The 110,444-nt window shown below is 62.3% G+C and carries 101 protein-coding genes (1 of these 101 running past the window's edge); 77 read left to right on the plus strand and 24 right to left on the minus strand.

The annotated features are described in order from the left end of the window. Nucleotides 1–52, minus strand: the 5' end (the start) of a protein-coding gene (locus tag ACE3P0_RS00510) for a hypothetical protein (RefSeq protein WP_374398777.1). Its footprint begins 713 nt before the window's first position; 52 of the gene's 765 nt are visible here — the first part of the coding sequence; it begins with the start codon at nt 50–52; the stop codon falls past the left edge of the window. Between the two features lie 275 nt (nt 53–327). Here ACE3P0_RS00510 and ACE3P0_RS00515 point away from each other — a divergent pair, with 275 nt between their 5' ends. From ACE3P0_RS00515 to ACE3P0_RS00655, 29 genes are all read left to right on the plus strand, one after another. Continuing rightward, nucleotides 328–1,335: an NAD-dependent epimerase gene (locus tag ACE3P0_RS00515; RefSeq protein ID WP_374398779.1), complete on the plus strand. Its 1,008-nt coding sequence runs from the start codon at nt 328–330 to the stop codon at nt 1,333–1,335. After that, nucleotides 1,329–2,162, plus strand: coding sequence for an ABC transporter permease (locus ACE3P0_RS00520; RefSeq protein ID WP_374398780.1), 834 nt, complete (start codon nt 1,329–1,331; stop codon nt 2,160–2,162). Before ACE3P0_RS00515 ends, ACE3P0_RS00520 begins: the two co-directional genes overlap by 7 nt. After that, the gene (locus tag ACE3P0_RS00525) at nt 2,159–3,460 is read left to right on the plus strand and encodes an ABC transporter ATP-binding protein (protein WP_374398782.1); all 1,302 of its coding nucleotides are present in this window, start codon (nt 2,159–2,161) and stop codon (nt 3,458–3,460) included. Before ACE3P0_RS00520 ends, ACE3P0_RS00525 begins: the two co-directional genes overlap by 4 nt. A gap of 41 nt (nt 3,461–3,501) precedes the next feature. Further along, nucleotides 3,502–7,353, plus strand: coding sequence for a glycosyltransferase (locus ACE3P0_RS00530; protein ID WP_374398784.1), 3,852 nt, complete (start codon nt 3,502–3,504; stop codon nt 7,351–7,353). Between the two features lie 43 nt (nt 7,354–7,396). Beyond that, complete coding sequence (locus ACE3P0_RS00535) at nt 7,397–7,930, plus strand: thiosulfate oxidation carrier protein SoxY (RefSeq protein ID WP_374398786.1); 534 nt, start codon at nt 7,397–7,399, stop codon at nt 7,928–7,930. Continuing rightward, entirely contained in the window at nt 7,921–9,642 is a 1,722-nt protein-coding gene (locus ACE3P0_RS00540) for a GspE/PulE family protein (RefSeq protein WP_374398787.1), read from the plus strand. Before ACE3P0_RS00535 ends, ACE3P0_RS00540 begins: the two co-directional genes overlap by 10 nt. A gap of 3 nt (nt 9,643–9,645) precedes the next feature. After that, nucleotides 9,646–10,845 (plus strand): type II secretion system F family protein, encoded by a 1,200-nt coding sequence (locus ACE3P0_RS00545; protein WP_374398789.1) that lies wholly within the window; start codon nt 9,646–9,648, stop codon nt 10,843–10,845. A 10-nt stretch (nt 10,846–10,855) separates the two neighbouring features. Beyond that, complete coding sequence (gspG, locus tag ACE3P0_RS00550) at nt 10,856–11,299, plus strand: type II secretion system major pseudopilin GspG (RefSeq protein WP_374398791.1); 444 nt, start codon at nt 10,856–10,858, stop codon at nt 11,297–11,299. Then, a complete protein-coding gene (locus tag ACE3P0_RS00555; RefSeq protein WP_374398793.1) occupies nt 11,259–11,711 on the plus strand; it encodes a prepilin-type N-terminal cleavage/methylation domain-containing protein in 453 nt (150 codons plus the stop codon). Before gspG ends, ACE3P0_RS00555 begins: the two co-directional genes overlap by 41 nt. Before the next feature lie 2 nt (nt 11,712–11,713). Then, nucleotides 11,714–12,160, plus strand: coding sequence for a type II secretion system protein J (locus tag ACE3P0_RS00560; protein WP_374398795.1), 447 nt, complete (start codon nt 11,714–11,716; stop codon nt 12,158–12,160). Next, nucleotides 12,157–12,765 carry a type II secretion system protein gene (locus ACE3P0_RS00565; protein ID WP_374398797.1) on the plus strand — a complete coding sequence of 203 codons (609 nt, stop codon included), beginning with the start codon at nt 12,157–12,159 and terminating at the stop codon, nt 12,763–12,765. Before ACE3P0_RS00560 ends, ACE3P0_RS00565 begins: the two co-directional genes overlap by 4 nt. A 50-nt stretch (nt 12,766–12,815) precedes the next feature. Continuing rightward, nucleotides 12,816–13,805 (plus strand): general secretion pathway protein GspK, encoded by a 990-nt coding sequence (locus ACE3P0_RS00570; protein WP_374398799.1) that lies wholly within the window; start codon nt 12,816–12,818, stop codon nt 13,803–13,805. Nucleotides 13,806–13,980: 175 nt separating this feature from the next. Further along, nucleotides 13,981–14,814, plus strand: coding sequence for a hypothetical protein (locus tag ACE3P0_RS00575; RefSeq protein WP_374398801.1), 834 nt, complete (start codon nt 13,981–13,983; stop codon nt 14,812–14,814). Continuing rightward, complete coding sequence (locus ACE3P0_RS00580) at nt 14,811–15,521, plus strand: hypothetical protein (protein ID WP_374398803.1); 711 nt, start codon at nt 14,811–14,813, stop codon at nt 15,519–15,521. Before ACE3P0_RS00575 ends, ACE3P0_RS00580 begins: the two co-directional genes overlap by 4 nt. Beyond that, a complete protein-coding gene (locus ACE3P0_RS00585) occupies nt 15,518–15,970 on the plus strand; it encodes a hypothetical protein (protein WP_374398804.1) in 453 nt (150 codons plus the stop codon). The genes ACE3P0_RS00580 and ACE3P0_RS00585 overlap by 4 nt, the downstream gene beginning before the upstream one ends. Continuing rightward, nucleotides 15,967–18,438: a secretin N-terminal domain-containing protein gene (locus ACE3P0_RS00590; protein WP_374398806.1), complete on the plus strand. Its 2,472-nt coding sequence runs from the start codon at nt 15,967–15,969 to the stop codon at nt 18,436–18,438. Before ACE3P0_RS00585 ends, ACE3P0_RS00590 begins: the two co-directional genes overlap by 4 nt. Before the next feature lie 224 nt (nt 18,439–18,662). After that, nucleotides 18,663–20,342, plus strand: a complete 1,680-nt coding sequence (locus ACE3P0_RS00595; protein ID WP_374398808.1) for a hypothetical protein — start codon at nt 18,663–18,665, stop codon at nt 20,340–20,342. 102 nt (nt 20,343–20,444) lie between these two features. Next, nucleotides 20,445–21,215 (plus strand): DsbC family protein, encoded by a 771-nt coding sequence (locus tag ACE3P0_RS00600; protein WP_374398810.1) that lies wholly within the window; start codon nt 20,445–20,447, stop codon nt 21,213–21,215. Between the two features lie 13 nt (nt 21,216–21,228). Then, a complete protein-coding gene (locus ACE3P0_RS00605; RefSeq protein WP_374398812.1) occupies nt 21,229–22,653 on the plus strand; it encodes a class I SAM-dependent methyltransferase in 1,425 nt (474 codons plus the stop codon). A gap of 245 nt (nt 22,654–22,898) precedes the next feature. Then, nucleotides 22,899–24,278, plus strand: coding sequence for a hypothetical protein (locus ACE3P0_RS00610; RefSeq protein WP_374398814.1), 1,380 nt, complete (start codon nt 22,899–22,901; stop codon nt 24,276–24,278). A 53-nt stretch (nt 24,279–24,331) separates the two neighbouring features. Beyond that, nucleotides 24,332–25,327, plus strand: coding sequence for a glycosyltransferase family 2 protein (locus ACE3P0_RS00615; protein ID WP_374398815.1), 996 nt, complete (start codon nt 24,332–24,334; stop codon nt 25,325–25,327). Next, nucleotides 25,308–25,715, plus strand: a complete 408-nt coding sequence (locus tag ACE3P0_RS00620) for a GtrA family protein (protein WP_374398817.1) — start codon at nt 25,308–25,310, stop codon at nt 25,713–25,715. The genes ACE3P0_RS00615 and ACE3P0_RS00620 overlap by 20 nt, the downstream gene beginning before the upstream one ends. An 18-nt stretch (nt 25,716–25,733) precedes the next feature. Next, the gene (gene wecB / locus ACE3P0_RS00625) at nt 25,734–26,852 is read left to right on the plus strand and encodes a non-hydrolyzing UDP-N-acetylglucosamine 2-epimerase (RefSeq protein WP_374398819.1); all 1,119 of its coding nucleotides are present in this window, start codon (nt 25,734–25,736) and stop codon (nt 26,850–26,852) included. A gap of 35 nt (nt 26,853–26,887) precedes the next feature. Further along, nucleotides 26,888–28,006 carry a hypothetical protein gene (locus ACE3P0_RS00630; protein WP_374398821.1) on the plus strand — a complete coding sequence of 373 codons (1,119 nt, stop codon included), beginning with the start codon at nt 26,888–26,890 and terminating at the stop codon, nt 28,004–28,006. After that, nucleotides 27,994–28,875 (plus strand): glycosyltransferase, encoded by an 882-nt coding sequence (locus ACE3P0_RS00635; RefSeq protein WP_374398823.1) that lies wholly within the window; start codon nt 27,994–27,996, stop codon nt 28,873–28,875. The genes ACE3P0_RS00630 and ACE3P0_RS00635 overlap by 13 nt, the downstream gene beginning before the upstream one ends. A 147-nt stretch (nt 28,876–29,022) precedes the next feature. Continuing rightward, nucleotides 29,023–30,915 (plus strand): polysaccharide biosynthesis protein, encoded by a 1,893-nt coding sequence (locus tag ACE3P0_RS00640; RefSeq protein WP_374398825.1) that lies wholly within the window; start codon nt 29,023–29,025, stop codon nt 30,913–30,915. Nucleotides 30,916–30,922: 7 nt separating this feature from the next. Next, complete coding sequence (locus tag ACE3P0_RS00645) at nt 30,923–31,492, plus strand: sugar transferase (protein WP_374399350.1); 570 nt, start codon at nt 30,923–30,925, stop codon at nt 31,490–31,492. A gap of 91 nt (nt 31,493–31,583) precedes the next feature. After that, entirely contained in the window at nt 31,584–32,486 is a 903-nt protein-coding gene (locus ACE3P0_RS00650; RefSeq protein ID WP_374398827.1) for a recombination-associated protein RdgC, read from the plus strand. 5 nt (nt 32,487–32,491) lie between these two features. After that, the gene (locus ACE3P0_RS00655) at nt 32,492–33,028 is read left to right on the plus strand and encodes a YaeQ family protein (protein ID WP_374398829.1); all 537 of its coding nucleotides are present in this window, start codon (nt 32,492–32,494) and stop codon (nt 33,026–33,028) included. A gap of 10 nt (nt 33,029–33,038) precedes the next feature. Here the strand turns inward: ACE3P0_RS00655 and ACE3P0_RS00660 are convergent, their stop codons facing one another. The 3 genes from ACE3P0_RS00660 to murB all read right to left on the minus strand — a co-directional run bounded on the left by ACE3P0_RS00660 (nt 33,039) and on the right by murB (nt 38,332). After that, nucleotides 33,039–34,811 carry a diguanylate cyclase domain-containing protein gene (locus ACE3P0_RS00660; protein ID WP_374398831.1) on the minus strand — a complete coding sequence of 591 codons (1,773 nt, stop codon included), beginning with the start codon at nt 34,809–34,811 and terminating at the stop codon, nt 33,039–33,041. A gap of 426 nt (nt 34,812–35,237) precedes the next feature. Beyond that, a complete protein-coding gene (locus ACE3P0_RS00665) occupies nt 35,238–37,202 on the minus strand; it encodes a diguanylate cyclase (protein ID WP_374398833.1) in 1,965 nt (654 codons plus the stop codon). Between the two features lie 89 nt (nt 37,203–37,291). After that, nucleotides 37,292–38,332 (minus strand): UDP-N-acetylmuramate dehydrogenase, encoded by a 1,041-nt coding sequence (murB, locus tag ACE3P0_RS00670; RefSeq protein ID WP_374398835.1) that lies wholly within the window; start codon nt 38,330–38,332, stop codon nt 37,292–37,294. An 85-nt stretch (nt 38,333–38,417) separates the two neighbouring features. Here murB and ACE3P0_RS00675 point away from each other — a divergent pair, with 85 nt between their 5' ends. The 5 genes from ACE3P0_RS00675 to ACE3P0_RS00695 all read left to right on the plus strand — a co-directional run bounded on the left by ACE3P0_RS00675 (nt 38,418) and on the right by ACE3P0_RS00695 (nt 42,087). Continuing rightward, the gene (locus tag ACE3P0_RS00675) at nt 38,418–38,903 is read left to right on the plus strand and encodes a YajQ family cyclic di-GMP-binding protein (protein WP_374398837.1); all 486 of its coding nucleotides are present in this window, start codon (nt 38,418–38,420) and stop codon (nt 38,901–38,903) included. Nucleotides 38,904–38,990: 87 nt separating this feature from the next. Next, a complete protein-coding gene (locus ACE3P0_RS00680) occupies nt 38,991–39,185 on the plus strand; it encodes a YjfB family protein (RefSeq protein WP_374398838.1) in 195 nt (64 codons plus the stop codon). 18 nt (nt 39,186–39,203) lie between these two features. Continuing rightward, entirely contained in the window at nt 39,204–39,809 is a 606-nt protein-coding gene (locus ACE3P0_RS00685; protein WP_374398840.1) for a CoA pyrophosphatase, read from the plus strand. A gap of 139 nt (nt 39,810–39,948) precedes the next feature. Beyond that, complete coding sequence (locus tag ACE3P0_RS00690; protein ID WP_374398842.1) at nt 39,949–40,875, plus strand: CobD/CbiB family protein; 927 nt, start codon at nt 39,949–39,951, stop codon at nt 40,873–40,875. 27 nt (nt 40,876–40,902) lie between these two features. Further along, nucleotides 40,903–42,087 carry an acetyl-CoA C-acyltransferase family protein gene (locus tag ACE3P0_RS00695; RefSeq protein ID WP_374398844.1) on the plus strand — a complete coding sequence of 395 codons (1,185 nt, stop codon included), beginning with the start codon at nt 40,903–40,905 and terminating at the stop codon, nt 42,085–42,087. Nucleotides 42,088–42,132: 45 nt separating this feature from the next. Here ACE3P0_RS00695 and ACE3P0_RS00700 read toward each other — a convergent pair whose 3' ends face one another. Next, entirely contained in the window at nt 42,133–42,846 is a 714-nt protein-coding gene (locus tag ACE3P0_RS00700) for a hypothetical protein (protein WP_374398846.1), read from the minus strand. Nucleotides 42,847–42,958: 112 nt separating this feature from the next. On the opposite strand from ACE3P0_RS00700, the gene ACE3P0_RS00705 reads away from it, so the two are divergent. Then, nucleotides 42,959–43,861 carry an esterase/lipase family protein gene (locus tag ACE3P0_RS00705; RefSeq protein WP_374398848.1) on the plus strand — a complete coding sequence of 301 codons (903 nt, stop codon included), beginning with the start codon at nt 42,959–42,961 and terminating at the stop codon, nt 43,859–43,861. 64 nt (nt 43,862–43,925) lie between these two features. On the opposite strand, the gene ACE3P0_RS00710 is transcribed toward ACE3P0_RS00705, so the two are convergent. Continuing rightward, entirely contained in the window at nt 43,926–45,929 is a 2,004-nt protein-coding gene (locus tag ACE3P0_RS00710; protein WP_374398850.1) for an SDR family oxidoreductase, read from the minus strand. Between the two features lie 336 nt (nt 45,930–46,265). Here ACE3P0_RS00710 and ACE3P0_RS00715 point away from each other — a divergent pair, with 336 nt between their 5' ends. The 4 genes from ACE3P0_RS00715 (at nt 46,266) to ACE3P0_RS00730 (ending at nt 49,680) form a co-directional block, all read left to right on the plus strand. Beyond that, nucleotides 46,266–46,709, plus strand: coding sequence for a phasin family protein (locus tag ACE3P0_RS00715; protein WP_172198499.1), 444 nt, complete (start codon nt 46,266–46,268; stop codon nt 46,707–46,709). Nucleotides 46,710–46,895: 186 nt separating this feature from the next. Further along, nucleotides 46,896–48,122, plus strand: a complete 1,227-nt coding sequence (locus ACE3P0_RS00720) for a patatin-like phospholipase family protein (RefSeq protein WP_374398852.1) — start codon at nt 46,896–46,898, stop codon at nt 48,120–48,122. 114 nt (nt 48,123–48,236) lie between these two features. Then, nucleotides 48,237–48,884 carry a TetR/AcrR family transcriptional regulator gene (locus ACE3P0_RS00725; RefSeq protein WP_172198506.1) on the plus strand — a complete coding sequence of 216 codons (648 nt, stop codon included), beginning with the start codon at nt 48,237–48,239 and terminating at the stop codon, nt 48,882–48,884. Nucleotides 48,885–48,897: 13 nt separating this feature from the next. Further along, on the plus strand, nt 48,898–49,680 hold the full coding sequence (locus ACE3P0_RS00730) for a hypothetical protein (protein WP_374398854.1): 783 nt from the start codon (nt 48,898–48,900) through the stop codon (nt 49,678–49,680). Here the strand turns inward: ACE3P0_RS00730 and ACE3P0_RS00735 are convergent, their stop codons facing one another. Genes ACE3P0_RS00735 through otsB form a run of 3 tightly spaced genes read right to left on the minus strand, consistent with a single transcriptional unit; the run spans nt 49,681 to nt 53,085 of the window. Then, the gene (locus ACE3P0_RS00735; protein WP_374398856.1) at nt 49,681–51,786 is read right to left on the minus strand and encodes an FUSC family membrane protein; all 2,106 of its coding nucleotides are present in this window, start codon (nt 51,784–51,786) and stop codon (nt 49,681–49,683) included. 25 nt (nt 51,787–51,811) lie between these two features. Then, nucleotides 51,812–52,345: an O-acetyl-ADP-ribose deacetylase gene (locus ACE3P0_RS00740; RefSeq protein ID WP_374399352.1), complete on the minus strand. Its 534-nt coding sequence runs from the start codon at nt 52,343–52,345 to the stop codon at nt 51,812–51,814. A gap of 2 nt (nt 52,346–52,347) precedes the next feature. Beyond that, nucleotides 52,348–53,085 (minus strand): trehalose-phosphatase, encoded by a 738-nt coding sequence (gene otsB / locus ACE3P0_RS00745; RefSeq protein WP_374398858.1) that lies wholly within the window; start codon nt 53,083–53,085, stop codon nt 52,348–52,350. Between the two features lie 171 nt (nt 53,086–53,256). Here otsB and ACE3P0_RS00750 point away from each other — a divergent pair, with 171 nt between their 5' ends. Next, the gene (locus ACE3P0_RS00750; protein WP_172198532.1) at nt 53,257–53,601 is read left to right on the plus strand and encodes a DUF2249 domain-containing protein; all 345 of its coding nucleotides are present in this window, start codon (nt 53,257–53,259) and stop codon (nt 53,599–53,601) included. A gap of 12 nt (nt 53,602–53,613) precedes the next feature. Here the strand turns inward: ACE3P0_RS00750 and ACE3P0_RS00755 are convergent, their stop codons facing one another. Further along, complete coding sequence (locus ACE3P0_RS00755; RefSeq protein ID WP_374398861.1) at nt 53,614–54,555, minus strand: LysR family transcriptional regulator; 942 nt, start codon at nt 54,553–54,555, stop codon at nt 53,614–53,616. 116 nt (nt 54,556–54,671) lie between these two features. On the opposite strand from ACE3P0_RS00755, the gene ACE3P0_RS00760 reads away from it, so the two are divergent. The 3 genes from ACE3P0_RS00760 to ACE3P0_RS00770 all read left to right on the plus strand — a co-directional run bounded on the left by ACE3P0_RS00760 (nt 54,672) and on the right by ACE3P0_RS00770 (nt 56,651). Further along, the gene (locus tag ACE3P0_RS00760; protein ID WP_374398863.1) at nt 54,672–55,091 is read left to right on the plus strand and encodes a DoxX family protein; all 420 of its coding nucleotides are present in this window, start codon (nt 54,672–54,674) and stop codon (nt 55,089–55,091) included. A 76-nt stretch (nt 55,092–55,167) separates the two neighbouring features. Continuing rightward, complete coding sequence (gstA, locus tag ACE3P0_RS00765) at nt 55,168–55,776, plus strand: glutathione transferase GstA (protein WP_374398864.1); 609 nt, start codon at nt 55,168–55,170, stop codon at nt 55,774–55,776. Between the two features lie 59 nt (nt 55,777–55,835). Next, a complete protein-coding gene (locus ACE3P0_RS00770) occupies nt 55,836–56,651 on the plus strand; it encodes a class III extradiol ring-cleavage dioxygenase (RefSeq protein WP_374398866.1) in 816 nt (271 codons plus the stop codon). 12 nt (nt 56,652–56,663) lie between these two features. Here ACE3P0_RS00770 and ACE3P0_RS00775 read toward each other — a convergent pair whose 3' ends face one another. Beyond that, nucleotides 56,664–57,215 carry a lipocalin family protein gene (locus tag ACE3P0_RS00775; protein ID WP_374398868.1) on the minus strand — a complete coding sequence of 184 codons (552 nt, stop codon included), beginning with the start codon at nt 57,213–57,215 and terminating at the stop codon, nt 56,664–56,666. Between the two features lie 197 nt (nt 57,216–57,412). On the opposite strand from ACE3P0_RS00775, the gene ACE3P0_RS00780 reads away from it, so the two are divergent. The 11 genes from ACE3P0_RS00780 to ACE3P0_RS00830 all read left to right on the plus strand — a co-directional run bounded on the left by ACE3P0_RS00780 (nt 57,413) and on the right by ACE3P0_RS00830 (nt 68,639). Beyond that, nucleotides 57,413–57,865: an antitoxin Xre-like helix-turn-helix domain-containing protein gene (locus tag ACE3P0_RS00780; RefSeq protein WP_374398870.1), complete on the plus strand. Its 453-nt coding sequence runs from the start codon at nt 57,413–57,415 to the stop codon at nt 57,863–57,865. 3 nt (nt 57,866–57,868) lie between these two features. Then, on the plus strand, nt 57,869–58,348 hold the full coding sequence (locus tag ACE3P0_RS00785) for an RES family NAD+ phosphorylase (RefSeq protein WP_374398871.1): 480 nt from the start codon (nt 57,869–57,871) through the stop codon (nt 58,346–58,348). 83 nt (nt 58,349–58,431) lie between these two features. Beyond that, on the plus strand, nt 58,432–59,727 hold the full coding sequence (locus ACE3P0_RS00790) for an HD-GYP domain-containing protein (protein WP_374398873.1): 1,296 nt from the start codon (nt 58,432–58,434) through the stop codon (nt 59,725–59,727). Beyond that, nucleotides 59,724–61,211, plus strand: a complete 1,488-nt coding sequence (locus ACE3P0_RS00795) for an ATP-binding protein (protein WP_374398875.1) — start codon at nt 59,724–59,726, stop codon at nt 61,209–61,211. The genes ACE3P0_RS00790 and ACE3P0_RS00795 overlap by 4 nt, the downstream gene beginning before the upstream one ends. 98 nt (nt 61,212–61,309) lie before the next feature. Then, complete coding sequence (locus ACE3P0_RS00800; protein WP_374398876.1) at nt 61,310–62,611, plus strand: hemolysin family protein; 1,302 nt, start codon at nt 61,310–61,312, stop codon at nt 62,609–62,611. Nucleotides 62,612–62,624: 13 nt separating this feature from the next. Beyond that, nucleotides 62,625–63,896, plus strand: coding sequence for a TIGR03862 family flavoprotein (locus ACE3P0_RS00805; protein ID WP_374398878.1), 1,272 nt, complete (start codon nt 62,625–62,627; stop codon nt 63,894–63,896). A 54-nt stretch (nt 63,897–63,950) separates the two neighbouring features. Beyond that, entirely contained in the window at nt 63,951–64,154 is a 204-nt protein-coding gene (locus tag ACE3P0_RS00810) for a cysteine-rich CWC family protein (protein ID WP_374398881.1), read from the plus strand. 351 nt (nt 64,155–64,505) lie between these two features. Next, the gene (locus ACE3P0_RS00815) at nt 64,506–65,828 is read left to right on the plus strand and encodes a CorA family divalent cation transporter (RefSeq protein WP_374398883.1); all 1,323 of its coding nucleotides are present in this window, start codon (nt 64,506–64,508) and stop codon (nt 65,826–65,828) included. 96 nt (nt 65,829–65,924) lie between these two features. Continuing rightward, nucleotides 65,925–66,083, plus strand: coding sequence for a hypothetical protein (locus ACE3P0_RS00820; protein WP_374398885.1), 159 nt, complete (start codon nt 65,925–65,927; stop codon nt 66,081–66,083). Nucleotides 66,084–66,235: 152 nt separating this feature from the next. After that, on the plus strand, nt 66,236–67,909 hold the full coding sequence (locus tag ACE3P0_RS00825) for a thiamine pyrophosphate-binding protein (RefSeq protein ID WP_374398887.1): 1,674 nt from the start codon (nt 66,236–66,238) through the stop codon (nt 67,907–67,909). An 82-nt stretch (nt 67,910–67,991) separates the two neighbouring features. Beyond that, nucleotides 67,992–68,639 (plus strand): DsbA family oxidoreductase, encoded by a 648-nt coding sequence (locus ACE3P0_RS00830; protein ID WP_374398889.1) that lies wholly within the window; start codon nt 67,992–67,994, stop codon nt 68,637–68,639. Nucleotides 68,640–68,680: 41 nt separating this feature from the next. On the opposite strand, the gene ACE3P0_RS00835 is transcribed toward ACE3P0_RS00830, so the two are convergent. After that, nucleotides 68,681–69,631 (minus strand): DUF808 domain-containing protein, encoded by a 951-nt coding sequence (locus ACE3P0_RS00835; protein WP_374398890.1) that lies wholly within the window; start codon nt 69,629–69,631, stop codon nt 68,681–68,683. 259 nt (nt 69,632–69,890) lie between these two features. Here ACE3P0_RS00835 and ACE3P0_RS00840 point away from each other — a divergent pair, with 259 nt between their 5' ends. From ACE3P0_RS00840 to ACE3P0_RS00860, 5 genes are all read left to right on the plus strand, one after another. Continuing rightward, nucleotides 69,891–70,871 carry a PstS family phosphate ABC transporter substrate-binding protein gene (locus ACE3P0_RS00840; protein WP_374399354.1) on the plus strand — a complete coding sequence of 327 codons (981 nt, stop codon included), beginning with the start codon at nt 69,891–69,893 and terminating at the stop codon, nt 70,869–70,871. Nucleotides 70,872–70,978: 107 nt separating this feature from the next. Next, entirely contained in the window at nt 70,979–71,896 is a 918-nt protein-coding gene (pstC, locus tag ACE3P0_RS00845; protein ID WP_374399356.1) for a phosphate ABC transporter permease subunit PstC, read from the plus strand. A 13-nt stretch (nt 71,897–71,909) separates the two neighbouring features. Beyond that, nucleotides 71,910–72,833 (plus strand): phosphate ABC transporter permease PstA, encoded by a 924-nt coding sequence (gene pstA, locus ACE3P0_RS00850; RefSeq protein ID WP_172198588.1) that lies wholly within the window; start codon nt 71,910–71,912, stop codon nt 72,831–72,833. A gap of 38 nt (nt 72,834–72,871) precedes the next feature. After that, complete coding sequence (gene pstB / locus ACE3P0_RS00855) at nt 72,872–73,654, plus strand: phosphate ABC transporter ATP-binding protein PstB (protein ID WP_172198591.1); 783 nt, start codon at nt 72,872–72,874, stop codon at nt 73,652–73,654. Nucleotides 73,655–73,928: 274 nt separating this feature from the next. Next, nucleotides 73,929–75,251, plus strand: coding sequence for a methyl-accepting chemotaxis protein (locus ACE3P0_RS00860; protein ID WP_374398893.1), 1,323 nt, complete (start codon nt 73,929–73,931; stop codon nt 75,249–75,251). Nucleotides 75,252–75,265: 14 nt separating this feature from the next. Here the strand turns inward: ACE3P0_RS00860 and ACE3P0_RS00865 are convergent, their stop codons facing one another. The 5 genes from ACE3P0_RS00865 to ACE3P0_RS00885 form a co-directional block, all read right to left on the minus strand. Then, the gene (locus ACE3P0_RS00865) at nt 75,266–76,042 is read right to left on the minus strand and encodes a ferredoxin--NADP reductase (RefSeq protein ID WP_374398895.1); all 777 of its coding nucleotides are present in this window, start codon (nt 76,040–76,042) and stop codon (nt 75,266–75,268) included. 56 nt (nt 76,043–76,098) lie between these two features. After that, nucleotides 76,099–76,347, minus strand: coding sequence for a thioredoxin family protein (locus tag ACE3P0_RS00870; RefSeq protein ID WP_172198598.1), 249 nt, complete (start codon nt 76,345–76,347; stop codon nt 76,099–76,101). Between the two features lie 15 nt (nt 76,348–76,362). Further along, nucleotides 76,363–77,418: a permease gene (locus tag ACE3P0_RS00875; protein WP_374398897.1), complete on the minus strand. Its 1,056-nt coding sequence runs from the start codon at nt 77,416–77,418 to the stop codon at nt 76,363–76,365. Nucleotides 77,419–77,520: 102 nt separating this feature from the next. Beyond that, a complete protein-coding gene (locus ACE3P0_RS00880; protein WP_374398899.1) occupies nt 77,521–78,045 on the minus strand; it encodes a sigma-70 family RNA polymerase sigma factor in 525 nt (174 codons plus the stop codon). Nucleotides 78,046–78,101: 56 nt separating this feature from the next. Further along, on the minus strand, nt 78,102–80,606 hold the full coding sequence (locus tag ACE3P0_RS00885; RefSeq protein WP_374398901.1) for an FAD-dependent oxidoreductase: 2,505 nt from the start codon (nt 80,604–80,606) through the stop codon (nt 78,102–78,104). Nucleotides 80,607–80,800: 194 nt separating this feature from the next. Between ACE3P0_RS00885 and ccoG the strand changes: the two genes are divergently transcribed. After that, nucleotides 80,801–82,213 (plus strand): cytochrome c oxidase accessory protein CcoG, encoded by a 1,413-nt coding sequence (gene ccoG / locus ACE3P0_RS00890; protein WP_374398903.1) that lies wholly within the window; start codon nt 80,801–80,803, stop codon nt 82,211–82,213. Between the two features lie 28 nt (nt 82,214–82,241). Beyond that, a complete protein-coding gene (locus ACE3P0_RS00895; RefSeq protein WP_172198609.1) occupies nt 82,242–82,385 on the plus strand; it encodes a DUF3149 domain-containing protein in 144 nt (47 codons plus the stop codon). Between the two features lie 53 nt (nt 82,386–82,438). Here the strand turns inward: ACE3P0_RS00895 and ACE3P0_RS00900 are convergent, their stop codons facing one another. From ACE3P0_RS00900 to ACE3P0_RS00910, 3 genes are all read right to left on the minus strand, one after another. Next, nucleotides 82,439–84,061 carry a peptide chain release factor 3 gene (locus ACE3P0_RS00900; RefSeq protein ID WP_374398905.1) on the minus strand — a complete coding sequence of 541 codons (1,623 nt, stop codon included), beginning with the start codon at nt 84,059–84,061 and terminating at the stop codon, nt 82,439–82,441. An 87-nt stretch (nt 84,062–84,148) separates the two neighbouring features. Beyond that, a complete protein-coding gene (locus ACE3P0_RS00905; protein ID WP_374398907.1) occupies nt 84,149–86,614 on the minus strand; it encodes an EAL domain-containing protein in 2,466 nt (821 codons plus the stop codon). Nucleotides 86,615–86,776: 162 nt separating this feature from the next. After that, complete coding sequence (locus tag ACE3P0_RS00910) at nt 86,777–87,496, minus strand: type 1 glutamine amidotransferase (protein ID WP_374398909.1); 720 nt, start codon at nt 87,494–87,496, stop codon at nt 86,777–86,779. Between the two features lie 172 nt (nt 87,497–87,668). Here ACE3P0_RS00910 and speB point away from each other — a divergent pair, with 172 nt between their 5' ends. Genes speB through ACE3P0_RS00925 form a run of 3 tightly spaced genes read left to right on the plus strand, consistent with a single transcriptional unit; the run spans nt 87,669 to nt 90,283 of the window. Beyond that, on the plus strand, nt 87,669–88,595 hold the full coding sequence (gene speB / locus ACE3P0_RS00915; RefSeq protein WP_374398911.1) for an agmatinase: 927 nt from the start codon (nt 87,669–87,671) through the stop codon (nt 88,593–88,595). Then, a complete protein-coding gene (locus tag ACE3P0_RS00920; RefSeq protein ID WP_374398913.1) occupies nt 88,592–89,908 on the plus strand; it encodes an NAD(P)/FAD-dependent oxidoreductase in 1,317 nt (438 codons plus the stop codon). Before speB ends, ACE3P0_RS00920 begins: the two co-directional genes overlap by 4 nt. A 12-nt stretch (nt 89,909–89,920) precedes the next feature. Beyond that, nucleotides 89,921–90,283 (plus strand): cupin domain-containing protein, encoded by a 363-nt coding sequence (locus tag ACE3P0_RS00925; RefSeq protein ID WP_374398915.1) that lies wholly within the window; start codon nt 89,921–89,923, stop codon nt 90,281–90,283. A gap of 12 nt (nt 90,284–90,295) precedes the next feature. On the opposite strand, the gene ACE3P0_RS00930 is transcribed toward ACE3P0_RS00925, so the two are convergent. The 4 genes from ACE3P0_RS00930 to ACE3P0_RS00945 form a co-directional block, all read right to left on the minus strand. Beyond that, nucleotides 90,296–90,955, minus strand: a complete 660-nt coding sequence (locus ACE3P0_RS00930) for a DUF2238 domain-containing protein (protein WP_374398917.1) — start codon at nt 90,953–90,955, stop codon at nt 90,296–90,298. 53 nt (nt 90,956–91,008) lie between these two features. Then, entirely contained in the window at nt 91,009–91,434 is a 426-nt protein-coding gene (locus ACE3P0_RS00935) for a PH domain-containing protein (RefSeq protein WP_374398919.1), read from the minus strand. A gap of 128 nt (nt 91,435–91,562) precedes the next feature. Next, nucleotides 91,563–91,997 (minus strand): RNA polymerase-binding protein DksA, encoded by a 435-nt coding sequence (gene dksA, locus ACE3P0_RS00940; RefSeq protein WP_374398921.1) that lies wholly within the window; start codon nt 91,995–91,997, stop codon nt 91,563–91,565. A gap of 227 nt (nt 91,998–92,224) precedes the next feature. Further along, nucleotides 92,225–93,730, minus strand: a complete 1,506-nt coding sequence (locus ACE3P0_RS00945) for a PLP-dependent aminotransferase family protein (RefSeq protein WP_374399358.1) — start codon at nt 93,728–93,730, stop codon at nt 92,225–92,227. A gap of 171 nt (nt 93,731–93,901) precedes the next feature. Here ACE3P0_RS00945 and ald point away from each other — a divergent pair, with 171 nt between their 5' ends. The 13 genes from ald to glnT all read left to right on the plus strand — a co-directional run bounded on the left by ald (nt 93,902) and on the right by glnT (nt 110,346). Beyond that, nucleotides 93,902–95,005 (plus strand): alanine dehydrogenase, encoded by a 1,104-nt coding sequence (gene ald / locus ACE3P0_RS00950; protein ID WP_374398923.1) that lies wholly within the window; start codon nt 93,902–93,904, stop codon nt 95,003–95,005. A 15-nt stretch (nt 95,006–95,020) separates the two neighbouring features. After that, nucleotides 95,021–95,770 carry a gamma-glutamyl-gamma-aminobutyrate hydrolase family protein gene (locus ACE3P0_RS00955; protein WP_374398925.1) on the plus strand — a complete coding sequence of 250 codons (750 nt, stop codon included), beginning with the start codon at nt 95,021–95,023 and terminating at the stop codon, nt 95,768–95,770. A 136-nt stretch (nt 95,771–95,906) separates the two neighbouring features. Beyond that, complete coding sequence (locus ACE3P0_RS00960; RefSeq protein ID WP_374398927.1) at nt 95,907–97,277, plus strand: glutamine synthetase family protein; 1,371 nt, start codon at nt 95,907–95,909, stop codon at nt 97,275–97,277. Between the two features lie 78 nt (nt 97,278–97,355). Continuing rightward, on the plus strand, nt 97,356–98,747 hold the full coding sequence (locus ACE3P0_RS00965; RefSeq protein WP_374398929.1) for an aspartate aminotransferase family protein: 1,392 nt from the start codon (nt 97,356–97,358) through the stop codon (nt 98,745–98,747). A 150-nt stretch (nt 98,748–98,897) separates the two neighbouring features. Beyond that, nucleotides 98,898–100,010: a polyamine ABC transporter substrate-binding protein gene (locus tag ACE3P0_RS00970; protein WP_374398931.1), complete on the plus strand. Its 1,113-nt coding sequence runs from the start codon at nt 98,898–98,900 to the stop codon at nt 100,008–100,010. A 34-nt stretch (nt 100,011–100,044) separates the two neighbouring features. Beyond that, nucleotides 100,045–101,142, plus strand: coding sequence for an ABC transporter ATP-binding protein (locus tag ACE3P0_RS00975; RefSeq protein WP_374398933.1), 1,098 nt, complete (start codon nt 100,045–100,047; stop codon nt 101,140–101,142). Nucleotides 101,143–101,152: 10 nt separating this feature from the next. Next, nucleotides 101,153–102,094 (plus strand): ABC transporter permease subunit, encoded by a 942-nt coding sequence (locus ACE3P0_RS00980; RefSeq protein WP_374398935.1) that lies wholly within the window; start codon nt 101,153–101,155, stop codon nt 102,092–102,094. Further along, nucleotides 102,094–102,957, plus strand: a complete 864-nt coding sequence (locus tag ACE3P0_RS00985) for an ABC transporter permease (protein WP_374398937.1) — start codon at nt 102,094–102,096, stop codon at nt 102,955–102,957. Before ACE3P0_RS00980 ends, ACE3P0_RS00985 begins: the two co-directional genes overlap by 1 nt. A 44-nt stretch (nt 102,958–103,001) precedes the next feature. Beyond that, complete coding sequence (locus tag ACE3P0_RS00990; protein ID WP_374398939.1) at nt 103,002–104,453, plus strand: DUF3138 family protein; 1,452 nt, start codon at nt 103,002–103,004, stop codon at nt 104,451–104,453. A 95-nt stretch (nt 104,454–104,548) separates the two neighbouring features. Beyond that, a complete protein-coding gene (gene gabD, locus ACE3P0_RS00995; protein ID WP_374398941.1) occupies nt 104,549–106,006 on the plus strand; it encodes an NADP-dependent succinate-semialdehyde dehydrogenase in 1,458 nt (485 codons plus the stop codon). Nucleotides 106,007–106,166: 160 nt separating this feature from the next. After that, nucleotides 106,167–107,660 carry an aldehyde dehydrogenase gene (locus tag ACE3P0_RS01000; protein ID WP_374398943.1) on the plus strand — a complete coding sequence of 498 codons (1,494 nt, stop codon included), beginning with the start codon at nt 106,167–106,169 and terminating at the stop codon, nt 107,658–107,660. Nucleotides 107,661–107,677: 17 nt separating this feature from the next. Continuing rightward, on the plus strand, nt 107,678–108,949 hold the full coding sequence (gene gabT, locus ACE3P0_RS01005) for a 4-aminobutyrate--2-oxoglutarate transaminase (RefSeq protein WP_374398945.1): 1,272 nt from the start codon (nt 107,678–107,680) through the stop codon (nt 108,947–108,949). A 29-nt stretch (nt 108,950–108,978) separates the two neighbouring features. After that, nucleotides 108,979–110,346: a type III glutamate--ammonia ligase gene (gene glnT, locus ACE3P0_RS01010; RefSeq protein ID WP_374398947.1), complete on the plus strand. Its 1,368-nt coding sequence runs from the start codon at nt 108,979–108,981 to the stop codon at nt 110,344–110,346. Nucleotides 110,347–110,444: the final 98 nt, after the last annotated feature.

Here is a 110,444-nt window from a genome sequence, read left to right on the forward strand (position 1 = left end):
CGATGGTCGCCAGAATGAGTAGAAGAATCGTGATCCGGATGCGTTTCCACATCCAACCAATAATGCCATGGCATGCCGCCGCAGCCCCGTCAACACGGCTTCTTGATCTGCAACAGCCACGCTGCCGACGCGGTTTTGCCCGCCACATGCCCTGTGAGATAATCCGCGCCGCACTGCAGCACACTGGTCGGAGCCTGGTCGGGGTGATGCAACAATTCGGCAGGTATCCGTTAGAGATATCAACCGTTCAACTTCTCTCCCCGAGGCCGACTGTTTCGTGACTTCGTCACGGAACCGGTACGCCATTGAGGGATCAGGTGACCCGCAATGAAAGTACTTGTTACCGGTGCAGCCGGCTTCATCGGCATGCACACCAGCCTGCGCTTGCTCGAGCGCGGCGACACCGTCGTTGGCCTTGATAACCTCAACGACTACTACGATCCCCAGCTCAAGCGCGATCGCCTCGCGCGACTGACTCCACACCCGAATTTCCGCTTCGTCCTGATGGACGTCGCCGATCGCCCCGCGATCGAAAAGCTGTTCGCAGAAGAAAAGTTTGATCGCGTGGTGCATCTGGCGGCACAGGCCGGCGTGCGCTACTCCTTGATCAACCCGCACGCTTACATTGAATCCAACATCGTTGGCTTCACCAATATTCTCGAAGGCTGCCGTCACACGCAAGTGCAGCACCTGGTCTATGCCAGCAGCTCCAGCGTTTACGGTGGCAACGAGAAGATGCCGTTCTCCGAGTCCGACAGCGTCGACCACCCGGTCAGCCTTTACGCTGCAACGAAGAAGGCCAACGAACTGATGGCTCACACCTACAGCCATCTCTACGGCCTGCCCACCACTGGCCTGCGCTTCTTTACCGTGTATGGCCCCTGGGGCCGCCCCGACATGGCTTTGTTCCTATTCACCAAAGCCATCCTCGAAGGCCGCCCGATCGACGTCTTCAACTACGGCAAGATGCAGCGCGATTTCACCTACATCGATGACATTGTCGAAGGTGTCATCCGTACGTTGGATCGCCCCGCAGAGCCCAACGCCGATTTCGATCCGCAGAACCCCGACCCCGCGACCGCCCGCGCGCCGTATCGAGTTTTCAATATTGGCAACCAAGGCCCAGTTGAATTAATGGCCTTCGTCGAAGCGATTGAGACGGCGCTTGGCAGGGCGTCGGAGAAGAATCTGCTCCCGATTCAACCTGGCGATGTTCCCGCAACATTTGCTGATGTTTCGGCGCTAACCGCATGGACCGCACATCGCCCGAACACGCTGATTGCGGAAGGTGTCTCGCGGTTTGTAACTTGGTATCGCGACTACTACCGATGCTGACTCGGGTTGGATCGGGTTTTCTGCGTTTTGCGCTTCTGCCTGCGCGGACGTTGATACTTCACCGTGGGCTGGTTTTTCGGCTGACGGCGCGCGATATCGCAGCGCGCTATCGGGGATCCGTGTTAGGGGTCGCCTGGAGCTTGCTATTACCCCTGCTGTTGTTGGCCGTATTCGCGTTTTTTTTCGGATTGATCTTTCGTTCGCGTTGGTCTTCGACTGAGACCGGGGTTGGAAGCTTCGCGGTATTCGCCTTTTCAGGCTTGGTGGTGCATGGTTTCATCGCAGATATTCTTGGGCGCGCGCATGCAGTAGTGAGGTCGCATCCGAGCTTTGTCAAGCGGGTCGTCTTTCCCCTTGAGGCCTTGGTTTGGGTGCCGGTATTCTCCGCCGCCTTTCATTTGCTGGCCTATCTCGCCGTATTGATAGTGTTTATATCAATCGTCAAAGGGGGATTGCCCATCACGAGCCCGTTTGCAGTTCTCTGGCTGCTGCCAGTGCTTTTGCTCGGCGGGGGCGTGTGCTTTCTTTTTTCCGCGCTTGGAGCGTTCTTTCGCGATCTAGGACAGATCGTCCCGTTCTTGGCGACGACGCTTCTCTACGTCTCGCCGGTGTTTTACTCCATGGATGCGGTGCCGGAGCCGCTTCGGCCGATTCTGAATGCCAATCCACTTGCTTGGCTGATCGAAGGCCTTCGGTCAGCCCTGATCACTGGAAACGCCTTCGATTTGCGTGCCTTCTCCGTCATTACCATTGTCGCCTGGATTCTTGCTGCCATGAGTTGCTGGCTTTTCCGACGTTTGAGTCCGGCATTTGCGGACCTGGTATGAGTTCAGCCCCAGAATCGATCATTACAGCAACCAACTTGGGCAAGTGCTATGGCGGAGAATCGTCGGCGCGCTTGTTCGTAAGAACTCTCTTGAGGCGCTCTAGAGAGCCGGGCGGCTATTGGGCGCTTCGGGGGGCGAGTTTCGAAGTGGCGCGAGGCGAAACGGTTGCAATTGTCGGTCGAAACGGTGCGGGCAAGTCCACTCTATTGCAGTTGCTCGCGGGGGTGCTGACTCCGACCGAGGGCTCAGTGCGAGTAGCCGGTCGCATGGCCGCCTTGCTGGAGTTGGGGGCCGGTTTCGATCCTGACTTCTCGGGGCGCGAGAACGTGCTTATTGCCGGGACCCTATTGGGTTTGACTCAGGCGCAGGTTGAAGACCGGTTGGAGGATATCCTGCGCTTTGCCGATATTGGCCACTTCATTGACGAACCCGTACGCACCTATTCATCCGGAATGTTCGTACGTCTCGCTTTCGCGGTGAATGTTCATGCCTCGCCCGACCTGCTCATCGTCGATGAGGCGCTTGCGGTCGGCGATGCGCCTTTTCAGGCCAAGTGCTTTCGCAAGTTGCGAGAACTCCAAGAAGGCGGCACTACTTTGTTATTCGTCTCGCACGATGTTCAGGCTGTGCGAAGTTTGTGTAGTCGAGCCTTGTGGATTGAGGGCGGCATGTTGAGGGCCGACGGTGGCGCACCGGAGGTGACCGCCCGCTATCTTCGGTCTGTATTTGCCGATGAGGCGCCAGCGCTTGCGACCGCAGCAGCGGTTGGTGCATCCTCCAAGCCTGACATCGGCGATGAACTACCGGGATTGTCGGCCGCGTTGTTGTCGTTAGTGGATGGGCGCTGGGGGAGCCGCGAAGCGCTTATCGAGGCTGTGTCAATCTATTCCGAGGGCTTCGTTTCGGCGAACGTCTTCGAGCGCGGCGCGCGCATCAGTCTCCGAATTGTTGCAAGGGCTCAAGTCTTTCTGTCGCTGGATCATCTTGGCTTGGCCTTCTCTTTAAAGCATCGCAAGGGACTGGACCTCATCGTTGATACATCCTACTGCCATGGCTGGCGGTATCCGGCCTTGCATAGCGGCGAGGCCTTCGAGGCGATTTTCGAGTTTGAGAACATTCTCGCGCCAGATGATTACGTGCTAGTTGTTGCTGTTGAGGATCGTTCGTCGGAAACCCCTCGCTACCTCGATTTTGTCGAGCACGCTCTGACCCTAAAAGTGGTCTCAGAAGAGCGAGTGTTTTCCTTCGTTAAGCCAACGGTGACATTTAGTGGTAACCCGGCGCGCCATGAAAACTGATGCGCTGGTCAGCGCAATCAATGAGCACGAGTAGAAATTGAATGAATGAGCAAGCATCCCTCGTAAATACACCGGCATGGTGGAATGAGTATTTCGAGAGCGAATGGGACCGCTATGATGGTGGCTCGCAGACGCGAGCCTTCATGCTCGCTTTGATCGAAGGGCTGAGCCCGGCGGAGCGGAGGTGGCTCGGCGAACCGGATCGGCGGATTCTTGACTGGGGCTGCGCGTTGGGGCAGGGCGTCGATGAAATATCGAGAGCTTTCCCGTCGGCCCTTGTAATGGGGCTAGATGTTGCCGAACTCGCGGTCGCGCGAGCCTCGGAATCGTACCCGTCTTACCAATTCGCCAGTAGCCCCGAGCGACTTCTCCCCGCGAACGCGATCTTCTGTAGCAACTGCCTTGAGCATTTTGAGGCGCCAATCGAGGCGGCCGAGCGTATTGCCGGAATGGCTGGGGAGTTTCTTGCCATCCTTGTCCCTTATGCTGAGGCGCCGCTGTCGGAGTTCCATCTCGCGTCGTTTAGCGAGGCCACTTGGCCGTCGCGTCTGGAGAGGCTGGAACGTATTCGGATTGCAGTGATCGATGTGCCGACTTCAGCTTGGCCAAGTGGAAAGCAGTTGTTAGCGATTTATGGATCGTCTCAATGCCATCGAGAGCTGCTGGCGCTGGAGGCGTCAGAAAAAGAGAAGTCCAAGTGGGAGGCCTATTACCGCGATTTGCCGGACCACGATATAGACGCGCCGACCGCAGAGTTTAATCAACAACTGGTCGGTGCTATCAAAGGCTTGCTCCCGCAGGGCGCGCGAGTGTTGGAAGCTGGTTGCGGCGGAGGCAATCAGAGTGTCGCATTGGCTCGCGATGGCGGGTTCAACGTCGCGGTACTCGATTTCTCGCCGGCGGCGCTCAATCACGCGTCCCGCCAGTTCGCGCGCGCGGGGGTCGTCGGTGAACTGATCGAGGATGATGCTTTCGCCTTGCGCAGCCCAGACTATGACCTCGTTTTTAACTCCGGTGTTTTGGAGCATTACACGGTAGAAGAGCAGGCGCGTTTTCTGCGGGGGATGGCCAGCAGAAGTCGCAAGTATGTTCTGGTTCTCGTTCCCAATCGCGCCTGCTATTGGTACTGGGTTTGGAGGATTATCAAGACCTCCCGCGAGGGTTGGCCGTTCGGCAGAGAGGTGCCTACCGCTGATCTTTCCGAAGCCTTCCGCTTGGCGGGCCTAAAGTACTTAGGCCATGCCTTCATGGGTGAGTCTTGGACAGAGAGCTTTATACGCGCGCTTCCTGACTGTGAGCCGGCTACTCGCGAGCTATTGAGCGAGATTCACCGTAGCGGTGTTATCCCGGACTTCTCACGTGGCTATCTGTTTGCCGCTCTGGGCTGCGTGCAGAGCTATGACTCTCGCGAGCTTTCCTCTCCGTGGCGCAGTGACTTGTTTGGTCAAGGGCCGGATGTGACCGAGGTATTGGCAACATTGGGGGATGCGCTAGCCGCCCGGCTCTCTGCCGATAATTCGAAGAGGAAGGAAGAGTTGGCGCATCGAGATAGCGTGTTGCGACTTGGAGGCGAGAACTCGAAACTCGTGAGCGAAGTCGTTGAGCTATCAAAGTTATTGGCGGATAGCCGTATTCAAGCCGAGAGACTTGATGGAGAGTTGCAACGTGTTCGGTCGAGTCTGGAGTCGTTATCGTTGTCTCATGAGGCTGTACTCGCGCATCAATCCGAGGCCCATCGTGTAGCGTTGGATGCACTGTCTGAGGCGCGGGCACGCATTGGTGCGATGCAAGCTCAGATCGAGGATGTGTCAAAGTGGGCAAAGGGCTTGGAGGCGCATCCCTTGCGCTTTTTCTTCAAGCGAAATGTAGTCAAGGTTGCGCGCGCGGCGTTCCGGGCTTTGCCCGCCCCGCCTGCGCTGAAGGCGGGCTTGCGTGGCTTGTATGGGCGCATGCGTCAACGCTACCAGGCTCCTGTTGCTGCTGTTCCAGCGGTGGTGCCAACCTTGTTGCCTCAGATTCTGCTGCCTGTGGCTTCGGGGTGCGACGTATTCGTATTTGGCATTATTGATTGGCACTTCCGCATTCAGCGGCCTCAGCACATCGCTCTCCAGCTCGCGCGGCGCGGCCACCGTGTCTTTTTTATTTCGCCAGCCTTTGTTGATAGTCAGGAGCCTGGTTTTGCGCTTGAGCAGCTTGACCCGGACTTGCCGCTCTACCAAGTGCGTCTTCATGCTGTTGGTAGGCCGGCAATTTACGGCGATGTACCGTCGGAACCTTTGCTGGATACGTTGCGGAACGGTCTTGCGCGGTGGATGCTTGAAACTCGGTCCACCGCCACGATCGGCATAGTGGAGCACGCCTTCTGGGGGGCGTTAGCCGCAGCGCTGCCCAATACAAAGACTGTGTACGACTGTATGGATCACCATGAAGGGTTCGGAGGTGTTCCAGACGGCGTTATCGAGCTCGAACGTCGTTTGGTCCGCGAGGCCGATTTGGTCGTCACATCCAGTGCGTGGCTCGAGCATGAGGTTGGTGCTCGTGCGCGGCAAAACGTCACTATCCGCAACGCCGGCGATTTCGATCATTTTTCTGCTGTTCCCGAGAACGTCATTCGTGATGCCGCAGGTCGCCGGACAGTTGGATACTTTGGCGCTATTGCGGAGTGGTTCGATGTCGACCTCGTCGAACGGCTCGTTCTCGCGTTTCCTCAATGTTTGTTTGTTCTGATCGGCAACGACACTGTTGGCGCCGGAAGACGACTGAAACGTTACGAGAACGTCATGATGCTCGGCGAGCGTCCCTATGCCGAATTGCCTCGTCATCTGCACGGGTTCGATGTTTGCTTACTGCCCTTCAAGGTCATTCCCCTCACCCTTGCCACGAATCCGGTTAAGGTCTACGAGTACCTTGCAGCCGGAAAGCCAGTCGTTGCAACGCAGCTTCCCGAAATGTCACAGTTCTCAAGTCTGGCTTATTGCGCAGACTCGGCAGAAGCGTTTGAGGCGGCACTGAGAGAGGCGTTGAGTGGCGAGGGTGAGACATCCGAGCTGATTGATCGTCGTATCGCGTTTGCCGCATCGAACACCTGGGCTGAGCGGGCTCGTGCGCTGATAGAGGCGACTGAGGCCATCCCGGTGCCGCGCGTCAGCGTAATCGTGCTTTGTTACAACAACCTTGCCCTGACGAAGGCCTGTCTTGCCAGCGTGCTTGAACGCAGTGACTACCCGAACCTCGAACTGATTGTAGTTGATAACGCATCGACGGACGGTACGCCTGCTTTCCTGCGAGCCTTTTCAAGTCAGCACCCAAGCGCCATTCTCATTCTGAATGAGAAGAACCTTGGCTATGCCGCAGGCAACAATGTTGGCATTGCTGCGGCGACGGGTGACTACATTGTTTTGCTGAACAACGACACCGTTGTTACCACTGGTTGGTTGCGTACGCTGCTTCGCCATTTCGAGCGAACGCCTGGAATCGGTCTGCTCGGTCCAGTCACCAACAACATCGGAAACGAGGCCAAGATCGACATCGCTTACGACAGTCTCGAGCACATGGAGGGCATGAGTCAGTGCTACACCCTCGCCCATGCCGGACGTTCACGTCCGATGCGTACGCTTGCCTTTTTTTGCGTGATGATCCCGAGAGCGGCTATTGATAAGTGTGGCGCTTTGTGCGAGGACTATGGCCTTGGCTGGTTTGAAGACGACGACTATTGTCGTCGTGTCGAGAGTGCGGGGTTTACGCTACGCCTCGCCGAAGATGTGTTTGTCCACCATGAGCACTCGGCGTCTTTTGGGCGCCTGCCGGAAGGCGAGCGCAGGGCGCTGTTTGACCGTAACAGGCAGATTTACGAGGAGAAGTGGGGCCCTTGGGCGCCGCACGAATACCGATGAGCCACATACAATGTGGCCAGTTCAAATTCGGAAGTCCAATGGAATGATTCGCAATGCTCTGAGCTTTGCTCTTGTTGTTATGCTGTGGTGTCCGGCGGCGTTTGGCGTTTCGCCGTCAGCGCCTGCTAAGCCGACGACTAAGGCTGAGGCAAAGGTACTCTCTCCCTCCGAATCGGCAGCCAAATCCCCGGTGGAGCTGGATCCGACCCTGCCGACCCTGCCGAAAGGACTTTTCGATGTGATTGGCGTTCAGGCTGCCATGTCTCTGTTGGGAGCATCCTCTGCGCAGGAGAGTCCGAGAATCCTGCTTGAAGTTCCCGATATTTATGACCGGACGGCAGCGATTCCAGTGCGCGTCAAGGCCGCGTTACCGTCCGTAGAGGCTGTAGTCCTACTTCATGAGCGAGAGAGCAAGCCTGTGCTGGTGGGGTTTGCGATGCGGCCAGTACAGGATGCCGAGTTTGCTTTTGCCATCTCGGCGAAGAAGACCGGCGTGCTCAGGGCTCTTGTTAAGTCGGAAGGCAAATGGCTCTTCGCTCAAAAAACTTTGCGTTTGGCAACTGAATCGTGGAAGTAGGCGCTTCTGAAAAGTCGCCTCGCCCGCGTATCGGCGAGTTATTGCTTAAGGCTGAACTCATCTCGGGGGAGGAGTTGGCGCAGGCACTGGCGATGCAACTGCGGGCTCCGGGTGAGCGCATCGGCGCGCTACTGGTTAAGCGCGGCGCGATCTCGGAAGATGCCTTTCTGCCCGTTTTGGCCGAGCAACTCGGCATCGTGCTGCTCGAGCCCGCTACCCTTATAGATTGTAAGGAAGCTGTGCGCGTTACGATGACCGGCGCGTGTCTGCCGCTTCGTTGGGGGCGTCAGCACATGGTTGCAGTCTGGCAAGCGGACGATAAGACGTTGCATGTCGCCGCCAAGGATCCGATCAAGTCGTCGATCCGCGAGATTGTTCGTGCGCAGTTTCCGAATGCACCTTCTTATACGTGGTGCTTGTGTCGTACGCGCGACCTCGAACGGCTGTTCGACGAGATCGAGCGCAGCGGGGGGGCGCGGAACATCAACCTGAACGAGTTTCACCATCTGAAAGAGCTCGCGGAAGAGGCGCCAATCGTCGAACTCGTGAATAGTCTTTTTGCAAGAGCGACCGATGCCCGTGCATCGGATATTCACGTGGAGCCCGAAGAGTTCGGGTTCAGTGTGAGGGCGCGGGTTGACGGTGTTCTGAAGACTATCGAAGCTTATTCGCGGGAGAAGTTTGACGCTGTGGTGTCACGTATCAAGCTCATCTCGGAGCTTGATATTGCTGAACGTCGCCTGCCTCAGGATGGCCGCTTCACAATCCGCGCTGGCGGCATCGAATCGGATGTGCGCGTTTCGGTGATCCCTGGTGTGTGGGGGGAGTCTATCGTCATGCGCTTGCTCCCGAAGGAGCGAGGTGGCGATTTCTCGCTCGACGCATTGGGCATGGAGCCCGACCACCGCGCGATCTTTGAACACTGGATTGCCGAGCCTCACGGCATCGTCCTTGTTACGGGCCCTACCGGTTCGGGCAAAAGCACCTCGCTCTACACCGCTCTGACTCTTGCCAACGACCGTACAAACAAGATTATTACGGTTGAAGACCCGGTGGAGTTTCATCTCGATGGTGTAACGCAGATTCAGGTTCAGCCGGAGATTGGCTACACCTTCGCGAGTGCGCTGCGGGCGATTCTGCGCCACGACCCGGATATCGTCATGATCGGCGAAATCCGCGATCTCGAGACCGCACAGATTGCAGTGCAAGCATCGTTGACCGGCCATATGGTCTTTTCTACCTTGCACACGAACGATGCGTTGTCGGCCTTCAATCGGTTGATTGATATGGGCGTCGAGCCGTTTCTGGTTGCATCATCATTGCGCGGTGTGCTTGCTCAGCGCCTCGTACGGCGACTCTGCCCCGCGTGTTCGGAGCGCGGCGACGCCGCGCCTGAGCAAATAGCGTTGTTTGAGCGAGTGCTTTCGATCAAGCAACGTGCGTTGATTGGTGCCGCGAATTTCAAGCGTCCCGTCGGCTGCGATAGTTGTCTTGGTAGTGGCTATCGTGGACGTATCGGAATCTATGAGTTTCTGCCAGTGTCAGACAGTATGCGAGCGGCGATCGCCGCTCGCAGCGTTTCCTTGGATGCGCTTACGCAAGGAGAGCGCGCGCAATGGCGGACGCTTTCCGGCGATGGGCTGATCAAGGTCTGGCGCGGCGTCACCACCTTCTCCGAAGTCATGCGTGTCGCGGGTAGCGAAGGGGGCTGAGGGGTGGAAATCAAGTATCGCGCGGTCGATGGTGCGGGCGCCGAGGTGTCCGGGCAGCTCACGGCCGATTCTGAGTCGCAAGCAATTGACCTTCTGAGCGAACGTGGCCTCGTGCCCTTGAGTGTCGGCATGGTGCGGGAGCGCTCAGTTCGTCGCGCCAGCAGTCGGGCCGCAACGTCTGCTCAGCGCGCCTTGGCTATCAGAGAGGTTGCTACGCTTCTGACTTCGGGGGTTGGTCTAGTGGAAGCAATCGAGAACCTCGCGCATGCGCACCGTAACGACAGTATTGGTGCGGCATTTTCCGAGTTAAAGGGGCGCTTGCTCGCTGGTGAGAGTTTTTCTTCCTCTCTAGCGGCTCTGCCTGTGGAGTTTCCTGATTATGTCTACGTTCTCGCGCGTACAGGCGAGTTGACGGGAAAGCTTGGCTCGTCGTTACACGATGCGGCGGACCAGATGGATTACGATGAGCAGACGCGGCAAGAGGCACGAAACGCCCTAGTTTATCCGGTGATATTGATCGCGACAGGCATTGGTGCCGTGATGTTGATTTTTGCAGTCGTCGTGCCGCGATTTGCCGGCATGCTGAAGAACCCGAAGGCCGATTTGCCGACCATCTCGGTCTGGGTGCTGCAGGGAGGTGTTTTCTTTCGCGAGCACATGCTGCCAATCTTCGCGGCCTTGGTTGTGCTCGGAGTCCTTCTTGCCCGTGCGCTCAAGCAGCGCGACAGTCGCAATCGCATGTTGAACCTTGCCGCCTCACTACCTTTCCTCGGGCCGTGGGTTGAGTCCATGACAGTCGCGCGCTGGAGCTCGATTCTGGCCGTACTCGTCGAGAATCGAGTGCCGATTATCGATGCGCTCGAACAAGCCCGCGCTTCATCCGTCCTAACGAACTTCTCGCACAGACTCGATTTGGCGCAGCGAGATGTCAAAGCAGGAAAACGCTTGGCCGACGCCCTGGAGTTGCACCGTGTTGTGGACCCAACTGGTGTGAGTATGGTTAGAGTCGGTGAGCGTTCTGGTGAGCTCGGTCGCATGCTTAAGGGCGTCGCCAGCTACTGGACCGGTGTCAATCGCAACCGTATGAAACGATTGCTTGCACTGATCGAACCGGTGACCATTCTAATCATTGGCGCTGCCATTGGTATCATCATGGTTGGGATCATGCTTGCGATCGCGAGCCTGAGTAATTTGACGATCTAGAGGTTTATTCATGCGCGTACGCGCTTCTCGCGGCTTCACACTGCTCGAAATGTTGGTGGTGCTGGTGATCATTGGCCTCCTCGCAAGCCTGGTCGGGCCAAAGCTCTTCACCAAAGTCGACTCGTCCAAAGTTCAGACGGCCGAGACGCAAGTCAAGATGCTCAAAGGGGCGCTTGAAACGATGCGCCTTGACACGGGCACCTTCCCGACGACCGAACAAGGGCTAGCTGCGCTGAACAAGTCACCGGATGACGCGAAGGCGAAGCCCAAGTGGAAAGGCCCTTACCTAGACGAAGATATCCCCGTGGACCCATGGGGCAACGCATATGTATACCGTACCCCCGGGCCAGAAGGGCGTCCGTTCTATCTATACTCGCTCGGCGCCGATGGTAAGGAAGGCGGCGAGGGCATTGATGCAGATGTCGGAATCGCACCTTCTCGCAAGGCGGAGTGACTTCGCCGTCCCGAGTGCGACAGGCTTCACATTGCTCGAGTTGCTGGTTGTTCTGTTGATTACGTCCCTTTTGGCGGGGCTTGCCGCTCCGCGTGTAGTGGATGCTCTTGATCGCAAGCGTATCGATAACGGATTCCGGCTGCTGGAGCGTCAGGTCTCGCTGTTGAGGCAGCGGCTCATCGCCTCGGGGGCTCCACTTAAGCTCACTCAAGAAGTGTTGGAGCGGCCGTTGAATGACGGTCGCACACCATTTTCGCCGCCAGAGGGCTTTGGTGTAACGATCGACCGTGAGATACAGTTTGGCGCCAACGGCGCGTGTTCAGGTGGCGATATCGTTCTTATCGCACCGGGCGGCCAACAGCGCCGGCTTAGGCTGGATCCGCCGTTCTGCCTGCCGCGTCAGGTTCAGTAGTCATGGCTCCCCGCGTGCGTTGTAACCAGCAAGGCTTCTCGCTGCTTGAAGCCATTGTTGCGCTGACCTTGGTCGCCACACTGGGGGCAGGCCTGTTTGCTTGGATGAACAGCAGCCTCTCTTCGCTCAACCGAGTACGCGACGCCAGCATTGAGCGCTCGGCTCGACTCAACATTATTGAGTACTGCAAGGGGATCAACCCAATGAATCGGCCCGAGGGCGGGCATGATTTTGGCGCCTACCGAATCGAGTGGAAAAGCCAACTCAAGGAGCCAGTGACTGATGCCATTGGCTATCCGGCGGGGCGGGGGAACTTTCAAATCGGATTTTACGACCTGAAAGTCCAGGCGTTCAGGGCAGGGGCGCCTTGGTTCTTGCTTGAGCTCGACCAAGTTGGCTATCTGCGCGTCAGGCAATCGCTTCTGCCGGGATGGCCTGCCGCGGAATGAAGCGCAGAGCTGGCTTTACTCTGTTGGAAATGCTGGTGGTGCTTGCAATCACTAGCATGGTTTTCGCGTTGCTGATGGAGTCGCTTCAGCAAGCGTTCCGCATTCAGCTCAAGTTGAATGAGGTGAGTTCGGATTCGACCGGTAGTGCCTTGGCTGATGCGTGGTTCCGCGATCTCATCGAAGGTTTGCAGCCGGGGGAACGCCTGAGCCCCCAGGTATTTAAAGGAGAGTCCGCTTCTCTGTCGGGCCTGACGCTACGCCCCGTGAGTGTCGTCAACGAAGGCATGCCCACCCAGTTCACCCTATCCTTGGTCGTTGACCATGAGAAGGAGGTGGTTCGCCTACGCTACCGTGACGCAACGATGGAGGCTGAACTGCATGCATTCCCGAGCACGGAAGCCCATTTCGTCTATCAGGACGACGATGGCGCCGAATTTGAACAGTGGCCGCCCAATCGTAACGATCCTCCGCAGATACCAGCGCTTGTCCGCGTCGTTTGGGGCAGGTCCGGCACCGATTGGGGTGAGTTGGTTGCCCGGCCCTCTGGCCCCGTAGTTCCGTTGCCGGCGGCGGCAGGGATTTTCGGTGTTGGGGGTGTCCAATGAGCAGGCCACTCCGTCGTTCTGTACCTGCTCATTCGCGCCAACAGGGCTTCGTGCTCGCCCTCACGCTTGGCGTGCTGGCAGCGGTCATGTTCGTTGCTGCCTACCTGGCAGAAAGCCTCAGCCTCTCGCTGCAGACTGCTCAGATTGAAAGCGACCATGCCCGCGCTGAAGAGCTGTTGTTCTCCGCTCGCGCTGAGGCCCTGTATCGCATGTCAACTCAGCGTCGCGGAAGCTATGGCATGGGGTCTGCCGCTAACCCGGTCAAGCTTGACGGTACGCCCTACCGCGAGGCAGACGACGTCGTTGTTGCCTATCAAGATGCGCGCGGCCTGATCAGCCTCGCCGGTGCGCCGCCTGCGTGGCTTCGTCAGTTGCTGCTCTCAGTGGGTGCGGCACCCAACGAAATCGATCCGTTGCTGGACGTGTTGAACGATTACACTGATGCCGATAACCTGCGGCGGGTGAATGGGGCAGAGGCGGACGAATACGCAGCCTTGGGCCTGCCGCCACCAGCGAACAGGGCGCTGATTACTGCATCAGAGCTACGCAGGCTCCCGCGCTGGATGGATCACCCTGCCATCTGGAAGAATGGTCTCGCAGATCTTGTGGCCGTGGTGCCATCCCAGTTGTTCAACCCCAACACTTCGCCCCCTGGCGCTTTGCGCGCGGTTCCCAGCGTTACGCCCGAGAGCGCGGCAGTCTTGATGGAGCTTCGCAAGGCGGGGCGGCAGATCGGCCTTTCCGAACTGGAGTCCATCGGGGGGGCGAGCATCAATGCGTTATACTCGCCGGTTTCGACGTTTCCATCTGACACGCTATTCGTCACCCACTGGCCGCCAGGGCAGGCATGGGGCGTGCGGATGGCGATCACGATTACCCCCGCGAGTCTTTATGGCCCTTGGCGTATACTCTATATCGACCGGGTCGAGTCCCCTCCGGCTGCGCCTGCAAAGAATGGCTTCCCGAATCTTCCGCCTCGCGGGGGCGACGCGGACGCTCCAGCGGCCACGCTGCTTCCTGGTGGCGGCGGCGTCCCCTGAGCCACGTAAAGGATTGCTCCGCCCCCTTGCTGTAATGCCCCGCGGATCGGTCCACTGGTTTTCGATGCAAGGGGATCGGATTCCTGCTCACGCTCGGCCACAGGCGCTCCGGCTGCGTCTCCTCCAAGCCAGTCCATTTGCTCGCACCGCGTTTGCGTGGTTCGAGCGAGGTGGCATGCTTTGCGCGTGGTATTGGGACGAAGCGCAGTCTGATCAGCGTTTCGAGGCGTACGGGCTTGGCCCTGCCAACCCTGTTTGCCCCGAACCGCTGTTGCGAGCCTTGCCCGACGAGGGGGTGCTTCTGCTCTCATGCCTCGACGGCTACGAAGGCGTGCGGCTCTCGCCGGGAATGGCGCCGATTACCTGTTGGTGGCCCCGTCAGCCCGATGACGCGGAATGGGTCGAATTCCTCCGCGACGCTGGTTTGTCGTCGGATCTCCGTCGGCCGCACCCGGTATCACTTCCTTGGCTGGAGAAACCCGCGCAACCGGTTCATGTTGTGCGGACTCGGGTCAGGGACGGGCAAATCGCTGAGTACGTTTTTTATGCAGCGCTCGTTTTCTCTGCTGGCGCTATGGCGCTATGGTTCGCACTCTGGCAGCTGACCTTGATTCAAGCGCTGAAAGACGCCCAAGCCAGTCGCACGACCCTATCCAGTCGGTTGGAGGGCGTGTTGCGTGATCGCGAGGCTGCTGAGATCGATGCAGGTGCCGTAGCAGAATTGGCGGGCAACGAGGCCGGCCCGGAGCAAGTTCGGCTGCTCCTTGCTGTCGCTCAGGCCGGCGTCGGGGTCGGTCAGAAGTTCACACTGGACGAGTGGGATGTGCGCAACGGTAAGCTGCGTGCCGTTGTCAGAATTGAGGCGGGTGATGCCTCGCGCGTCGCGCTGTTGCGGGCGATTGAAGCGATCGAAGGGGTACGCAATGTTCGCATCCAGGTCGGCAATGATCCACGCATGCTTGTAGTTACCGCCGAGCTTCGCGCCGATGGTGGCGGGAGCGGAGCATGAGCGTGGCGCATGTCCTTGCGAGGGCGCGCGCTGCGCTCGCGCCCCAGCTTGCTGAGATGCGGCGAGAGTTTGCCGGCAATTTGCGGCTTCGTATTGGCTTGTCTGTGATCGTCGCCATTGTCATTGCCTATGGACTGCTTGGCTGGCATGAGTACATCCAAGCCCGACTGAAAGAAGTTACGCGGGTTCGGCGCGATGTGGCGCGACTTGAGGCGCTCAACGGCAGCGGCCCGCAATGGACGGCACGTCGTGGTGAGGCGGCCCGCGCGCGAGCCGCCTACGAAGCGCGTTTGTGGCGTGCCCCCTCCGTCGCGCAAGCACAAGCCAGCTTTCAGGATTGGGTTGCCGCTCGCCTCAAGGTGCTCAACGTTATCGCACCAAAGCTCAATATTGTTGAAGATCGTGATGCGGCAGCCAACGTTTCGGAGGCCGATCACCCTTACCCTGTGCGCCTGAGAGTCGAGTTTCCGTTCTCGGCTCGGCAGCTAGAGGATTTCCTTGGGGCGCTCTACATGTCGGGGCGCAACGTACGCGTCGAGTCAATCTTTGCGAGCCAGTCGAAGCGCAAGCTCGAAATGACGCTGCTCACCTGGACGACCCTCGGTGAAACAGTAGAGCCCGACCCGCTGCCTGTTACTGCCGATCAGTCTGCGCCGCAGGGGGCAGGTGCGCTCGACGCCCTCATCCGTAAGAGTCTCCCGCAATGATTCGTCGGCTCGCGCTGCTGTTCGCGGTTCTTTGGTCGCTCGTTGCGTTCGCCTACTGGCTTGTAGGGCCGCGTGCGCCGCATGCAACGTCCTTCCACCCTGGTGGCGACGACTGGCAATTGGCTCAGCCCGAATTTCCTGATGCCAACGTCGCCTGGGATGACCTCAAATCGCGCTTCATCTGGGGCGCTCCGCCGCCGCCTCCGGGTGTGGCCAACGCTGGCAAAGTTGAAGAGCCGCCGCTCACACCGCCCGACTGGCGCATCCTGGCCGCCGTCAACGCTGGAGCGGATCGATTTGTCGTTATTCAGGTCGGCAAGCAACCGCCAGTCAATATCGCGGCTGGCGAGAGGCTGCCTGATGGCAGCAAGCTCGAACGTATCGAGGCTGATCGCCTGTACCTCGTCGTAAATGGCAAGAAACGGATTTTGAGGATCTATCCCGAATGAAGCACCCCGTCCGTCGCGCACGCCCGTGGCGCCTCATGCCCGCATTGGTTGCAACGCTTGTCGGCTGTACCACTGGCTCGCCGTTCATCCCTAACCCCATCAACCCGCTCAAACGTGGCGCTGCAGCACCCGGCGAGTCGGATGTCGTGGGCGCGGCTGGGGGCAACACGCAGCTTGCAAACGAGACTGGCCTCTATCAAACGCCCGTGCCACCCGCCCCTCAGCGCGATAGTGCCGGCGCGCGTTCTGCCGCTGCGCCCAAGCTTGGGAACGAAAAAGCCGACACATCCTTGATGTTTGAGCAGGTCTCGCTTACAGCGTTCATTCAGACGGTCTACGGGGCCATTCTGAAAAAGAACGTATCAGTGGATCCGGCTGTCGAGGCTAAGAAAGACCTCGTCAGCCTGCGCACCGGCTCGCCCCAGACACCCAGTCAGGTTGCAGAACTCGCGCGCGGAGTGCTCAAGTCATACGGCATCGCGGTGTCTGACTATGGCAGCTTGGTTCGCGTCACGCTCGATACTGCGCAAACCGGTTACTTGCCCGAAATTCGCCGCGGCCGCGCCATGCCGGACACCCCGCTCGCGCTTCGCCCGGTTTTCCAGCTTGTTGAACTCGAAGCGGTGTCTCCAGCTGGGATCTCCAATTGGCTTAAAACCATCTTCGGCAGCAAGGTCCAGGCGCAGGACGACCTCGCCCGCCAGGCAGTCCTGCTCAGCGGCCAGCGCGATGATGTGCAGGCCGCGATGGAAGCGATCCAGATGCTCGACCAGCCCGCGATGCGGGGCCGCATTTCGGCCCGCATTGCACCGGTGTTCTGGTCTGCCGACGAATTCGCCAAGCGCCTGTCCGATGTGCTTCAGGCTGAGGGCTATTCAGTTTCAACGCAGCCAAACGGGCAGTCGCCCACCATTCTTTTGCCCGTGGCGCCGCTCAATTCCATCATCGTCTTCAGCGCTGGCGAAGACGTGCTGAACCATGTGCTGCACTGGGCGCGGGAGCTTGATCAGCCAGGGCAGGGTCGTGGCACCGCCGGCTACTTCACTTATCCGGTGAAGAATACGGATGCGGCTGGTCTGGCCAAAACCTTGCAAGAGGTCATGAATCCCGCCGCCGCCGCCACGGTTGCCGGCGGCCAGGCGGCAACACAACTGAAGAGCCGTGTGGTGGTTAATGCCGCCACCAACAGCCTGATCATTCAGGGCAACTCAAGCGAATACCAGCAATGGCTTGGTTTGCTGCAGGAACTGGATAAACCCGCCAAGAGCGCACTGATCTCCGTCACGATCGCCGAAGTGCGCCTGACCGACACCGAACAACTCGGTGTCGAGTGGATGCTCAACACCTACCGACAGAATGGTTACAACGTGAATGTCGGCACCATGGGTAAGCTCAACGTCTCAACGATCGGTGGTCTTGCAGCGACCATATCGAATACCTTTGGTGACCCACGCGTTCTGATCAATGCACTAGCGTCTACTTCGCGCGTGAAGGTGCTCTCCAACCCCAGCCTCGTCACCCGAAACGGCGAAACGGCCACAATTCAGGTCGGTCAGGAGGTGCCGGTGATCCAGAGCACCCAATCAACGAACACGGGGGGGATTCAAGCAGGCGTCCTCCAAACCGTGCAATACCGTCAAACTGGTGTCATCCTCAAAGTTCGCCCGGTCATTCATGCAAGCGGCCGCCTCGAGCTTGATGTATCTCAAGAGGTCAGCAGCGCAGCCAACACCCTGACTGGTGTAAGTGCTTCCCCGACGTTTTCGACCCGCAAGATCGACACGAAGCTCACGGTCCTCGATGGCAACACGGTATTGCTGGGCGGTCTGATGCAACAGTCTACCGACGCCACTGATACCGGCGTTCCTTTGCTGAAAGACATCCCGGTTGCCGGCGTCATGTTCAAGAACAACACCGATAAGCTGGATCGCACTGAGCTGATTGTCCTCATCACGCCGAACGTGATTCAGGACGATTTCGATGCCCAGGCGGTCACTGATGCGTTCCGTGCCCGGATGTCGTGGGCCGCGCCTAAGACCCGAGCGCGGTGGGAAGGAACAATGGGCGCCGCCATTCGCGGCGACATTCCCATGCCGCGGCCCGATATCGACCTCTCATCAACGCCTGCCCAGGTGACGCAGGGTGAGGGGGCGCTTCCTGTCGCTACGCCATCACCCGCGTCCTCGGCGGTAGCCCCCGCGCCTGGTGCAGCTGCTGCGTCTTCGCGGTCAACGGCGCCCGTGCCGACTCAACCGCCCGCGCCGCAAGCGCCGTCGCTGGAACGATCCAAGCCCTATGTGTTGCCGCCGCCCGGCAGCAAACCCGCAGCCAGCTCGGCCCAGAAGCCTGCGGCCGCACCAGTCGAAGCGCAAACCGAGGTCGTGCCGCAGCCCGAATCGGGACCAAAACCGGTCCTTGACGAAAAGCTCCGTCAAGAGCTACTGGACCATCTTCGCAAGTCGCGTTGAGAAAGCGCAATTTCGGTGCGGGTTGCCGCTTACCGTTCGTCGGAAACCTGCGCCAATGCTGCGATTGCGAAAATGCAACAAGCCGTATATAGTCGTCAGTGCTGTTATACTCACAGCGGGTGTGGGAGGATCGCACTGACAATAAGAAGGTGTCGAAGCCCTCACGACATGCCCTCTAAGCTTAGAGAAACGTCGTCAATCTTCCTTCATAAAGGAACTTTCGCATGAAGCAAAAACTGATCGCTGCCCTGGTTACCAGTGCGATCGCAGGCCTCGCGGCCCCTACCGCTAACGCTGGTGTTATCCAGGCTACCTACAAGATTTTCGCTGCGGAGATCTTCGGTGATAGCGCACTGTCGCTCAAGGCTCCGGTTATCTCGTATAACCTTAGCCGTCCGGTGTCGGGCAGCTCCACCAACCCGAACACCTTCAAGATCGCGCTGACCCTGAGCGGTGGCAAGTGGAACGCTGTAGGGATCGCGAACGCCCGCGCTGTGCTGCGTGATCCCTCGTCGGCCAACGCGCTGCCCAACACCATCGCTGGTGCTGTGCTCAGCAACGACGACAAGACCGTGACCTTCACGTTCGTTGCCGACCAAGATAACACGACCTACCCGGTCAACTCGACGATCACCTTCGGCGATTTCTCTCCTGAGGCTCCGGCTTCCGCAGCTGCAGCTGCGGTTTCTCCTGACCCCTCGCTGTTCACGCTGGCCGTTGATTCGGTTCTGAAGACCCCGCTGGACGCCGCTTGCGCGCCTGAGCAGGCTTCGATCTCGGTTACCGCCAAGATGACCAACGCTTCGGACGTCGAAGTGGACACCAACGATCCGGGCGCCATCATCACCACCCCGGTGCTGGCTTCCAACGTTGCGCTGAACATCACCGCGTCGTCGTCGGCTTCGTTCGGCCCGGCTGTGACCGACAACGAAGTGTCGAAGATCGACGTGCTGACCACCGGTCTGGGCAAGATCTTCACCAGCACGGCGTCGATTCCGTCGACCCAAGCTGCGGACGACGTCACCGTTGCGCTGGACAAGACTATCAACCTCGGCAAGATCACCATCAAGGATCGCGCATCGCTGTTCGATACCAATGGTCTGGCCAAGTACACGATGGCTGGCGTCTTCGGTGTTGACGCCGTTGGCAACGTTTCGGGCGACAAGCTGAACGCTGTGATCAGCGGCAAGTTCGTGAAGAACGGTACCGTGTTCTTCTCGACCAACGCCAATTGCGTTGGCGGTGCCTTCGCTGCTGGTGGCACGGCTACGCTGAGTTCGGGGCTGGATACCGCGACCTTCTCGACGACCATCGCTGATGCTGAGTGGCCGACGGTTGGCGCAACCACCCGTGGCGCCTATGTTTGCTACACGGTGCCTGGTACTCAAGTCATCCCGACCTCGCAGTTCAAGCTGGCTAGCGGTTCGCTGACCAAGCTCGGCTCGTCGAAGGAGCTGGCGAACCCGGTTTGCCCGGCCAACATGTACAACCTGGTCTCGAATGGCGTTCAACTGGATGTCCGTAACTACATCCAGAAGGCCCAGACGGACGCAACGGGTTGGGTCTCGGTTCTGCGTATCATCAACACCGATGAGTCGCAGACTGTTGACGTGAATGCCCAGCTGATCAAGGACGACGGTACCCTGCTGAACGCAGGCAAGATCGTTACCCTGGCTCCGCGCGCGTTCAAGTACATGACCGCTGCTGAAATCGAAGCGCTGCTGCCGGAAACGGTTGCTGCTTCGGACAACAACGCCCGCCTGCGCCTCACGGCTGCTGGCAGCTCGCTCCGCGTTCAGAACTACCACCTGAACCCGGTCACCGGCGCTGTCAACGAAGTGTCGGCTGCTCAGGGTGATGATGGCCCGGACTACGCCCGTAAGGCTGACGGCGACAACAAGTAATACTTGTTGAAGTCAGGTAGGTCCTGAAAAGGGGGGGCAACCCCCCTTTTCTTTTTTTGCAGTACGGTATTCAAGATACATATCGCAAGTGGTTGACGAACTATGAAACTCCTCGATTCTCTGATTGCAGTGAGCCGCCGCTGTGCGTTGCTGGCGATTTGTTTGATTCCGCTTTCCGTTGCGGCTGACGAGGCGGCGCTTCGACAGAAGGCACAGGCCTTTCTGAAGCAGGGCGGTACTATTCAGTCGGTCACCAAATTACCCGTTGGCGAGTTGAACGAGATCGTGTTGTCGAACGGGCAAATTCTCTATTCCGACGACGCATTTACGTATTTCTTTGTCGGTGGCGAACTGATTTCGACCGCCGATAAGCGCAATCTCACGGACGAGACCAACGAGCGGCTCTCCAAGATTGATTTTCAAGCGCTACCTTTTGGACGTGCGCTCAAGCGTGTTAACGGTAATGGTCAGCGCGTCATTGCGACGTTTGAAGACCCAAATTGCAGCTATTGCAAGAAACTGCGCGCTGAGCTTGATGCACTGCCGAATACCACGATTTACACCTTCATAATTGCGGTGATCAACGAGGATTCGATCGGAAAGGCCAAGCGTCTCTGGTGTGCGGACGACCGCAATGCAGCCTGGGCGCTATGGATGAAAGAGGGCAAGCTGCCCGCCGAACGTAAGTGCGACGACGTGATTGACGAAAATCAGAAGCTTGGTGCTCACGTCAGAATCTCGGGCACGCCGACGATTTTCTTCGAGAACGGTAAGCGCATCACCGGTTTCGTTACTAAAGACAAGATCGAGGCTGCAATTAACGCTGCGATCGGCGAAAGGGCCGCAGAGGCAGTTTCCAAGGCCGGTAAGTGACGCGTTGTTGTGTATGAATTTCGCACTTGATGCGTCGAGTTCGTACGACGTTGCGACGCCTGAAGGGCACCCCGAGGTATGTCGCTGGCAGGCCGCGCCGCACACTGGTGCGGTGAAGCCTGCTTTGATACTTCTCGCCGGAGAGACCCTCAGCCTCGGTCTTTCGGCGGAGGAGGGCTTGCTTTGCCGATTGCGCTATTCCGCCGGGTTGCCGGAGATTTCGGCCGATGGTCTTGAAGGTGAACTGGCGCTGATTCTTCCGGGCGATGGCGAGCGCGTTTTGGTTCGCATGCCGATCCGTAGAGGAGAGGAGGCACGCGTTGGGTGCGTGTCGGTTGAATTGCCTCGGGCAATCGCGGGCGCGCGCCTGTCGCTGCGCTGCCTTCCCGGACCGTTGAATGACCCGGCGGCAGACTGGCTGGCTGTTCACGAGTTCATCGTTGCACCGCCTGAACTGCACGGGTTGGCCAGGGCACGCAGCTTTGGCGCCCTGCGGGCGGAAAATGAACGTGCGCACTTTGCGTATGCATATCGTCACCCGATGTATCAGGAGCGCTTCCTGCGGGCTAGCCATATTGATGCATTAATCCCGTCGGCGCGTTCGCTGAGCTTGTCGGGTGCCTGTGCCAACGCTTTCGATCTCGCCCACGCCCTGCTTGGTCAGCGAGGCGCTAATGACGTACCAGACTTTTCGCTTCGCCTGCAAGAATTGGCTAAACGTTTGGGGCGGCCGCCTCGTGTTCTATCGCTTTGCGCGGGAACCGCAGCCACAGAGGCGGCGCTCTTGCGTGGCGCGAATGTGACGGTTGAGTTGTGTCTCGTTGATATCGACGAGTCACTTTTGGCGGCGGCATGCGAGAGAGACTGGTCAGGGGCGCGAATCAGCGTACTTGTCCAGGATGTCAATAAACTCGACGTTGCCGAAGCGTCCGTCGATCTGGTGATCTGCGTGTCCGGCGCTCATCATCTCGTTGAGCTGGAGCATGTGTTTGCGCAGATTCGCACTGCCCTCGCGCCGGGGGGCGAGCTCTGGCTTATTGGCGAGCAGGTGGGCCCAAACGGAAATCGCCTCGACAACGCCGCGCTGGCTGCGGCCAACGCGGTGTTTGCAACGCTTCCCGAGGAGTTTCGGCGGAATCAACGCACTGGCATCACTGATTTGACGCTACCGAACCAAGATTGCGCCGAGGCAACCTTTGAAGGGATCCGCAGCGACGACATTGAGCCTGTGCTCGCTCGCTATTTTCTACCGATCGAACTGTGCCGTCGCAACGTTTTTCTTTGGCGCATCGTGGGGCCAGACTATGTGCTGAACTACGATCTTGCCAGGGCCGATCATCAACGTTTGCTCGAGCAATTGGTTGATGCAGATCTTGCTGCAGCGGCGCATGGGTTGCGGCTCACCGAGCTGCATGGCATCTATCGTGCGTTTGGTTGAATCACCTGTCGGCGTGAGTTCGTAGATGGGCGTTGTCCCTGCGGTCGCGTAAGATCAAGGCATCTACCGATGAGGGCGATTTGCTGCAACGCCCGCTATGGCAAGCGACTGACTATGAATGGACTAATACCCCACCTCGAATCGTTTGGTGCGCATTGGGACCGCCGTTGAAGGACGAGGCTGCCGATAGGCATCACCTTAGATGTGATTCATCGTTCAATTTATTGGGTTCGGAACCTTTCGGCATGCAGACTTCTTACGCGTCGAATTTGGGCGCTAAGCGTTATATTTTCGGGTTTGTTGTATTGCCATTCGCGGTCGCGACAATGATGCACGCGTTGCGCGTTACTAGTGGCATTCCGTTGGCGGACGAGTGGCGGTGGTTTGCTGACTTGTTGATCCCGTACTTTAAGGGCGAAATTTCGTTCGTACGGTATCTGACGGGGGAGTATTCGTTGTTGTCTCACACGCATTTTCCGGCACTGGGCTTGTTGTATCTGACATGCGCACGTTGGTCCTGCAGCCTCGCGGTGTTTACGTACGTTGGCCTTGCCGCAATGCTTATTGGCGGAGGCGTGCTCACATTGCAGGCGGTCCGTGCCGGCCAACGTTCGATTGCAATGTTGCTGTGCGGCCTAACGGTTCTCGCAGCAGGATGTTTTTGCATTACGAATGATTTTCCGTGGTTGTTGGTGGTGTTCGAGTACGTTTATTCGCTGGTGGCGATCTGCTACCTGTGCTTTGTTGATCGTTATCTACATGCTCGCCTCCCGCTGCCATCGCTACTTATTCTGACGGCTATAACGATATTGTGCGGGGATACCGTTGGGCTGGCTGCCGTGATTTTGTCGGTTGCGGTCTTCGTTGTTGGCGGCGTGAGGCAGCCGAGGCTGTTAAAGGCTGCCATCCTGATCATGCTGGTGTGCTTAGTCCTTGCAGCGCTTGCGCTTGGGACGCTGGGAACTGGAGTTCCGGTCGGCGTTCACTCGCGTTCAGAGACGCTCGCGGCCCTGTTTGCGAACCCATGTGACTTATTGGCTTCGTTGCTCCATGCGTTTGCTCAGCCGCTTCTCGATCGCGTGGTGCTTGAGTCGCTCGTTGGGCAGCGTCACTTGCGTTTGGCGCAGGCGGTCTTGGGGGCAGTCGGACTGGGGTTGACGGCGATGGTACTGGTCGCATGGTGGCGACAAAAGAACGCAAAGATAACGCATCTTCCGGTGCTGTTCGTGTTGTTTGGTTTGCTCATGTGGCTGCTCATTATTACATCTCGTTACCTTGACGGAGGGCCATATTTGATGGATGCGCAGCGCTATGTGAGAAATCTAGCATTCGTTTATGTCGGTGCGGGTCTTGCTCTTGCGTCGTTGGCTCCGACGCGTCTCACCCGCTCTATGGCCATCGCGTTCTCGACCTTTGTGACTACCAGTTTTGTGCTCGCTGCTGTATATCAGTACCGAAATGCGCCTTATGTTCTGTCGTATTTTGAGAACGTAAGAGCTTTGCTTCTTTCCAACCCAGGCGGCACTGAACTCAGTTCAGTTATTGAACGTTGTACGGGGGGGTACTGTGCTCCAACCGTGGAATATTTGAGGGGCCATGGCATGACCGCGTTTCTGCAGCGATAGTGTCGACGCGGTTATCTCAGTATTCAGTCAGCGATCAATTCATAACTCCTAATATGAAAACTCCTCCCGTCATTTCAATTGTGGTGCCTTGCTACAACGAGGGTGCGGTACTGTCGGAGACAGTGCTTCGCTTGGGCGCACTGCTGGATCGACTGGAGAAGGCTTGTGTCGTCTCGCCGGACTCGCATGTGATTTTTGTGGACGACGGGAGCAGGGACCGAACCTGGCCGCTCATCTTGGACTATGCGAGTAGAGATGTCCGCATGCGTGGTTTGCGTCTTTCGCGTAACCGTGGCCACCAGAATGCTGTGTTGGCTGGAATGTTCAGCGCAAGCGGTGATGCCGTCGTGACGATTGATGCGGATCTCCAGGACGATGTTGAAGCCATTGAAAAGATGGTGAACGCCTATCGCGATGGAAAGGATGTCGTTTACGGGGTCAGAAGCAGTCGTAGCAGTGATACCTTTTTCAAACGTTGGACGGCGGAGAGCTATTACCGCGTTTTGGCATTGTTCGGCGTCGAGATTATTTTCAACCACGCAGACTATCGTTTGATGTCACGCCGTGCGCTGGCCGCGCTGTCGGAGTTCAGCGAAGTTAACCTCTTCCTCCGCGGGGTGGTGCCGCAAATCGGGTTTGAAAGTGGAGTGGTGGAGTATGCGCGAGCGGAGCGATTTGCCGGCGAATCAAAGTACCCGCTCAAGAAGATGCTGGCACTCGCATGGCAGGGCGTGACGTCATTTTCGGTTACGCCTCTGCGTTTTATCACCGGCATTGGAACGATTATCTCTTGCGTGTCTTTCGCTCTGGGCGCCTGGGCTCTGATTATGGCGTTGTTGCCAGGACATACCGTGCCGGGCTGGGCGTCTACGGTGATTCCGATCTACGTGTTGGGTGGTGTGCAGCTGATTGGCATTGGAGTGGTCGGCGAGTACGTCGGGAAAACGTATTTTGAGGTCAAAAGACGACCGCGTTACTTCGTATCGGAGGTCGTCGGAGATGGTCTCGTTGCCCATGGGCGGGCCGGCGATGTTGACAATCAGAGGTGATATTCATCGATTTCTGCAGTTCGCTGCCGTAGGCGCGAGCAATACGATCGTTCACCTGCTTGGAATGTTGTTGCTGGTTGAGGTGGTGGGGCTTGTGCCTGTGGCGGCGAACATCCCGGCCTTCCTGGCTGCGAATGTCTGGTCGTTTATCGCGAATTCTGTTCTTACATTCAGGGCGGCGGTTGTCTGGACCAAATATCCGAGATTCTTGAGCCTGTCGTTGGTGGCGATGGCGGTGTCAACGGGGATTGTTCAGGCCTTTCAATCACTGGGTTGGCATTATGTTTTGGGTGTTCTTGCGAGCACTGGGGCCAGTTTGGTTATCAATTTTCTGTTGGTTCGCTGGGCGGTGTTCGGCACTCACAGTGGCTCGCGTAATTCTTTTTGATGGTACGAGAAGGGTGGGATGGTGAAGGCTACGGTTCGTATCGTTTGTGTTGTCGGAACCCGACCTGAGGCGATCAAGATGGCGCCGGTGATCTTGGCGCTGAAAGCTACTGACTGGTGCGATTGCCGAGTCGTGGCGACTGCGCAGCATCGTCAGATGCTTGATCAGGTGCTGGCGCTGTTCGGAATCGTTCCAGACGTCGACCTCGACATCATGCGCCCGAATCAGTCTCTGCCCGATCTGACGGCGCGGTTGCTGACCGCCGTTGATGGTGTGCTCGAAGATGAGCGGCCGGACGCGGTTTTGGTGCAGGGTGATACAACGACCGTGATGGCGACCGCGTTAGCGTGTTTCTATAAGCGAATTCCTGTGGGGCACGTCGAAGCAGGCTTGCGCACCGGTGATATGGCTAACCCTTTCCCAGAAGAGATGAACCGAGCACTGGCGGGCCGTCTTTCGCATTGGCACTTTGCGCCCACCGAGAGTGCGAGGAGCAACTTATTGCGCGAGGGGCTCGACTCGACGTCTATTTATGTGACGGGGAACACCGTTATCGACGCATTGCTGGATGTGTCGAGTCGCGTGGGGCCGGCCGCACCGGCCGAGGCTGAGGTTGCGGATGGCGCGCGTGTGGTTCTGATCACGACGCATCGCCGTGAGAACTTCGGTGCTCCGCTGGTGGCAATCTGCGACGCAGTTCAGGAGTTGGCTGCGCGGTATCAGGACGCCGTGTTTGTTCTACCGGTGCATCCGAACCCGAATGTGCGTGAGGTGGTGCGTGAGCGCCTCGTGACTATGCCGAACGTTCGCCTGATCTCGCCCCTTGAATATCTGCCGTTTGTGCAAATGATGAAGCGCGCCGACATCATCCTCACCGATTCGGGTGGTGTGCAGGAGGAAGCTCCTGCGCTCGGCAAGCCGGTACTCGTGATGCGCGCCGAGACTGAGCGGCCGGAGGCCGTGGATGCCGGGGTCGTACGCTTGGTCGGGACGGATCGGGCGACGATTGTTCGTGAGTTAAGCGTGCTGATGGACGATCCGGTTGCATACCGAAGCATGGCGCGGGGCGTTTCACCGTACGGTGATGGGCATGCTGCTGCGCGCATCGTTGAAATCCTGCAGCGCTCGTTGCTTTGATCTGAGGTCGGCGCCTCTGCATCGTCCGCAATCGAATGAGCTTGGTCTACTTTTCCCCCGTTCCTTGGGACAGCTTTGCGCAGCGGCCGCATCATTTCGTTCGTTGGTATCACCGCCGAACGGGCGGCGATGTCTTGTGGGTTGATCCGTATCCAACTCGATTGCCCACATGGTCGGATTGGAAGCGGCCAGCCGTTGTGCAGGGCGCCCCCGGCACCGAGCCGCCGGCGTGGCTATCCGTCCGTCGGGTGCGGGCTTTTCCTTTGGAGCCGTTTCCGGGACTTAACCGAATTAACGGAATGCTATGGCGTAGTCTGCGAGACGACATTGTCCGATTGGTATTGGGGGATACGGCTGTCAGAGTGGTGGTCGGAAAGCCGTCGCTGCTGGCGCTGTCGGTCATCGAATCAGTGCCGGTAGGCCAGAGCGTTTACGACGCGATGGACGATTTTCCTGCGTTCTATCGTGGGCTATCGAGGGTGTCGATGGCGCGTCGAGAGGCCTGTGTGATGCGACGTGCGGGGCGAGTATTGGCTTCGTCGACTGCGCTTGAGACTCGACTGAGTGCAGTCCGAGGTGATGTAACGCGCGCTTTGAATGCGTGCGAGGCCTCCAGTCTGCCGGACATGCCTGTGCCCCACCGTCAATCCTGCGTGCCGGTTTTTGGCTACTTGGGCACCATGGGTGGTTGGTTTGACTGGAGTTGGGTGCGTCGTCTTGCTGAGGCGCGTCCGGGGTATCGGGTGCGTTTAATAGGGCCTTTATTTGTGCAGCCGTCGTGCGCCTTGCCTGAGAATGTTGAGATTCTGCCTCCCATTGACCATTCCGCTGCGATGTCGGCCCTAATCGATTTTTCTGTGGGACTAATTCCATTTCGTAACAACGTATTGACGGAGTCTGTTGATCCGATCAAGTACTACGAGTATCGAGGGGCCGGATTGCCGGTGTTGTCAACGCCTTTTGGCGAGATGCGCTTGCGCCAGAATGTGGCGGGCGTTTGGCTGGGTAGAGCGGTCGATGATTTGGGGGCGCTTGCCGACGCGGCGCTTCATTTCGATGCTGCTCATCAATCGACGCTGCAATTTCGGGCTGAGAACGATTGGTGTGCTCGCTTCGATGCGGCGCTTTGCGATTGGTTTTCGTGTCTGACCTGATGAATATTGATGCTGGTGGCTGCGAGCCTACTGCGCGAATAGATGGGATGCAGCATTGTCGGCCGACGCTGAGCGTAGGTGTTGTGACTTATCGTTCAGACGAATCCGCCCTCTATACGACTTTGGATTCGTTGGCCGAGGCGATTGAGCACGCCATCCGTACCGGCGCATTGTCCGGTGCGGAGGTGGTTATAGTCGATAACGCTGCCAGCTTGCGTGACGCGACGCTGTTACCGCTGAAACGCAAAGAGATTCCGGCGAAGCTTGTTCTGGCCCAACAGAACCTAGGGTATGGTGGTGGGCAGAACCTTGCGTTCGAGGGCGTCCAGTCAGACTACCACTTGGTACTTAATCCGGATGTCTTCGTAGGCGTTGACGCCATTCGGAATGCCATTCGATGGATGGACGCCAATCCTTCGGCAGTGCTGCTGGCACCCGATGTATGTAACCTTGCGGGGGAGCGGAGTTTCCTCTGTCGCCGCATGCCTAGCGTGTTCGTTCTGTTTCTGCGTGGGTTTGCGCCTCGGTCAGTCGCACGTGTGTTCCGGCGTTCGCTTGCTTGGCACGAAATGCGAGATGTTGTTGACGGCGAGCATGTCGTATGGGACCCGCCGATGGTGAGCGGGTGTTTCATGTTGTTTCGGTCGACGGTCTACAGAGCGCTCGAAGGATTTGACCGTCGGTACTTCCTTTACTTTGAAGACTACGACTTGAGCCTGCGCGCGGCGAGTCAGGGGCGTCTTGCATATGTTCCGCATGTCCGCATTTCTCACGCTGGCGGTGGCGCATCAAGGAAGGGACTTCGTCACATCCTGATGTTTGGACGTTCGGCGCTGACTTTTTTTCGCTTGCACGGCTGGCGCGCCTAACACGCACGTCTGTACCAATGTGTAACGACTGGCACCAGGACAAGGTTAACCACGTGGCCGCGTGCTAAGGTGCGTCTATGCAAAGAATATACTGGGCTATTCGCTTGATGCCATGACGGCTTCTTTGTGATGGTTCTTGCGCGTTCAATGAAAAAATCGATTTTGGTAACCAACTGGCGGCAGATGGCAGTATTTGCCGGAGATTTGTTTGCTGTCTCGTTGGCTTGGGGATTGGCGTATCTGATCCGGTTCAACGGCGCCGTGCCGCCAGAGGTCGTCCGGTCGGGTCTGTATGCCTGCATGCTTACCGTCCCGATTCATGCCGCGTTTTTCCGAGGCTTTGGCCTCTATCGCGGTATGTGGGTGTTCGCGAGTTTGCCCGACCTCGTGAGAATCGTTCGTGCCGTGGCTGCGGCGTCGATCGTCAGCATCGTCGCATTCGTTTACATCGGGTTGCAACCGCCCGTTCCCCGCACCATCTTCGTGCTGCACCCGATCTTCTTGCTGATGTGGATGGGCGGGAGCAGGGCGGCGTATCGGTTCTGGAAGGAGCACAGGCGTTACGGCGACCTCTTCGCCCGCGGTCAACCCGTTGTCATTCTTGGCGCTGGTCGTGCCGGTGCAAACCTTGTTGCGGAGTTGGCGCGCTCACCTGAGTGGCGCGTCGTCGGTTTGCTGGACGATGACCCCAACAAGCTTGGTCGAGAGATTTCAGGCTTCAAGGTGTACGGACGTATCAAGGACTTGTCACATTGGGCTGTGCGCCTGAAGGCCCAGAATGCGATCATCGCGATGCCTGCGATGACCCGTGAGGCGCGTCAGCGCGCCGCCACCGCGTGTTTGCGGGCGGGCGTTCGCGCGCTGACGCTGCCTTCAATTGAGGATGTAGTTCGTGGCGGTGCAACTGAGCAACGGTTTCGTGACGTTAATCTTCATGACTTGATCGGCCGAGCACCTGTGGAAGTTGACTCGTCGGCCGTCAGTCAGATGGTTAGCGGACGGGCGATCATGGTCACCGGTGCAGGAGGCTCGATCGGCTCAGAGCTTTGCCGGCAGCTCGCGCGTTTCGCACCAGCCCAGCTGATCCTGCTCGAAATGAGCGAGTTTGCGCTCTATGCGATCCACGAAGAGCTGGGGCTGAGGTTCCCCGATGTTGAACTTGTGCCGATTGCTGGTGATGTGCGAGACGGGTTGTGGCTTGAGGCGATTTTCCGGCAGTACAGCCCGACAATAGTGTTCCACGCAGCGGCATATAAGCACGTGCCGCTAATGGAGGAGCGCAACGCTTGGCAGGCAGTTCGCAACAATGTCTATGGCACATACAAGATTGCCGCGGTATCTGTGGCAAACCGGGTTGAGCGATTTGTATTGGTGTCTAGCGACAAGGCTGTCAACCCGACCAACGTGATGGGCGCGAGTAAGCGCATGGCCGAAATGGTCTGCCAAATCATGCAGCAAGGTGCTGCGACGCGCTTTGATATTGTGCGGTTCGGTAACGTCCTTGGTAGTGCCGGAAGCGTGATCCCGAAATTTCAGGAACAGATCGCTCGCGGGGGCCCGGTTACTGTGACTCATCCGGAAGTCACCCGCTACTTCATGTCTATTCCAGAGGCAGCGCAACTTGTCCTGCAGGCGGCGGCGATGGGCACGGGTAGTAATGTGTTTGTAATGGACATGGGGGAGCCGGTACGGATCGCTGACTTGGCTCGCGACCTGATTCGTCTGTCTGGCTACGCTGAAGACAAGATTGATATCGTCTTCACTGGCTTACGACCCGGCGAGAAGTTGTACGAGGAGTTGCTGGCGGCACAAGAAGAAACGCTGCCGACACATCATCCCAAGCTGCGTATTGCTCGCGCGAGAGACGTCGAGCGGGAGTGGCTGGATGAGGTACTGGCGTGGCTCACCCAGCGTACGATTCCGTCTGACGATCAGATCCGAAGAGATCTTCGCCGTTGGGTCCCTGAATACGAGCCGGCGGTTAGGCCATCCTTAACGCTCGTGCAGCGCACGGTACGCGAGCCTAAGACCGTTGCTTAACGCTGGTGTGTTGCCTTTGAAGCGGTTTTTCGATCTTGTCTGTTCTGGAGTCGGTCTTCTATTCGCTGCTCCTGCGATGGTGGCAATTTCGATCGCGATTCGGGCGGAGTCGCGAGGACCGGCGCTGTATTGGTCAAAGCGTATTGGGCGGTATGGTGTCATTTTCCTGATGCCGAAATTTCGATCAATGCGTACTGACACGCCCGTCGTTGCAACACATCTGCTGGAAGATCCGGATCTGTATCTGACTCGTGTCGGGAAGTTTCTGCGCAGAACCAGCCTTGATGAGCTTCCGCAGCTGTTTAGTGTGCTGAAGGGCGATATGAGCCTGGTGGGCCCGAGACCTGCGCTATTCAATCAGCGCGATCTGAATGAACTGCGCGCAGCGGCCGGGGTCGATTGCCTGCGTCCCGGTATCACAGGCTGGGCGCAAGTTAACGGCAGGGACGAGCTAGCGATTCCGGACAAGGTCGCTTATGACCTTGAGTACTTGCAGCGCCAGTCATTCTGCTTCGACCTGAAGATTCTCTTCCTCACGGTGCATCGGGTGTTCACCGCGCATGGCGTGAGTCACTGATTCTGCGGCGATTGGGCTCGCTGGCCGCGGCCGGCGCTTTTGCCCGTTCGTCCGGCTACAATGCCCGCCCCACTGCCTATCGGATCCTTTCATGTGGTTCAAGAATCTCCAGCTTTTCCGTTTGCCCACGCCTTGGGCGATTGATCTTTCTACACTCGAAGACAAGCTCGCGGCCAAGCCGTTTGTGCGTTGTGGGTCGCAGGACATGGCTAGCCGTGGGTGGGTGTCGCCGACCGGGTCGGATGTGATGGTGCTTGCGGTCGGTGGGCAGTGGTTGCTGGCGCTGCGCAGCGAGCAACGCTTGTTGCCTTCGTCGGTGGTGAACCAGGTTGCGCAGGATAGGGCCGAGGAGCTTGAGGCGCAGCAGGGCTTCAAGCCGGGGCGCAAGCAGATGAAGGAGATCAAGGAGGCGGTGACGCAGGAGTTGTTGCCGCGCGCCTTCACTCGACGCCGTACCACCTACGTTTGGATCGACCCGGCCAATGGTTGGCTGGTGGTCGATGCATCGAGTGCTGCGAAGGCGGACGAGGTGATCGAGCAGCTGCACGACACGCTGGATGACTTGCCGCTGAAGCTACTCGACACCGAGCGCTCGCCGCAATCGGCGATGTCGGACTGGCTGGCCTCAGGCGAGGCGCCGGTCAACTTCACGATCGATCGCGACTGCGAGCTGCGCGCGATCACCGACGAGAAGGCCGCTGTGCGCTATGTTCGGCATCCGCTGGAAGGTGATGAGATTCCGAATCACCTTGCCTCGGGCAAGGTGCCGACGCGTCTGGCATTGACCTTCGACGACCGGATTTCCTTCGTGCTGACCGAGCGCATGGAAATCAAGCGTCTCGCTTTCCTCGACATCATCCAGGAGCAGGCGGAGAAAGCTGCCACGGAGGGCGATCCGCAGTTCGAGGCGGATTTCGCGCTGATGTCAGCCGAGTTGGCCCGTTTCATTCCGCATGTGATTGAAGCGTTGGGCGGCGAGCGCCAGATCGTCTGAACGCGATGGCACTGAAATCCACCATTTTCAAGGCCGAGCTGCAGATTTCGGATATGGATCGCGGCTACTACGCGAGCCACTCGCTGACGCTCGCTCGGCACCCGTCGGAAACGGACGAGCGGATGATGATCCGCCTTTTCGCGTTCGCAATGTTCGCCGACGAGGGGCTCTCGTTCTGCAAGGGGCTGTCGTCCGACGACGAGCCTGATCTCTGGCACAAGGACCTGACCGGCGCGATCGAAAACTGGATCGAAGTCGGCTTGCCGGACGAAAGACGACTGCGTCAGGCCAGTGGCCGCGCGACGCGCGTGATACTGCTCACCTACGGTGGGCGTGCAGTGGATGTGTGGTGGCAGAAGAATCGGGCTGCTTGCCTGAAGCTGCCCGCGCTGACCGTGCTGCGGATCCCGGATGATGCGGCCGAGGCGCTCACGGCAATGGCGGTTCGCACGATGCAGATTCAGTGCAGCGTTCAGGACGGTGAATACTGGCTGTCGGACGGCGAGCGCAGCACGCACATCCGGCCGCTGGTATTGGCTTAATCGACAAGCATCAGGCGGCGGGCGCACCGGCGATCAGGCCGAGTTCCACCCGCCCATCGCGCCAGGCTGATTCGAAGCTGCGCTCGATTTCATCCAGTTCCGCTTCATTCGATGCGGTCACCGCACGGATGCCGCAAGCGCGGTTTCGCCCCTGCGCCTTGGCGATGTAGAGCGCCATATCAACCTGGTTGATGCCGCGCTCCCATTCCAGCGGCAAATGTCCCGGCGCGAGCGGGAAGCTGGCGTAGCCGATTGAGATGGTGACGCTCAGTTGCTGCTCGCCGTAGTGAATAGGCTCGCGACTTACGGCGTGCAGAAGACGCTCTGCGAGACGGTCAAATTGCTCGTCCGGCATCGGTCCGACTGCAATCAGGAACTCTTCACCGCCCCAGCGCACAACCAGATCGCTTTCTCGCATGGTGTCTTGCAGACGCCGCGCGACGGCAGTGATCACGGCGTCGCCGGCCGCATGGCCATGGGTGTCGTTAATTCGCTTGAAGTGGTCGATATCGAGTAGGACCAGGCCGCCGACAAAGCCGCCGCTTGCGGATCGCGTGCGCATCGCTTCCTGGAAATAGCGCCGGTTGAAGAGGCCGGTCAGCGCATCCCGCTCGCTGCGCACCTTGAGCATGCGATTGCTCTCGGACAGTTGCTGGTTGGCGTCGCGCACCCGTCGATAGAGCAGAGCAACCGCGAGCAGGCCCGTCGTCAATAGCCCCGCGGCGAGCAGCCACACACGCTGCTGCAGCGTGCGGTTGTGCAGTTGGGCGCTTTTGAGCGCGTTGTCGCGGTTCAACAGTTCGATTTCACGCTGTTTTCGTTCGGTTTGATAACGCGCGTCGAGTTCGAGCAGGACGCTCTTGCGGCTGTTCTCGGCGAGCGCCTTCGAAGCCCGCCGTTCGCGGTGGTAGGCGTTAATGGCGTTCTTGTAATCGCCAGCGGCTTCGAGTGCTTCCCCGTACTCCGTGAGCAGGCTCGCGTAGTGAGCGCGAGAGTCGAGTTTGAGTGCCGTCGATAGCGCTTCCTCGACGTTCTTCCTGCCTTCTTCGAGCCGACCCAGCCTGATCTGAGCCTGCCCAGCGTTGGCCAGCGCGACGATCAGGCCGTGCGGGTCATCGATCTGCCGGGCGATTCTGACCGCTTCGCTGGTCACCTCCAGTGCATCGGCATAGCGGCCGAGCTTGAGATACGTATCGCCCAGATTGATCAACATGGTTTCGATGCGTTCTGGCTCTCCAGCTTTGCGCGCATATTCCAACGCCGATCTGGCTGCTTTCAGCTCGCTATCGCGATCCTGCTGGAACGCCGCGATGCGGGCGCGTGTATCCCATGATTGGGCGAGGATCGCCGGCTCGGTAATCGCCTGGGCGTAGTGGTTGGCTCTGAGGTTGGCCTCGACGGCCTTGTCGATCTCGCCCGCATCGACGAAGAGGGTGGCCATGCTGTCAAGGGCGCGGAATTGTCGCACGGCGCTGTTCAGGCGCTCGGCCAGGGAGAGGGCGTTCTGGTAGGCCGCCAGCGCATCGGCTTGGCGGCCCAATTCAAGCAGCAGCGCGCCGCGCATCATTTCGAGGCGGTAGCTCTGGCGCGAATCACCCTTGGCACTGAGGGTGGCACGTGCCTGATCCGCCAGTTCTAGCGCCCGGCTGAGGTCGCCCTTCAGACGTACCTCGTTCGCTCGAATGATCAGTGCCGCCGTCTTGGCGTCCTGGCTGGCCAGCGCGTCCAGCGTTGCTGCGGTTGCGAGTGCCGCGTCGGGTTGATTTGCGCTGGCCTGATACACACCTCGCATCGTCAGCAAGGCGATACGGGCGCCCTCGTCGTGTTCGGACTTGAGTAGCGTGTCGATGCTTGCGATTGCGCCCGACGGGTTGCTCCGTGCTTGAGCGTCCACTGCGTCGATACGGGCGCCGGCTGCGGCGTCCAACTCTGCTGCGCCGGCGGCGAAGGCGGAGAGCGCAATCGCCGACGTCGCGAGCAGGCCGCGCAAGGCGCTGAAAATCGGGTGGCGAATCGGGGCTCCGGGCATTGGTATCGCTTACGGACGCGGCTTCTCCGCAGATGTTGACGTTAGCGGCGCCCGTGGCGGTAACTTGATCGTGGGGCGACAGGTTTGGGTGCGGCGGGGTCTTGTTCACATCTACCGTGTGCGCGGCCTAGCCTCAGCTGCCCCTTGACGCTGCGCGCCACTGCAATTCGCTCGCCTGCCTTAATCAACCGGACTGGGCGGTGGCCCTTCGATGATGGCGAGTTCGACGAGCCCGCTTGTCCAGGCCTGTTCGAGATCATGTTCGACGCGCTCGATGCCACCGTCGCCATCGGTGAGCAGTCGGGCCACGCCGTAAGCGCGGCTGCGGCCATGGGCCTTTGCAAGATAGAGCGCCATGTCGATCAGGTTGATCTCACGCTCCCATGGCAGACGGATGCCTGCTGGCGGTAGCGGGAACGGCGCGTAGCCGATCGAGGCCGTTACCGGGATCAGGTCGCCGTTGTAGGCAACAGGGTGCTCCGAGATCGCATTGATGATGCGCTGGGCGAGTTCAGACATCTGTTCCGGGCGGATGCGCGGCACAAAGATCAGAAACTCCTCGCCACCCCAGCGCACGATCATGTCGGCCTCGCGCAGCGCCTCGCGCAGCCGTTCAGCGACCGCAATCAGTACCGCATCGCCAGCAGGGTGGCCGCGCCGGTCGTTGATCCGCTTGAAGTGATCAATATCGATCAGGTACGTAGCGCGGACGGTATTGGTGGCAAGCGGTGCCGGGTTCGCGTCGAACTGGGCCATGCGCTGCTGGAAGTAGCGGCGGTTGTAAAGGCCCGTCAGCGGATCGCGGCTGCTCTGGATCGCGAGTTCCTCGTTGCGCTCCTCCAGTTGCCGGTTGGTTGAGCGTACGCGCCGGTAAAGCAGGCCCACGATTAACGCAGCGAGCGCCGAAACCAGCAGCAGCAGCCACCAGACGCGGCGCGCGAGCCGATGGTTCTCGATCTGAGCGTCTTTCAATGCGTTTTCGCGGTTCAGCAGCGTGATTTCACGTTCGCGTTTGTCCGCTTCATAGCGCGCCTGTAATTCCAGTACCACGCGTTGCTTCTCCGATTGCAGCAACTCCTCGGATAACGCCCGCTCCCGCAGCAGCGTATCGAGCGCGGCTGCACTCTGGCCGGTCTTGCGCAGCGCGTCACCGTACTCCCGCAGGACTGCAACCTCGTCATTGCGGGCGCCGTGGCGCTTGTAGGTAGCCAGCGCCGATTCGATCAAGGGTTTCCCGAGATCCGTGTTGCCACTCAGAATCCGGGCGAGGCCGATGTTGGTCTGAATCGTGGCTTCACCCGACCAGTCCTGAAAGTCACGCGCAATCGGTGTTGCCTGTTCAGCATGTTCGATTGCCGCGGCGTAGTTGCCGGTGCTGAGGTAGTAGTCGGAGAGGTTGATCAGGGCTGCGGACTCGACCGCCCGCGCCCCAACGCTGTGCGCCAGCGCGAGCGACTCGGTCAGCGCCGCATGCTGAGCTGGCCGCGTATCCGTGGCGCTGTGGATGTTGGCCTCGGTGAGCTTGTAGTTCGCGAGGGCGGCGGAATCGTTGTTGCGACGCGCGATATCGCAGGCTTCGCCCACCGTCCGCAATGCGTTGTCGTACTGGCGCAGGTTCAGATAGAGGGTGGCCAGGCTGTTGAGCACCATGCCGCGGCGGCGCGCCCAGCCATTGTCGTCTGCAAGGCGCGCAGCCTCCTGCAGGTGCGTCAGCGCCTGATCGTAGCGCGCCTGCTCGAAGAGGATTGAGCCGAGAACATGGCGGGCCCAGTAGCGCAGTCGCGCTGGCGAGTGGGCGTCGAAACTCTCCAGCGCGTTTTTTGCAGAGGCGGCAGCGGTATCCAGCGAGCCACGCACAAACAACGCGTTGGCGCGCACCAGCATCGCTTCGGCGGCAATCTCGCGATTGCCGCCCGCGAGCGCCTCCAGTTCGCTGCTCGTGCGCTGTGCCGCGTCGGCGTCGCCAGCTAGCGCTTGTGTGTAGCCGAGCACGCTTAGAAAGGCTGCGCGCGTCGTCAGCGGTGCTTTACGCGCATCGCGTTCAAGCGCGCGCAGTTGTTGCAGGGCGCGATCCGGATGGTCGTTGGCGAGGATCTCGATGCGCGTCAGCGCATCCAGTGTGGGCACTTCGGCATTGGCCTGCATGGCAAATGCCAGCAGCACAACGCCAAAGAATAAGGCGGGCAGGGCGCGACGCGCTACGAGCCGGAGCGTGTCTAAAGCGCCCAGCCTGGTCATTGCTCGCCCGATGCGCCGACCACGATCGGCTCTGGATCGAGGGCCACGTTGAATCGCGCCTGAACGTCGCGCTGGATTGCCCGGGCCAGCGCCAGAATGTCTGCCCCGCGTGCGTCGCCCGGGTTGGTCAGTACCAGCGCCTGTGCAGCGTGCACCCGCGCGGGGCCGAGCGCGCGCCCCTTCCAGCCCGCCTGGTCGATCAACCAACCTGCCGCGAGCTTGTAGCGACCGTCCGCTTGCGGATAGCTGACGAGGTGGGGGTACCGTGCCTGCAAGCTTGAGTGCGTCGCTGCGTCTACCACCGGGTTCTTGAAGAAGCTGCCGACGTTGCCCACCACGGCGGGGTCTGGCAGCTTGCGCTGCCTAACTGCGATCACGGCTTCGAAGATGTCGCGCGGCGAGGGCGTGGCGACGCCGCGCGCACCGAGCGCTTCGGTCAGATCACGGTAGCCGGTCATCGGCGCCCAGACTTTCGGCAGAGCGAACACAACGGCCAGTACGATCAGGTCACGTCCGTCTGGATGCTTGAATACGCTGTCGCGGTAGCCGAAGCGACACGCGGCGCGGTCCAGCGTTTGCACCTCGCCGGTGTTGCGATCAAGCGCTTCGAGGCTGTGAAAGCGATCGGTGAGCTCAAGCCCGTAAGCGCCGATGTTCTGGATCGGCGCGGCACCGACATTGCCGGGGATCAGCGCGAGGTTCTCCAGCCCGGGCCAGCCTTGCGACAGTGTCCACTCGACCATGTCGTGCCAGCGCTCGCCCGCACCCACGCGCACGAGGTAGTGCGCATCGGTCTCACCGACCAGCGAGCGTCCTCGCAGCATGGGTTGCAGCACCAGCCCCGCAAAGTCGCTGACGAACACCATGTTGCTGCCGCCGCCGAGCACCAGCACTTGAAGACTGCGCGCACGCGCCCAGCGGAGGGCGCCGCGGATCTCGTCTTCGGACCCCGCGGCGCAGTAGTACGCCGCACGAACTGGCACGCCGAGCGTTGTGAGCGGGGCAAGATCGACGTCCGTCTGGATCGCGGGTGACATTGTGAGCAGCGGCAGAAAAACGCCGATTATAGGGCTGCGCCGTATAATCCCCGGCTTTCCCGCAGTGTTTTGGAGCGACAGGAATATGCCGTCCTTCGACGTCATGAACGAGGTCAACTGGGTTGAAGTGCGCAACGCGATCGACCAGGCCAACAAGGAAATCACCAATCGTTTCGATTTCAAGGGCTCCGACGCCCGCATCGAGCTTAACGACAAGGCGATGACGCTGTTCGCCGATAACGATTTCCAGCTCTCGCAGGTGTGGGACATCGTGGTCGGCAAATTCGCCAAGCGCGGTGTCGACGTGCGCTGCATGGACGAGGGTGAGATCGAGAAAGTCAGTGGCAACAAGGTCAAGCGCGCGGTTACCGTAAAGGCCGGCATCGACTCGGATCTCGCCAAGCGCATCGTGCGGCTGATCAAGGACAGCAAGCTCAAGGTGCAGGGCAGCATCCAGGGCGATACGGTGCGAGTCAGTGGCGCCAAGCGCGATGTGCTGCAGGAAACGATTGCCATGCTGAAGAAGTCGGTCACTGACTTCCCTTTGCAGTTCGGCAATTTCCGCGAGTGATTGCGCGACCTGCCGACCTGTTCAAGCTTGGGCGGCGGCTGCCGTTAACCGGGGTATGGGCGTTGTTGCCCCAGCAGGAGGCAGGACATGGATACGGCAGGTATTTCGGCAACGGTGTCGGAGCAGGCGCTCGGCACCGTCAAGGGTGCGGCACAGGTGGCCGTGTTGAAGAAGAGTCTGGAAATGCAAGGCCAGTCTGCGCTGCAACTGGTGCAGGCTCTGCCGCAGCCGCCGGCCGTGCAAGCCGGGCAACCCGGAGCGCTCGTCAACACCTACGCTTGATCCCCGCCCGGCTTGCGTATGCGGCGAGATAGCGCAGACAAGCCGGATCGCGATTTGCGCTTCGATGTAGAACTGATCCGCGCGCGGCTCGCTTCTGCGCCGCGGCCGCCATCGAGCGCGTTCGATGCGCAACTGATGGCTGCGGCCGTACTGGTGCTGCTGGTGCAGCGCGAATACGGCCTGCAGGTGCTGCTGACGCGGCGCACCGCGCATCTGCACCACCACCCCGGTCAGATCAGCTTTCCCGGCGGGCGGATCGAGGCCAGCGATGCCTCGCCCACCGATGCAGCCTTGCGCGAAACCGCAGAGGAAACGGGTTTGCAGCCCGATGTGATCGAGTTGCTGGGCGAACTGCCTGAGTTCGACACCAGTACCGGCTTTCGCATTACGCCGCTGGTTGCAACGATTCGCCCGCCGTTGACCTTGTCACCTGACCCGTTCGAGGTCGCAGAAGTCTTCGAGGTGCCGCTCGGCTTCTTCCTCAATCGCGCCAATCACCAACGCCATGAGGTCTTCTGGCGCGGCCGCATGCGGCAGTACTGGGCGATGCCTTGGGGCGACTACTACGTCTGGGGCGCCACCGCGGGCATCATCCGCAACCTCGTCGAGGTGCTCGAAGGCTGACCTGGCCCTGCCTCGGCAGATTGTTGCCGAGCCGCGTCAGGCAAGGCTTTGAAGTCAATCGGGCTGGGCGGATGTGGTATCTTGCGGTGCACTAAGAAGTCCGCCCGGATGCGGGCTCCACCGCGCTCAAATACCCCACATGACGCTGCTTTCGCTCCTTGTTGCCATCCTGCTGGAACAGCTTCGCCCCCTGCCTTGGCGCCGTTTCGTCGAGGAGCCGGTCGAGGCACTCGCCCATCTGCTCGAAGACCGTCTCAACGACGGTCAGGCGCGCCACGGCACGATTGCCTGGTGTATCGCGGTGCTGGTCCCCACCGTCGCCAGCGCGCTGATCTACGCCGCACTGTTCTTCGTGCAGCCGATTGCCGCGATCGTCTTTAACGTGGTCGTGCTGTATTTCGGCATGGGCTATCGCCAGCACAGTCACTTCTACGGTCGAATCCACGCCTCGCTGCGTGCGCAGGATACCGAGCGGGCCCGAAGCCTGCTGGCGGACTGGCGTGGTGGTCGCCACGACCGCACGCCGCCTTCCGAGGTTGCCCGGCTGGCGATCGAGAAGGGGCTGATCGTCGGGCACCGTCAGGTGTTCGCGCTGTTCCCGATGTTCCTGCTGTTTCCGGGGCCGAGTGGCGTGGTGCTGTATCGGCTTTCGGAGCGCTTTGCCTACCTGTGGGCCGAGGGGCGTGAGCCGGGCTTCACCGAGTTCGGGCGCTTCGCGCGCCGCGCCTTCGAGCTGATGGATTGGCTGCCGGCGCGGATTACCGCCGTGGCGTTTTCGATCATGGGTGACTTCGAGGACGCCATCTACTGCTGGCGCACGCAGGCCGCGCTGTGGCACGACAAGGTTGAGGGCGTGCTGCTGGCCGCCGGAGCCGGCGCAATCGGCGTGCGGCTTGGCAACCCGATCCACACCGCAGGGGAAGTCGTCGAACGGCCGGAACTTGGCACGGGCGACGATGCGGACGTGGATTTCATGTACAGCGCGGTGGGCCTGATCCGGCGCACGCTGGTTTTGTTCCTGGTCGTGATCCTGCTGGTCGGGATCGCGGGCTGGGCTGGGGGTTGATGCGTTCATTTCCGGGGGGAAATCGAAATGGGGAAGCGGGAAGTTGTATTCGTCAGTGGCGTACGCACGCCAATCGGAACCTACGGCGGCACGCTGAAGGATTTCGCGCCGACTGAGCTCGCCGCGCGAGTGCTGCGCGAGGCAATTGTCCGTGCCAAGGTTGACCCGGCGCAGGTGGGGCATGTGGTGTTCGGCAACGTGGTGCACACCGAGCCGAAGGACATGTACCTGTCGCGTGTTGCCACGATCAACGGTGGCGTACCGAAGGAAAGCGTGTCGCTCACGCTCAACCGCCTTTGCGGTTCCGGCTTCCAGGCGGTGGTCAGCGCGGCAAACGCCATCCAGCTTGGCGACTGCGACGTCGCGATCGCCGGTGGTGCTGAGGTCATGAGCCGCGGTGGCTACCTGATGCCGGCTGCCCGCTGGGGTGCTCGGATGGGCGACGCCAAGGTGCTCGACATGATGGTCGGGGCGCTGACGGACCCCTTCGAGGCAACCCACATGGGCATTACCGCGGAGAACGTTGCCGAGAAATTCGGCATCTCGCGCGAGGATCAAGACGCATTTGCCGTCGAGTCGCATCGTCGCGCCGCCGCCGCGACCGACGCGGGTCACTTCCGCGACCAGATCCTGCCGATCGAACTGGTGTCGAAGAAAGGTTCGACCTTCTTTGACACCGATGAGCACTTCCGGCGCGACGTCACGCTTGAAGGCATGGCGAGGCTCAAGGCGGTGTTCAAGAAGGATGGCTCGGTGACGGCGGGCAACGCCTCCGGCATCAACGACGGCGCCGCGGCGCTGGTGATGATGGAGGCCGAGGCGGCGGCGCGCGCGGGCCTGAAGCCGCTTGCGCGGCTGGTTTCGTACGGGCATGCCGGCGTTGATCCGGCGCTGATGGGCTCCGGCCCGATTCCGGCCGTCGAGCTCGCGCTTAAACGCGCGGGGTTGTCGGCCGCTGATCTGGACGTAGTTGAGTCGAATGAAGCGTTTGCGGCGCAGGCGCTGTGCGTCACCCGCGGCCTCGGGCTCGATCCGGCAAAGGTGAACGTCAACGGCGGTGCAGTCGCGTTGGGGCATCCGATCGGTGCGACCGGCGCGATCCTGACCGTCAAGGCGATCTACGAACTGATCCGCACCGGCAAGCGCTACGGCTTGATCACGATGTGCATCGGTGGCGGTCAGGGCATCGCTGGTGTGATCGAGCGCCTCTGACGCGATCTGCGTGCGCGACACCCCGCGGCGGCGGGGTGTTTTCGTTTACCGGCTGCGTTTCGCCGCCCCGTCGAAGAACTGGTCTGACAAAGCCTGTTCGCGCTCGATGATGCAGTCGAGGAAATGCCCCGCGCCATCCATGTGTGCGAAGGCCTCAAATCCGCGCACAAGGAAGGTATGCAGCGCGCCGAGGCCCACCGCGCGGGCCGGCCCGCCCATCAGACGCAGCATGCCGCGGATCATCGGGTGATGCGTCAGTTCGTCCAGCGCTTCGCCCACATCGCGGATCAGCGCGATCTGGCGATCACGCTCGGCACGGCGGCCAACCTTGCGATAGGCCGCGGCGTAGGTTTCGTCCTCGATTGCCGCCCCTGGTGCGCCAGCACGCAGGGCGTCGACCATCGCAGCGTCGAGCGTTTCCGACAAGGCGTCGAGTTCGACGGCGCGGCAGATCGTTTCGAGCGCCGAACGCGGCAGAAAGCGCGACAGCATCGGTTGCACGCGGGCCAGCGCAGCGTCGCGCTCGGCGAAATCCTTGGGCCCGTAGAGTTCGTTCAGGAAGAACTCCGCCGCGGGTCGGTAGCGTTCGCTCTGCAGCAGATCGGCGTGCGTGTGGGCGAGCCGTTCAGCTTGCCAGGCACGCAGCGCATGTCGGTCGTGCCGCCAGGCCTCGTCGTCTTGCTCGCGCGCGCGCAGCGCACTGGCGGCGGTCATGTGCTGGATGAGGCGTTCGGAGATGTCGTGTTTGTCGCCGTCCATGCCATGAATGATAGCAATGGCCTTTCGCCGCTGTAGGGCGGAAGCCCTAATCGGCGGGCACGCGAGGAAGGTACCATGCGGGTGTTCTCCTCCCGCTTGGGGTTTCGCCCGAATGATTGCGTTGCAGCTTCGTTTTGCGCTGTTGGTTGAAGTCCTCATCTGGCTGGGTATTGCCGTCTACGGCATGGCGTTCTGGGGCTGGGGCTACTTGAGTGTTCCCGGTCTGCTGTTGGGTGGCATGCTGGCCGTGCGTACGTTGATCATCGGCGTCACCTTCGTCTGCTCGATCTTATGGGGCGCCGCGCCGCCCGAGGGGCTAAGGCTTAGTCCGCTGGCGACGCTGAAGCTGGTGTTCAAGGAAGTCGTGGCCTTCGTGCTGACGTCGGTGGTTTTCATGCCATTCGAACGCCGCTGGATTCCACATGATCGAATCGAAGGTCGCAGGCAGGCGCGTACGCCCATCGTGTTGATTCACGGCTACCGTTGCAACCGCGGTACCTGGGTGCGCCTGCATGCGGCCTTGCGCCGGGCCGGTTGGCCGGTACTCACGGTTAACCTGGAACCGGCTGGCGCGAGCATTGCCAGCTTTGCAAAGCAACTGGCGCGTCGCATTGACGAAGCCTTGCTGGAATCCGGTGCCGAGCGTGTGATCCTGATCGGGCATTCAATGGGTGGGCTGGTCGCGCGACACTACGTTGCGCGCTTCGGCGATGGTGCCGTCAGGGCTGTCATAACCCTTGGGACGCCACATCACGGCACCGAAATTGCACGGCTCGGCGTGGGGGTCTGCGCGCAGGAGATGTTGCCGGGTAGTTCCTTCCTCCGCGAACTGCCGGGCTCGATTGCCGTGCCGCTGGTGTCGATCTACAGCGCTCACGACAACTTCATCATGCCGCAAGGGCCGTGTGGCGTGACCGGCGCGCGAAACGTGGCGATGGCTGGCGTCGGCCACATCCATATGACGTATTCCCGGCGCGTCATCAATCATGTGCTGCGGGAGCTGGCGGGCGTTTGAGCAGCGCTGGCTGCAAATGAAAACGGCCACCTTGCGGTGGCCGTTTTGCTTGATCGTACCAAGCTCAGAAGTGGATGCCACGCATCAACTGGCTGAACGCCACTTGATCCGCCGTGGGGCTCGACAGCGACTTCTTTTCACCGCTGCCGGTGCCGCCCTGAGCCGCGGTGGAATCCGGGAACATGCGGAAAGTTGTGTTCATGATCGCCTGCGCGGCTTTCGGCAGCAGTGCGTGGATGACCTGACCAAAGATGCCGAGGCGGGTCGCGATTCGCACCGGCTTGTGGATGATCGCTTCGATCACCAGATCGGCCGCGTCCTCCGGTGCCAGCGTCGGCACATCCTTGTACATCTCGGTCGGCGCGATCATCGGCGTGCGCACCAGCGGCATGTTGATCGTGGTGAACTCGATGCCGCGGTCGGCGAATTCCGATGCTGCGCAACGAGTCCACGAATCGAGTGCCGACTTCGACGCAACGTAGGCCGAGAAGCGCGGCGCATTCGTCAGCACGCCGATCGAAGAGATGTTGATTACGTGGCCACGGCGTTTTTCGATCATCTTCGGCAGCACGCCCATCGTGATCCGCAGCGCACCGAAGTAGTTGGTCTGCATCGTGCGTTCGAAGTCATGGAAGCGATCGAAGCTGTTCTCGATCGCGCGGCGGATCGAACGGCCCGCGTTGTTGACGAGGATGTCGACGCCGCCGAATTGCTCGTTCAGCGCGGCGACGAGATCGGCACAGGACTTCTCGTCGGACACGTCCGCCTGGTAGGTGTGCACCGTTAGCCCGGCTGCCTGGAATTCCTTGCGGGTTTCTTCCAGTTTCTCGACATCACGACCGCAGATCGCGGTGGTCGCGCCGGCTTCTGTAAGCTTGTAGGCGGTGGCTTTGCCGATGCCCGACGAGCCGCCGGTGACCAGCACGACCTTGTTCTTCACATTGCCGCGCAGCGTGCGGTCGACGAACAGATCCGGGTCGAGGTGGCGCTCCCAGTAATCCCACAGACGCCATGCGTAATCTTCGAGGCGCGGCACTTCGATGCCGCTGCCGCGCAGTACGCGCTGCGTTTCACGCGCGTCGAAGCGGGTCGGGTAATTGACGAAGGTGAATACTTCGTCGGGCAGACCAAGATCCTTCATCACGGCGTTGATCACGCGTTTGACCGGCGTGAGCGACAGGATCGCCTTGCGGATGCCCTTCGGGATGAAATAGAACAGCGCCGCGTTGATGCGGATCGACATCTGTGGCGCATGGCCCGCACGCGCGAAGATGTTGAGGATGTCGCCAACACGGTAGGGCGTGGGATCGACAAGGTGGAAGCACTTGCCGTCCTCACCCTTGGCGTGGGAAATGTGATCCACCGCGTCGACGATGAAGTTCACCGGCACGATGTTGATACGGCCGCCTTCGAGCCCGACCGCTGGCATCCAGGGCGGCAGCAGGTTGCGCAGGCGCTGGATCAGCTTGAAGAAGTAGTACGGGCCGTCGATCTTGTCCATTTCGCCGGTGCGCGAATCGCCCACCACGATGCCCGGGCGGTAGATGCGGAACGGCACCTTGCATTCCTCGCGCACGATGCGCTCGGACTCGTGCTTGGTCGAGAAGTAGGGGTGATCGAGCCCCTCGGCCTCTTCGAACATGTCTTCGCGGAAGAGCCCCTCGAACATCCCCGCGGAGGCGATCGAGCTGAACAGGTGAAAGTGCTTGGCGCCGAGCGCCTCGGCGAATTGCACGACGCGGCGGGTGCCTTCGACGTTCACCTTCTGCTGGATCTCGGCGCTTGCCTTCAGGTCGTAGATCGCGGCGAGGTGGAAGAAATGCGTGATCTTGTTCTTGAGCTTGCGCAGGTCGGTTTTCGTGACACCGAGGCCGTCTTCGCGCAGGTCACCGAAGACCGCCACGACCCGGTCGCCGCCGGCAGACCAGTATTCGCTACGCAAGGTTTCGATCAGCTCCGCTTCTTCCTTGCGTGCGAGGAAGAAAATCGTGCCTTCCGGGCGCTCGAGCAGCTTGCGGACCAGTCGGCGTCCGATGAAGCCGGTCGCGCCGGTGATGAAGTAATTCATGTTTCCCTCCGCTGTTTTCAGAATTCTTCTGCCGGCCATCCCCCGAGGGCCGGAATTTCGTGATGCTAACCGAGGCGCGTGAAGGTGCAAGCGCAAGACTTCACTGTCTGGACATGGTTGTCGGATCTGGATCAACTGATCCGCGCTTTCGGGGGGCGACACCCTGTTTATGCGGATCGGCTGCTCGGTTTTTAGACTGCCCACCCTAGGGGATTAGTGTGTGCCCTCTAGAGCGACTCCCTACACTGGAACCCGTAACAAGAACTGGCCGCTCAACACAAGCCTTCGGACTCAAGGGGCGGCATGACAGGCAAACCGATCCAGAAGGAGTTCACCATGGTCAAGAAACTCAAGTCGCTCTCCGGTGCTGATAGCCAACTCGCGCAAACCATCAAGGATTCCGCCAGCCAGATCTGGTTGGCCGGCCTTGGCGCCTTCGCAAAAGCGCAGGAAGAGGGCAACAAGGTATTTGAAGCACTCGTGAAGGAAGGCGAAGTCATCCAGGCTCGCACCAAGAAGGAAGCCGACGCGAAGATCGCCGACGCGGCGGGCAAGATGGCCGGCGCTTGGGACAAGCTCGAGAACGTGTTCGAAGAGCGCGTCTCGCGCGCACTGTCGAGCCTCGGCGTGCCGACCAAGAAGGACATCGACAAGCTGACCAAGCGGGTTGCCGAACTGACCGCGCTGGTTCAGAAGCTCACCGAAGAAGCCGAGGCCGTTGAAGTCGCTGGCGAAGAAAAACCGGCACGTCGCCGCGCCGCCGCCAAGGCTGCCGAGTAATCCGGGTCAGTTTCGGAGCCGCAGCTGGCGCGGCTCCTGCCGGAAGTCCGGTGACGGCAGTGTCGTCGCCGGATCCGGCCGAGGCCGTGGCTGCCTGGATGGAGCCACGGCCTCGTCACGCTTGCAGCCGTGTTTGCGCAGCAAGCCTGCGCACATCGGCTGCGGCAACAAGGCGGAGGGGACAACATGAACGCCGATAACAACGCGACGACCAGCAAGATTGGCATCGCCCTGGCCGGAGGCGGGCCGCTGGGCGGCATCTACGAGGTGGGCGCGATTGCCGCGCTGGCCGAGTCGATGGAAGGCCTGGATTTCAACGCGGCGGATATCTACGTGGGGGTCAGCTCTGGCAGCTTCATCGCTGCGGCGCTGGCCAACGGCATCTCGCCTGCACGCTTGACGCACATGCTGATCGATAACGGCAAGAGCGAGGAGATCTTCGATCCGGAGCTGCTGCTCAAGCCCGCCTTCCGCGAGTACTGGAATCGCGCGAGCAGCGTACCGCCGTTGCTTTGGAAGTCGCTCAAGCAGTTTCTCGCCGACCCGTTCGATCGCGGTCTCTACGAATCCTTCGCGCGACTCGGCCGCGCATTGCCCACGGGCGTTTTCAACAACGCCGGCATCGGGCGCTTTCTCGCGCAACTGTTCCGCGCGCCCGGTCGCACGAATGACTTTCGCAAGCTGCGGAACCTGCTTTTCCTTGTCGCGACCGATCTCGATTCGGGCGAATCGGTGCCCTTCGGTGCCGAGGGTTGGGAAGACGTGCCAATCTCCCGTGCGGTGCAGGCAAGCTCGGCACTGCCAGGCCTGTTCCCGCCGGTGCGGGTGCGTGGCCGCTATTTCGTGGACGGCGCGCTGATCAAGACGCTGCATGCCTCGGTCGCCCTCAAGCATGGCGCGAAGCTGGTGTTGTGCATCAACCCGCTGGTGCCGTTCGATGCGCAGCTGGCTGAAAAGCGCGGTGGCAAGGAGCGCCATAAACTGGTCGAAGGTGGCCTTCCGGTGGTGTTGTCGCAGACCTTCCGCGCCATCATCCATTCGCGAATGCGTACCGGCATGGACCGCTACCAGCACCAGTATCCGGATGCCGATGTGCTGCTGTTCGAGCCGCATGCGGATGACGCCGCGATGTTCTTCACTAACGTCTTCAGCTATCGCGATCGCCACACACTGTGCGAACACGCATATCAGATGACGCGGCGCGACCTTTGGCGGCGGCGCCACATGCTGCGTCCGATTCTCGCCCGGCACGGCATCCGGCTGCGCACCGAGGTATTGCGCGACCCGCATCGCAGCTTGCTCGACGACAAGCTACCTTCGCTCGAGCCGGTGCGGGGGCTGGCGCGTGTCACGGTGACGCTGCGGCACACGCTCGACGAACTGGATGCCTGGCTCAAGGCGAAGAAGGTTTGAGCACCATTCGCACATCGCGAGGCCGCGGCTTGACCGCGGCCTTTTGTTGTCACGCAAACGCAGCGCCGATGGCGCGGTGATACGCTTGGGTTCCTGACTTGGGGGAGGAGGGGTATGGAGCGCAAGCCGAAACGGCGCACTCGCGAGCGGATTCTTGAGGCCAGCCTGCGGCTCTTCAACGACTTCGGTGAGCACAACGTCAGCACCACCACGATCGCTGACGAGCTCGATATCTCGCCGGGCAACCTCTACTACCACTTCCATAGCAAGGATGAACTGCTCGAAGAACTCTTCGGCCAGTTCGAGCGCGAGATCACTGCAACGCTTGCCGCACCGGCGGGCGGCCGCAGCACGGTGGAGGACATCTGGCTCTTCCTGCACCTGCTGTTCGAGCTGATCTGGAAGTACCGCTTTCTCTATCGCGACCTGGCCGATCTGCTGTCGCGCAACCGACTGCTCGAAACCCACTTGCGCGCGATCCTCGCCCACAAGGGCCGTACCGCCGCAGCCTTGTGCGAGGGCCTCGTCAGCAATGGCGAGATGGAGGCCACCAAGGCCGAGATCCAGACGCTTGCCGTGAACATGGTCGTGCTTTCGACCTTCTGGCTGAGTTTTGAGTACGCGCGTGATCCGCGCGGAAAGATCGAAGGGGCAGGATTTACACGCGGCGCCTACCAGGTGATGGCTCTGGTGGCGCCGTATCTAAGGGGGCTGTCGCGCGAGCATTTCGAGGCCCTGTCGCGCGAGTACCTGAAAAACTGAGGAGGAGACCACCATGAGTACGCAAGGCTGGCGCAAGTTTCCGCATCCCGAAAAACAGTACAGCTACGCAGGCGATGCCCTGAAGAAGAACTGGGCCCGCCTGCATCAGGGCGACCGCGAGCCCTGGCCGGAATCCGCCGAGGTACAGGACGCCTGGCGTGCCTACCACGCTGGCGATTTCGCCAAGGCGGTTGAACTGGGCCTCAAGGCGGGCGGCGCCGGCATCTCTGCCGCCAACAAGGCCGCGATGATCTACGCCACCTATCTCGTTGATGACGACGACGAGAAGAGCGAGCTGTTCCAGCAGATCATCGATCGCGCCGAGCTTCAGCAAAAAGCCATGCCTGAGGCCGCTAACGCTTGGTACTTCCATGCTTACGCGCTGGGTCGCTACAGCCAGCTGATCTCGGTCGGCGAAGCGCTGGCCAAGGGCCTTGGCGGGAAGATCCGCGCCAGCCTCGAGAAGACGCTTGAGCTCGAGCCGGATCACGCGGAGGCGCATATCGCGCTCGGTGCCTTCCAGGCCGAAGTCATCGACAAGGTTGGTTCGCTGGTCGGCAACCTGACCTATGGCGCCAAGAAGGACAACGCCGTCGAACATTTCGAGACCGCGCTTGAGCTGATTCCGTTCTCCGCGATTGCCCGCATGGAGATGGCCAATGGCCTCGTCATGCTCTTTGGCAAGAGCAAGATGAAGCGGGCGGAGGATCTTTACTCCGAGGCGGCTGCGTGCGAAGCGGTCGAGGCGATGGAGCGGCTCGACGTCGAGGCTGCCAAGGCCGAACTGGAAGACTGATCAGGCGGCAGCGAAGCCAGCCAGCCGCTGCGCATCCTCCCGCGCGGCGGCGAGCCTGCGTTGCAGCAGGATATGTACATCCAGCTCCCGCATGTCGTCCGGGCTCGAATCAACCGCCACCGGATCGTGCGGCGGCGCGTCGTGCGCGGCGGGCTGGGCAAGAATACGCGCCAGCTCGCGGCGGCCTTCCATCAGCAGCGCATCACGCCGCGGTGGGTCGAAATCCGTAGTGCGCTGGTCGAGCATGAAGCGCACCGAAGCCAGTTGCGCGCCGAGCAGATAGGCAGACGACACGGTGCCGTGCAGCGGCGGCAGCGCTGTCTGGTGGCTGGCCGGTTCGTCGAGCATGCGCGCGGTGGCCTGGCTGAGCGCGGCGAGCGCGTCCTGGGCCTGCTTTCGCGCGAGGCGGTAGGCCAAGGGCCCGAGCTGCGGATCGAGCGCCGCGTCGGCATAGTTCGCCGCCGTTTCGCGCACGCGCTTCATCAGCTGCGGCAGGCTGCGGCGCTCCCAGGCCGGCAGCACGAAGGCAAAACCGAGCGCGATCAGCGCGCCGATGATCGTGTCGATCACACGTTCGGTCAGCACAAACGGTGAATTCGGCACCAGCAGCTGAAGCTGCAGCAGGCCCATCACGCAAGCGGCAATCGAGGTGACGCGGTACTGCACGGTGACGAAGGCGTGCGCGATCGCAATCGACAGGAACAGCAGCGGCAGGATGCCAAGCGGGCTGTGGATGACATGCAAGAGCAGGCCCGCGATCACGCAACCGATGAGGTTGCCGATGACGCGGTCGTTGTGGCGCTGGCGTGTCTGGCTGAAGCTTGGCCGCAACACCACTGCGGTGGTGAGCAGGATCCAGTGTCCATGCGCCGCATAAGGCAGATTGCGCGCCAGTACGAAGCCAGTGAGCATGGCCATCGCCAGGCGCAGTGCGTAGCGCAGAACCGGTGAATCGGTGTTGAGGTGTCGGCGCAGCACCGCGATTCGGATCTTTCGCACCGATACGAAAGCGCGCAGTTCGCGCTCGCTCGGTAGCGGCGAACCCTCGCTGCGCTGGCGCGCGGCCTCGATCAGCGTGCGTGCGCTGTGCAGCGAGTGAAACAGCTTTGCGGCGAGGCCGCGCAAGAGGGCGGCGGCGCGGGCGTGCTCCGGCACCGCGAGATCAGGCTCGGCGAGCGCGTAGGCGGCTGCCTGCGTTGCGGCGCAGGCTTGGCTGCGATCGGGCAATACCGGCACCGGCCGCGCACGCACGATCGCCCCTGCTACGGCTTCGATGTCGTCCGCCGCTTCCACGACACGCTGGCCCATTTCGCGCATGACTGCGCTGTCGCCATAGCGTGCGCGCATCAGCTCGCGGTCGGTCTGCGAAGCCAGCGCGTGCTCGTAGGCGTCGAGCAAGGCGTAGAGCACCCGTGCGAGTTCGGCACGGCGACCTGGGCGGATACGGTAGAAGCAGAAGTCCCGCGCGGCCTGCAGCTTCTCGGCGAGCGCGGCGTGCTCGCGGATCAGATCGAGGTACACCGCATCAAGGGAGCTGGCGGGGTCGTAGTAGCGCGCCTTGTGCCGCAGGTAGCGCGAGAAGGCGTCGAGCGCGTCGGCCAGCACCTGCTGGCGAGTCCGTACCGCCAGCGCGATCGACAGGCTCCAGCCCCACACCAGATAGGCGAGCCCGCCGAGCATGAACAGAACCGCGTGACCCCACGGTGAAGTGCCGGGCGGCAGCGGGAATGCCATGGCGAACACGGTTGCCAGTACGAGGCTGAAGCCCATCGGCAGCAGGAGGCGACCCCATGCGCTGAGCAGACCGGCGACGAAGCCGACTACGGTGATCTCCAGCCCGAGCAGCACGGCATTCGTGTGGCTGGCACTGACCAGCAGCGTGACCAGGGAAGTCCCCAGCCACGCCGGCAGCAGTTGCCGCAGCTTATGGCCTTCTGGCGCTGGCACGTCTGCAATGCTGACTGCCATCGCACCGCTGGACAGCACCGCTGCCAGCGTGAAGCCGCCCGCCATGTAGCCGCACAGTGCCACCAGCAGAACGCCGGCTGCACAACCGATACCGTTGTAGATCGTGTGGGTGAAGAGCAGGCGTGGGAGCTGCGGCATGGTTTTTGGTGCTCGCTGAGTTTGTCTACCGGTGCTGGCCCGAGAGGGCTTGGGCGAAGAGCGCCGCCATCCCGGCATCGAAGGCGACCAGCGTGACACGGAGCGTATCGCGGCTCGCGAGTGCGGTGAGCGATTCGCGTACCGCGATGGGGGCCGCGAGTTCGGGCGGAAAGCCGTAGATGCCGCAGCTGATTGCCGGGAAGGCGAGGGTGTTGAGCTGATGTGCTTCAGCCAGCGCGAAGCAGGCACGGTAGCAGGCTGTCAGCTGATCGACCTCACCCTCCCGCCCGCCGCGCCACACCGGGCCGACGGTATGTAGCACATGGCGTGCGGCTAGCGCGAAGCCGGGGGTTATGCGTGCTTCACCGGTGCGGCAGCCGCCGAGGCCCGCGCAGTGCTGGCGCAGCTGCGGCCCGGCGGCGCGGTGGATCGCGCCATCTACGCCACCGCCGCCGAGCAGGCTGCTGTTGGCGGCATTCACGATGGCGTCAACGGCCAGCGTGGTGATGTCCCCGCGCCAGATGAGCAGGCGGGATTCCGGCGCGCCCGCTTGCGTCACGCTCAATCGAGCAGTTGCTCCAGCCAGTCGCGCACCGCGTCTTCGTCCGGCAGGCGGTAGCGCGCGTGCGAGTTGCCGGCGCCGACCTTGATCGATACACCGTCGAGCGCATTGACGGCGAGGAAGCCATCCTCGTCAGTGATGTCGTCGCCGATGAACACCGGCTTGCGCCCGGCAAAGGGGAAGGCCTGCATGAAACGGTTGATCGCAACGCCCTTGCTCGCTTCCACCGGTTTGACCTCGACCATGCCGCGGGCGTGCATGACGCGCACGCCGCTGCCGGGCAGGCAGCCCGATTCGGCGGCTTTGGCTGCAGCCTCGCGCAGTTCCGGGTGGCGATGGAAGTGCAGCACCATCGACAGGGCTTTGCGTTCGAAGCGCACCCCCAGCGTGTGGTTGGCGAACTGTTCGCAAGCCGCGTGGGCGGTGACCAGGCCCGGCGGCGGCACCAGCTGTTCGCGCGTGGCGTGCGGGGTGAAGCGCCATTCGGCGCCGTGCTCGCCGGCAGCGGCCAGGCGCAGCGGTTCGAACAGGCTGTCGATCACTTCAATGCTGCGGCCGCTGACCATGGCGAGCGCGCCGTCGGCGCGATTGCGCAGCTCGGTCAGCAGCGAGCGCAGGCCGTCGTCGACCAGCGGTACGGTCTCGTCCGGTTTATCGAACGGAACCAGCGTGCCGTCGAAATCGAGAAAGAAGGCGAGGGCGTCTGCGGAGAGGCGCGGGGGGGCTTGTGTTGGCATCGGGGGTCGTCCTTGCTTGGCGTGCGCGCTCTTCTGGGTATAGACGCTTGCCGGGGAAACTGGGTGTGCATTATCCCTGACAGCGCGTCCGGCCGCTTGTTCCGGCTCAAGGAAACAAAGCCGGCGCGCCGCGAAACTGGCGCCACCCCAACGAACCCCAAGAGGTGATCCATGTCGTGCTCCGACACCCTTGCGCAAGAAAACGGCGTTTTCGGTTTTGATGCGCGTGCCATTTCCAAGCGTTTCCGCCATGCCGCGATCTTCGGCGCGCTCGAGTCGCTCAACGATGGCGACGTGATGCGCTTCCAGAACGACCACGACCCGCTGCCCCTGCTGGATCAGATCCGCCACCGCTATGGCGACCAGATCAAGATCGACTACGTCGCGCGTGAGCCGGGCAACATCGTGATCGACTTCCGTGTGCAACTCGGCGCTTACGCCGAAGCGGCCGCGCAGCAGAGCGCTGGCGGTGGTTGCGGCGGTAACGGTGCCGGTGGTTGCGGTTGCGGTAACTGAGCGCTGCTGGCCTCAAATTGGCGGGCGTTCCGGTGTGAGCCGGGGCGTCCGTTTGCTTTCCGGGCACGCGTTTGAGAGCCAGTCGCGCAGGTGGCCGACGAAGCCGCGCACCGCGGCCGACAGGTGGCGCCGTGTCGGATACACCGCGTAGATCGTCAGCGGCTGGGGGCGCCAGTCGCCCAGCACTTCGAGCAGGCGGCCGCTGTCGATCAGCGGTTGCAGTATGAAATCCGGCGCCGAGGTGAGGCCCAGCCCCTGGGCTGCCAGCTCGGCCAGCAGCGGGCCGTTGTTGGCGTGCGCCGGGCCGCGCACCGGCACCTTGATGCGTTCGCCGGCGGCGCTGCGAAATACCCAGTTCAAGCCCTCCGAGGCGTAGGCGTAAGTCAGGCAGGCGTGCTGCGCCAGATCGTCCGGATGGCGGGGTTCGCCATTCGCTGCAAGATAGGCGGGGGCGGCCGCGATCATCAGCCGCGCCTCGCCGATCGGCCGTGCGACCAGGGTCTGGCTGCCCACCTCGCCGACGCGGATCGCGAGATCCAGCCCTTCTTCCACCAGATCCACCTGACGGTCTGACAGCGCCACGTCGACGCGCACTGCCGGGTAGCGCGCCAGATAGGCGGCAATGGCGGGTGCCAGGTGGCTCACGCCGAAGCTGATCGGTGCGGTCAGCCGCAGGGTGCCGCGCGGCGTCGGGTCGCGCGCGCCGGCGAGTTCTTCGGCCTCGGCGATGTCGGCCAGCAATTGCACGCAACGCTCGTAGTAGGCGCGGCCGTTTTCGGTCAGCGAGAGGCGGCGGGTGGTCCGGTGCAGCAAGCGGGCATCAAGCAAGGCTTCAAGCTGCGCCACCTGGCGCGACACGGCCGAGGTCGAGCGGTTCAGGCTTTCAGCCGCGGCGGCGAAACTGCCTTGCTCCACCACCTTCGTGAAGATCGTCATCGCTTCGATACGGTCCATGCCAACTATCCCGTTTAGCGCAATAAACAATTGCAGTTCAGATACTTTATCCCGATTTGTGTTGGCGGCAGACTTCACTCCATCGCATCACGCGAACCCCACACAGGAGAGTCATCATGGAAAACCAACAGACCACCCAGATCGGAAGCTTTGTTCTACGCATCAGCCTCGGCCTGATGTTCATCGCGCATGCGCTGCTCAAGCTGCTCGTGTTCACGCTGCCGGGTACCGCGGCCTTCTTCGCTTCGCTGGGCCTGCCGGGCTTCCTTGCCTACCCGGTGTTCGCGGCGGAATTGTTCGGCGGCATCGCGTTGTTGCTCGGCTGGCGTACCCGGCTGGTCGCGACGGCGCTGATCCCGGTCTTGCTCGGTGCCACCTGGGCCCATGCAGGGAACGGTTGGGCCTTTACCGCGCCTAACGGCGGCTGGGAATATCCGGCCTTCCTGACGGTGGCGACCTTTGTGCAGGCGCTACTTGGTGCCGGTGCCTTTGCGCTGGATGCCCGCAAGCCGGTCAGCACCCCTGCTTTTGCCTGAATTTGAACCACCCGGGCGGTAATGCCGCCCGGCTCCAGACCCCAAGCCCCAACCCCAACTCAACGGAGAGACTCAAATGAAACTGTTCTTCTCGCCTGGCGCCTGCTCCCTGTCACCGCATATCGCCTTGCGCGAAGCCGGCCTGCCGGTGGAACTGGTGAAGGTGGATCTGAAGACCAAGCAGTTGGCCGACGGCGGCGACTTCACCGCGATCAACCCGAAGGGCTATGTGCCGACGGTTCAGCTCGACGATGGCGAGATCCTCACCGAAGGCCCGGCGATCGTGCAGTACATCGCCGACCAGAAGCCGGAAAGCGGCCTCGCGCCGGCCAACGGCACGATGGCGCGCTATCGCCTGCAGGAGTGGCTGACCTTCATCAACTCCGAACTGCACAAGACCTTCGGCGCGCTGTTCAACCCGAACGCGCCGGCCGAAACCAAGGACGGCGCCAAGGCGCTGCTCGCCAAGCGCTTCGACTATTTGGCGAGCCAGCTGCAGGGTAAGGATTACCTGACCGGCGCGCAGTTCACCGTGGCGGACGGCTACCTCTTCACCGTCATCAACTGGTGCCAGTGGGTTGGCATCGACCTCGCACAGTGGCCGGCGCTGGCCGCGTTCCATGCCCGCGTGGCGGCTCGCCCGGCGGTGCAGGCGGCGCTGCGCGCCGAAGGCCTGCTGAAGTAAGCCGTTGCAATCGAGGCGCGGGTCGGGTCGGCCTGCGCCCAATCATTCAGGAAACGATCATGAACACCGCAGCCGCCCAGTCCGTCCTCTTCCTCTCGCATGGTTCGCCCCTGCACGCAATGCTCGACAGCGATGCGGCGCGCGCCTGGGCGAAGCTCGGTGAAACCTTGCCGCGGCCGCGCGCGATCGTCGCGGTATCGGCGCACTGGAACACCGGCATCCCGATGCTGACCGGGGCCGAGGCGCCGCCGACGATTCACGATTTCGGCGGGTTCCCGGACGCGCTCTACCGCTTGCGCTACCCGGCCGCGGGCGCACCGGCACTGGCCGAGCAGGCGCGGGGGCTGCTGCGCGAGGCCGGGCTCACGGCTGGCATCGACGGTGCGCGTGGGCTCGACCACGGTGCCTGGGTGCCTTTGCTGCACATGTTCCCTAAGGCCGATGTGCCGGTGATCCAGTTGTCGGTGCAGCCGGAGCTGTGCGCACGGCACCACTTCGCGGTGGGCAAGGCGCTCGCGCCGCTGACGGCCGACAACGTGCTGATCGTCGCCTCCGGCCATACCACGCACAATCTGCGCGACGCCTTCCGTCGCCCGGATCTGCTGGGGCAGTCGGTCGAACCGATGCCTTACGTGAAGGCATTCGACGACTGGGTTGCCGACGCGATCGAGGCGCGCCGCGTCGACGATCTGCTCGACTGGACCCAACGCGCGCCGGATGCGCTGCGTGCCCACCCAAGCCCGGAGCACTTCCTGCCCTTGTTCGTGGCGCTGGGTGCGGCGGGCGAGAACGCGCGCGTGGAGCGCTTTCTCTCGGTATTCGACGGCCCGGCGCTGGCGATGGACAGCTGGCGCTGGATGCCCGCAGCGGCTTGAACGGCGCAGCCGTCAGCCGTCGCTGCGGGTGTGCGTGACCCAGACGAGCTGATCGGTCGATAAGCCAAGCGTACGGGCGTCGCGGAGCAGCTGTTCGCGGATCTCCGGTGCCAGCTGTTTGTCGCGCGCCAGAATCCACAGGTAATCGCGGCTGGGCCCGACCACCATCGCCCAGCGGTAATCCGTATCAAGCCGGACGACGTGGTAGCCGCCGTAAAAAGGGCCGAAGAACGACACTTTGAGCGAGGCCCGGTTGGTGTCGCCGATGAACAGCGCGCGCCCCACCGCTTCGCGCCAGTCGTTCTTGTCGGAGTCGAAACCGCGGTTGATCACTTCAATGCTGCCATCGGCTTGCTGGCGGTAGCGAGCGCTCACGTCGGAGAGCCCGCGCTCGAATGAATGGTCAAGGCGTGCGATTTCGTACCACTTGCCGGTGTAGCGGGCCGCGTCGAAGGGCGCGATCGACGAAATGCCTTCCGGCGGCGAGGTGGCGCACCCGGCCAGTACCACGGCGACGAGCGGCAGAAGTAAACGGCGGAGCGAAATGCAACGTAGGCTGGACATGCTTGGCTCGCGGGTGTGGGTTGCGAAAGAGGCGTCGATTCGATCGGGTGTGCTGGAAAACGTTCCGCGGGCGGTGCATCGGCATCACATCGCATCGGCACGCGGGCTGACCCGGGCGATCATACCGGCCGCCTCCATCTTGTTGTTTGTGCCATTTTTGACTATATTGAATGCCATATGGCGAAAGGTGGTGCAGCATGAGTTCAGCCGCGTTGCAGCGAGAAGACCTGTCGATTCAAGGCCTGCTTGGTGGGCATGGCGTCTTGCAGAGCGTGCCGCGCACACCGCTGGAGTGGGTGAGCCTGATCCGCCACGGCATTCCGGCGCAGGCGGTGGAATCGCTCGCCCGCATGATCCAGCTGACGCAGGCGGAACTGGCGGGTTCGCTCGGTATCCCTGAGCGCACGCTGGCTCGACGCAAACGTGAAGGCCTGCTCAACAGCGAAGAATCCGCCAAGGTGGTGCGGCTGGCGCGGGTGGTGGAGCGGGCGGAGGAGGTCTTCGAGGATCTCGACGTCGCGCTCGATTGGCTCAAGTCGCCCAACGCCGCGCTGTGTGGTGCCACGCCGATGTCGCTGCTGGATACCGACATCGGTGCCGAGAGCGTGCTGGATACGCTGGGGCGGATCGAACACGGCGTGTTTGCCTGACCGATGACGCTCACCGTCTGGCGGCTGGTCACCGCGCGTTTCGCGGATACGGCCTTCAGCGGCGAGGGCGCGCGGTTGTACGGCGGGCGCTGGAATCGCAAGCATGTGCCGATGGTCTACACGGCGGCGACGCAATCGCTCGCGATGCTCGAACTGCTGGTGCAGGACGATCCGCTGCGCGCCCGCTACGTGATGATCCCGGCCTTCGTTCCCGCTGACCTGCCGATCGAACGGCTGGCGGCGAACAGCCTGCCCGAGGGCTGGCGTGAATTGAGCGCACGCGAACACCTGCAGCAGATCGGCACCGAGTGGGCACGCAGCGCGCGCAGCCCGGTGCTGGCCGTGCCGAGCGCGGTGATCCCGTCCGAGACCAATTACCTGCTCAATCCGCAGCACCCCGCGTTCAATCAGATCCAGGTCGGAGCGCCGCTCGAATTCATCACCGATCTGCGCCTCATCCGGCGCCAGCGCAGCACGCGCTGAGGGCCCCTCTGCGCCGCATCGGGCTTCAGTTCTGGCGCCTGCGTGCCGTAAGTACCTCCGTACCCCAGTAACCCGGATGACGGATGATGGCGTTGGAGCGCGACGACCAATCGAAGGACCACTTCATTACCCCGCAGCAACTGTGCATCGGGTTGCACATCCACCTCGACCTGTCGTGGATGGACCACCCGTTCACTTTCTCCAGCTTCAAGATCAAGAGCCTCGACCAGATCGCGACGCTGCAGTCGCTCGGGCTTGAACGCATCCGCTACTCGCCATCGAAGAGCGAGTCGGAACCGCTCGCGCAGCCGACAGGTGCAATCTCGCCGCCGCCACCGCCCGCGCTGTCGAAGGAGGATGACCCGGCATACAAGGCCAAGCGCGAGCGCATGCAGCGGCTGAGCGAACAGCGCACGCGGGTGAACGCCTGCGAGCGGGAATTCCAGAGCGCCGCCAAGGCGATCAAGTCGATCACGCAGAACCTGTTTGCACGCCCGAAAGAGTCATACGAAGCGGCGCGCGGCCTGGCCGAGACGATGGTCGATTCGATGCTGACCGAGGCGGATGTCGCGATCACGCTGATGAACGACAAGGCCGGCAACGAGGACGTGTACTTCCACTCGCTCAACGTTGCCGTGCTGGCAATGATGCTGGCGAAGGAACTCAAGGCGCCGGCCGAGGCGATCAAATCGCTGGGCGTGGGTGCGCTGTTCCACGACATCGGCAAGGTCGAGATCCCGGACAAAGTGGTGCGCAAGACCGATCCGCTGACGCATGCCGAACAGCAGTTGATGCAGCAGCATGTGATCTACGGGCTGGAGATCGGCAAAAAGCTCGAACTCAGCGGCGCAGTCATGACGGTGGTCGCGCAGCATCACGAGCACGCAGACGGCAGCGGCTATCCGCGGGGGCTGCAGGGCAACCAGATCTCGCTGCTGGCGCGCATCGTCACGATCGTCAATGCCTACGACAACCTGTGCAACCCGCCGAACCCGGCCAAGGCGATGACCCCGCACGAGGCGCTGTCGGTGATGTACGCCCAGCAGCGCGCGCACTTCGATGCCAACGCGCTGTCGGTGTTCATCCGCTGCATGGGCGTGTATCCGCCGGGGTCGATCGTGGTGTTGTCGAACGAAACCATCGGTATCGTCGTGTCGGTGAACAGCACGCGCCCCCTCAAACCTACGCTGCTGGTGTATGACCCCGCAGTGCCGAAAGAGGAGGCAATCCTCGTCGATCTGGAGCAGGAGCCCGATGTCACGGTTGCGCGCACACTCAAGCCGCAGCAGTTGCCCCGCCCGGTGTTCGATTACCTCTCGCCACGCCGCCGCGTGACCTACTACTTCGATGCCGAACCCGGCGGAACGGGCGGAACATGAGCGTGCAGCCTGCGGTTCCCGATGCGTTGATGCTCGACTGCGTGGCGCGTGCTGGTGGCACGCCGATGCTGCTTGTCTCGGCCGCTGCGCGCTGTATCGTCTTTGCCAACGCTGCCGCAGGCCGTTTGCTTGGGGTGGACCACGGCAGTTTGCTCGGGCGATCGATCAGCGACTTCGAGGTCAGTCTGGAAGACATGTTTTTCTGGGAGGAGGTCGCATCGGGCCAGGTGCGCGACGCCGACCGGGTGCCCGGTGCCTACCGGCATGCGAGCGGCACCACGGTGCACGTTGAGAAACAGATCCGCGTGCTGGGGGGGTATGAATCCCCTCTGATCGCGTTGAACCTCAGCGATGTGTCGGCCGAGGTCGCGCGGGTTGATGAGGCAGCCGAGCTTGCTTCGTTGCTCGCCGCCACGCTTGAATCAATTGCCGATGGCGTGCTGGTGACGGATCTCTCCGGTGCGCTGCGTAACTTCAATCGCCGATTCGCGAACATGTTCGGCATTGCGGGGCGCGAGGTCGACGGCCCCGGCGTGATGGCCGCAGTCAGCGAACAGCTATCCGACCCGATCGCGTGGCGCGCCTTGCTCGCCGCGGTGGCGGATGACCCGCAGGCGGATAGCGTGCTCACGCTGGTGTTGACCGACGGCCGCTTCATCGAATGCGCGGCACGCCCACAGTGGCTGCGCAAACGCCCGGTCGGGCGTCTGTACACGTTCTCGGATGTGACGGACTCCAAGCGTTACGAAGCCGCGCTGGTGGCGGCGCGCGAGGCGTCGGATCGCGCGAATCAAGCCAAATCTGCGTTCATCGCGTCGATGAACCACGAGCTGAAGACACCGCTCAATGCAATCCTTGGTTTCGCCGATTTTTTGCGGGCCGATCTGCCGCCAGCCGAGGCGGAGTTCGCGCAACACATCTACAGCGCCGGCCAGCATCTGCTGGAGCTGATCGGCGATGTGCTCGACCTCGCACAGGTGGAGGCTGGCCGCGTCGACCTGCACCCGGAAGTGCTGGCGCTCGACGCCTTGCTCGACGAGTGTTTCACGATGACTGCGCCAGTCGCCGCGCGTTACGGCGTGACGCTCTCTCACGCCCTGAGCGCGGAGGCGACTGTCTGCGCCGATCGCCGGCGCACTCGCCAGATTGTGATCAACCTGATCTCGAACGGCTGCAAGTACAACCGGCCGGGCGGCACGCTGACGGTTAGCGCCCAGCCGGACGCCGCCTTGCTGAAGCTGCATTTCGCCGATACCGGCGTCGGTATCGAGGCCGGCGATCTGGCGCGCATCTTCGAACCCTTCACCCGCGTCGGCGCGAGTCGCAACGAGGTGGAAGGCACCGGGCTCGGGCTTGCGCACTCACGCAAGCTCGCCAACCTGATGGGCGGCGACATCACGGTGACCAGCGTTCCGGGGCAGGGCAGTACCTTCGTGCTGAGCTTGCCGACAACGATGGAACGCTACGAAATCCTCGACGATTAGCGCGCTGAACCGCATGAACGGAGCGCGTTCGCGCCGGGCCGGCTAAAATGCAGGCTTCGCGGCTGCTGTAAACGCCGCTTTGGAGTTGTCACGACTCGATGGAATTCTTCCTGCTGATTGGCCTGATCGTTATCAACGGCTTGTTTGCGATGTCCGAAATCGCACTGGTCACGGCCCGCAAGGCGCGCCTTGCCAAGCTGGCGGCGGACGGTGATGCAAACGCAGAGGCGGCGGTGCGGCTGGGCGAGGAGCCAACGCGCTTCCTCTCGACGATCCAGATCGGTATCACTTCGATCGGCATCCTCAACGGTATCGTCGGTGAATCGGTATTCGCGGCGCCGCTTGCCAAGTGGCTCGAAACCCTCGGCCTGCAGGACCGCATTGCGGAAATCGGCTCCACGGCGCTGGTCGTGCTGGTTGTGACCTACATCTCCATCGTGGTTGGCGAACTGGTGCCCAAGCGCATCGGCCAGAGCAACCCCGAGCTGATCGCCCGCATCGTCGCGCGGCCGATGGAAGGCCTCGCGCTGCTGACGCGCCCCTTCGTGCGCCTGCTGACCTTTTCCACCGATGCCCTGCTGCGCCTGTTTGGTATCGACCGCAACGGCGGCCCGGCGCTGACCGAAGAAGAAATCCACCTGATGCTGGAAGAGGGCTCCGAGTCCGGCGTGATCGAGACGCGCGAGCATGAGATGGTGCGCAACGTGTTCCGGCTCGATGAGCGCGAGATCGGCTCGCTGATGGTGCCTCGGGCTGACATCGTCTACATCGACCTTGAGCAGCCGCTCGAACAGAATCTGCACCATGTCGCGGGCTCGGAATACACGCGCTTCCCGGTCTGTCGTGGCGGCCTCGATCACCTTGTCGGTGTAGTGCACGCAAAGCAGATCCTCGGCCAGACCTTGCGCGGCGAGAAGCCGGATTTCGAGAAACATCTGCAGCCCTGCGTGTTCGTGCCCGAAACGCTTACGGGCATGGAGTTGCTGGAGCACTTCAAGGCCTCGGCCTCGCAGATGGTGTTCCTGATCGATGAGTACGGCGAAGTGCAGGGTATCGTCACGCTGCAGGACTTGCTCGAAGCCGTGACCGGCGAATTCAAGCCGCGCGATGTGGATGACGCCTGGGCGGTGCAGCGTGACGACGGCAGCTGGTTGCTCGATGGCCTGATTCCGGTGCCTGAGCTCAAGGATCGCCTTGAACTCAAGGAAGTGCCTGAGGAAGACAAGGGCCGTTACCACACCCTCTCGGGCATGGTGATGCTGCTGCTGGGCCGCCTGCCGCATACGGCGGACGCGATCGAGTGGGGCGGCTGGCGCTTTGAGGTGGTCGATATGGACGGCAAGCGCATCGACAAGATTCTCGCGAGCCGGCTGGGCCTCGGCGAAGAAGCCGACGGCTGAACGGCGCGGTGTGATGACCGAAATCGCGGGCATGCGCCCGCAAGTCGCCATCATCGGCGGCGGCCCGGCCGGATTGATGGCGGCCGAAGTGCTGTCGCAGGCGGGCGTGAACGTCGATCTCTTCGAGGCAATGCCCTCGGTCGGCCGCAAGTTCCTGATGGCAGGCAAGGGCGGCATGAACATCACGCATTCCGAGCCGCGTGAGCCTTTCCTTGGTCGTTACGGTGCGCGGCGCGAGGCGATGACGCCGATCATCGATGCCTTCGCGCCCGACGCGCTGCGCAGCTGGATCCACCAGCTTGGCGTTGATACCTTCGTCGGCAGCTCGGGCCGTGTATTTCCGACCGACATGAAGGCCGCGCCGCTGCTGCGCGCGTGGCTGCATCGGCTGCGCGAGCAAGGCGTGCGCATCCATGTGCGGCATCGCTGGACGGGCTGGGGCGCCGACGGCACGCTGCGCCTTACGACGCCGGACGGCGAGCGCAGCCAGCATGCCGACGCCGTGGTGCTCGCGCTGGGCGGTGGCAGCTGGGCACGGTTGGGTTCCGACGGCGCCTGGGTGCCATGGCTGCAGGCGCGCGGTGTCGACGTGGCGCCGCTGGTGCCGGCCAACTGCGGATTTGAAGCGGGCTGGAGCGAACATTTCCGCGAGCGCTTTGCCGGCGAGCCGGTGAAGGCGGTTATCGCTCATTTTCGCGATGCGGCCGGGCGTGAATGGCAGCGGCAGGGCGAGCTCGTCGTCAGCGCGAGCGGGCTGGAAGGCAGCCTGATCTACGCTCTGTCGGCGCCTTTGCGCGACGCGATTGCTCAGCTTGGCAGTGCCACGTTGCACCTCGATCTGGCGCCCGGCAAAAGCCTTGAGCGGGTCAGGGCAGAGGTGGCCCACCCGCGCGGTTCGCGCTCGATGGCGAGCCATCTGCAAAGCCGCGTCGGCATCGCCGGCGTGAAGGCCGGCCTGCTGCGCGAATGCACGCCGCGCGAAACCTACGATAACGCCGACGCGCTCGCAGCGGCGATCAAGGCCTTGCCGATTCGCCTGCTGGCACCGCGGCCGATCGACGAAGCGATCAGTAGCGCCGGTGGTGTGCGTTTCGAGGCGATGACCCAGGGGTTGATGCTCGAAGCGCTGCCTGGTGTGTTTTGTGCCGGCGAAATGCTCGATTGGGAAGCACCAACGGGCGGCTATCTGCTGACCGGGTGTTTTGCAACCGGGCGGGCCGCAGCGCGCAGCGTGCTTGCCTGGCTCGGGTTGCTGGCAATCGCTGGGCCGGTCGGCGAGGTCTGATCGGATTGGCCGTCCGGGCTGGAATCGGCCACGGTTTCTTTGAAAGAGGTCGCCATGCAAGCCCTTCCTAACGCGATATGCCCGCTCTGCGGCGGCGCAAATTCCTGCGCTCCGGCGCAGGCGGGGCGACTCGACGTCGAGTGTTGGTGCACCAAGGCTGCGATCAGCCCCGAGGCGCTTGCTCGTGTGCCCGCCGAGCTGCGCAACAAGGCCTGCCTGTGCCCGCGCTGCGCCAGTGCAACGAGCGCCGAGGACTAGGTTGGCGAGCCACGGACGCCGACCCTGCTTGTTGGCCTCTATTTTGGGCTGCACGGGGTGATCGGTCTGATGCACTAGGCCGTTGTGCAGCCGCCAACACGTTGAGTTGCCGGCGGGCGGCCGGCGAAATACTGACCGGCATTTGATTTGACGGACGTCTGCATGCCGTGCTCCCGGTCAGAGTATGGTGCTCGGGTGCAGCTTCATGCGGGTTTGGTGCCTGGCGGCTTTGCCCTGGCGGGCGCATACGTCGAGCAATGATCTGGCCTGATGCACGCCCAACCCATGATTCCCGACGACCCTGCAACATCAGCGCCTGGAGGCGCTGACGATTTACCCGGATACGTAGCAATGTCCCTCGCACACATCACCAGCCTGCTCAACAAACACAAGCTCGTCGAGGGGCTGGTGCATAGTCAGCCGATGGCCCGGCAGGCGCTTGTTGAGGCGATCGTTCACCGCAAGCACCTAAACGAGGTGCTGCAACGCCTTGAAAGCACGCCCGCGGCCGACATCGGTGTGGTACTTGATTCCGTGCGATTCGAGGATGCGGCATTCCTGTGGCAACAGTTGCCGGAAGAGCGCCGCGGCGAAGTGCTGTGGGAGATTTCGGACGAACTGAGAGACCGCCTCAGTCTCGTCCGCGCGGTAGAGGTTGCCGAGAGCCAGATCAACGCATTCGAGCTGATCGATGGCCGCTTGCGCCAGCGGGCGATCACATGCCGCGCGGATCTGGAAGGCATTCAGCCGATCTGGATTGATCTTTTCCACGCCAGCGACGCCGAGCGTGCTTATGTGGGGGCCCACTTCGGCTTGGTACTGCCCGATTCAGGCGACACCACCGACCTTGAAGTCAGTTCGCGCTTTCATGTTGAAGAAACGGGTGAAATTCACCTGCATTCGAACTTCCTGCTAGATCGCGAAGGCAACTCCCGCAGCGTGCCGGTGGCGTTTGTGCTGCATGGCGAGATCCTGTTTTCGGTGCGTAACGAAGAACTACCGGTGTTCCGCCTTCAGCGGCGCAGGGCCCGGATGCAGCAGGGCTATGTGTCGGACTGCAAGGACGTGCTGCTTGATCTTTACGGTGCCGACGTCGAGTACTCCGCTGATGCGCTGGAAGGCGTCTACAACACGCTGGGCAAGGTGGGCCGCCAGGTGTTGAGCGAGACGATCAGCGATGAGGAAGCGGCCGGCATCCTGGCCGATATTGCCGAGGAGGAAGACCTCAACGGGCGCATTCGCAGCAACATTCTCGATACCCAGCGCGCGCTCTCGTTCATGATGCGTTGCAAGATGCTGTCACCTGCAGAAATCGAAGACGCCAAACAGATCCTGCGCGACATTGAATCACTCAACAGTCACACCGCATTCCTGTTCGACAAGATCAACTTCCTGATGGACGCCACGATCGGCTTCATCAACATCAACCAGAACCGTCGTGTATCGCAGCTGACTGTATTCGGCGTGGTCTTCATGCCGATCAACATTCTTGCCGGAATCGGCGGGATGTCGGAATTCTCGATGATGACGGCGGGGATCCCTTGGCCGATTTCGTTTGGCGCTTTTGTCGTCGGCATGGGATTGATCGGCTGGGGGACTTACGTTGCACTGCGATACGCCGAGGTTCGGCGAGCCAAGCAGGCTCTGAAGGCCAAGGTGGCTGCGACCGCCTAGACGGGGCGCGAACCTGCGGTGTCAGGCGGGCGCGCTTTAAGTGGCGCTTAATGTTGTGGGCGGACCATTCCTCTGTCACTTGTGGAGGTCCCGAAGATGAATACGAACAGTCCGTTCCTTACGCAGATGCTGTCATTGACTACCGGCTTGGTGCTGGTCGTCATGACGGTCGCCTTCCTGACCATTCCTGTGAATCTCGGAAGGCACGTTGCCGATGTGGACCACACTGCCCGGCATACGCAGCACATGACATGACGTGTCCGGCACGGCGGCAGCTGTATCGATGACCCTTCCGGGCAGGGCCACGGGCCGCGACGCCTGTACGCAATCTCTTGTCTCTTTCCGGACTGCCTCCGCGGCGCCATGCGCACAGACTGCGCGCACTTTGCGCCTCTGACGGAGCGTTCATGACCCAAGCTCACCCTACCGGCGCGCGCGCGCTGGTCGATGCCTTGCTGACCCACGGTGCCGACACGGCGTACTGCGTGCCGGGCGAGAGCTACCTTGCGGTGCTCGATGCGCTCTACGACGTGCGCGATCGGCTGAAGCTGGTCGTATGCCGGCAGGAAGGCGGTGCTGCGTACATGGCGGACGCCTACGGCAAGCTCACCGGCAAGCCCGGCATCTGCTTTGTTACGCGCGGGCCGGGCGCGACCAACGCGGCCGTTGGCGTGCATACGGCGTTTCAGGATTCGGCGCCGATGATCCTGTTCGTCGGCCAGGTCGGGCGAGGCATGCTGGAACGCGAGGCCTTTCAGGAAATCGATTACCGCCGCATGTATAGCCAGATGGCCAAGTGGGTGGCGCAGATCGACGATGCGTCGCGCATCCCCGAGTTCGTGTCGCGCGCTTTCCACATTGCGACGTCCGGCCGCCCCGGGCCGGTCGTGCTGGCGTTGCCGGAAGACATGCAGCACGAGCCTTGCACTGTGGCACAGCCGCAGCCGTATCGGCGCGTGATGCCGGCTCCGGCGCAAGCGGATATGGCCGAGTTGCGCTGCCGGCTGGCCGCCGCTCAGCGCCCGTTGATGATCCTGGGCGGTCGCGGGTGGAATGAGGCCGCCTGTGCAGACATCCGCCGTTTCGCAGAGGCTTGGCAGTTGCCGGTGGCCTGCGCCTTCCGCTACCAGGATCTGTTCGACAACATGCATCCGCTCTACGCGGGCGACGTTGGGCTGGGCATCAACCCCAAGCTCGCCGCGCGGGTACGTCAGGCGGACCTGGTGCTGGCGGTCGGCCCGCGGCTGGGCGAATCCACTACCAGCGGCTATGCGTTGCTCGACATTCCGCGCCCGAAGCAGACGTTGGTGCATGTGCATGCGGGCATCGACGAACTCGGGCGCGTATACGCCGCGGATCTGCCGATCAACGCCGGCTACCCCGAATTCGCCGCAGCAGCGAGCGAGCTGGTGCCACCGGCGAGTTTGAACTGGGCTGGCAGCGCCGAAGCGGCGCGCGCCGACTACCTGGCCTGGACCGAGCCGCCTGCCACTCCGGGCGAGCTGCAGATGGGCGAGGTGATGCGCTGGCTGCGCGAGCGCCTGCCGGCCGACGCGATCCTGACCAACGGCGCGGGCAACTACGCGATCTGGCTGCATCGCTTCTATCGCTATCGCCAGTTCGGCACGCAGTTGGCGCCGACCAATGGTTCGATGGGTTACGGCGCGCCCTCCGCGGTAGCGGCCAAGATTGCGCAGCCAGTGCGAATCGTCGTGTCCTTCTCGGGCGATGGCTGTTTCATGATGAACGGGCAGGAATTCGCCACGGCGGTGAAATACGGCGCGGCAGTCGTGTTCATCGTGGTGAATAACAGCATGTACGGCACGATCCGGATGCATCAGGAACGCGAGTTTCCAGACCGCGTTTCGGGCACCGAGCTGGCGAACCCAGATTTTGCTGCGCTCGCGCGTGCCTACGGTGCGAGGGGCGAAGTGGTGACACGAACCGAGGACTTTGCGCCAGCCTTCGAGCGCGCGCTCGCGGGGAGTGGCCCGGCGCTGATCGAACTGCGTACGAACCCCGATGTGATCACCCCGTCGGCGACGATTACGCAAATCAAGGGGCAATCGAAGCGGCGCTGATGAGTGCGCCGCTTGCCGCGCTTCGGGAACCCTGGGCCGCGTTTCGTGCTCTGACCTGTATCCATTTTCAAAGACCGCAATCATGCCAAGCACGCTGAAAATCGACTTCGTCTCCGACGTTTCCTGCCCCTGGTGCGCGATCGGGCTCTATTCGCTCAAGCAGGCGCTGGCGGAACTGGGTGGCGAGGTCGCGGCATCGCTGCACTTTCAGCCCTTCGAGCTGAACCCCGACATGGCACCGGAAGGCGAAGAGATCCGCGCCCATCTGCGCCGCAAGTACGGCTCGACTGACGAGCAGCTCGACCGGGTGCAGGAAACGATCCGCGAACGCGGCGCCCAGCTGGGTTTCGACTTCGCGATGGGCAAGCGTGCCGGCATTTACAACACCTTCGACGCGCATCGCCTGCTGCACTGGGCAGAACTCGAAGGGCGGCAGCTTGCGCTGAAGGAGGTGCTGTTCCGGCGTTACTTCACCGAGGGCGAGAACCCGTCGTCGCACGAGGTACTGCTTGCTGCTGCGAATGAGGTTGGGCTGGACGGAGCCCGTGCGCGGGCGATTCTCGTGTCCGACGAGTTCGGTGCCGAGGTGCGGGCTGCCGAAGCGAAGTACCTGAACGCCGGTATCAACTCGGTGCCCGCCGTGATCATCAACGACCGGCATCTGATCCAGGGCGGTCAGCCGCCCGAGATCTTCGCGCAGGCGCTACGGCAGATCGCCGCGCAGGCCTGATCCGCCGCACCTGAAAGCGGTGTGCGCTGTCGCGCCGCCGCTTACTTCTTGAAGCGCGCTGGGACCGCCGAAACCAGGCTGACGCCCGCCAGGACAAGCGCGCCTGCGAACACGCCGACGAGTGCGTTGAGCAGCGTCGGTGCCAGCGCGGCTAGCGTGCTACCGATCGCCGGCACAGCGGCGGCGAGGCCCGCAGCGTTTTCGATCGCGTGGTGCAAGGCTGGCACGCCATGCGCCAGGATGCCGCCACCGACGAGAAACATCGCGATCGTGCCTACGACCGCGAGCGCCTTCATCAGGTTAGGGGCGGCGCTGAGCAGCACGCTGCCGATACCACGCTGGGCCTTACCCCAGGCGGTTTCAGCCGCATGTTTCATCAGGTAGAAACCCGCGTCGTCGAGTTTCACGATGCCCGCGACAAGGCCATACACGCCAATGGTCATGATCACCGCGATGCCGGCGACGACGGCGATCTGCGAGGTAAACGCGGCGTCCTGCACCGTGCCCAGCGCGATGACGATGATTTCGGCTGACAGGATGAAGTCGGTGCGGATGGCGCCGGCGACCTTTTCCTTCTCGAAGGCCACGATATCGACTGCTTTGTTGTCGAGGGCGGCTGCTTCGGCGGCGTGCGCAGCCGCGTCTTCGTCCGCGCTGTGCAGATACTTGTGTGCGAGCTTCTCGAAGCCTTCAAAACACAGGTAGGCGCCGCCGACCATCAGCAGGGGCGTGATCGCCCAGGGCAGCAGGGCGGACAGCGCCAACGCGGTGGGCACCAGGATCAGCTTGTTGCGGAACGAGCCCTTCGCCACCGCCCACACCACCGGGAGCTCTCGTTCGGCGCGCACCCCGGACACCTGCTCGGCATTGAGCGCCAGGTCGTCACCGAGCACGCCTGCAGTCTTGCGGGCAGCGACCTTGGTCATGGCGGCAACGTCGTCGAGGACCGAAGCGATGTCGTCGAGAAGGGTGAGGAGGCTGGCGCCGGCCATCTTTGGGGTTCCTGAGAGACGAGTAGGGCCGTCATGAAAACAGAAAATGCGCCGCCACGCACCCTTCGTTGCCCGCGCAGGCTGCATTGCGAGGCCCTTGCGCGGCGACTGCGGCGCGAACGGCCGGGCGTAGAACGAGAAATGTGACGTTTCATATTGCTGTCACATTTGTGTCGCATCCTTCGCAACGTTGAGTCCGGTAAGCCGTACAAGGGCCCCGGACACTGATGCAAACCCTCTGGAGAATTCCATGCGTTCGATGCACAAGACTGTTCTTGCCGCCGCCTGCTTTGCCCTGTTCGCCTCCGCCGCGCACGCCGATGCGATCGTCAAGATCGACGGTTCGAGCACCGTGTATCCGATCACCGAAGCTGTTGCGGAAGACTTTCAGAAGTCGACCAAGGGTGCAGTCAAGGTTACCGTCGGTATCTCTGGTACCGGTGGTGGCTTCAAGAAGTTCTGCCGTGGCGAGACCGACATCTCCGACGCTTCGCGCCCGATCCTGAAGAAGGAAATGGATGATTGCGCGAAGGCCGGTATCAAGTACTACGAACTGCCGGTCGCGTTCGATGCGCTGACCGTGGTGGTCAACCCGAAGAGCAAGGTCAGCCAGCTGACCGTTGCGCAGCTCAAGACGATGTGGGAGCCGGCCGCGCAGGGCAAGGTTACGAAGTGGAACCAGGTCGACGCTTCCTTCGGCGACGCGAACCTGAAGCTGTTCGGGCCGGGTTCGGATTCGGGCACTTTCGACTATTTCACCGAGGCGGTGAACGGCAAGTCCAAGGCCTCGCGTGGTGACTACACCGCGTCGGAAGACGACAACGTGTTGGTGCAGGGTGTGGCACGTGACGCCGGCGCGATCGGCTACTTCGGCTATGCCTACTATGTCGAGAACAAGAACAAGCTCAAGGCAGTTGCGATCGTCAACCCGAAGGGCAAGGCGGTGCTGCCGTCGGAGCAGGCGGTGATCGATGGTTCCTACAGCCCGCTGTCGCGCCCGATCTTCATCTACGTGAATGAAAAATCGCTTGAGAAGCCGGAAGTTCGCCAGTTCGTCGAGTTCTACATGAAGAATGCGGCTGCGCTGACCTCGGAAGTCAAGTACGTGCCGCTGCCGGCCAAGGCCTACACTGCCAACCTCGAGCACATCGCGAAGAAGAAGCTGGGCACCGTGTTCGGTGGCGAGGCTGACGTAGGTGCGACGATCGAAGAGTTGATGTCGCGCGAAGCCAAGCTCTGATCCTGCCCGGATCGATCTGCCCGGGCAGTTCCTCTGCCCGGGCTGTTTTCATTTCGCGGAGGCCGCTGGTGAGCGCATCCCACACCTTGTCGCAGGGCATTGAATCAATGGACGTGACAACCGTCAGTGACCGACTTTCCCGGAAAGTGGTCCGTAACCTCAAGGAACGCGCGATTGAAGCGGTGCTGTTTGCCGCTGCGTCGATCTCGGTCCTGACGACGCTAGGCATCATCTGGGTGCTGGTGTCGGAGTCCTACCACTTCTTCGAGCATGTGCCGATCTGGACCTTCCTGACCGACACGATGTGGACGCCGCTGTTCTCCGAGCCGCGTTACGGCATTCTGCCGCTCTTGATGGGTACGCTGACCACCTCGCTGGTTGCGCTCAGCGTTGCGATCCCGCTCGGCACGATCATCGCGATCTATCTGTCCGAATTCGCCTCACCGCGCGTACGCGAGGTCGTGAAGCCCTTCCTCGAACTGCTCGGCGGCGTGCCGACGATTGTTTACGGCTATTTCGCGCTGACGGTGGTGTCACCGGTGCTGCAGTATTTCTTCCCTTCGCTGCCGGGCTTTTCAATGCTGGCAGCCGGCCTGGTGATGGGCGTGGCGATCGTACCTTACATCAGCTCGCTGTCGGAAGACGCGATGCGCGCGGTGCCGATGAGCCTGCGCGAAGGCGCCTATGCGATGGGCAGCACCCGCTTCCAGACCGCCGTGCGCGTGGTGCTGCCGGCGGCGATCTCCGGCGTGCTGTCGGCCTACATCCTGGGTATTTCGCGCGCGGTCGGCGAGACGATGATCGTCGCGGTCGCTGCGGGTATGCAGCCGAACTTCACGATGAACCCGGCCGAGCCCGCGCAGACGATCTCGGCCTACATCGTGCAGGTTGCAATGGGTGATCTGCCGCACGGCTCCGTTGGCTATCAGTCGATCTTCGCTGCCGGCCTGAGCCTGATGCTGATGACCTTGTTCTTCAACATTCTCGGCCACGTCATCCGCCGCCGCTACCGCGAAGCCTATTGATCCGGATCCGACCATGAATCAAAAAGAACTCGCCGCGATCCGCGGCACCATTCGATCAAACCGCCGCCTGGACATCATCTTTGCGGTGGCTGGATTTGTTGCACTGCTGATCGGCGTGATGGCCTTCGTCACGCTGTTTGCGCAGATGGCCTACAACGGCTGGGAGCGCCTGAATCCGGACTTCTTCATGAACTTCCCGTCGCGCCGCGCCGCCAACGCGGGCATCCTCTCCGCCTGGGTGGGTTCGCTGCTGGTGATGCTGGTAACGGCGGTGTCGGCCGTGCCGCTGGGTGTGGCCGCCGGGGTGTACCTTGAGGAGTACGCGCCGAAGAACCTGATCACCGACATCATCGAGATCAACGTTTCGAACCTCGCCGGTGTGCCGTCGATCGTGTATGGCCTGCTGGCGCTGGGCGTGTTCGTGTATGCCTTCGGCTTCGGCCAGTCGATCCTCTCGGCGGGCCTGACGCTGGGTCTGTTGATCCTGCCGGTCGTGATCGTGGCGACGCGTGAAGCGCTGCGCTCGATCCCGATCCATATCCGCGAAGGCGCCTACGGCGTGGGTGCCACGCGCTGGCAGGTGGTGCGTGATCATCTGGTGCCGTACTCGACGCCGGGCATCATGACGGGCGTCATCATCGGCATGTCCCGCGCGATTGGCGAAACCGCGCCGATCATCACGATTGGTGCGCTGACTTTCATCGCCTTCCTGCCGCCGATGCCGATCTCAACGACCGCGCCCTTCGTCAGCTTTGACTGGCTGTGGTCCGGCTTCACGGTGATGCCGATCCAGATGTTCAACTGGACTTCGCGTCCGGAAGAGGCGTTCCAGCAGAACGCTGCGGCCGCCGGCCTGATCCTCGTATTCATGACGCTGATGATGAACGGCGTTGCGATCTGGCTGCGCTACCGCCTGCGCAAGTCGATCTCCTGGTAAGCCGCAAACCGATATCGCGAACGAACAAAGATACTTTCATGACGACGACCAACCAGACGCTGCCGACCAAGGCTGAAACCCGCGATTTCAACTTCTACTACGGTGCGTTCCACGCGCTGAAGTCGATCAACCTGCCGGTGGTGGAAAAGCGCGTCACCGCGCTGATCGGGCCTTCCGGCTGCGGCAAATCGACGCTGCTGCGGTCTTTCAACCGCATGCATGATCTCTACCCGGGTAACCGCTATCAGGGGTCGATCGTGCTGCACCCGGACAACACCAACATCCTCGACCCGAAGGTCGACCCGATCGAGGTGCGGATGCGCATCGGCATGGTGTTCCAGAAGCCGAACCCGTTTCCGAAGTCGATCTACGAGAACGTCGCCTACGGCCTGAAGGTGCGCGGCGAGAGCAGCCGCAGCGTGCTCGACGACAAGGTTGAGAACGCGCTTCGCGGCGCCTCGTTGTGGAACGAGGTGAAGGATCGCCTGCATGCGCCGGCGACCGCACTGTCCGGCGGCCAGCAGCAGCGCCTCTGCATTGCGCGCTGTCTTGCGACCGACCCCGAACTGCTGTTGTTTGATGAGCCGACCTCGGCACTCGATCCGATCGCGACCGCGAACATCGAAGAACTGGTGACCGAGCTGCGCGAGCGCGTGACGATCCTGATCGTCACGCACAACATGCAGCAGGCCGCCCGTGTGTCGGACTACACCGCCTACATGTACCTCGGTGAGTTGATCGAGTACGGCGTGACCGACGATGTCTTCATGCGCCCGAAGAAGAAGGCCACCGAGGACTACATCACCGGGCGTTTCGGCTGATCGCTCCATCGCACAGCAGGGCAATCCGAGCGGGTTGTCCGCGCAAAATGCAACGCGGCCGACTGGCCGCGTTTTCTTTTGCGACTCCAGATCGACGCCCAGTTGCCGTTAATGCACTTGGGCGCGTTGTAGATACGGCAGCCCGGATCACTCCCGCGCGGGCACTGGCTCGCGCCACACCGCGTTTCCGCAGTGCGCATCGCGCGAGGTCGCTGATCGCTGTGCGCCCATCGGTGGCGCCGCAAAGCTTTCGCAATTCAATCGAGGAACTCCCATGTTCGGACAAACGCGCGCGCTGAAACGCGAACTTGATGTACTCAAGGGCGAGTTGGCACCCCTGAAGGAGGTTTTCGCGGCGCTGCATCGCACGATGGCGGTGATCGAGTTCAGTGCCGATGGAACGATCCGTGAAGCGAATCCGATCTTCTGCGCAACGATGGGCTATTCGCCCGACGAACTGGCTGGCTGCCATCACCGCGTCTTCTGCGAGGCGCGTTACGCCGAGAGCAGCGAATACCGCGATTTCTGGGCGCGTCTGCGCGCGGGCGAGTCGTTCAGCGGAAAAGTTCGCCGCGCCCGCAAGGATGGCGGGCCGGTATGGCTTGAGGCAACCTACTTCCCGGTGCATGCGAGCGATGGCAACGTGAGCCGCGTGATCAAGATTGCCACTGACATCACTGCGCGGGTGACTGAGGCCGAGCGCACGCGTGCGCTGCTCGATGCGCTGAACCGGTCGATGGCGGTGATCGAGTTCGACCTGCAGGGCTTCATCGTCGAGGCGAATGCGCCTTTTCTGTCACTGATGGGCTATGCACACGATGACTTGGTGGGGCAGCACCACCGCATCTTCTGCATGCCGGGTTACGCCACCAGCGGCGAGTATCAGCAATTTTGGGCGTCGCTGAACGCTGGGCGCTATTTCAGCGGGCTGGTCGAACGGATGACCTGCGGTGGCGAGAGCGTGTGGCTGGAAGCTACCTACAACCCAGTTGTCGACGAGCGCGGTAAACCGTATCGCGTGGTGAAATTTGCGACCGACGTCACGCAGCGAGTGCTGCGCGCGCAGGCTGAGCAACAGAGCGCGCGGACGGCGTATCAGATTTCGCTCGAGGCCGAGGCGCTGTCAACGCACGGGCAGTCGGTGATTCTGAAAACGGTCGAACAGATGCACAGCCTCTCCAATCAGGTCGGTGCTTCGTCGGGGCAGGTGGAGGGGCTGGGAGCGAAGACCAGCCAGATCACTTCGATCGTGAACACCATCAAGGAAATCGCGGACCAGACCAATCTGCTTGCGCTCAATGCGGCGATTGAGGCTGCCAGGGCGGGCGAGACTGGCCGCGGGTTCGCTGTGGTAGCGGACGAGGTTCGCAAGCTTGCCGAGCGCACGGCGAAGTCGACCGGCGAGATCTCGCACATGATCGGGGAGATCCAGACCGAGACGCGCACGGTGATCGATAGCATGGCCTTGAGCCTGAGCAACGTGGCTGAGGGCGTACGGCTGGCTAACGATGCTGGCGACGCGATTAACCAGATTCATGCCGGAGCGCGCAAGGTGGTCGAGGTGGTTCAGGATCTGTCGGCCAACGTCGGCGACTGAGCGACCACGCAGCCTTACCAGCCGTTCTCCAGCGCGATATGCGCGGGCGCACGCAGGCGGCTGAGTCGGTAGCCCATCCGCATCAGTTGTCGGTGCGTGTCTTCGACCATCGCCGGGCCGCCGCAGACCATGAAACGTGAGCGCTCCGGCGTAAGCGCTAGGCTCGCGGCCGATTCGAGCGCACCCGATGCGAGCAGCGCCGGAATGCGTTCGCGCAGGCCCGTGTAGCCGGCCTCTTGGGTGACGACGGGCACATAGGTAAAGCGGGCCCGGCGATCCTCAAACAGCGGGTGATCGGCCGCGGGCTCCAACGCATCACGGTAGGCCAGTTCGGAGGACTCGCGCACGCAGTGCACCGCCACGATGTGATCGAAGCGTTGCCATGTCGTGGGGTCGCGAAGGATAGAGACGAAAGGGGCGAGGCCTGTGCCGGTTGAGAGCAACCACAGGTCGCTGCCGTCCGCGAAGCGGTCGATCGTCAGAAAACCCTGCGGGGTCGCGTCGAGCAACAAGCTGCTGCCCGGTGTGAGCGGCCAGAGTTCGTTCGAGAACGGGCCGTTCTCGATGTGGACGACGAGGAACTCAAGTTCGTCGTCCCACGCCGCCGAGCACATCGATAGCGCGCGCCACACAAAGCCGCCATCGGCGCGCTGGATGCCGACGCGTGCAAATTGCCCCGGCGTGAAGCGGTAGCCGCGTGGGCGCGTGATGCGCAAGCTGCGTTGGCGGGCACTCCAATCGCGTAGATGGGTAATCGTCTCGCGGGTGAAACGGCTGTTGTCAGAAGCCATGGCTTGAACCTCCCGAATAGTTGATTAAATTACTCGGAAAAGGTTCCAGCCGCGCTTCAGCCGCCTGCCGGGCTCTCGAACCATTGAGCTACCGTTGCCGGGGCCGGCACGCCGCCAGCGTGTACGACCTTGCCGTCGATCACCACGGCGGGCGTCCGCATGACCCCGTAAGCCATGATCTTCTGCATGTCTTCGACCTTCTCCAGCGCGATTTCCACGCCGCGCTGCTGTGCGACTGATTCTACGATCTGCACCGTATTGCGGCAGTTGGCGCAGCCGCTACCGAGCACCTTGACCTGTTTCATGAGTTCCCTCCGGATTCAGAGTACGAGGTTGAAAACGTAGCCGACCAGCAGGATGCCGGCAGCGACAACGCCTACGAAGGTGGCAATCAGCCGAGGCTTGAGTACCTTGCGCAGGATGATCATCTCGGGGGCGGACAGCGCAATCACGCTCATCATGAAAGCCAGCACGGTGCCCAGCGCCGCGCCCTTGCCGATCAGGGCTTCCACGATCGGGATGATGCCGGCCGCGTTGGTGTACATCGGCACGCCCAGCGCGACTGCGACCGGTACCGACCACCACGCGTCGCGGCCCATGATGCCGGCCATGAAGTCTTCCGGCACATAGCCGTGGATGCCCGCGCCGAGCGCAATGCCTGCCACCACATAGGGCCAGACCTTGCCGACGATTTCCCGAACGTGGTTTCGCCCCGCGTCGAGGCGCTCGGCCCAGGCGGGGTTTGCGTCCGGTGTATTGATGGCGCCGCCTTCGATGATCGGGCGCACCCAATCCTCGAGATGCGCCTCCATGCGCAGGCGCCCGATCACCAGGCCCGCGCCAATGGCGACGACGAGTCCCAGCACGAGGTAGAGCGCCGCCACCTTCCACCCGAACATCCCGAACAGCAGCACCAGCGCGACTTCGTTGACCATGGGCGCCGAAACCAGGAACGAGAAGGTGACGCCGAGCGGGATGCCGGCTGACAGGAAGCCGATGAAGAGCGGCACTGCGGAGCAGGAGCAAAACGGTGTGACGATGCCCAGCGTCGCCGCCATGATATTGCCGACACCCGCGCGGCGCCCGGAGAGCAGGGCACGGGTGCGCTCCGGCGCGAAGAAGGTCTGCACCACGCCCATTACGAACACGATGCCGGTCAGCAGCAACAGCACCTTGGGCGTGTCGTAGAAGAAGAAGTGCAGGGCCTCCCCGAGTGCCGTCTGGCGCGTCAGGCCGGTCAAGGCCAGCGCGGCATCGGCCATCGCGACAAGCTGCCCGTAGGCCAACACCCACAGTGGCACCAGCAGCGTGAGGGCGAGCAGCCAGCGTCTTAGCGTGCGGTCGGCGACCGGGCGAGAGGGGGAAGACACCGCCATGCGAGGCTCCAAATTGCGGGCGGAACGATCCGCTCATCTGGAAGACGCGGTTTCACGCAAAAGGATGCAGCCGCGTATGCAGGTTTTCGGCGTTGCGCGTGTTCAGTCGCGCGGCACGAAGCAGCACACCCTGCCGCTGTCGTCGAAGCGCACCTGGCAGGCGGTGGCCAACTGCGCACGCAGGCGCTTGCGGGCGCGTTGCACGCGCGACTTCGCCGCCGCCAGCGTGATCCCCAACGCATCTGCGTAGGCCTGTTGCGGCAGGCCACCGAGATCGCAGCGCTCGATCACGTCGCGATCCTCCGCGCTCAGCTCGGCGAGCACCCTCGGCAGGCAGCGGGCGAGACTGTCCACGGGTGCGGGAGCGGTCTCTTCCGCTGGAAGGTCCTCGGGCAATGAGGCGGCGGGACGGGCGTGGCGGAAATGATCGGTGAGCCGGTTGCGGGCCACCTCGAACAACCAGGCGCGCTCGTTGCGGAGGCCTCCGAGCGAGGCCTGATGCCGCATCACGCGAAGGAACACGTCCTGCAGCAGATCGTCGGCGAGCGCCGGGTCGCCGGTGTGGTGCAGCAGCCAGCGGCGCAGCGCGCGCTCGTGGGTATGCCAGAGGGTGGTCAGCGCTTCCATACGGTCGGCACGGTCGAACGCGGCTTGGTGCCGCGCTCGACCAGTATGCGCTTGCGTCAGATGAACAGGGTGGTACCCGACTCTGCCGCTTCGCCTAGGAAGGCGGCGACGCCGCCCAGCTCGACGCCGTCGATCAGCTCTTCCTTGCGGATGCCCATCACGTCCATCGACATGTTGCAGGCGATCAGCTGCGCGCCGCCCTCGACCAGGCTCTTGAGCAGCGCGGTCGGGGTTTCAACGCCTTTCTGGCGCATCACGCTGCGGATCAGCTTGGCGCCCATGCCGGCGAAGTTCATCTTCGAGATCGAGTTCAGCTTGTCGGTGCCGGCCGGCATCATCGCGCCGAACATCGCGTCCATGAATCCCTTCGACATCGCTTGCGCATCGGCGCGACGCAGCACGTTGAGCCCCCAGAAGGTGAAGAACACCGAGACCGGCTTGCCCATCGCCAGCGCGCCGTTGGCGATGATGAGGCTGGCCATGACCTTGTCGAGGTCGCCGCTGAACACCACCAGCGTGGTCTTGTCGCGCGCCGGCAGCAGCTGGGCGGCGCAGGCGGCGCAGGCGGCGGGCAGGGCGGGGGCGGATTTGCCCTTGCGGATCTGCACCGTCACGAGGCCCTTCTCGGTCTCGACCGAGAGCACGTCGTTGCCGGTCTTCTTCGCCCAGGCGCGGATGTCGCGGCCGAAGGCGGGGTCGGAGGCGGTGACCTCCAGCAGCTCGCCCTCGTTCATCGCATCGACCGCGCGGTAAGTCTTCATGATCGGGCCGGGGCACTGCAGGCCGACTGCGTTGAGCGTGTGGCGGTTGCCGGCGTTCGCGACGATCGCGCAGCGGCCACCGCGCTCGGCTTCGATCTCGTCCGGGTCGCGGCGCTTGATGTCCTCGTAGTCGAAGATGTCCGGGTTCGATTGCTTGTCGATCGCCCAGGCGTAGGTCTTGTAGCCGCCGGAGAGGTTGCGCACGTTGGCGAAGCCCGCCTGCTTGAGGATGCGGTAGGCGAGATAGCCGCGCAGGCCGATCTGGCAGAACACGATGGTCGGCTTGGCCGGGTCGAGATCTGCCAGATGCTCGCGCAGGGTGTTGACGTCGATGTGCCGTGCGCCGCGGATCGTGCCGAGTTCGAACTCCTCGGCGGTGCGCACGTCGATCAGCTGCACGGCGGCCGGGTCAATCGCCTGCAGGGCGCGCCAGTCGAGCATTTCATGCGAGCCGTTGAGCACGTTGGCGGCGACGTAGCCGGCAATGTTCACCGGGTCCTTGGCGGAGCCGAAAGGTGGCGCGTAGGCGAGTTCCAGCTCGCTCAGGTCGTCCACCGTCATGCCGGCGTGGATCGCGGTGGCGATCACGTCGATGCGCTTGTCGGCACCGTCCGCGCCCACCGCCTGCGCGCCGAGGATCTTGCCGTCCGGTGCGTAGAGCAGTTTCAAGCTGATCTGCTTGGCGCCCGGGTAGTAGCTCGCGTGCGAGCCGCCGTGGGTGATGCTGGTGCGGTAATCGAGGCCGGCGGCGAGGAGCTGTTTTTCGTTGAGACCAGTGGAGGCGGCGGCGAGGTCGAAGGCCTTGAGAATCGCAGTGCCGAGCGTGCCGCGGTAGGCACGGCGGTTGCCATGCACCATGTTGTCCGCCGCCATGCGGCCCTGGCGGTTTGCCGGGCCAGCGAGCGGGATCAGCGCTTCGCGGCCGTTGAGTGTCTGCGTCACCTCGATCGCGTCGCCCACGGCGTAGATCGCGTCGTCGGAGGTCTGCAGGTACTCGTTCACCTTGATGCCGCCGGTGGCGCCGATCGCCAGCCCCGCAGCGCGCGCCAGCGTGGTTTCCGGCCGCACGCCGATTGCCAGCACCACAACGTCGGCCTGCAGGCGCTTGCCGCTTTGCAGGTAGACGACGGTGTGGTCCGCCTTGTCCTCGAAGCGCTCGATCTTGTCGGCGAGGTAGAGCTCGACGTTCTTGTCGCGCATGTGGGCATGCACGATCGCGGCCATTTCGTAATCGAGCGGCGCGAGGATCTGGTCCGCACCCTCGACCAGCGTGGTGAACTGGCCACGCTCATGGAAGTTCTCCGCGACCTCAATGCCGATGAAGCCACCGCCGATCACCACGGCACGGCGGGGTTGCTCGGTCTTGATGTGCTCCATGATGCGGTCGAGGTCCGGGATGTTGCGCAGCCCGAATACCCGTTTCGATTCGATGCCCGGCAGCTTGGGCCGTACCGGTTCGGCGCCGGGGGAGAGCAGCAGTCGGTCGTAGGCTTCGTCGTATTCCTCGCCGGTTGCCAGATTGCGCAGGCGCACGGTTTTCGCGGCGCGATCGATCGCGATCGCCTCGGTGCGGCTACGTACATCGACGCGGTAGCGCGCCTCAAAAGCCTCTTCGGAAGTCACCAGCAACTGCTCGCGCTCCGCGATCGCGCCGGAGAGGTGATAGGGCAGGCCGCAGTTGGCGAAGCTGATGTAGGGGCCGCGCTCGACCATCACGATCTGGGCGGACTCGTCGTTGCGGCGAATGCGGGCGGCGGCGGTGGCGCCACCGGCGACGCCTCCGATGATGACGATCTTCATTGGGGGGATCTCCTGCTGAGCGTTAGCTTTACATAACTATAAAGCGATTAAACGGATTCTAGAGCACTTGTGTCGGCTCGGTGCGACATGGCCGATAGAATTTCCAGAAAGCTTTATAGCTATTGGGCTATGTCAACATCGGCAGCTGCCCGGACCGCAAAAATCGTCAAGTCAATCGATTTCAGCCCGCGCTCATGTCCGAAACCAAGCCCGTCTCGCTTCACGTCAAACCCGCCAAGGCTGCCGACGAAGTCGCGCTGTATGAGGTGCGCCGCAAGGTCTATCCGCGTGCAGTGAGCGGCATCTTCGCCCGCTGGCGTTGGGCGATGGTCTGGTTCACGCAGCTCTTGTTCTACGGCCTGGCATGGGTGCCGTGGAACGGCCGCCAGGCTGTCCTGTTCCACCTCACCGAGCGCAAGTTCTACCTGTTCGGTTGGGTGTTCTGGCCGCAGGACGTGTTCTACCTGACCGTGCTGCTGATCATCTGTGCTTACTCGCTCTTCCTCTTCACTGCGGTGGCGGGACGGTTGTGGTGCGGCTATGCGTGCCCGCAGACGGTCTACACCGAGCTCTTCCTCTGGATCGAACGCAAGATCGAAGGCGACCGCGCCAAGCGGATGAAGCTGGACAACGCGGCGCCCAGCGTCGCGAAGTACGCCACCAAGGCGGCCAAGTTCGGCGCCTGGGGGCTGCTGGCTGTGTGGACCGGCATCACCTTCGTCGGCTACTTCTCGCCGATCCGCGAGCTGATCCCGAGCATTCCTTTCGGCCTGGGCGGCTGGGAAATGTTCTGGATCGCCTTCTACTCGACCTTCACTTACCTGATGGCCGGGGTGATGCGCGAGCAGGTGTGCAAGTACATGTGCCCTTACGCCCGCTTCCAGGGCGTGATGTTCGACCCGGACACGCTGGTCATCACCTACGACCCGGAGCGGGGCGAGCCGCGTGGCGCGAAGCGCAAGAACACCGAGCAGAAACTGGGCGACTGTGTGGACTGCGGCATCTGTGTGCAGGTTTGCCCGACCGGCATCGATATCCGCGATGGCTTGCAATACGAGTGCATCGGCTGTGCCGCCTGCATCGACGCTTGCGATCAGGTGATGGACAAGGTGGGCTCGCCACGCGGCCTGATCCGCTACACCACCGAAAATGCGATGAAGCAGCACTGGGGTATGCGCGACGTGCTACGCCATATCGTCCGGCCGCGCGTGCTGATCTACTCGTCGGTGTTGCTGGCGATCATCGCAGCGGGTGGCTGGTCACTCGCGCACCGTGAAACGCTGCGTGTTGACGTGATCCGCGACCGCACCACGCTGTCGCGCGAGGTGGAAGGTGGGCTGATCGAGAACATCTACACCCTGCAGATGATGAACATGGCCGAGATGCCGCGGCGCATTCATGTTGGCGTGTCCGGGCTGGACGGTATCGGTCTGGTCGAGGCGCCCGATTTCGAACTGCCCGCCGCCGGCAACAAGGCTTACACGATTCATGTACGGGTGCCGGCGGATTCGGCTCCCAAGGGTTCGCACAAGATTGTTTTCGACATCCGCAGCGATGGGGCCGAGGCCGCGCGATTGAGCGAAAAGGCCAGCTTCATGATGCCCTGAGGCTGCACCTTCTGACGGGGGATTCACCATGGCACTCGAAATCCTGTTTGGCAGCGACATCGGCTTGCTCAGCCTCTTCACCATCGTCTTCGTACTGGGCATGGGCGGCTACATCTGGCACTTCGCCCGCAAGCACATGAAGGACGAGGAAGAGCACCTGCACTCTCATTGACCAAATAAAAACGGAGGCCTCGGCCTCCGTTTCTTTCTGAGCGCGGGTGAAGATCAGCCGCCCATGCGTGACTGGAAGACCAGCCCCGCGTGCTCGCGCAGCGCGTGGAACTTGACCTCCGGGTAGCGTTCGCCGGCCACCTGCAGCTCGGCGCTGTGGCTGGCGAGGAAGGTCGGCGCATCGACTACGTCGTAGGCGATGCGGTGCGCGTTGGCGTCAATGAAGCGCTTGAGGATGTTCGGGTCTTCGCAGGTGACCCAGCGCGCGAGGCGGTAGTTGGTGCTGCCCAGGCGCGCCTCAACACCGTACTCGGTCTTAAGGCGGTGCTGCACCACTTCGAACTGCAGCGTGCCGACCGCGCCAAGCAGGATCATGGTGCCGGCGTGCGGGCGGAAGACCTGGATCGCGCCTTCTTCGCCCAGCTGTGCAAGGCCTGTGCGCAGTTGTTTGGTGCGCAGCGGGTCTTTCACTTCGACCGTCTGGAACAGTTCCGGTGCGAAGAAAGGCAGGCCGGTAAATTGCAGCACTTCCCCTTCGGTCAGCGTGTCGCCCAGTTGCAGCAGGCCGTGGTTCGGGATGCCGATGATGTCGCCGGGGAAGGCCTCGTCCACGATCTCGCGGCTTTGCGACAGGAAGCTCACCACGTTGTTGGTGCGCAGTTCCTTGCCGTTGCGCGAGATCTTGAGCTTCATGCCGCGGTCGAAACGGCCGGAGCAGATGCGCACGAAAGCGACGCGGTCGCGGTGCGCCGGGTCCATGTTGGCCTGGATCTTGAACACCACGCCGGAGAATTTCGGCTCGTCGACATGCACATAGCGCTGGATCGCAGTACGGTCGCCCGGGGGCGGTGCCATGTCGACCAGCGCGTCGAGCACTTCCTGCACGCCGAAGTTGTTGATCGCCGAGCCGAAGAACACGGGCGTCTGCTTGCCGGCGAGGAAGGCCTCGCGATCGAAGGCGGGCGCGGCCATTTCGACCAGTTCGATATCGTGCTGGGCATGTTCCCAGCGGGTGTCGAAGCGGGCGGCGATTTCCGGGTTGTCGCGGCCGTCGATGGATTCTTCCTCGCCCGACACGCGCTCTTCGCCGGCGCGGAACACCCGCATGCGGTTCTTCGGCATGTCGAACACGCCGGCGAAGCCCTTGCCCATGCCGACCGGCCAGGTGAAGGGCACGGCCGGCATGCCCAGCGTGCGCTCGATCTCGTCGATCAGCGACAGCGGTTCCTGCACTTCGCGGTCGAACTTGTTGATGAAGGTGATGATCGGCGTGTTGCGCGCGCGGCAGACCTCGAGCAGGCGCAGCGTCTGCGATTCCACGCCGTTGGCGCCGTCGATCACCATCAGCGCCGCATCCACGGCGGTCAGCACGCGGTAGGTGTCTTCCGAGAAGTCCTGGTGGCCCGGGGTGTCGAGCAGGTTGATGACGCAGTCGCGGTACTCCATCTGCATCACCGACGATGCGACCGAGATGCCGCGCTGCTTTTCGATCTCCATCCAGTCCGAGGTCGCGTGGCGGCTGGCTTTGCGTGCCTTCACGCTGCCGGCGATGTGGATCGCGCCTGCGAACAGCAGCAGCTTTTCCGTCAGCGTGGTCTTACCCGCATCAGGGTGGGAGATGATGGCAAAGGTGCGGCGTCGGGCGACTTCGCGCTCGATCGGGGAAACGTCGGACATTTTTGAACCCGCAGGCGGGCGCGTGGCGCCCGTGAGATGACGTAAGGCGTTGAATTATCGCACGTAAGCTGACCGTGGCGCTCGGCTTCAGGCAGCGTGTTGCGTGCCGCCGGCGACGATGCCCGCGTGCAACAGTGTGGAAACCTCGCCCACGGGCATCGGGCGAGCGAAATAGAAGCCCTGTGCGGAGTGGCAGCCTTCCATCGTCAGGAAGTCCAGTTGCGAGGGCGTCTCGACCCCTTCGGCGATCACGTCGAGCTTCAGGCTGCGCCCGAGCTGCACGATTGCACGGACGATTGCCGCATCGTCCGGATCGTCCGCCACGTCATTGACGAAGCTGCGGTCGATCTTCAGCCGGTCAACCGGGAAACGCTTGAGGTAGGAGAGGCTCGAATAGCCGGTGCCGAAGTCGTCGATCGAGAGCTTCACGCCCAGCGCCTTCAGGTCGTTCATCGTGCGCAAAACCTCCTCGGCGTTGTGCATCAAGAGCGATTCGGTCAATTCAAGTTCGAGCATGCCTGGCGGGATGCCATGGCGGTCCAGCGCGGCACGCACCTTGCCAACAATGTCGGTGCGGCGGAATTGCAGCGCCGAGATATTTACCGCGACGGTGAGTGTGTCGATGCCTTCGTCGCGCCAGCGCCTTGCCTGCGCGCAGGCTTCGCCGAGCACCCACTCGCCGATCGGCACGATCAGGCCGCTTTCTTCCGCCACCGGGATGAAACGTGCCGGCGAGACGTTGCCCAGGACCGGGTTGTTCCAGCGGAGCAGGGCTTCCACACCCAGCAAGCGCGTTGTCGTCAGCTCGACCTGTGGTTGATAGTGCAGTGAGAGTTCGCCGAACTCGAGCGCCTGGCGCAGCGCGTTTTCCATGCGCAGGCGATCGATGGCCGAAAGGTTCATGGCTTCGGTGAAGAAGCGGAATGCGTTACGGCCCGAGTCCTTGGCGTGGTACATCGCCGAGTCGGCGTTCTTCAGCAGGGAGTCGACGTCGACGCCGTCTTCCGGGTAAAGCGCGATGCCGATGCTGGCGCCGGTGGACAAGGTTTGCGCCTGCACGTCGAGCGGCAGTGAAAGCTTGTCGACGATCTTGCGCGCAACGATGCCGACATCCTGCTCGTTCTCCACGCACTCAAGGACGATGAGGAACTCGTCGCCGCCGAGCCGCGCCACGGTGTCGGTGTCGCGCACGCAAGTGCGCAAACGCGCCGCGACCGCGCGCAGTACCTGGTCGCCGAGGGCGTGGCCAAGCGAATCGTTGATGTTCTTGAAGCGATCGAGGTCGAGGAACATCAGCGCGGCCCGCTTGCCGGCACGCAGCGCACGCGCCATCGCTTGTTGCAGTCGGTCGCGCAGCAGCGTGCGGTTGGGCAGGTCCGTCAGCGGGTCGTGGTGTGCAAGCCATTCAAAGCGGGCCTTGCTGGCGCGCTGTTCGGTGACATCCTCGATCGCGCAGATCAATTGTTCCGGCGCGCCGCTTGTGTTGCGCATCATCGACACGGTGGCGCTGACCCACAGCTCGTGGCCGTACTTGTGCTGCAGCCGTGCCTCGAGGCTGAAAGACTGTTGTGCGCCGCTCAGGCACGCTTCCACTTCGGTGCGATAGGCGTCTCGCGCGCCGTTCTCGGTCAGTGCGGCGAAGCTGGTGGCCAACAAGTCGACCGCGCCGTAGCCGGTGATGGCGCAGAAACGCGGATTGACCTGAAGGATTCGGCCATCGAGCGCGAGTATCGCGATGCCGACTGGCGCATTTTCAACGGTCAGGCGGAACCGCGCCTCGCTGTCACGCAAGGCTGCTTCGGCCCGCTTGATGTCGGTCAGGTCGACATCGATGCAGTACATCTCCGGCTCGCCATAGCGGTTGTGCGTCATGACGTGGCTTGAGAACACCGATACCAGCGAGCCGTCCTTGCGCTGCAGATCGAGCTCGCCGGCCGGAATTGGTTCTCCGGTGCGCAACCAGTGCGTGTGCAGTCGCACCACCTCGTCACGCATCGGTTCGGGGATGATCAGCTCTTCCAGCAAGCGCCCACGCACTTCGCTCGCGCTGTAGCCGTACAGGCGTTCGCTCGCGCTGTTCCAGAACACCACGCGGCGTTGCGGGTCGTAGCCCTGGACGGAGATGTTCGGCACCTGCTCCATGACCGCGCGGAAGCGATGCTCGCTGTCGGTCAGGGCATGGTTCAGCGCGCGATCGCTGGTGACGTCGATCATCACGCCGGAAAGGCCGATCGCGTTGCCATCCTCATCGAAGCGCACAACGACCAGGTCGCGGACGAACACCGCATGGCCGCCGGCGTGCACCATGCGGTATTCGATCTCGTAACGGTCGCTCTCGGCCGCGTGTGCCGCATCGAACGCCAGCGCGAAGCCGCGATCGTCCTGATGCAGATGGGCCTGCCAGAATCCAGGCGTGTACCACTCATCCTTCGCGTAACCCAGCAGGGTTTCCGCGTAGGGCGAGACGAAGCGGAACCGCCTTCCCGGCAGGTCCGCTTCCCACATCACCAGGTCCAGCCCCGCTGCGAGCGCAGCGAAGCGATCGTCATTCATGCTTGGGCGCTCCAGCCTCTGTTCGGCGGCCGGGCAAGCTTCCCGGCCCCGCGTCGTATCCGTGTACCTTGCAGGCTATCGTTGACTTTGGCTACCAAAAGCCAAGCTGATTCGAGCGTTATCGGCGCGCCGCGGAAAACCTTGAGGGCCGGGTGTCACCTTTCAGGTGCCGCGCAAACCGCGCGCCCAGCGCTGGTAGATCGCGTCGGCCGCACGCTGGCTCTGTGGCAGCAGGCCAGGTGTCCGTGAGTGGATGTCGGCGACGGACTGGACACCTGGCGATTGACTTGCCGAGATTTCGGCACGGCCCTCGGTGCTGGTGGTCCAGTCCGTGATCTTGTCGGCGGTGATCTCGCAATGAAATTGCATCGCCAGATGCAGCGAGCCGACGCTGAAAGCCTGATGGTGGCAGTGTTCGCTGCTCGCAAGCAGTTGCGCGCCGGCTGGAAGATCGAAGCTGTCGCCGTGCCACTGGAAGATCGGGAAGCGCTCGGCGCCAAACCAGGTGTTCGCGTTGGTCGCGGGATGCGTCGCGATATCGACCCAGCCGATTTCGGCGTGCGGGGCGCGCCGGATCGTTGCTCCGCACGCGCTGGCGAGCAGCTGCCCGCCGAGGCAGTGGCCGAGAACCGGCACGTCAGCGGCCATCGCGGCGCGGATCAGGTGCTCGGTCGCGCGCAGGTGGGGGAGCGGATCGTTCACGCTCATCGGACCGCCGAGCACGCAGAGGCCGGCAAAGCCCGCTACCTGTTCCGGAACTGCATCGCCAGCCCAGATCCGGATGATCTGCAGCGTGTGGTTGTGGCGATCGGCCCAATCCGCGAAGTGGCCGGGGCCATCGTTGGGCACGTTCTGAATGACTGCGATGGGCAAGCGGGCCATGGGTATTTGAAACCTTGCGAGGACGATTGTGCGCGGCTAGACGGGCTACCGGCCTGGATTTTCAAATGGTACTATCGCAACACTAAAACGACGATGTCAAGAGTGCCAATTTGGTGCGTCGGCATCATTGTGGTGCCGAGTCGTCGGTTTGACTTCGCGCCCTGGAGGTTTGATGAGCGATCACGCCTTTCCGTACCTTTCCGCCAGCACCTTCTTGCTGGCGCCTACCCGACAACAGGCCCCGGATCGGCCGTTCTGCGTGGCCGGTGTCGCGTGGGATGGTTCGGTGACGAATCGGCCAGGTGCGCGTTTTGGCCCCTCAGCGATCCGGCGCGCGAGCCAGATGCTGTGCGATGCGGAGCATCCGGTGTTCAACCGCACGCCGCACGGGCAGGTCTGTGACGCGGGCGATCTGATGCTGCCCAACACCAGTCTTGAGACCATGCGCGCGGCGCTGCAGCCGCAAGCGGAGGCCTTGATTGCCGCGCATCGCATGGCGTGGATCGGAGGTGACCATTCGATCACGCTGCCGCTGTTGCGCGCCTACCGCAAGGTGCTCGGGCGGCCGCTGGCACTGGTGCATTTCGATGCGCACTGCGATACCTGGACGGATCATTTCGGTGAGCCCTCCGGTCACGGCACCTGGACCTACGAGGCCTTGCAGGAAGGGTTGGTGATCCCTGAAGCAACGGTGCAGATCGGCATCCGCTCCTCGGGTCAGCACGCGGCACGTGAGTATGTGAACACGGTGGGTGGTCGGGTGTTCACCGCGCGCGAGCTGCGCGGCGCCGAAAGCCCGTCGCAGCTGGCTTTCGTGATCGACGAAATCCGTCGGCGTGTTGCCGCTGCCGGCAATCCGCCGCTCTACCTGTCGCTCGATATCGACTGCCTCGACCCCGCCTTCGCGCCCGGCACCGGTACGCCGGAGCCGGGTGGCATGACTTCGGCTCAGGTGCTGACGATTCTCGAAGAGACGTCCGATTTGCCCTGGGTGGGCATGGACTGTGTCGAAGTCGCGCCGCCGTACGACGTTTCTGAACTCACCACCAACGCCGCTTCCACCTTCCTGTGGACCTGGCTCTCAGGGCAAGCCCGATGAAAACGCTGAACCAGAGACTCTCCGATGATCCGCGCGAGCGCTCGCTGACTTCGAATTCCTACTACCTCGCCAGCGCACCGGCAGCAGGGCCGTGGCCGGCGCTGGCGGGGTCGTCCGAGTGCGATGTGTGCGTGGTGGGGGGCGGCTTTGCTGGCTTGTCCGCCTCGATCGAACTGGCGCGGCGCGGTTTCAGCGTCACCGTGCTTGAGGCGGAACAGGTGGGTTGGGGCGCGTCGGGGCGCAATGGTGGCCAGGCGATCGTCGGCCACGCATCGGACGCACCGATCGAAAATCAGCTCGGCGACGATGCTGCGCGGCAAGCTTGGGCGGTGACCGTGGAGGGCTTGAACCTGATCCGCGAGCGGATTGCGGAGTTCAAGATCGATTGCGACTTCGTGCCGGGCTACAAGTACCTTGCGGTGAACGAACGCAAGGCGCGCGCGCTGCACGAGTGGTTTGAACATGTGACCCACTTCTACAAGCACCCGTACTGGCGCTGGGTTGGGCGCAGCGAAATTGGCGAGCACATTGCCAGTCCGCGCTTTCATTCCGGCTTGCATGACACGCTGTCGGGCCATCTGCATCCGCTCAAGTACTGCAGGGGTCTGGCGCGCGCCGCCGCGAGTCTGGGCGTGCAGATTCACGAGAATAGCCGCGTCGTCGCGATCGAGCGCGGCGAGCGGCCGCTGCTGAAGACTGCGACCGGGCAGGTGCGGGCGCGTTTTGTCGTGCTGGCCGGTAACTCCTATCTGGGTGGGTTGGTGCCGGAACTGCAGCCGCGAATCATGCCGGTCGGGACCTACGTGGTGGCGTCCGAACCGCTCAAGCCCGAACTGGCGGATTCGTTGATTCGCGAGCGCGCTGCGGTATGCGACTCTAACTTCGTGCTCGACTACTTCCGGGTGTCGCCGGACTACCGCGTGATCTTCGGCGGGCGCGTGAGCTACAGCGGCATGACGCCGCCCAACCTCGCTGCCGGCATGAAGCAGCGCATGCTCAAGACCTTCCCGCAGCTTGGCGAGGGGGTGAAGGTGGATTACGCCTGGGGCGGTTTTGTCGACATCTCGATGAATCGCGCACCGGACTTCGGCCGCCTCACGCCCAACATCTACTACCTGCAGGGCTTCTCGGGCCACGGTCTGTCTCTGACCGGCATGGCGGGGCGTCTGGTGGCCGAGGCCATCGCAGGGCAGGCCGGGCGTTTCGATATTTATGCGCGCCTGCGCCATTTGCCGTTCCCGGGGGGCGCGCTATTGCGCACGCCGGCCCTGGTGCTGGGCATGGCCTGGTATCGCCTGCGTGACCTGCTCTGACGAGGAGGCGAGATGGCAGCCAAACTGATCGCGTTTGGCGAGAGCAGCGCCGAACCAGAAGCCTTTGCGCCTGCGCCGGAGCGGGTGCTGAGCGGCAATCCGCAGCAAAGTGCAATCAATCACTACGCCGCTGCGGGTGACCGCCTGCTTGCTGGTGAGTGGCGTTGCGAACCCGGAAGCTGGCGCGTGAGCTATGACCCGGATGAGTATGAGTTCTGCCAGATCCTCGAAGGCCATGTTCGCCTGACCGACGACGCCGGGCCGGTACGGGAGTTCCGTGCCGGCGATGCCTTCGTGATCGAAGCAGGCTTCCGTGGCGTGTGGGAGACGCTGAGCTATTGCCGCAAGCACTACGTTATCTGCCGCTTGCCCTGAGCTGCGCAGCACTCATGTGACGCGGCCACCAGAAGCCGCGGCTGGAGGCGCCGCTTGGATGCGGGCACGGCTGCGCAAGGCTGGAATTGACCATGCAAGGCTACCGAGTGTTGCGGCCAGCATGTCTTTGTGTGCATCCCACATGTCGCCCTGTTGGCCGTTGTAGGACTCGGCATCCTGTGCCGATAGCGTGGCAGCAACCAGCCATTCGAACCATTCATACCAGAGGCTGGTAATCATGATGGCGCTGATCGCCACGACGAAGGAGCGCTTTGCGTTTGTAGCCAATTGCTTTCGGGCATGGCTCATGATCGCGGGTGTTAGGCAGAAGCCGTACAGAAAGTGTACGAGACGGTCGAAGTTGTTCCTCGTCCAGCCCAAACTGTGCTCAAGCGACACGCCAAAGGCGGTTGTAAGCCACTGGTCGTAGGGCACGTTCGAATATAGCCAGCGTGCGGCGATGGAGTGCACCGCAATGAACAGCGCGATCAGGCAGTAGTCTCGGTCGCTCGCGCCGTTACGCTTTACATGTCGCCAAAGAAAGGCGAGGCCAGCTAGGGTCAGCGAACAATGTAGCGCTTGCTCGGCGGGCCAGATCGGATGAATCCATGTGGCACAAAACACGGCGAGCATCAGCGCCGTGGCAGTCCTTTTCGACGGGATCAGAGGCATTTCGGAGTGGAAGGGAGGTGCGCTTCGCGGCTGGCGACACGCGGTGCGGTGGACTAACTCTCGCTGTTGTTGATGTGTTCCTGCGCCTGCATGAACATCTGCCGGAAACGCATCGGGTCCGCGATGTGCAGAATCGGCGCTTGGGCTACGCCAGCGCCTGAAATGACCAGAGAGCCGAAGTTGAGCATGCGTCCGAGCACGCTCTGATCCACCTGAATGCTCTCAACCTTCGAAAGGTTGATCTCGATGGTGCGCCGGCTGATGAAGCCGAACTTGGCAATGACACGCTTGTTGGTGATGGCGAGTTCGGTAGAGCGGCTGCGCACCCACGCGACGACCCAGAAGATCAGGCCGACGCCGAACGCCGGCAACAGCAGCAGTCCGAGCAGGATGGTGCCGGTTTGCGACCACAGGCTGATGCGGCCAATGTGAACGACGTGTTCGCCCGGGGTGAGGGCATCGTTGATGTAGCGGGTCATGGGTTTGGTGTCGCAGAGAAGGGGAAGCCCTGCGCGTGGCACGCTGGGTTGGTCAAGCAGGCACGCCGCCGTGGGCGACAGCCTTTATCCAAGGCAGGGCACTGTGGGCGTGCCCTGCCTTGGGTGTTTCAGCCGCCGCGCATCTTGCGGCGGGTTTCGTAGCGCTCTTGCGCTTCGACACTGAAGGTGGCGGTCGGGCGGGCGATCAGGCGTGCTACGCCGATCGGTTCGCCGGTTTCTTCACACCAGCCATATTCACCGTTATCGATGCGCTGGATCGCTTCGTCGATCTTGTGCAGCAACTTGCGCTCGCGATCGCGTACGCGTAGTTCCAGCGTGTGATCTTCTTCAACCGAGGCGCGGTCCGACGGATCAGGTGTCGCCTCGTTGTCACGCAGGTGAGTCGTGGTGTCCTTGGCCGATGCGAGCAGCGCATCGCGTTCCTGGATGAGGCGCGCGCGGAAGAAGGCCAGTTGCCGCGGCGACATGTAGTCGTCCTCCGGTGCGGCGAGCATCTCTTCCTGAGTCGGTAGCGTGCGCGGGGCGTCGAGGGTTTCGTTCATGGTTTTCCTCCTGTTGGCGCTTTGTTCCGGAAACCGGCCCGTTTCGGGGCCGCAATCCGGCTGATTCGGTGGCGCTTGGCTATTGCTGCAATGTTTGTCTCGCCGCGTCTTGGCACCATACACCACAAGCGTGTTCCGGCGTGCGGTGTGTGTTGCATGATTACCTTATCCGTACCCATGTGTGATGTATCTGTGGCGCGTCAAATGCCGGCGATGGCTTGTACTGCCTAACGCCGGACTGCCGAAGCCGCTTTCACGACGTTGCCGAGCAGGCGCCCGTAATAGGCGATCTTGTCGGTGGGTACATAGGCGTAGCCGACGACAAGGCCGCGTTCCTTTTCGGCGCCGAGATAGTAAGTGGATAGCGCCCGCACATGCAGGCCTTGTTCCGCAGCCTCCTCGGCAAGTCGCTCGTCGTCGGTGCCAGGCGGCAACTGGATCACCAGATGCAGGCCCGAGTCCTCTTTGGAGAGCGTGGCAGCGTTGCCCAGGATCGGCTTGAGCGTGCGTTGCAGCAATTCACGGCGTTGGCCGTAAAGCTGCCGGATGCGTCGTACATGGGTGGCGAAGTGGCCCTGCTCAAGAAAGTCCGCCAGCGCGGCTTGCTGCATCATCTGGCCGGGCCGTTGCAGGTCGTAGAGCGCACTGCGGAACGGGGCCACCAGCGCAGGTGGCACCACCATGTAGCCGACCTTGATACCGGGGTAGAGGATCTTCGAGAAGGTGCCCATGTACACGACACGGTCGTGTGTATCGAGCCCCTGCAGCGAGGACAGTGGACGCCCGGTGTAGCGGAACTCGCTGTCGTAATCATCTTCAAGGATCCACGCGCCGGTGCGCGCGGCGATGTCGAGCAGCAGGCGTCGGCGCGCAAGGCTCATCACCACGCTCTTCGGATACTGGTGCGAGGGCGTCAGGTAAATCAGGCGTGGTGGCTTGTGCTGATCCTCGGCCGTGGGGTTCATGCCCTCGTCGTCCACCCGAACCGGGTGCAGATCCAGATCGCGTGATTCGAACACCCGCTGTGCGCCCCAGTAGCAGGGGTCTTCAACCCATGCGGTGTCGCCGGCGTCGGCCAGTAGTTGCGCGCACAGATCCAGTGAGTGCTGCGTGCCGCCGGTGATCAATACCTGATCTACGGTCACGCGCACCGAGCGCGATACCCGCAGGTAATCGGCGATCGCGCGTCGCAGTGGCAGGTAGCCGCCGTTCTGGCCGTAGTCCAGCAGTTCCGGCCGCGCCTCACGCCAGTACTTGTTCTGCAGACGCTGCCAGAGCTTGATCGGGAACACCGAAAAGTCGTCGTCGCCCGGCACGAAGGGCTGGATTTCGTAGCGGTGGCCGGAAGCGTGGTCCGCAACGCGTTGCCCACGCACCGACAAGGTCGCTGTGACAGTGGTGCCTTCTTGTGGTGCATGTTGCGGTGCAATGGCACCATTGTGATGCGAATTTTTCGATTGTCGCTCCGGTGCCAATTCTTCGGTTGCCGGTTCGGGCAAGGTATCTGCCACGAAAGTGCCGCTGCCGGTACGGGAGCTGACATAGCCTTCGGCGAGTAATTGCTCGAAAGCGGTCACAACGGTATTTCTGGAAAGCCCTAAATCCCTTGCTAGATCTCGCGTTGACGGCAACTTGCTGCCGACGGGAAGGCGGCGGGAGAGGATCGCGCTGCGAATCGCCTCGTACAAACGACGATGACGCGGCACGTTTCCTGCGCGGGCGCTCTGGTCCATTTCGGCCAGGATTAAATCGGCAATCGGCAGAGAGCTCACGGTGGCACCATCGAAAACGACAAAGTGGTGCTTTCCATAATACCAAAACGCGCTACATTGTCACTACCAATTGGATGGTGCAGCGACCACACTACACAGGTGGTGTGCGACGGGCGAGCGAGGGGGGAGACCATGCTTGTAGGCGTAACCAAAGAAATCAAAAACCACGAGTACCGTGTTGGCCTGACGCCTGCAGGCGCGGCCGAACTGGTACGTAGTGGCCATCAGGTGTTGGTGCAGACGCTGGCGGGGGCCGGGGTTGGATTCACCGACGCGCAGTACGAAGCCGCCGGCGCCCGAATCGCGCCGGATGCGGCCACCGTCTTTGCCGACGCGGAGATGGTGGTGAAGGTGAAGGAGCCGCAGCCGGATGAATGCCGCGCGCTGCGCCCCGGTCAGGTCCTGTTTACTTATCTGCACCTGGCGCCGGACCCTGAGCAGACACGCTTGCTGGTGGATTCGGATGCGGTGGCAATCGCCTACGAGACGGTGACCGATGACCGCGGTGGCCTGCCCTTGCTGGCGCCGATGAGCGAGGTGGCGGGGCGGATGGCGATTCAGGCTGGCGCGAAGGCGCTGGAGAAGTCGCAAGGTGGTTCCGGTGTGTTGCTGCCCGGTGTGCCCGGTGTGCCGGCGGCCAAGGTGCTGGTGCTCGGCGGCGGCGTCGTCGGTGTGAATGCGGCGCGTGTCGCGATGGGCATTGGCGCTCAGGTCACGATCCTCGACGTGTCGCTCAACCGCCTCAAGGAACTCGACGCCCTTTACGGCCCGCGCCTGCAGACGCTGTATTCGAACCGCGCCAACCTCGAAGACGCACTGTGCGAAGCGGATCTGGTGATCGGCGCGGTGCTGATCCCCGGTGCGGCCGCACCCAAGTTGATTACGCGCGACATGCTGGCACTGATGAAGCCCGGTTCGGTGATCGTGGATGTGGCGGTGGATCAGGGCGGCTGTGCCGAAACGACGCATGCCACCACCCACCAGGACCCGACCTACATCGTCGATGGCGTGGTGCATTACTGCGTTGCCAACATGCCTGGTGGCGTTGCGCGCACTTCTACGCTCGCGCTGACCAATGCCACTTTGCCCTTCGTACTGCAGCTCGCCAACAAGGGCTATCGCCGCGCCTTGCAGGACAACAAGCACCTGCGCAACGGTCTGAACATCCACCGCGGCAAGGTGAACTGCGAGGCGGTGGCGCGCGAGCTGGGCTACACCTACCACGCCGAATTCTGACCACGAAACCTGCCGATGAAGAAGCCAATCGTCCTCGTTCCAGCCTGCAGCAAGATGCTCGGTGCGCACCCGTTCAACGCTGTCGGCAAGAAGTACCTCGATGCCGTGGCCTTGGCCGCGGATTGCCAGCCGCTGCTGATCCCGGTGCTGGGCGATACGCCTGATCTCGATGCGCTGCTCGATATCGCCGATGGCGTGATGCTGACCGGCTCGGTATCCAACGTGCATCCGGCGCATTTCGATCAGGTGGTGCGCAATCCGGCGCTGCCGCTCGATCCGGCGCGTGACGCCGTAACGCTGCCGCTGAGCCGCCGTGCGATCGCGCGTGGCGTACCGCTGTTCGCGATCTGCCGTGGCTTCCAGGAAATGAACGTGGCTTTCGGCGGCTCGCTGCATCAGGCGGTACACGAAACGCCGGGCTACATGGATCACCGCGAGGACAAGACAGCGTCGGTCGAGGTGCAGTACGCCGAAGCCCACCCGGTCACCTTGTCCGGCCGCCTGGCCGAGATCGTCGGCGCCACCCGTGTCGGCGTGAATTCGGTGCATGGCCAGGGGATCGATCGCCTCGCCGATGGTCTGGTGGCCGAAGCGTTGGCTGACGATGGCCTGGTCGAGGCCTTCCGCGTAGCGGGATCCGAGGCCTTCGCCCTCGGCGTGCAATGGCACCCGGAATGGAAGGCCACCGAGAACCCGGTATCGACACGGATATTCGCTGCGTTTGGCGACGCTTGTCGCGAACGGATGCAGACACGGAGCGCGTGATGAACCGTGAGTCCCGATTCGTCGTCTGGTTGGCTTACCTGCCCTAGGGCCGCTTGCCAGCCAGCGGGCTGGCGGCGAGCCCGAACCCCGGCAAAGGGGCCGATCGCCGCATGCGACGAAACCACAGAGACCGACTATGACTTTGCGTGAAAACTTTTCCCATCAGGACATGGAGCGCTGGCTCGACGAGAAGCGCGTGACCGAACTGGAATGTCTGGTGCCCGACCTCACCGGTGTGGCGCGCGGCAAGATCCTGCCGCGCGAGAAGTTCACCCAGGACCGCGGCATGCGCCTGCCCGAGGCGGTGGTGGCGGGCACCGTGACCGGTGAGTATCCCGACAAGGATGAGGGCTACAACGGTGTGATCTCGGGCAATGACCGCGACATGGTCTTGCTGCCTGACCCCGCGACTGTGCGCCTGGTGCCGTGGGCAGCAGACCCGACTGCGCAGGTGATTCACGACTGCTACTTCTCGAACGGCACGCTGGTGGACTTCGCGCCACGCAGCGTGTTGCGCCATGTGCGAGACCTCTACACCGAGATGGGCTGGAAGCCGGTGATCGCGCCCGAGCTGGAGTTCTACCTGATCGCCCGTGCGCCGGACCCCGATATTCCGCTGCGCCCGCCGGTTGGCCGCAGCGGCCGCTCCGAAACCAGTCGCCAGGCGTATTCGATCGACGCGGTGAACGAGTTCGATCCGCTCTTCGAAGACATCTACGACTACTGCGACGCGATGGAGCTGGACGTCGACACGCTGATCCACGAAATCGGCGCCGGCCAGATGGAGATCAACTTCCTGCACAACGAACCGCTCGGGCTCGCCGACAAGGTGTTCTTCTTCAAGCGCACGCTGCGTGAGACCGCGCTGCGCCACGACATGTACGCCACCTTCATGGCCAAACCGATGGCCGGCGAGCCGGGTTCTGCGATGCATGTGCACCAGAGCGTGGTGGATGCGAAGACCGGCGAGAACATCTTCAGCAACCCGGATGGCACCGCCTCGAAGGCCTTCTATCACTACATCGGTGGGCTGCAGAAATACCTGCCCGCGTGCATGGCGCTGATGGCGCCGTACGTGAATTCCTATCGTCGCCTGGTGCGGCATACCGCCGCGCCGATCAACGTGCAGTGGGGCGCGGATAACCGCACCGTAGGCCTGCGCGTGCCGCACTCCGATCCGAAGAACCGCCGCGTCGAGAACCGTGTTATCGGCGCCGACGCGAATCCCTACCTCGCTTTTGCTGCCACGCTGGCCTGTGGCTACCTCGGCATCAAGGAGCAGATCGAGCCGACGCCGGAAGCCAGCGGCAGCGCGTATGACTCCGACTACCAGTTGCCGCGCAGCCTCGCCGAGGCGCTCGACCTGCTGCGTGGCTGCGAGCCGCTGCGCAAGGTGATCGGCGAGCGCTTCGTCACCGTGTATTCGGCGGTGAAGGATCACGAATACGAAGAGTTCATGCGCGTGATCAGCCCTTGGGAACGTGAGCACCTGTTGCTGCATGTCTGATCGACCCTGCTGACGCGCACCGCGTGGTGCGCATCGGGCCCGTCTTGTCTGCGAGAGCATTCGAAGGAATACGAAACCATGAACATGAACGAAAACACCCGGGTGGATACCGAGGCGATCCAGGCGATCGACGGTGCGCACTACCTGCACCCCTTCACCGACAACCAGGCGCTGGGCCAGAAGGGCGCGCGCGTGATGGTGAAGGGCGAGGGAATCTACGTGTGGGATTCCGAGGGCAACAAGATCCTCGATGGCATGTCGGGCTTGTGGTGCGTGAATGTGGGCTACGGCCGCAAGGAGCTCGCCGACGCGGCCTACAAGCAGTTGCTGGAGATGCCGTACTACAACAGCTTCTTCCAGACCACCAACGTGCCGGCAGCGCAGCTCGCCAAACTGCTGACCGAGGTGACGCCGCCGCAGTTCAACCATGTGTTCTTCTCGGGTTCCGGCTCCGAAGGCAACGACACGGTGGTGCGCATGGTGCGCCGCTACTGGGATCTGCTCGGTCAGCCGCAGCGCAAGGTGATCATCAGCCGGCACAACGCCTACCACGGCTCGACGATGTGTGGCGCCTCGCTGGGTGGCATGAGCGGCATGCACGCACAAGGGGATCTGCCGATCCCCAATATCGTGCATATCGAGCAGCCCTATTGGTACGAGAACGGCCGCGACATGGATCCGGATACGTTCGGTTTGAAGGCAGCGGGCTGGCTGGAAGAGAAGATTCTCGAACTGGGGGCCGACAAGGTGGCGGCCTTCATCGGCGAGCCGGTGCAGGGGGCGGGTGGCGTGATCATTCCGCCGAAGACCTATTGGCCCGAGATCCAGCGCATCTGTGACAAATACGGAATCCTGCTGGTTTCCGACGAAGTGATCTGTGGCTTCGGCCGCCTCGGCGAGTGGTGGGGTTGCGAGAAGTTCGGCTACAAGCCGGATCTGATGACCTTCGCCAAGGGCGTCACCTCTGGCTATGTGCCACTTGGGGGCGTGATGGTGGGCGACCGCATCGCAAAGGTGCTGCTGGAAAAGGGCGGCGAGTTCAATCACGGCTACACCTACTCCGGGCACCCGGTGGCGTGCGCGGTGGCGCTGGAGAACATCGACATCGTTCGCCGCGAACACCTTGTCGAACAGGTACGCGACGAGACTGGCCCCTATCTCAAGGAAAAATTCGAAGCCTTGGCCGACCACCCGCTGGTGGGCATCGCAGAAACCTGCGGACTCGTAGCCGGATTGGTGCTGGTGAAGAACAAAACGACGCAGGAAGCCTTCGATCCTGCACTGGAAGTGGGCATGGTCTGCCGCGGCCACATGTTCGGCAACGGCATGATCATGCGCGCGGTGGGCGATCGCATGATCATCGCGCCGCCGCTGGTGATCACCAAGGCGCAGATTGACGAAATGGTCGCCCTGATCCGCAGCTGTCTCGATAAAACCCATGCGGATCTGAAGGCGCGCAACTGGATCTGATCGCAGCTCATTTTGTGCAGGTGCACGGGTCCGATTTTTGCTAAGTTGTCGTCACATACCCGGCCGTACGTTCGCAAGCGCTTGGACGGCCGGGCTTGAAGTACCGATTTCATGTCCGCCACTCGTTTTTCAGCCACCCGGAGGCTTCCAATGAAAGTGTTCTCGAGCCGCAACCTCAAGCGATGTGCGGTCGGCATGTTCACCACGCTGGCCCTCGCCGCCCACGCGGAAGAAGAGAAAGTCCTGAACGTCTACAACTGGTCCGACTACATCGCGGAAGACACGCTCAAGAATTTCGAGAAGGAAACCGGCATCAAGGTCCGTTACGACAATTTCGACAACAACGAAATCGTCCATGCCAAGCTGGTGGCTGGCAAAACGGGCTACGACGTGGTGGTGCCGTCCTCCTACTGGGCGAAGATCCAGGCCGACGGTGGCCTGTTGATGAAGCTGGACAAGAGCAAGCTGCCAAACCTGAAGAACCTTGACCCGGACTTTCAGGCCGCACTTGCCAAGCTCGATCCGGGCAATCAGTTCATGGTGAACTGGCTGTGGGGCTACACCACCGTCGGCATCAACGTGGACAAGGTCAAGGCTGCGCTGGGCAACATGCCGATGCCGGAAAACGCCTGGGATCTGGTCTTCAAGCCTGAGTACATCTCCAAGCTCAAGAGCTGCGGCGTGTCCTTCCTCGATTCCGCTACCGAAGTGGTGCCGGCTGCGCTGCACTACCTTGGCAAGCCGGCCTACAGCAAGAACGTGGCTGATTACGGCCAGGTGCCGGCGCTGCTCAAGAGCATCCGCCCGTACGTGACGCTGTTCAGCTCATCGGGCTACATCAACGACATGGCGAACGGCTCGATCTGCCTGTCGCTCGGCTGGTCCGGCGACATCAACATCGCGCGCCAGCGTGCCATCGACGGCAAGACTGGCCAGAACATCCAGGCACTGATTCCGAAGACCGGCGGCATCGTCTTCATGGACACGATGGTCATCCCGGCCGACGCACCGCACCCGGACAACGCGCACAAGTTCATCAACTACATCATGCGCCCTGAAGTGCATGGCAGCCTGACGAACAAGGTGTTCTACGCGAATCCGAACAAGGAATCGAAGAAGTTCGTGAAGCCCGAAGTGGCCAGCAACCCGACGGTGTTCCTGAGCGACGCCGACATGAAGAAGATGGCCATGCCGGATGCGATCAACAACGACATCCGTCGCCAGATGACGCGCATCTACACGTCGTTCAAGACCGGCCTGTAAGCCCAACTGAACGAGACGGAACGGAGGGAGGGGAATGGTGGTTTCGCAAGCACCGGCGTTTCTTCAGATCAAGGACGTCGTAAAGGACTTTGGCGGCGTGAAGGCGGTCAATCACGTCAGCATCGACATCGCCAAGGGAGAGATTTTCGCGCTGCTCGGATCGAGCGGCTGCGGCAAGACGACGCTCTTGCGGATGCTTGCGGGATTCGAAACCCCGACCTCCGGGCGCATCATCCTTAATGGCCATGATCTGGCGGGTCTGCCGCCCTATCTGCGGCCGATCAACATGATGTTCCAGTCTTACGCGCTGTTCCCGCATCTTTCGGTGGAGGAGAACGTCGCCTTCGGCTTGAAGCGCGACGGCATGCCGAAGGATGACATCGCCGCGCGCGTCGAGAAGATGCTCAAGCTGGTTCAGCTATCCAAGTACGCCAAGCGCAAGCCGCATCAGCTTTCCGGCGGCCAGCAGCAGCGTGTGGCGCTGGCGCGCAGCCTCGCCAAGCGGCCGGATCTGTTGCTGCTCGACGAGCCGCTCGGTGCGCTGGACAAGAAGCTGCGCGAGGAAACGCAGATCGAGCTGGTCAACATCATCGAGCAGGTCGGTGTGACGGTGGTGATGGTGACGCACGATCAGGAAGAGGCGATGACCATGGCCTCGCGCATCGCGATCATGAGCGAGGGCAACATCCTACAGATCGGCGCACCGAGCGAAGTGTACGAAACGCCGGCGAACCGGTTCGTCGCGGACTTCATCGGAAACGTGAATCTGATGGACGGCACGCTTGTTGATGACAACCCGGATCACGTCATCATCGAGTGCGCCGACTGCAAGCACTACGTCGGCCACGGCATTACCGGTAACGAAGGCATGCCAGTTTCGGTGGCGGTTCGTCCGGAGAAGATCCACGTCACCCGGGAACGCCCGGAAGGCGAATACAACCATGTGCGCGGCACGATCAAGGACATGGTGTATTTCGGCAGCCACACCGTCTACCACATCCAGCTAGGCAGTGGCCTTGTGCTCAAGGTCAGCGAGAGCAACATCGCGCGCCATCGCGATGATCCGCTGACCTGGGGCGATGAGGTGTGGGCCAGCTGGACGCCGTTGTCGCAGGTTGTGCTCACGCAGTGAAGGGCGCGCGATGAGACCCCAATCTTTCCTCGCGCGCATGCGCAAGTCGAAGCTGCTCAGCGGACGCACGGCGGTCATCGGCGTGCCTTACGCCTGGCTGCTGGTGTTCTTCCTGCTGCCCTTCCTGATCGTGATGAAGATCAGCGTCTCAGAAATGGAGACGGTGCACTTCAAGGATCTGCTGGTCTACAAGGATGGGCTGTTGCAACTGACCCTGAAGTTCAGCAACTACGAATTCATTGCCGAAGACCCGCTGTACTTCAAGACCTATCTCGCAAGTCTGAAGTACGCCGCGATCACGACGCTGCTGTCACTGCTGATCGGCTATCCGTTTTCTTACTTCATGGCGCGCGCCAAGCCCTCACTGCAACCCGCGCTGTTGATGATGGTGATGCTGCCGTTCTGGACTTCCTTTCTGCTGCGGGTGTACGCATGGAAGGGCTTGCTGGGTGAGAACGGCTGGGTCGCGAATCTGCTCGAATGGCTGCATATCGACCACTTGCTGGTTGCTGCGGGCCTGATCCCGGCGCTGGGCAAGTTCATGAACACACCGTTCTCGCTGGTGCTGGGCATGGTCTACACCTATCTGCCCTTCATGATCCTGCCGCTCTACGCGAACCTCGCGAAGATGGATCTGCGCCTGCTCGAAGCCGCGGCCGACCTGGGTGCCACACCCTGGACCACCTTCTGGAAGATCACCGTGCCGCTCTCCAAGGCCGGCATCATCGCCGGCTCCATGCTGGTGTTCATCCCCTGCGTGGGCGAGTTCGTGATCCCGGAACTGCTCGGCGGGCCCGAGACGCTGATGATCGGTCGCGTGCTGTGGGACGAGTTCTTCTCGAACAACGACTGGCCGATGGCCTCTGGCGTTGCCGTGGTGATGATTCTGCTCATCATCGTGCCGCTGGCGATCTTCAACAAGTACCAGGCTGAAGCGCAGGAGGCCCGCTGATGAATGGCAAGAAGCCGCCGATCTTCGGCGAAACCTTCAATCGCCGGTTCGGCAAGGCGTGGCTGGCGGGGGGCTATGCCTTCCTCTATCTGCCGATCGTGGCACTGGTGATTTACTCGTTCAACAACTCGCCGCTGCCGACCACCTGGGGGGGCTTCACCTTCAAGTGGTACGGCAAGCTGATGAGCGATACCGAGATGCTCACCGGCTTCTGGCTGTCGCTGAAAGTGGCGTTCTTTACCGCCTGCGCGTCGGTGGTGATTGGCATGTTCGCTGCCTTCACGCTAGTCAAGTACAAGCGCTTCTTCGGCCGCACGATCTTCACCGGCATGGTCAACGCGCCGCTGGTGATGCCCGAGGTGATCATCGGCCTCTCGCTGCTGCTGATGCTCGTGTCGGTGCAGCACTGGCTGGGCTTCCCCGAGCGCGGCGCGATGACGATCTGGATGGGGCACCTGCTGTTGGGCCTGGCCTACGCCACGGTGGTGATTCAGGCGCGCCTGCAGGATCTGAACCCGCAGATCGAAGAGGCCGCGATGGATCTGGGTGCTAAGCCACACCAGGTGTTCTTCCTCGTCACGATGCCGATGATCGCGCAGGCGCTGGCCTCGGCCTGGCTGCTGACCTTCACGTTGTCGCTCGACGATGTGGTGCTGTCGGCCTTCTTGTCTGGCCCCGGCTCCACGACGATGCCTCTGGTGATCTTCTCGCGCGCACGCCTTGGCCTTAACCCCAGCGTCAACGCCGTGGCCACCGTGATCATCGCTGTCGTATCGATTGCCGTGATCACTGCCAGCTACCTGATTGCACGTGCGGAGCGCCGCCGCGCCCGCGAAATGGCCGCCGCCCAGCGCGCGTCCTGACCCATTCACCAGACCCAACAGATTTCACCCAAGAGGAGAGCCCGATGAATGCCTTGAAGGTCACCACGCTGGCACTGGCATTGGCCGCCGCGTTTCCGGTTGTCGCGCAGGCCCAGTCGAACAAGGAGCTGCTCAACGAGTTGCGCGCGCTCCAGAAGCGGGTCGGCGAACTCGAACAGAAGCTCAAGGCCGAGGAGGCGAAGAGCGCCGCAGCGCCGACAGCCGCAGCTGCTGCGCCGGCCGCAGAGCCGGTGCAGCCGGGCATGACGCCGGACCAGCAGGCCGAGTTCAACCGCATCGCGGTGAAGGCCGAGGCGCTGGAAGACGCACGCGATGCATCCGGCCTGCGTGGCCTGAAGATCAGCGGCTATGTGGACCCGACCTTCATCTACAACCAGCGCCAGGATCGCGCCGGCTTCCAGTTCCTGAACCAGGTGGGTGACGACGGCTACAACTACGATAATGGCTACTTCGGCATGGGCCAGCTCGACATCCAGAAGGAAATGGATGGCGGCACGAAATGGCGCCTGACCTTGCAGCCCAACCGTGGTGTGGGTGAAGTGTTCAGCGCCGGCAACATCGTTGCCGAGGCCTCCGTGTCGGTGCCACTGACTGACCTGCAGACGCGCTTCATCGCCGGCCAGATTCCGGACTGGTCCGGTTACGAATACCTGCCCGGCACGCAGAACAAGCTGATCACCCACAACCTGCTGTTCGACTTCACGCTGCCGACCGCCTACACCGGCGCCGGTCTGGAGCTCACCAGCGGCAAGTGGATCGTTAAAGGCCTGCTCGCGAACATGAACGCGAGCAAGAAGAACAGCGGTAACAAGGCACCGGTGCTCGCCTATCGCGTTGATTACGCGAAGGGCGAATTCAACGGCTTCGGCTTCGCCGGCGTGCATGGCAAGGCGGCCAACTTCCGCGCTGATGAGACTGACGCGGCGGGTGATCTCGTCTATCCGGACGATTCTGGCAAAGACACCGCCCTCAACCTGTTCGAGCTCGACGGCTACTTCATCCGCGGGGACTGGACAGTGCAGGGCCAGGTGTCGTTCGGCCAGCAGAAGAAGGCTGCGATCTACGCCAATGCCGACACCGGCGAATTGCAGGATGCCCGTTGGTGGGGCCTCTCCGGCCTTGCGGCGTACAAGTTCACGCCGCAGCTCGAAGGCATCATGCGTGCCGACTACATCAACAACAGCAAGAACGGTGGTGGTCTGCTCGGCTACACCTTCTCCGATGGCCGCAACGGCATCGGCCCGGGCTTCGTCTATGACGACGCCTCCGGCACCTGGAGCGAGGATCCGGACAGCAAGGGTTCCAACCGCTATGCGCTCACGTTCGGGCTTGGCTATGCGTTCAACCTGAACACCGTGTTCAAAATGGAATACCGCTACGACGGGTCGAACAAGCATGTGTTCGAGAACGTGAAGGACGGGTCCTACAAGAAGGACAACCAGTTGTTCGGGGTCGCAACGGTGGTTTCGTTCTGATCCCTCGCCGGCCGCCTCGTTGGGGGGCGGGGCGGCCGGTATTTTCGCGCCGGGCGGGCGTCCGGCGCGGCTTAATGCGCTGACGGATAAATCTCATGGAACTGCAACGCAAGGACCTGCTGCGCCAGCAGGCCTATATCGACGGCCGCTGGTGTGACGCCGACAGTGGACAGACTGCCGAGGTCATCAACCCTGCGACGGGGGAGAAACTGGGGACGATACCGATGGCCGGTGTCGCTGAAACGCGTCGTGCGATCGAGGCCGGCCGCGTCGCACAGAAAGCCTGGGCGGCGAAGACCGCCAAGGAGCGTGCGGCGGTCCTGCGCCGCTGGTTCGACCTGATGATGAAGCACCAGGACGATCTCGCGCGCATCCTCACCGCCGAGCAGGGCAAGCCGTTTGCCGAGGCGAAGGGTGAGATCGCCTACGGCGCCTCGTTCATCGAATGGTTTGCCGAAGAGGGCAAGCGCATCTACGGCGATACGATTCCGCAGCATCAGGCCGACAAGCGTCTGCTCGTGATCAAGCAGCCGATCGGCGTGTGCGCGGCGATCACGCCGTGGAACTTTCCGAACGCGATGATCACGCGCAAGGCTGGCCCGGCGCTCGCCGCCGGTTGCGCGATGGTGCTCAAGCCTGCGACCCAGACACCCTTCTCGGCACTCGCACTGGCAGTGCTGGCCGAAGAGGCGGGGCTGCCGGCGGGGCTGTTCAGCGTCATCACTGGTTCGTCGACCGAAATCGGCGGCGAAATGACCAGCAACCCGACGGTCGCGAAGCTCAGCTTCACCGGTTCCTCCGAGGTGGGTCGCATCCTGATGCGCCAGTCGGCCGACACCATCAAGAAGCTCTCGCTCGAACTCGGCGGCAACGCACCCTTCATCGTGTTCGATGACGCCGATCTCGACCAGGCCGTCGAAGGCGCGCTGATCTCCAAGTTCCGCAACACGGGGCAGACCTGCGTGTGCGCCAACCGCCTCTTCGTGCAGGAGGGCGTGTATGACGCCTTCGCCGCCAAGCTCGCCGCGAAGGTCGCCGCGATGAAGGTCGGCAACGGCATGGAGGACGGCGTGCAGCAAGGTCCGCTGATCGACACCAAGGCGCTCGCCAAGGTCGAGGAGCATGTCAGCGATGTGCTCGCTGCAGGCGGCGCGGTGGCGACCGGCGGCAAGCGCCATGCGCTGGGCCGCACCTTCTACGAGCCGACGGTGCTGACCGGCGTGACCCGCGACATGAAGATCTTCCGCGAAGAGACCTTCGGCCCGGTCGCTCCGCTGATCAAGTTCAAGGACGAGGCAGACGTCATCGCCATGTCCAACGATACCGAGTTCGGTCTCGCCAGCTACTTCTACAGCCGCGACATCGGCCGCATCTTCCGCGTCGCCGAAGCGCTGGAGTACGGCATGGTCGGGGTCAACACCGGCCTGATTTCGAACGAGCTTGCGCCCTTCGGCGGTGTGAAGCAGTCCGGGTTGGGCCGCGAAGGTTCGAAGTACGGTATCGAGGACTATCTCGAGATCAAGTACATCTGTCTCGGCGGCATCGACCGCTGAACGCTCACGCATGAACCTACTGCGCGGCCCGATCCTGAAGCTGTGATGCTCGCCGTACATCTCGTACGGCTGTGCTTCTCGCTTCAGCCTCGAACCGCTCGCGACGGTTTCTGCACGAGCGTGCCGTGTTAGGAATCCGGAAAGCACAGGAATTGAAGTCATGACGACACAACAGAACTCCTGGACCGAGATGGCCGGCCGCATGAAGTTCGACGGCCGCGCGTTGATCAACGGTGAGCGCGTCTCTGCCGTGAGTGGGCAGACTTTCGAATGCAATTCGCCGGTCGATGGGCGTTATCTCGCTGCTGTTGCGCGGGGCGACGCGGCGGATATCGATGCCGCGGTGAAGGCCGCGCGTGCCGCGTTCGAGGATCGTCGCTGGGCCGGGCTGTCGCCGCGTTCGCGCAAGCAGATCATGGTTCGCTTTGCGGACCTGATCCTCGCGCACAAGGACGAACTGGCGCTGACTGAGACGCTGGACATGGGCAAGCCGATCCGCAATGCCCGCGCCACCGACGTCAACGCCTGCGCCAACACGATCCGCTGGTATGGCGAGGCGATCGATAAGATCTACGACGAGATCGCGCCGACGAGCGACAGCGCACTGGCGCTGATCACCCGCGAGCCTGTCGGTGTGGTTGGTGCCATCGTGCCGTGGAACTACCCGATGCTGATGGCCTCGTGGAAGATCGCGCCGGCGCTGGCGTCGGGCAACAGCGTGGTGCTGAAGCCTTCCGAGAAGTCGCCGCTCACGGCGCTGCGCCTCGCCGAGCTGGCTCTCGAAGCGGGCATCCCGCCCGGCGTGTTCAACGTCGTGCCGGGCTTCGGCCACGAAGCCGGCAACGCGCTGTCGCTGCACATGGATGTCGACTGCATCGCCTTCACCGGCTCCACGCGCGTCGGCAAGCTCATCATGGTCAATGCCGGGCAGAGCAACCTCAAACGCGCCTGGACCGAGCTGGGCGGCAAGTCGCCCAACATCGTCTGCGCCGACTGCCCGGATCTGGATCGCGCGGTTGCGTCCTCGATCGGCTCGATCTTCTACAACCAGGGCGAGAGCTGCAACGCGCCCTCGCGCCTCTTCGTCGAGCGTTCGATCAAGGATGCCTTCATCGAACGCGCGCTGGCGCTGATGCCCAAGTACGCCCCAGCCGACCCGCTCGCCGACGACACGGTGATGGGCGCGCTGGTCGATCGCACGCAGCTCGACACGGTGATGCGCTACATCGACGCCGGCCGCAAGGAGGGCGCCAAGGTGCTCTCTGGCGGTGAACAGGCCCGCGCCGAAACCGGCGGCTACTACGTGGCGCCGACGCTGTTCGATGGCGTGCTCAACGACATGACGATCGCCCGCGAGGAGATCTTCGGGCCGGTGCTGTCGGTGCTTGCCTTCGACACCGTCGAGGAGGCGATCCAGCAGGCCAACCAGACGATCTATGGCCTGCAGGCCGGCGTGTGGACGCGCGACATCAACAAGGCGCACCGCATCGCTCGCGCGCTGCGTGCTGGCACCGTGCATGTGAACCAGTACGACGAGGACGACATCACCGTGCCCTTCGGCGGCTACAAGCAGTCGGGCAACGGGCGCGACAAGTCGCTGCACGCGATCGACAAGTACACCGAACTCAAGACGACCTGGATCGGTCTCGAATGAACAGCAGGAATCTGAACATGCCAAGCAACAAGGAACTTCACGAACGCCGTCTCGCTGCCACGCCGCGTGGCATCGCCGTCGGCAATTCGTTCTTCGTCGAGCGCGCCGAGAACGCCGAACTGTGGGATGTGGAAGGGCGTCGCTACATTGACTTCGGTGGCGGCATCGCCGTGCTGAATACGGGGCATCGTCACCCGAAGGTGATGGCCGCCGTCGAGGCGCAACTCAAGCAGTTCACGCACACCTGCTACCAGGTCGTGCCCTACGAGAGCTACGTCACCCTGGCCGAGAAGATCAACCAGCTGACACCGGGCACCCACGCGAAGAAAACCGCCTTCTTCTCCACCGGCGCCGAGGCGATCGAAAACGTCATCAAGATCGCGCGGGCGGCGACCAAGCGCTCGGGCATCATCGCGTTCTCCGGCGCCTTCCATGGCCGTTCGATGTTTGCCTGCTCGCTGACCGGCAAGGTCGTGCCTTACAAGGTCGGCTTCGGCCCCTTCCCGGGCGAGGTCTTCCACGCACCGTTCCCGATCCCGCTGCACGGCGTGAGCGTGCAGGACTCGCTCGACTACATCCAGCACCTGTTCAAATCGGACATCGAGCCGGCGCGCGTCGCCGCGATCATCCTAGAACCGGTGCAGGGTGAGGGCGGTTTCTACCAGGCGCCGGTCGAGTTCATGGTCGCGCTGCGCAAGCTGTGTGACGAGCACGGCATCCTGCTGGTCGTGGATGAAGTGCAGACCGGCTTCGGCCGCACCGGCAAGTGGTTTGCGATGGAGCATTACCCGGTGCTCCCGGACATCATGACTATGGCCAAGAGCATGGCCGGCGGCACAACGCTGTCGGCGGTGTGCGGTCGCGCCGAGATCATGGATGCACCGTTGCCCGGCGGCCTGGGCGGCACCTACGCCGGCCACCCGTTGGCGGTAGCTGCGTCGCATGCGGTGATCCAGGTCATCGAAGAGGAAGGCCTCCTGGCGCGCTCCAACGTACTCGGCGAGAAGCTAAAGGGCTTCCTCAACGAGATGCGCGCCAAGGTGCCGCAGATCATCGATGTGCGCGGACCGGGTTCCATGATCGCCGTCGAGTTCAACGACCCCGCCACCGGCAAGCCGGATGCCGACTTCACCAAGCGCGTGCAGGCCAAAGCGCTGGAGAAGGGCCTGATCCTGCTGACTTGCGGCGTGTACGGCAACGTGCTGCGCCTGCTGTATCCGCTGACGACGCCCGACGCGATCTTCGACGAGGCGCTCGGCATCCTCGCCGACGCGCTGACCAGCGCCTGAGCCCGCGCCCGCAGACCGGAGTGATAGCTATGCCCCAGTCCGAAGGCAATAGCGCTGGCGAGATCCAGATGCTCAAGGCGCGCCTGAACGATCAGGGCGTGCGCTATGTGTTCGCCCAGTTCACCGACATTCAGGGCGTCGCCAAGGGCAAGACGATTCCCTTGTCGCACCTGGAAGACGTGTTCGCGCCCGGCGCCGGGTTTTCGGGCCCGTCGATCTGGGGCACCGGCCTGCCTCGGCACGGCGCGCGTTCCGAGTATTACGGCCGCGGCGATCTTGCAACGGCGCAAGTGCTGCCCTGGCTGCCGGGCCACGCACGCATCGTGTGCGACGGCTACGTTGGTGGCGAGCCCTTCGCGCTGTGCCCGCGGCAAATCCTGCGCCGGCAGGTCGAGCGCCTTGCCGCGCGTGGCTGGACGCTCAACGCCGGGCTGGAGCCGGAGTTCTTCCTGCTGCAACGCAACGCCGATGGCAGCGTACGCCCGGCCGATGCGCACGACCATCTTGAAAAGCCCTCATACGACTACAAATCGCTGACCCGTCAGCAGACCTTTCTCGGCGCGCTCACCGATGCGCTGCAGACATGCGGGCTGGATGTATTCCATATCGACCATGAAGATGCGAGCGGCCAATACGAACTGAACTACCACTACAGCGACGCGCTCGCGGCGGCGGACCGTTTCATGCTGTTCAAGATGGCGGCGCATTCGATCGCCGAGTCGCTGGGCATGGTCTTCTCGATGATGCCCAAGCCCTTTGCGAACATGCCGGGAAGCGGCCTGCATTTTCACCTGTCGATCGCCGACGAAACGGGGGGCGCGGTATTCACTGATCGCAGCGATGCGCAGGGGCTCGGGCTGTCACAGACGGCGTACCACTTCCTTGGCGGGCTGTTGCATCACGCGCCCGCGCTCGCTGCGCTGTGCGCGCCGACGGTGAATTCCTACAAGCGGCTGGTGGTCGGCGAGTCCTTGTCCGGCACGACCTGGGCACCAGCCCACATCGGCTATGGCGACAACAACCGCACCACGCTGGTTCGCGTTGCGCATTCGCGGCTGGAATGGCGGCTGCCGGATGCCTCTGCAAATCCTTACCTGGCACTTGCCGGGGTGATCGCTGCGGGGCTCGATGGTGTCGAGCGCGGCCTGGCGCCTGGGGCTCCGGTGGCCGACGATCTGTACGAACTGATGCTGCCGGAGCTACGCGTACGTGGTATTGCCCACTTGCCGCAGAATCTGGGCGAAGCCGTGACAGCGCTGGAGTCCGACGCGCTGCTTGGCGATGCGCTGGGTTCGGCCTTCACCGCCGAGTTCTGCCGATTCAAACGGATGGAGTGGGTGGAGTACTCGCGCGCGGTACATGCGTGGGAGACGGAACGCTACGCTGAGCGTTTCTGAGGACAATTCCACTTCACGGCGCGGGGGGGGGGGGGGGGGGGGGGGCCCCCGGCCCCCCCCCCCCCGCCCCCCCCCGCCGGCGGGGGGGGGGGGGGGGT

Origin of the sequence: Niveibacterium sp., assembly GCF_041909475.1 — a bacterium.
GTDB lineage: Bacteria > Pseudomonadota > Gammaproteobacteria > Burkholderiales > Rhodocyclaceae > Niveibacterium.

What these genes read in the sequence shown, in the direction of transcription:
- ACE3P0_RS00515 (WP_374398779.1), top strand. Translation starts at nt 328, where the DNA reads ATGAAAGTACTTGTTACCGGTGCAGCCGGCTTCATCGGCATGCACACC.
- ACE3P0_RS00520 (WP_374398780.1), top strand. Translation starts at nt 1,329, where the DNA reads ATGCTGACTCGGGTTGGATCGGGTTTTCTGCGTTTTGCGCTTCTGCCT.
- ACE3P0_RS00525 (WP_374398782.1), top strand. Translation starts at nt 2,159, where the DNA reads ATGAGTTCAGCCCCAGAATCGATCATTACAGCAACCAACTTGGGCAAG.
- ACE3P0_RS00530 (WP_374398784.1), top strand. Translation starts at nt 3,502, where the DNA reads ATGAATGAGCAAGCATCCCTCGTAAATACACCGGCATGGTGGAATGAG.
- ACE3P0_RS00535 (WP_374398786.1), top strand. Translation starts at nt 7,397, where the DNA reads ATGATTCGCAATGCTCTGAGCTTTGCTCTTGTTGTTATGCTGTGGTGT.
- gspG (WP_374398791.1), top strand. Translation starts at nt 10,856, where the DNA reads ATGCGCGTACGCGCTTCTCGCGGCTTCACACTGCTCGAAATGTTGGTG.
- ACE3P0_RS00555 (WP_374398793.1), top strand. Translation starts at nt 11,259, where the DNA reads ATGCAGATGTCGGAATCGCACCTTCTCGCAAGGCGGAGTGACTTCGCC.
- ACE3P0_RS00560 (WP_374398795.1), top strand. Translation starts at nt 11,714, where the DNA reads ATGGCTCCCCGCGTGCGTTGTAACCAGCAAGGCTTCTCGCTGCTTGAA.
- ACE3P0_RS00565 (WP_374398797.1), top strand. Translation starts at nt 12,157, where the DNA reads ATGAAGCGCAGAGCTGGCTTTACTCTGTTGGAAATGCTGGTGGTGCTT.
- ACE3P0_RS00575 (WP_374398801.1), top strand. Translation starts at nt 13,981, where the DNA reads ATGCTTTGCGCGTGGTATTGGGACGAAGCGCAGTCTGATCAGCGTTTC.
- ACE3P0_RS00580 (WP_374398803.1), top strand. Translation starts at nt 14,811, where the DNA reads ATGAGCGTGGCGCATGTCCTTGCGAGGGCGCGCGCTGCGCTCGCGCCC.
- ACE3P0_RS00585 (WP_374398804.1), top strand. Translation starts at nt 15,518, where the DNA reads ATGATTCGTCGGCTCGCGCTGCTGTTCGCGGTTCTTTGGTCGCTCGTT.
- ACE3P0_RS00590 (WP_374398806.1), top strand. Translation starts at nt 15,967, where the DNA reads ATGAAGCACCCCGTCCGTCGCGCACGCCCGTGGCGCCTCATGCCCGCA.
- ACE3P0_RS00595 (WP_374398808.1), top strand. Translation starts at nt 18,663, where the DNA reads ATGAAGCAAAAACTGATCGCTGCCCTGGTTACCAGTGCGATCGCAGGC.
- ACE3P0_RS00600 (WP_374398810.1), top strand. Translation starts at nt 20,445, where the DNA reads ATGAAACTCCTCGATTCTCTGATTGCAGTGAGCCGCCGCTGTGCGTTG.
- ACE3P0_RS00605 (WP_374398812.1), top strand. Translation starts at nt 21,229, where the DNA reads ATGAATTTCGCACTTGATGCGTCGAGTTCGTACGACGTTGCGACGCCT.
- ACE3P0_RS00610 (WP_374398814.1), top strand. Translation starts at nt 22,899, where the DNA reads ATGCAGACTTCTTACGCGTCGAATTTGGGCGCTAAGCGTTATATTTTC.
- ACE3P0_RS00615 (WP_374398815.1), top strand. Translation starts at nt 24,332, where the DNA reads ATGAAAACTCCTCCCGTCATTTCAATTGTGGTGCCTTGCTACAACGAG.
- ACE3P0_RS00620 (WP_374398817.1), top strand. Translation starts at nt 25,308, where the DNA reads ATGTTGACAATCAGAGGTGATATTCATCGATTTCTGCAGTTCGCTGCC.
- wecB (WP_374398819.1), top strand. Translation starts at nt 25,734, where the DNA reads ATGGTGAAGGCTACGGTTCGTATCGTTTGTGTTGTCGGAACCCGACCT.
- ACE3P0_RS00630 (WP_374398821.1), top strand. Translation starts at nt 26,888, where the DNA reads ATGAGCTTGGTCTACTTTTCCCCCGTTCCTTGGGACAGCTTTGCGCAG.
- ACE3P0_RS00640 (WP_374398825.1), top strand. Translation starts at nt 29,023, where the DNA reads ATGAAAAAATCGATTTTGGTAACCAACTGGCGGCAGATGGCAGTATTT.
- ACE3P0_RS00650 (WP_374398827.1), top strand. Translation starts at nt 31,584, where the DNA reads ATGTGGTTCAAGAATCTCCAGCTTTTCCGTTTGCCCACGCCTTGGGCG.
- ACE3P0_RS00655 (WP_374398829.1), top strand. Translation starts at nt 32,492, where the DNA reads ATGGCACTGAAATCCACCATTTTCAAGGCCGAGCTGCAGATTTCGGAT.
- ACE3P0_RS00665 (WP_374398833.1), bottom strand. Translation starts at nt 37,202, where the DNA reads ATGCAGGCCAATGCCGAAGTGCCCACACTGGATGCGCTGACGCGCATC.
- murB (WP_374398835.1), bottom strand. Translation starts at nt 38,332, where the DNA reads ATGTCACCCGCGATCCAGACGGACGTCGATCTTGCCCCGCTCACAACG.
- ACE3P0_RS00675 (WP_374398837.1), top strand. Translation starts at nt 38,418, where the DNA reads ATGCCGTCCTTCGACGTCATGAACGAGGTCAACTGGGTTGAAGTGCGC.
- ACE3P0_RS00680 (WP_374398838.1), top strand. Translation starts at nt 38,991, where the DNA reads ATGGATACGGCAGGTATTTCGGCAACGGTGTCGGAGCAGGCGCTCGGC.
- ACE3P0_RS00685 (WP_374398840.1), top strand. Translation starts at nt 39,204, where the DNA reads ATGCGGCGAGATAGCGCAGACAAGCCGGATCGCGATTTGCGCTTCGAT.
- ACE3P0_RS00690 (WP_374398842.1), top strand. Translation starts at nt 39,949, where the DNA reads ATGACGCTGCTTTCGCTCCTTGTTGCCATCCTGCTGGAACAGCTTCGC.
- ACE3P0_RS00695 (WP_374398844.1), top strand. Translation starts at nt 40,903, where the DNA reads ATGGGGAAGCGGGAAGTTGTATTCGTCAGTGGCGTACGCACGCCAATC.
- ACE3P0_RS00700 (WP_374398846.1), bottom strand. Translation starts at nt 42,846, where the DNA reads ATGGACGGCGACAAACACGACATCTCCGAACGCCTCATCCAGCACATG.
- ACE3P0_RS00705 (WP_374398848.1), top strand. Translation starts at nt 42,959, where the DNA reads ATGATTGCGTTGCAGCTTCGTTTTGCGCTGTTGGTTGAAGTCCTCATC.
- ACE3P0_RS00710 (WP_374398850.1), bottom strand. Translation starts at nt 45,929, where the DNA reads ATGAATTACTTCATCACCGGCGCGACCGGCTTCATCGGACGCCGACTG.
- ACE3P0_RS00715 (WP_172198499.1), top strand. Translation starts at nt 46,266, where the DNA reads ATGGTCAAGAAACTCAAGTCGCTCTCCGGTGCTGATAGCCAACTCGCG.
- ACE3P0_RS00720 (WP_374398852.1), top strand. Translation starts at nt 46,896, where the DNA reads ATGAACGCCGATAACAACGCGACGACCAGCAAGATTGGCATCGCCCTG.
- ACE3P0_RS00725 (WP_172198506.1), top strand. Translation starts at nt 48,237, where the DNA reads ATGGAGCGCAAGCCGAAACGGCGCACTCGCGAGCGGATTCTTGAGGCC.
- ACE3P0_RS00730 (WP_374398854.1), top strand. Translation starts at nt 48,898, where the DNA reads ATGAGTACGCAAGGCTGGCGCAAGTTTCCGCATCCCGAAAAACAGTAC.
- ACE3P0_RS00735 (WP_374398856.1), bottom strand. Translation starts at nt 51,786, where the DNA reads ATGCCGCAGCTCCCACGCCTGCTCTTCACCCACACGATCTACAACGGT.
- otsB (WP_374398858.1), bottom strand. Translation starts at nt 53,085, where the DNA reads ATGCCAACACAAGCCCCCCCGCGCCTCTCCGCAGACGCCCTCGCCTTC.
- ACE3P0_RS00750 (WP_172198532.1), top strand. Translation starts at nt 53,257, where the DNA reads ATGTCGTGCTCCGACACCCTTGCGCAAGAAAACGGCGTTTTCGGTTTT.
- ACE3P0_RS00755 (WP_374398861.1), bottom strand. Translation starts at nt 54,555, where the DNA reads ATGGACCGTATCGAAGCGATGACGATCTTCACGAAGGTGGTGGAGCAA.
- ACE3P0_RS00760 (WP_374398863.1), top strand. Translation starts at nt 54,672, where the DNA reads ATGGAAAACCAACAGACCACCCAGATCGGAAGCTTTGTTCTACGCATC.
- gstA (WP_374398864.1), top strand. Translation starts at nt 55,168, where the DNA reads ATGAAACTGTTCTTCTCGCCTGGCGCCTGCTCCCTGTCACCGCATATC.
- ACE3P0_RS00770 (WP_374398866.1), top strand. Translation starts at nt 55,836, where the DNA reads ATGAACACCGCAGCCGCCCAGTCCGTCCTCTTCCTCTCGCATGGTTCG.
- ACE3P0_RS00775 (WP_374398868.1), bottom strand. Translation starts at nt 57,215, where the DNA reads ATGTCCAGCCTACGTTGCATTTCGCTCCGCCGTTTACTTCTGCCGCTC.
- ACE3P0_RS00780 (WP_374398870.1), top strand. Translation starts at nt 57,413, where the DNA reads ATGAGTTCAGCCGCGTTGCAGCGAGAAGACCTGTCGATTCAAGGCCTG.
- ACE3P0_RS00785 (WP_374398871.1), top strand. Translation starts at nt 57,869, where the DNA reads ATGACGCTCACCGTCTGGCGGCTGGTCACCGCGCGTTTCGCGGATACG.
- ACE3P0_RS00790 (WP_374398873.1), top strand. Translation starts at nt 58,432, where the DNA reads ATGATGGCGTTGGAGCGCGACGACCAATCGAAGGACCACTTCATTACC.
- ACE3P0_RS00795 (WP_374398875.1), top strand. Translation starts at nt 59,724, where the DNA reads ATGAGCGTGCAGCCTGCGGTTCCCGATGCGTTGATGCTCGACTGCGTG.
- ACE3P0_RS00800 (WP_374398876.1), top strand. Translation starts at nt 61,310, where the DNA reads ATGGAATTCTTCCTGCTGATTGGCCTGATCGTTATCAACGGCTTGTTT.
- ACE3P0_RS00805 (WP_374398878.1), top strand. Translation starts at nt 62,625, where the DNA reads ATGACCGAAATCGCGGGCATGCGCCCGCAAGTCGCCATCATCGGCGGC.
- ACE3P0_RS00810 (WP_374398881.1), top strand. Translation starts at nt 63,951, where the DNA reads ATGCAAGCCCTTCCTAACGCGATATGCCCGCTCTGCGGCGGCGCAAAT.
- ACE3P0_RS00815 (WP_374398883.1), top strand. Translation starts at nt 64,506, where the DNA reads ATGTCCCTCGCACACATCACCAGCCTGCTCAACAAACACAAGCTCGTC.
- ACE3P0_RS00820 (WP_374398885.1), top strand. Translation starts at nt 65,925, where the DNA reads ATGAATACGAACAGTCCGTTCCTTACGCAGATGCTGTCATTGACTACC.
- ACE3P0_RS00825 (WP_374398887.1), top strand. Translation starts at nt 66,236, where the DNA reads ATGACCCAAGCTCACCCTACCGGCGCGCGCGCGCTGGTCGATGCCTTG.
- ACE3P0_RS00830 (WP_374398889.1), top strand. Translation starts at nt 67,992, where the DNA reads ATGCCAAGCACGCTGAAAATCGACTTCGTCTCCGACGTTTCCTGCCCC.
- ACE3P0_RS00835 (WP_374398890.1), bottom strand. Translation starts at nt 69,631, where the DNA reads ATGGCCGGCGCCAGCCTCCTCACCCTTCTCGACGACATCGCTTCGGTC.
- ACE3P0_RS00840 (WP_374399354.1), top strand. Translation starts at nt 69,891, where the DNA reads ATGCACAAGACTGTTCTTGCCGCCGCCTGCTTTGCCCTGTTCGCCTCC.
- pstC (WP_374399356.1), top strand. Translation starts at nt 70,979, where the DNA reads ATGGACGTGACAACCGTCAGTGACCGACTTTCCCGGAAAGTGGTCCGT.
- pstA (WP_172198588.1), top strand. Translation starts at nt 71,910, where the DNA reads ATGAATCAAAAAGAACTCGCCGCGATCCGCGGCACCATTCGATCAAAC.
- pstB (WP_172198591.1), top strand. Translation starts at nt 72,872, where the DNA reads ATGACGACGACCAACCAGACGCTGCCGACCAAGGCTGAAACCCGCGAT.
- ACE3P0_RS00860 (WP_374398893.1), top strand. Translation starts at nt 73,929, where the DNA reads ATGTTCGGACAAACGCGCGCGCTGAAACGCGAACTTGATGTACTCAAG.
- ACE3P0_RS00865 (WP_374398895.1), bottom strand. Translation starts at nt 76,042, where the DNA reads ATGGCTTCTGACAACAGCCGTTTCACCCGCGAGACGATTACCCATCTA.
- ACE3P0_RS00870 (WP_172198598.1), bottom strand. Translation starts at nt 76,347, where the DNA reads ATGAAACAGGTCAAGGTGCTCGGTAGCGGCTGCGCCAACTGCCGCAAT.
- ACE3P0_RS00875 (WP_374398897.1), bottom strand. Translation starts at nt 77,418, where the DNA reads ATGGCGGTGTCTTCCCCCTCTCGCCCGGTCGCCGACCGCACGCTAAGA.
- ACE3P0_RS00880 (WP_374398899.1), bottom strand. Translation starts at nt 78,045, where the DNA reads ATGGAAGCGCTGACCACCCTCTGGCATACCCACGAGCGCGCGCTGCGC.
- ACE3P0_RS00885 (WP_374398901.1), bottom strand. Translation starts at nt 80,606, where the DNA reads ATGAAGATCGTCATCATCGGAGGCGTCGCCGGTGGCGCCACCGCCGCC.
- ccoG (WP_374398903.1), top strand. Translation starts at nt 80,801, where the DNA reads ATGTCCGAAACCAAGCCCGTCTCGCTTCACGTCAAACCCGCCAAGGCT.
- ACE3P0_RS00895 (WP_172198609.1), top strand. Translation starts at nt 82,242, where the DNA reads ATGGCACTCGAAATCCTGTTTGGCAGCGACATCGGCTTGCTCAGCCTC.
- ACE3P0_RS00900 (WP_374398905.1), bottom strand. Translation starts at nt 84,061, where the DNA reads ATGTCCGACGTTTCCCCGATCGAGCGCGAAGTCGCCCGACGCCGCACC.
- ACE3P0_RS00905 (WP_374398907.1), bottom strand. Translation starts at nt 86,614, where the DNA reads ATGAATGACGATCGCTTCGCTGCGCTCGCAGCGGGGCTGGACCTGGTG.
- ACE3P0_RS00910 (WP_374398909.1), bottom strand. Translation starts at nt 87,496, where the DNA reads ATGGCCCGCTTGCCCATCGCAGTCATTCAGAACGTGCCCAACGATGGC.
- speB (WP_374398911.1), top strand. Translation starts at nt 87,669, where the DNA reads ATGAGCGATCACGCCTTTCCGTACCTTTCCGCCAGCACCTTCTTGCTG.
- ACE3P0_RS00920 (WP_374398913.1), top strand. Translation starts at nt 88,592, where the DNA reads ATGAAAACGCTGAACCAGAGACTCTCCGATGATCCGCGCGAGCGCTCG.
- ACE3P0_RS00925 (WP_374398915.1), top strand. Translation starts at nt 89,921, where the DNA reads ATGGCAGCCAAACTGATCGCGTTTGGCGAGAGCAGCGCCGAACCAGAA.
- ACE3P0_RS00930 (WP_374398917.1), bottom strand. Translation starts at nt 90,955, where the DNA reads ATGCCTCTGATCCCGTCGAAAAGGACTGCCACGGCGCTGATGCTCGCC.
- ACE3P0_RS00935 (WP_374398919.1), bottom strand. Translation starts at nt 91,434, where the DNA reads ATGACCCGCTACATCAACGATGCCCTCACCCCGGGCGAACACGTCGTT.
- dksA (WP_374398921.1), bottom strand. Translation starts at nt 91,997, where the DNA reads ATGAACGAAACCCTCGACGCCCCGCGCACGCTACCGACTCAGGAAGAG.
- ACE3P0_RS00945 (WP_374399358.1), bottom strand. Translation starts at nt 93,730, where the DNA reads ATGGACCAGAGCGCCCGCGCAGGAAACGTGCCGCGTCATCGTCGTTTG.
- ald (WP_374398923.1), top strand. Translation starts at nt 93,902, where the DNA reads ATGCTTGTAGGCGTAACCAAAGAAATCAAAAACCACGAGTACCGTGTT.
- ACE3P0_RS00955 (WP_374398925.1), top strand. Translation starts at nt 95,021, where the DNA reads ATGAAGAAGCCAATCGTCCTCGTTCCAGCCTGCAGCAAGATGCTCGGT.
- ACE3P0_RS00960 (WP_374398927.1), top strand. Translation starts at nt 95,907, where the DNA reads ATGACTTTGCGTGAAAACTTTTCCCATCAGGACATGGAGCGCTGGCTC.
- ACE3P0_RS00965 (WP_374398929.1), top strand. Translation starts at nt 97,356, where the DNA reads ATGAACATGAACGAAAACACCCGGGTGGATACCGAGGCGATCCAGGCG.
- ACE3P0_RS00970 (WP_374398931.1), top strand. Translation starts at nt 98,898, where the DNA reads ATGAAAGTGTTCTCGAGCCGCAACCTCAAGCGATGTGCGGTCGGCATG.
- ACE3P0_RS00975 (WP_374398933.1), top strand. Translation starts at nt 100,045, where the DNA reads ATGGTGGTTTCGCAAGCACCGGCGTTTCTTCAGATCAAGGACGTCGTA.
- ACE3P0_RS00980 (WP_374398935.1), top strand. Translation starts at nt 101,153, where the DNA reads ATGAGACCCCAATCTTTCCTCGCGCGCATGCGCAAGTCGAAGCTGCTC.
- ACE3P0_RS00985 (WP_374398937.1), top strand. Translation starts at nt 102,094, where the DNA reads ATGAATGGCAAGAAGCCGCCGATCTTCGGCGAAACCTTCAATCGCCGG.
- ACE3P0_RS00990 (WP_374398939.1), top strand. Translation starts at nt 103,002, where the DNA reads ATGAATGCCTTGAAGGTCACCACGCTGGCACTGGCATTGGCCGCCGCG.
- gabD (WP_374398941.1), top strand. Translation starts at nt 104,549, where the DNA reads ATGGAACTGCAACGCAAGGACCTGCTGCGCCAGCAGGCCTATATCGAC.
- ACE3P0_RS01000 (WP_374398943.1), top strand. Translation starts at nt 106,167, where the DNA reads ATGACGACACAACAGAACTCCTGGACCGAGATGGCCGGCCGCATGAAG.
- gabT (WP_374398945.1), top strand. Translation starts at nt 107,678, where the DNA reads ATGCCAAGCAACAAGGAACTTCACGAACGCCGTCTCGCTGCCACGCCG.
- glnT (WP_374398947.1), top strand. Translation starts at nt 108,979, where the DNA reads ATGCCCCAGTCCGAAGGCAATAGCGCTGGCGAGATCCAGATGCTCAAG.